This is a genomic window from Rhodoferax aquaticus, assembly GCF_006974105.1.
Taxonomy (GTDB): domain Bacteria; phylum Pseudomonadota; class Gammaproteobacteria; order Burkholderiales; family Burkholderiaceae_C; genus Allorhodoferax; species Allorhodoferax aquaticus_A.
The window spans coordinates 4,058,557-4,173,899 of sequence record NZ_CP036282.1 but is presented as its reverse complement, the minus strand read 5'-3'; the positions used below and the strand labels follow the sequence as shown (position 1 = coordinate 4,173,899).

Sequence of the window (115,343 nt, the reverse complement as noted above, 5' to 3'; positions counted from 1 at the left end):
CGCAGCCGAGATCACTTCCATAAGGAGTGCATCACAGCAAGCGGCAGAGTGTGGCATTCCGCAAGAACACCTTGCACGCCATGCCTTCCACCGCATTGAGATTCAAGACGGGCCATGCACCATCGCCATGGAAACGCGCGTCTACGGCGAATCGCCGTATGCCAACGGAGTGCAACAAATCATCACGGCCATTGGGCAAAGGGTGTTGCAGGCGCGAAGGTACTCCATCAACGAATTCATCGAAAACGGCTGGCTGTGATGCAGGCAAGTCAGACTTCTGGTGTGCCGCGATTCACACGGGTCAGCTATCTCGTGTTTGAACTTGCAGCGCGGGCCTTGCGGAAGTCGACAAGGGAAACGCAGGCCTTGAATGTGAGCAGGGTTGTACGAGGTGATCGTCACGCTGACGGTTGACCATTGAAAACGCTTGTCGATCAGCCATTCATTGCCAAACATTCATCGCACCGTTTTTCGATGCGTTGAAACACGGTGACAGCCGCACTACAGGCGTCTTCAATTTGATCCTCGGGGCACGCCATGTCTGCAAACTTCAAAAATGCCTGCCAACGGGTAAAAGTGTGTTCGCCATACCCTGAAAAAAAGCGCATCGGCAAGCTGTTGTAGGGTCCTGTGGACACTATCCGCTGGATGGCCTGGCCGCCCAGAGTGGAGCCCTCCAGGGGGTACAGCATGCCAATCAAGGCGCCTGCGTTTTTTGGAGGTGGCAAAGAGGCAAATGAAGTGCTCGGCATGAGTCCAAGGTCCTTCAAGTCTGATTCCAGCGCAGTACGTTTCAATCGCTCGCGGTAATCAAAACCCGCCTCGACAGCGGCCGCGCAGACGGCGTTTTCCAGCGGAACGTAGATGCCGTGCAAGGCATGCAAGGCGTTTCCATACGCTTTAGGTGTCAATCCCCCTCTGACCAGCGGCATGAGCAAAGGATGGTGATCGAGCGCATGGTGTGGTGCGCGGGTTGCTTCGCGCAAACGTGCGTGCAGCGAACCCATTACAACCAACGCAGAAGGCCGTTGCGAAACTTGCTGGCTACCAATCTATTTTCGTGGTTCCAGTTTCGGCAAAACCCATGCTTGACTTCCACCCAACGCTCAAACGAACGTCTGGGCGACAGTGCCACGGCACCTGCCTTCTCGCTGACAGGCTTGCTGGGGTTACCAGCCCATGCAATCTCTTGGACCTCCGCTGGACGAAACCAGTAAAAGCGCAGCCAACCGGAGCGGGGCGATCGCGCTTTGATTGCCATGAATCCTGCCGCATCTGCAAAAATCAAGTGACTGTCGGGAAAAATGTCAGTGATATGGTGGGTTGAAAACAAAGGTTCCTTGCACTGGTTTGAGAACCAGTCATCCAGTAGTCCCATGGTTTCCAGACTAGGCGCGTCGCCGGTGATCGCAACATGGCTACCCACGGCGAACGCAAAACCACTGGCGTCGAGCACGTGCATCAGGCGCTCCGAGTGCATTTCAATACCATCCAGCGGGTCCTCAGACTCCGAAACCAATTGCAAGATCTCATCGGTTTTGTGGTCGAGGCTGTCGAGCAATTGCAAGCGGCGTGTGGAGGTATACGAGCTGATTCCCATGGCATAGGTGGACGTGAGCGCTACGCATGCCGCACGCTGATCGGGAGTGAGCGTTGTAGGTGTTCCATGGTGGCAGGCCACCAACCCCCACAATTGCCCCCCGACTTTGATAGGCACTGAAAACGAGGCTGCAACCCCCATGTTGCGCAGATACTCAAGGTGAACGGGCGAGACGCTACGCAGGTCCGACAAGGACAGATCCGGTGGCGCGTCCTGTAGGCCCAAGATGGGGACGGACTCGGCATGCACATCGGGAATCATGCGTGACGCATTGTTCAAATACAGGTTGCGCGCAATGGCCGGAATGTCGCTTGCAGGAAAGCGCAGTCCCAGGTAAGCGCCATCCCCTGGCTCTGCCGCTTCGGCAATCACCTCGCCTACCCAGTCCTCCTGAAACCGATAGATCATGCAGCGTCTGAACCCGCTGATGGCACGAATGCCCGCCAACAACTGGGCGTGGTACTCCTCCATTTGCTGCGGTGTGGAGGGCACGCCCATCAAGGGGCGTTGGTGTGCATGAAACGACAGGGCATCCTTTGCGGTAAGTCCTGTTTCAAATTCGACCACCACCCCTGCGGCAGTACGAATGAGCTTGGCGTCTATACGGGTGGTGCCGTCGTGCACCACATTGATCAATGCCAACATGCTGCCTTGCGCGCTTGCCAGTTTGTCCAAGGTGCCAGCAGGTAGCCATTCGAGGGAATCCACCGATCGGCCCAGGACATCTGCTGGAGCGACATGCATGAAACGCGCCAAGTTTGCACTGGCATGGCTTACCGTCATTGTTGCGGTGTCTAGGCGCAGCAGCGCACCAAAAGCTTGTATCGCACCGGACAGATGCAATTCTTCAGACTCGCAGCCTTGAATCAATCGGGCGTATTCGACGTTGTCATTGAGCATGTAGAAGTCTTTCCACTACTTTATCGCTGTCGTTTTCAGGAGCATGGAAAAAGCATCGACTTGCAAGGGGCGGTGGTACAGATAGCCCTGTGCAACTACACAGCGTTCCTCACGCAGTACCTGAGACTGTTCAACGGTCTCCACGCCTTCAGCGACTACACGCAACCCCAACGAATGCGCCATAGTGATCACTGTACGTGCCACGGCCCGGTCATCTTGCTCTGTGGCAATGCCATCCACAAAGCTGCGGTCAATTTTGAGCTCATCTACTGGGAATTTCCGCAGATAGGCCAAGGACGAATACCCCGTGCCAAAGTCGTCCACACTCAGCGTAAGACCCAATTTCTTGAGCGCTAGAAGCATGGCGCGCATGACCTCGGGGCGTTCCATCAACGAACTCTCAGTCAGTTCAATGCCAATGCTCTCGGCAGGCAAGCCGGACTGTGAAAGCCATGTCGCCACGTTTTCAACAAACTTCGGTTCACGCAGTTGGTGGGTCGAAACGTTGATGGCTACTTTAGGCACTGCCAGCCCTGCCGCCCGCCAGGAGGCTATCTGTGCCAACACCATTGCAAATACTTGGTCGCCAATAGCCACCATAAGACCGCTGGCTTCCGCAATGGGAATGAACTGTCCGGGCGAGATATCGCCCAATGTGGGGTCGCTCCAGCGCAAAAGCGCCTCCGCGCCGACCAGTTCGCCGGTGTTCATGTCCACCTTGGGCTGGTACACCATGCGAAAGCGCTTGGCGTCACTGGCCATGCGCAGGCCGGTCTCCAAGGTCAAGCGTTGCAAGGCAAGAACCTTCATTTCTTCCTCAAAGAACTGAAACTGATTGCGCCCTCTTTCCTTCGCACGGTACATGGCAGTATCGGCGCTCTTGAGAAGATTAACGCTATCCACCCCGTCGTCCGGATACATGCTGATGCCGATGCTGGCAGTAACAAACAAGCTTTGCTCATTCGCGCGGAATGGTGCCGCAAGCAAGCTGACAATGCGTTGGGCAATGGCGTTGACTTCAGGAAGTGTGATGTCGCCAAGAACCGCCACGAATTCATCGCCACCCAAACGCGCCAGGGTGTCCGAGTCTCTGACACAGTGGTGGAGTCGCTCGGTCGCTTGCACTAACAGTAGATCGCCGACGTCATGGCCCAACGTGTCGTTGATGTTCTTAAAGTTATCCAGGTCCACGAAAAGCACGGCTAACTTCTTCCTTTGTCGCTTCGCATTGGAAATCGCGTGCTTGAGCCGGTCCACCAACAAACTGCGATTGGGGAGCCCCGTCAATTCATCGTGGGTTGCTAAAAATTCGATGCGCCTCTGAGAACTTTGGATGGCTTTGATGTCGCTGAAGATCGAGACGTAATTCACAATGCCATGGTTTTCATCGCGCACGGAATTGATGGTCAACCACTCAGCGGCAACTTCACCGTTTTTGCGGCAATTGAATATTTCACCTTGCCAAGATCCCCGCTCGTTCAAGCTGCGCCACATCTCCGCATAAAAATCCGGGGAGTGCTGGCCAGACTTCAAAATACTGGGCTTCTTCCCTATGACGTCCGCCAAGGCATAGCCGGTGATATGTGTGAAGGCGTCGTTGACAGTGATGATGGTCGCCGATGCGTCGGTAATCACAATGGCTTCTCCAGCGCGATCAAACACTTTGGCAGCCAGTCGCAATTGCTCGTCGGCGTGGTGTTTGCGACTGATGTCGTTGGCCTGCAAACACACAGAACGTACCGCACCACTGCGGTCAAACACGGGGAAACGCACACTTTCCAGCCACACCGCCCCATTGGCCAAGGGCACTTTGTCGACCGATTCGACCGCATCAAGTTGTCGCATCGCATCAAAATCGTGGTCACGCAATGCGTCGGCGATATCCTTTCCGAATACCTGATGGTCGGTTTTTCCAATGACCGCGTCGGCACCCAAGTTGAAAATTTCTTCAAAACGCTGGTTCACAAATTCATAGCGACCGGACGTATCCTTGAGCGTCACCACCGATACGGAGTGATTCATGATCGCCAGCAAACGTTCCTGACTTTCTGATATTTGCTGCTGCGCATCGATCAATTCTGTGTTGTCCACGACGACCAGAACGACCCCTTGTGACATTCCAACGGGACTCAAAACAGGCGTAACGAACACCTGGTACCGCCGGTCTTCATGTGCCGTCGGGAAAGCTTCCTTTTTTCCAGTCCTTAGGGCCTCGGACAAGCGCTTGTCGATGCCGTCAAGGTAGTTAGGAAATTTGAGTCTTCCAAATGGCTGACCTACCGCGGTGAAAGCCAAGTCGTAACTGCGGACGGCCGAACCGTTCAGTCGGCGTAAACAGAGGTTTGTGTCGAACACAACGATCGGAAAATCAATGGTGTTGTACACACCCTCGAACTCGACGTTAACAGCGGCAAGTTCGGTGGTTTTTGCCTGGCTCTCGTCGTTGACGCTTACGAGCTCTTCGTTAGTTGCCTGCAACTCTTCATTGGATGCCTCTAGTTCCTCGTTGCTTGCCTGAAGCTCTTCGTTGGACGCTTGTACTTCTTCATTCAAAGCCTGCATTTCTTCATTGGAGGCGGCAATTTCCTCCATCAGAGCCTGCAGATGCTCTCGCGTGGATGCCAATTCGAGGGCATCCTCATTCTCACGACTTTGCGTTAGCCTATCGCTCGTGCCGTTGTGCGTTGGTTTGTCTTTTGAATCCAAAGTCGCGGGCTGAAAGTGAACCAAAAACAAGTCCTTATTCACTTCGTCGGCAGCAGGGACGATCGCCAGGCGCCACATGGCCCCGTTGAGCGAAGCGATGCGCCGATTGCGGCTATAGGCGGGTGAATGCTTGCGTTGTGCGCGGTGCAGGGTAATCAACACCTCAGACGCCAACTCAGGTGCAATCAGCGCGGCCAGATTCAAATCCGGTGCACCCGTAGGGAAATGAATCAATTGCCCCACATTGCCATGGCTGTGAAGGATACGGCAACTGGTGTCAATCAATACGGCTGGCCCGAACTGTTCTGCCAGCGTACGCAAGAACATGCGCTCGTAGGGGGTCCCCGCAGCCATCGCTGGCGTGGGTGAGTTGCGCAGGCTTCCGCGCAGCGTCTTACCCATAGACACCGGGTGACTTTCACCCCGTGATCTGAATATGCGGGCTCTGCGGTCGACCACCGAAAACAAGCCTTCCTGCTGTCTGACCGTTTCTGACCGGCCGAGGAATAGCAAACCGTCGTCACGCAATGCGTAGCGGATGATCGACAACACCTTGGCTTGTAGTTCGGGCTTGAAATAGATCATCACGTTGCGGCAGGTGACCAAATCCATCCGCAAAAAAGGCGGGTCACTGGTGATGTCCTGTCTGGCGAAGGTCACGCAGTCCCGCAAGGCTTTGACGGGTTCAAAGCCATTGCCGCTGCGTGTGAAATAGCGATCTACCAAGTCCGCAGGCATTTCCTCCATCGAGTTTCGGTTGTATATGCCGCGTCGGGCGATGGCCAGTGCGTCGTTATCAATATCTGTGGCGTAGACCTGCAGGCTAAGCTGCTTGTCGCTCTTGGACAGTAGTTCCAGGAACATGACACCCAACGAGTACGCTTCTTCGCCGGTGGCGCAGGCAACCACCCAGATCCGCAGCCTTTCACCCGCTTGCTTTTTGTCAATGATCTCCCGCGCGGAGTGCTCCAGCGCATCAAATGCCTCTTTATCGCGGTAAAACTCGGTGACAGAAATCAGGGCTTCCTTGGCTAGAGCGTCGAGTTCCTCTGGGTGCTCATCGGTGTAGGCCAGGTAGTCAGCCAGTGTTTCACGCCCAGTGCTAGCCATTCGACGTTGCAGACGCCGCTGCACGGTGGCAAGCTTGTAGCGGGAGAAATCAATTTTGGTGCGCTGACGCACCCGCTCAAACAAGTCTGAAAACTCTGCGGGGCGTTGCTCTGTGTTTTCGAATTCCGATGGGTTGCTGGGGAATTGCACCAGCCGCTCCAGCTCGCGCCCCATCTGCTCCGGAGAAAGTATGTGGTCTGCGACACGGGCATCAATTGCCGAACGCGGCATGCCCTCGTACTTCGCAGTTTCCGGCATTTGTACAAAGGTAACGCCGCCTGCAGACTTTATGGCCCGCAAGCCTTTAGTGCCATCTGAACCCGTGCCCGAAAGGATGATCCCTACCGCTCGTTCCTCAAATTCTTCCGCCATGGACTGAAACAGCAAATTCACAGATGGCTTGGGGGCAACTTCAGGTGATGGCGTGGATAGGAGAAATTGCCCCTGTGCAAACACCATATTTCTGCCGGGCGGAATGATGTAAATCACATCAGGCACAGGAGTTTCTTCTTCCACAATTTCCCGGACAGGCAACGTGGTTTCTCTTGCGAGAATTTCGGCCATCATGCTGCGGTGCGTCGGTGACATGTGCTGCGCAATGACGTACACACATCCCAATTTCTGTGGCAAGCCGGCCACCAATTGACTCAAGGCTTCAAGTCCGCCCGCCGAGGAACCGATGGCGACGACCAGCGCATTAGAGCTGGCGCTAGGTTTATCAATAATGCTTGTTTGCAAGATCATCATTTAAGCCTGTCCCTGACTTTAATCAATAAATGATAGTAGTTTTTGTATCAAAAAGCCTGAAAGCGAGCCCCAGCGTGGCAGAACAGCATGTGACAACGCAGGAGCACGTTGCCAACACCACTTCAAAACTCAGCCGACGCGTAATCGGATGACCTTGCTTGGTTGGCCATTTTGCTTGCCGCCTATGCTGAGCCGCACCGCAAGTACCAAACGACGCAGCACCTTGCCGAATGCCTGCAACTCTTTGATGGCGTGCGTGCGTTGGCGCAAGCGCAAAGCGATTCTGTGTACGTGTCTATCATTGATCCATGCAAGTCCAACTAGAGACCCCCAAGCAAGCGGTGGTCATTGCGCTGATCGCGGAGCTTGATGCTTACCAAGACAGCCTTTACCCCCCTGAGGCGCGCTATGCGCTGGACCTTACCGCTTTAGAGCAAGACAACGTGCTGTTTGCCGTGGCCCGTAATGCGGACGGGCACGCCATGGGGTGTGGCGCTGTGGTTCTGGATGGTGACGCAGGCGAGCTCAAGCGCATGTTTGTCCACCCCACCGCGCGTGCGCAGGGCGTAGCGGCGCAGGTGTTGGCTAAGTTGTCCATGGCGCAGAGCTATCGGGGCCAAGCTCGACGAAAAGCGCCATCGGTGCGTTACTGCACAGCGTGGCTGGCCTAAAACTGCGGGGCAAAAAGACCATAAAGGCGCCCGCTAAGTCGCTAGGGTGCTCGCTCGCTATGGGCTAATTTCGGAGTCGGATGCGATGTCTAGGTGCTGCACAAGTGTTGAATTGTCCCCAGCGAAGTCCAGCGTTGCCAACGCACCGTTCACGAGGGACATTTGTGGCGACAGGTGGCCAATGTCCAGGTCGTAGAGTACGGGACATGGCAGGTCGCCAAGGGCACTGCGCAATGCATCGAGGTAGGAAAATGCATAGTGGGTATTTGCGTCGGGAGCGGCGCTGCGCCCCAGCAAGATGCCTTGCACGCCGTTAAACCAGCCATGCAGGCGCAGGCTGTGCAGGGCACGCGCGAGGTCAAAGGGCTTGAGTTCTGTGTTTTCTAGGTAGACGATGGCACCGTCTTGCCCTGCATGGGCAATGAACTGCGGCACCTTGGCATAACGGGTGCCAGCGATGCGGGGCAGGGTGTCTAAGCAGCCGCCTATCAAGCGCCCCTGCAGGCACATTGGCGTGGCCATGCCATCTAGCCGCTTCCATTGCGTGGCTTCGTGGGGCACCAGTCCTGCCGCTGGATCAGCCCGCAAGTCTGCGCCTACCCGCTGAAAAGCGGCGGAGGGGGCTTGGGTGATGGCCGTACCCAAGGGTGTCGCCAAAACCTCCCAAAGGGCGGCAGTGGTGCTGTCTAGCGTGTCTGCTGCAAGCTGCATGAGGTTCGGACCATGCAGCGTGGCCCAGCCGGACAGCGTGGTGAGCGGCAGGTGCAGGGTGCTCAGGTCAGAAAATCCTGAGAACCACTTAGCGGGGTGCGCGGCCAGGGCAGCAAAGTCGATGAGGTCTAGCAGTTCGATGGCCAGCTCGCCGCCCCAGGGCGGCATGACCGCGGCCACGTTGGGGTCTGTCAAAAGCTGCATGAGTTCGGCCGCGCGCGCTTGCGGGGTTGCGCTGCTGCCCTTGCGTTGCTGGCGCAGACATGCGCCTTCTACCACCCGATAGCCCCGCTGCTGTAGTTGGGCGATTGCCAAGTCTAGGCGAGGGTGCAGCGCTGGGCTGACCCCTGAGGAAGGGGCTGTGATGGCAATCAAGTCGCCAGGGACCAGTGGCTTGGGAAAACGAATGTTCATGGGTAGTGGTTGGCTTGACACTTCAACGATAAGTCGCCGCCTCAATGCTGATGGGTGAACCGGCGCCGCATGCCGATGGGGTCACAATGCTAATTCAAACCGAAGGGGTACCGATGCACATCAAAGGCCAATGCCACTGCGGCAACATTGCATTCGTGCTGAACTGGGCACCGGAGCCCACGGTCATCCCGGCGCGACGAGCGAAGAACGGGATAGCGGACGTGCACTTTGCTGAGAAGCTTGCATAAGGTGGATAGCTTTGTAGAATGACTTTGGTTCTTGGTCGCGTCTTTTCATCAACCCATGATTGGTCCTTTATGAACGCACTCAAACTGTCTGCAGTTGCGCTGGCACTTCTTCCCGTTCTCGGTTTTTCTCAAACCTTGGGCAACATCGCAATCCCCGGCAAGAACCAATGGCTGTTTTATGGGGTGGAGTTTTCTGACGCCAGTTCTACAGAAAAAACGGCAGAGTCTGCGGCCTTGATTGCGGGAATCAATGCGCAGCTCAGAGACAATGGGGTGTCGATGCTGGTGTCATTGGCACCGATCAAGGCGCGAATTTTCAAACAACACCTGCCCGATGACAAGGCGCTCACGCCTTACCTTGAGTCCAACTACAAGCGGCTGTTAGACGTCTTGACTGCCAAGGGTGTTGCTGCAGCTGATATCAACTCAGTGTTTATCGCCAGTACACAGCCTCCAGATTCAGCCCTGTACTACCGCCTCGATAGCCACTGGTCCCAACGGGGTGCCTTGTTGGCGGCGGAGACCATCAAGAAAGAAGTGGATAACCGCGCAGATTTGAAAGCAGCCATCGCCGGACTACCTCCGCTGACCATGAAGTTGGTAGAGCAAAAAAGAGCGCGCCCCTCCAAGGCGCGTGACTTGACGCAGCTCATGTCTGCGGAAGAAGGCGCGAAGTATGAGTCGGAAAACTTCATCCCAATTTTGTTCCAGCGCGCAGCCGGTACTGCCACTCTCACAGGCGCTGAAGAAGTCCCCAAAATCGTCTTGGTGGGTAGCAGCTATTCGCAAGAGTGGACAGGCTTTGCAGATTCCCTGCGCTATCACTTGCAAAGAGATGTGGGCAATTACAGTCTTGATGCGTCTATTGGCCAGTGGGTGAGCTTTTTGCGCTATTTGCAGAGCGATGCCTTTCAAGCTACCCCTCCCAAGCTCATCGTATGGGAAGTGCCTGAGCGCGATATGGTGGCGCCCCCTGACTTCAAGTTCCGTGATGCCCGATACCAAATGAATGCCACCGACTGGACCCTGGGAGCTACTGCTTGGGTGCAACGCAACTGCCAAGCTGGGGTTGGTACTGTCAAGGGCGTGAGTGCAAGTGCGAAAGACGCCAAAGCATCTGGGCTGGGGGGCATCAAGGTGAGCAACGCAGCTGCGGATGCCAGTGTGGAGTTTGATGTGGCGAACGCAAGCAAAGGTGCTGACTATTTGGATGCGCGGTTGTCATCGGCCACGGACCAAGTGCTGTCGATTGAAGTGAGTGCAGGCAAAAAGATCAAGTTACCTACCCTGGCGCTGGCTGGTGATGGGCAGCCGCACGTCATTCGCATACCGCTTACGTCGAGTGAAGGCGTGGTCACCAAAGCCAAGATTACTTTGTCTGCCGCTACCGCTAGCTTTGAAGTGGCGGGCCTGCGCGTGTGCCAACACAAACCCACTGCACTGTAGGCTTAGCTTTTTTGGGCGAGCGCACGTAGCAAGGCGCGATTGACTTCCTCGGTACTCAGTCCGTGCGCTTTACAGAGTTCGCGCACCAGCTTTGCTGACCCTGACTCCTGTGCACTGGCAATGGCGAGCCACGGCGCATAGGGACCGGCTTGGCCTAGGAGGGCCGACACAATCCGCCCCGTTAGCGGTAGGCGCTGAATAGCGGGTCCCAGCGGCTCACCCAGCAGCAGGTCGACCTGCGACAAGACCCCACACAAAAAGACCTCACGGCGCAGGTCTTCTTCCATGCCTGCATCGGCCAGTTGCGCCATGGTGCGTGCACGTACGACCATGCTGGAACGTATGGGATTGAGGTTGGCTTCGTTGCTGGCGTGCGGCAGTTGCGCCATAAGCCAGTTGCGGGTTTGGGCATAGCCCATGGCCATGAGGGCATGGCGCACACTGTCCATCTCACGTGGCAAGCCCACCGCCACCGAGTTGGCGTAACGTAAGTAGCGGTAGGTCAGCAGCGGTTCATGGCCCAGTTGGCGCTCCAGCGAGTCGAGCGAGGCATCGGCATCAATGGCTTGCACCATCGCCATGACCAGCGCATGCGCGGGTTGAATTTGCTTGAAACGGTAACCGTGGAGCACTTCGTCGGTAGGCCAGCCTACGACGCCTAATGCACCTTGGTGGTCTAGCGCGTGGTCTACCAATGCAGCGCTGGCCAAACCTTCGTACAGGGCGCCTGGGTGCACGGGGCTGGCACGTGAGGCTTGCGCACCCACGCGCGTACTTTGATGCTGGTGCAATGAGGTGCGTAAGGCGACCAAGGCCTCTTGGTGGGTCAGGGCGCGCACAGCGGTGTGCAGACTGCGCAGCACATCGGGCGTGGGGGACTGGCCTGGCTCGCCGCTCCACACCACGGGTACACCACGTTGCCCCGCTTGGCGGGCTTGGGCCGCAAATCGCGCGTCTTGCAGCCACTGGTGGGGGGCTTCAATCCAGAGCCCCGGTACGGGGGCTTGGCTGAGTAGCTCGAACAGCAGCGCGGCGTTAGCGGGTCGCACCAAGAGCGCGCCTTGCTTTGCGGGCCACAGCTCGGACAGTGCTGCAAGCAGGTGGGCCCCACTCAGCGCGATGTCGCGGTTGGGCTCTACCAGAAGGCGCACGCCAGCGCACTGTCGCCATTGGTTCCAAATGGCTTCATATGCCAGCGTGACGCTGCCCAATACGGAGCCGGTAGACATAGGGCCTAGCTGATGAAGTTAAAGAGGGACAGCTTTTGAATCTGTGCGTACGACTGCAGCGCGGCTTGGTAGCCGGTTTGCTGGTTCTGGAATTTGGACAAGCCGTCAATCATGTCCAAGTCCTCGGCGCGCGATCGATCGCCTTCCAGTTGAATGCTGCGCTTGCTTTGGTCGTCCGTGATGCGGTCCGCGCGGTTGAGCAGATCGCCCGCTTGGCCGCGCACGGCCGATACTTTGGCCATGCCGATGTCAATATTGGCCAAGGCTTGGGCTACCGCCTGGTTGGCTGCATTGGCGTTGGGGGCACCGCCTATGTCGCGCACAGCATCGTCCAGCACGCTAAACAGGCTGGCCTTGGGTGTCACGGTCACCGTGTCGCCCACAGCTGGTTTGCCGTTGATGCTGAAGCTAAGCCCAGGAATGCTGGTAACGGCGAACTTCACAGGACCAGCGCTGGGGTAGTCTGGTACCACCGCGCCGGTAATGGGCGTGAAGGGGGGCGTGGCGAACGGTGCAAGTTCGACCACGTCGTAGGTCGCGGTACTGGTACCCGGTGTGGCACCTGGCACCACAGCGGTGATGTTGACTTGGTACTTAGACCCGGTGACCAGCGAGGAGTTTGTGATGCTCACCGTGTCGGTCAGCAGGGTGCGTGGTGGGGCAATCGTGCTGACACTGAGGTTGAACGATCCGTCGCGCTGCGCTTGGTTCATGAACGCCGTGTCGCCGTCCAAGGTGTAAGGGATGCTCACCTCGCCGCTGGCAAGTTGTCCGGGCAGGCCTTGGTAGGTGTAGTCTGGCGAGGTGGGTAGCGGCCCCACAAAGGGGGCGAGCGCGCTGCCCAGTGCGCCAAACAAGGGCAGACCATTAGTGTCTTTGCGGTTGGCGAGTGACACCACTTGGTCGCGCAGTCCGGTGATTTGCAGCGCAAAGGTCTTGCGCTCTGCCGCAGTGTTGGCACCATTGCCCGCATTGACCACCAACTCACGGATGCCTTGCAAGGCGCTGGTGATGTCGCCCAAGGTGCTTTCGGCGGCCGCAATGGCGTTGCGTTGGGACTCTAAGGCCCGTTGGTCACTTTGGATGCGTGCCAGGCGGGTCTGTGCGCGCTCGGCTTGTGCTGCGCCGGTGGGGTCATCGCTGGCGCGCACTATTTTTTTGCCGGAGGTCAGGTTTTCTTGCAAGTTGGACACATTGGTTTGCCGGGTGGATAGATTGCGCAAAGCGCCGTCAAACGCATTGGCGGAACCTAGTCGGCTAGTGAATGCCATGGTGGAGTCTCCTTAGCGTGTTCAACGGGCCATCGTCTGGATCAAAGTGTCAAACACGCTTTGCGCGATCTGAATCACCTTGGCCGAAGCCTGGTAGGCCTGCTGGTACTGAATGAGTTTGCCCGCTTCTTCATCCAAGTTCACACCAGAAACCGCGGTGCGGTTGGTTTCCAGATTGGCGGCAATCGTGGTGGACACCTGGGCCGCGTAAGCTGCACTTTGGGTGCGAATGCCCAGCTGCGAAATCAACCCGGCATAACCGTCTGTTAGCGCAGAGCCGTCAAACATGGGCTTATCGCGCAAGGCCATCATGGCGCTCGCGTTGCCTGCATTGAGCTTGGGGTATTGGTTAGGGCCTACCGTGAAGGTGTCACCGAGCTTGGGTGAACCTTGCAACACCAAGCTCCACTCGCTCAGAGGCGCGGTGGCGGGGTAGGTACCTTCAATGGCTTGGCCTGCCGTGTAGGTGTGGGAAAACGGGGTGGCGGGCGTTGGATCGTCACTACGGGTATAGGACGTGGGGCTGGTAAAGGTCAGTGTGACCGGCGTTGCCGATACAGGGTTGCTACGGGCGACCAGTGAGGTCTGCTGCATGCTGCCGGTATTGCCCGTGCCCATACGGCCCGAGACCGGGCTGGCGACTGCCAAAGCCGCCGGCGTAGAAAACGCACTGGTGATCGTGCCTGCCGATGTGCTGAAAGGCTTGAGCAAATACCGGTCTCCGTTGGCAGGCGTGCCGGAGGGGATGGAAATGTTCAGGCCGTCAATCGTGACGGGGTTGGTCGTGCCAAAGTCAAAGGTGCTGACTTTTCCGTCTGAGCGCCGTGTGATGGACCCCGTGGTCCCCGATGTGAACTGCAGCATGTAGTCAGAGGCCACAAACTTGCTTACATCTGCAATGGCCAGCGCCAAGGCGCCGGTACCTGTGTTGAGCGTAGCGGGTGCGGCTGGTATGCGAATGTTGCTAGTGCCAAAAGTCGCCGGTGTGAACAGATTGCCACCCGCCGCACCATTGAGGTCCAAGCCCAGTTTGTGCTGGTCATTCATGGCCGTGCTAACAGCCAAGGTCATGCGCCCCAGCAGGTTACGCCCTTCCGTGAGGTCAGTGTTTTGAAAACGCAGCAAGCCAGAAATTTCGCCGCCGCCCAGCGTGTTCTCATCCAACGTAAAGCTTTGCCCATTGCGGCTGATGGCGATCTTGCTTTTCGTGATGTCGCCAAACTCGTCAGCCACGATGGCGATGGGTGTCGACTGCACACCGAGTACAAGCGCTTGGCTTCCTCCTATGAACAGGTTGAGCCCCCCGTCTTGCGATGCAATTCCCGTGGTTTGCACGTACTGGTTGATCTCGCGCACCAGTTGATCGCGGCGGTCTAGCAAATCGTTTGGCGACTGGCCATTGCCATTGATTTTGATGATTTCATGGTTCACCTCCGCTACGCTTTGGGCCAAGGTGTTGATGGTCGCTACTTTTTGTGTGAGGGCCTGTGCAAGGCCTTGCTGCAGATCGTCAATTTTCAAAGAGCTTGAGCGCATGCGGGCGGCTGCTTCGTCCACTCGGGTGAGTGCCACGGTGCGAGCGGTCAAGTCGGTGGGTGCGCTGGCCACATCGGCGAAGGCGTTGAGCATCTCATTGACGGATGCACCCAAACCGCCACTGCCGCCTTCGAACAAACCTTCCAGTTGTTTCAGGTACTCAGAACGCGTAACGTCCGCCGCTTTGACGGAGCCCGCCAAGGTGGATTGACGGGTTAAAAATTCGTTCAAGTTCCGCTGAATGGTGACGACACTGACACCATAGCCAATGTAACCAGCCCCCGTGAACTGGCCCTCCACGGTCTCCATGATCACGGACTGGCGAGAGTAGCCAACCGTGTTGACGTTGGAGATGTTGTTGCCCGCTGTCTGCAATGCCAGCTGGTTGGCCTGCAGTGCGCGAACCCCAATGTTTAGGATGCCCATGGTGGTCTCAAGCCATTAGACCTGCACCCGGCGCAGTTGTTGCGTAGTTTGAATGGCGCGACTCAATTTGGCGGCGTATTCAGGGTCGGTGGCATAGCCCGCTTTTTGCAGACCACTGGCAAAGGCATGTGCGGAGCCGGTTTGGGTGCGTACTTTTTCGTAGCGTGGGCTCTCAGAGATCAGTCGGGCATAGTCTTTGAAGGAGTCTTCCACTGAGTCGTAGGCTCTGAAGCGGGCCACGCGCTTTTGCGGTGTCCCGTCGATGTATTCAGTCGTAGTGACTTCTGCTACTTTGCCGGTCCAACCAGCCCCCGCCTTGATACCAAACAGGTTGTTGGCCAGCGCGCCACCCTTCATTTTGATTTGGAATTGACCCCACCCGGTTTCATGGCCCGCCTGGCCCAGCATAAAGCTGGCAGGAATGCCACTTTCCTTTTCAACCTTGGCGGCAACGTCAGAGTGTTGCCGCACAAAGTTCGCCTGAGTCTCCGTAGGGCGGCGGCCGGTCGTGGGTTGCGTGCGCGCTTCAGTTTTGAGCTTGAGCTCGCTGGTGAGCTTCAGGGTGGCTGGGTCGGCATTTGTCTCGATCGCGCCAGTGGTGTTGCCAGAGCCGTTGGTGTTGGCGGTGACCGGTGCCACCCCCATTTGGCGGGTGAGTTGCTGCGCAATCAGGTCCGACAGGCCACCTGGTTGGCCAGACATCTGAACTGCAAATTGTTGGTCCAGCAAATCGGTGCCTAGGTCTCCGCCTGGGCTGTCGAGCATGCCGGATTTGACGGTGGCCTCGCGCATGCTCTTGATGAGCTCACGCATAAACAAGGACTCAAATTGCTTTGCCGTTTCTTTGATCGAATCTGGCGTGGCCTTGCTGGCGTCGTTCTTCAGTGCATTGAGTGTGCGAGCGTCTGCCGCAAGCCCAGAGCTTATGGCGGCTGAATTGCCTTGAATGGAGCCGTAACTCATATCAAATGACCTCCAGTTCAGCGTTGAGCGCACCGGCGGACTTGATGGCTTGCAAGATGGCCAACAAGTCTTGCGGCGTTGCGCCCAAAGCATTCAAAGCTTTAACAACATCGGCCAGTTGGGGTGCTGCAGGCAGCTGAATGAGCTTGCCAGGTTCTTGTTTGATTTCAATGCTGGACTTTTCAGTCACCACTGTTTGGCCGCCCGAAAGCGCATTGGGTTGGCTGATGACGGGTGTAGACGAAATGCTCACCGAGAGGTTGCCGTGCGCGATCGCGCAAGGGCCCAGCGAGACCGCTTGGTTTAGCACAATGGAGCCCGTGCGGGAGTTAATGATGACTTTGGCAGCGGCTACAGATCCGTCTACCTGCAGCTCTTCCATGTCGGCCAAGAACGTCACGCGCTCATTAGGGTCTGTGGGGGCTTTGACTTGCACGGTCCGTCCGTCTAGTGCCTGCGCTACGCCGTTGCCAAAGCGCCGGTTGATCGCCTGCGCCACTTTGCGGGCGGTTTGAAAGTCGGTTGCGTTCAGGCTGAGGTTGACGTTGGGACCCGACTGAAGTGCGGTGGGAACAGCACGCTCTACTTGGGCCCCATCAGGGATACGCCCCGCACTCAGATGGTTGACCGTGACCTTGCTGCCACCTGCGGCCGCACCAGCGCCGGCCACAATGAGGTTGCCTTGCGCCAGTGCATACACCTCCCCGTCAGCGCCTTTGAGCGGCGTGGCAATGAGGGTGCCACCTTTGAGTGATTTGGCGTTGCCCAAGGAGGAGACGTTAATGTCCAGCAACTGCCCCGGCCGCGCAAATGCGGGGAGTTGTGCTGTGACCAACACGGACGCCACGTTCTTTAGTTGCAGCTGGGTCAGGGCCGCCGGCGTGAGTGTCATGCCCAGCTGCTGCATGTAGTTGGTCAAACCTTGCGTGGTGTATGGCATCTGTGTGGTTTGGTCGCCCGTACCCTCTAGTCCCACCACGAGTCCAAAGCCCGTGAGCTGGTTGCTGCGCACACCCTCGATGGCCGCCACTTCTTTGACCCGCGCTGCTTGTGCGGTACCTGCAAGCCCCATGCACAGCGCAAGGCTCAGCAAGGTCAGCACCAGTACGCTACGCGCGTAACCTTGGGGGCCGCTGCGCAATTGGCCTGCATGGGGGGCAATGGCAGTAGGGGTTTTCATATGCTGCAATCGGCTTGGGCTGGGTCCGACAAGACCCATCACCCTCGGCACTATTGTTGAATTCTTTAGAAGGGTTGAAGGCTTAAAAAGAGCCTAGATAGCCAGCCAACTGTCTGGGCTTCACCTTGGGCGCCTCGCCCTTTGGACTCAATGCGCACATTGGCCACTTGGGTGGACGACACGACGCTGCCCGGTTGTACCAAGCGTGGGTCCACCGTGCCGGAGAAGCGCAACACATCCACGTTTTGGTTCACGCCAATCTGCTTTTCACCCGCCACCACCAAATGCCCGTTGGGGAGCACTTCGATCACGGTTGCGGTGATGGAGCCCGTGAATGTGTTGGCGCTTTCAGTGCCGCCTTTGCCTGAGAAGTTGTTGTTGGTGGCGGCACCCACGTCAAACTTGCCCAAGCCCGGTGCCGTTTGGAGGGGGAGCGCTTTGATGGACGAGTCAATCGATGACGTGCGGTTCACGGTGGAGGTGGACTTTTGGCTGGCCGTCACGTTTTCCACAATTTGCACGGTCACCGTGTCGCCCACTTGCCGCGCCCTGCGGTCCTCAAAAGAGGGGCGGTAGCCTGCAGCTTGGTAAAGGCTTCCGGTTGCAGGCTTGCTTTCGGCTGCAGCGTTGGGCATGGGCGCTGCGACTTTAGGTTCTGCAAAATCCACAGCCACTTTTTGTGGCAAGGTTTGGCAGGCGCTACAGGCCCACGCCACGCCCAAGGCCATGGCTGTTCTGAAGCAGCGCGGCCATTTATTCAGGGGTTGAGTGTGTGGCATGTAGGTCTCCTGGGGCTAGAGCTGTCCAAGTTTTTGCAGCATTTGGTCTGAGGTTTGAATGGCTTTGGAGTTCATTTCATACGCCCGCTGGGTCTGGATCATGGTGACCAGCTCTTGCACCACGTTCACATTGGACGTTTCCAAGAAACCCTGCATCACAGTGCCCATGCCGTTGGCGCCAGCCGTCCCTACGTTCGGTTGCCCAGAGGCCGTGCTCTCGGCAAAGACGTTTTGCCCTTTGGGCTCTAGCCCTGCGGGGTTGATAAAGCTGGCCAGTGTGATGGTGCCAATCGGTTGGGGGTTGACCGTGCCCGGAATCTGCGCGGTGACTGCGCCATCAGACCCGATGGCGACGCTGGTTGCGTTCGCTGGTATGGTGATGCCGTTGAGCACGGGCAGGCCCGTCGTGGTGACCATGCGGCCTTGGTTGTCGATCTGGAAAGACCCATCGCGGGTATAGCCAATGGTGCCGTCAGGCATCGTTAGCTGGAAGAAACCATTGCCCTGGATCGCAACATCCAAGTTGTTATTGGACTGCTGCACATTGCCTTGAGAAAACGTGCGGCTGGTGGCTACGGTGCGAACACCTAAACCAATCTGCAGGCCTGTGGGCAGGGTGGATTGTTCCGACGTGTTGGAGCCCACTTGGCGCAGGTTTTGGTACATCAGGTCTTCAAACACCGCGTGCGATTTTTTGAAGCCCGTGGTGGATACGTTGGCCAAGTTATTGGAAATCACGTCCAGCTGCATTTGCTGGGCTTCCATGCCGGTTTTAGAGATCCAGAGGGAGTTGATCATGGTGTTTATCCTTGCAAGCCTAGGAGCTGGGCGGCAGAGCGGTCATTCGATTCCGCAGATTGCATCAGCCGGGTTTGTACTTCGAACTGACGGGCGGTTTGGATCATTCCCACCATGGCTTCGATCGGGTTGACGTTGGAACCCTCAAGCACACCCACTTGCAGACGTGCGTTGTCGTCGTTGTTCAACGGGTCTCCGGATAGGCTTCTGAACAAGCCGTCGTCGCTGCGCTTGAGTGGGTCGTCGGCGTTGGGGCTCACGAGTTTGAGGCGGCCAATGGCGTTGGCGGGTTGGTTGCCCACCTTGGCGCTGACACCGCCGTCATGCCCAATGGATACTTCGGCCCCGGGTGGCACCGTGATGGGTGACCCCCCGTTGTTGAGCACAGGCAGGCCACTGCCTGTGACCAATGTGCCGTCGGTCGATACTTCGAAATGCCCGCTGCGGGTGTAGGCCTCGGTGCCGTCCAAGCCTTGCACGGTGAACCATGAGTTGCCGGTGGCCATGGCGTCCAGGCTACGGTCGGTGCGCATGGCGGGTCCAGGCAGATCTGAGTGACCCGCTGTCGCTTCCAGTGCAAAGACGCGTGTAGTTGCTCCGTCCCCGCGCAAGGGGACCGCACGGTAGGTGGCGAGCTGCGCGCGAAAGCCCGGCGTAGACGCATTGGCCAAGTTGTTGGACAGCACGGCTTGCCGACTCGCCGCCGCGTTGGCGCCTGTCATGGCGGTGTAGATAAGGCGGTCCATAAGGGGCTTTCGTTACAAGCGGGTTAGCGCAAATTGACCAAGGTGCTAAGCGTTTGGTCTTGCGTCTTGATCGTTTGGGCGTTGGCTTGGTAGTCACGCTGGGCGGTCATCATGTCGATGAGCTGCGCGGTCAGGTCCACATTGGAGTCTTCGGTCGCCCCTGAGCGCAGCTTGCCAAAGTTACCCGTGCCGGGCGAGCCTTGAATGGGTTGGCCAGATGCGGCGGATTCGGTCCATGCGCCTGCTCCAATCGGGACCAAACCCTGCACGTTGCGAAAGTCAGCCAAGGAAATTTTGCCGCGCGCCTGGGTTTGACCGTTGGAGTACTGGGTGGTCAAGACACCTTGGTCGTTGATGGTGACCGCGGTTAGGTTGCCCGCGGTATAGCCGTCTTGGGTGAGGCTTGAGACGGCAAAGGGGGTGCCGTACTGGGATGCCGTTTTGATGTCTAGTGTTGCGGTGAACTGGCCCGGTGGCGTGCTGGCCAGATTGACATTGGGATTCTGGGAATACAGCTTGATGTCGATGGGGGTGAGCGGCGCAGTAATCTTGCCGTTGATGTCAAAGCTGACAGAGGGTGACGGCGGCACAGCGTTCAATCCGGTAACGGCTTTGGGCGGCAAGGGGGTCGTAGTGGTGGACAAGGGGTCTGGCATATAAATGTCCCATTTGTCTGCGCCCACTTTGGTGAAGTAGAGGTCAATAGGGACCGGTACGCCTTGTGAGTCATAGCCTGTGAGGGTGGTTCCATACGTTCCAATCGGTACCGGAGGGGTTGCTGTGGCAGCAATGGCAGCGCGCGAGTCTAAGTTGAACTCGGCAGAGACTGCGGTGGTGGCTTTTGCGGGAATGGGCGCACCGGTGGGAACGGTGAGCTTTTGAATTGTGGTGCTGGTGGTCACGCCCAGCAGCGTGGTGGGGTAGCCCATGAGGTTGGCACCTGAGTTGGTGACAATCGCCCCGGTGTTGGTCAGTTTGAACTGGCCATCGCGTGTGTAAGCGGGTGAGCCGTCTTTCTGGGTGATTTGGTAGAAGCCTCCACCGTTAATGGCGACATCCAGTGAATTGCCCGTGATGTTGATCGTGCCTTGCGAGAACTGTTGCGACACAGCGCCTACGGCGACACCAATACCACCACCCGCACCGCCACCTCCGCTGGGCCCTAGCGCAGAGGCTACCAATTCGTTGAACTCTACACGCGATACCTTCATGCCCACGGTGTTGGCATTGGCAATGTTGTTGCCGATCACGTCTAGGCGCTTGCCCGAGGCATTGAGGCCAGAAAGCCCGGTTTGAAATGACATGGTAGTTTCCTTGAACGATGGACGGGTCAGGCAGTGGTAGTTAGAAACACGCTACAAAATGGCTTTGATGTCGGCATAGGCCACCGCTGCGCGGCCTTTGGTTTGCAAGCTCATGGCACCGTTGTTGGTGCCCACCGATACGACCGTGTCGCGCGAGTAGGCGGTGGTGGTCATGGCGTCATTACCCTGCGTGGCTGTGACTTTGAAGGTGGGTGTTCCGCCTGCGGCGTACTTGGATGCATCCCATGTAAAGTCATTGCGCCCTGCGCTTTTCGCGCCTAAATTGAGGGTGTCGACCAACTTGCCTCCCGGGCTGATGATCTCCACGGACACCTTGCTTGCGTTGCTAGGCAGTTCGATCGTGCCTTTTGCGACACCGTTAGTGATGGAGAGCTTGTTGTCTTGAATCAAGATGTCACGACCGATCATGCTGGACCCTTGCATGACTTGAAGCTCAGAAAACTGGCTGCCCAAGGTTTTGACCGTCTCATTGAGTTGGGTCAGGCCTGATACCGTGTTGATCTGCGCCAGCTGGCTGGTCATTTGTGCGTTGTCCATGGGGTTCATGGGGTCTTGGTTGTTGAGCTGCGCAACCAAGAGCTTCAAGAAGCGGTCTTGCGAAGCATCGGCATCGCTTTGGCCAGTTTTCTTCTTGGTGTTTCCAGCATCGGCCAATGCGGCGATGGGGTCTTTGGATGTCACGGGTGTGGTCGTTGCCATGGTCGCGTCCTCGGTTTATTGACCCATTTGCAGGGTTTTGAGCATCAAGGTCTTGGCGGTATTCATGACTTCGACGTTGTTTTGGTATGAGCGTGAGGCAGAGATCATGTTGACCATCTCCTCCACCGGGTTCACGTTGGACTGGAGCACGTAGCCGTCTGCGTCCGCGGACGGATGGCTGGGGTTGTGCACCCGTTTCATGGGTTCATTGCTTTCGCGAATGGCGCTCACCTTCACGCCGGAAGATGCGTCTGAGCCCATGGGCACGGTCTCAAAGACCACTTGGCGCCCTTTGTAGCCTTGACCATCAGGCCCAGCAACCGCATCCGCATTGGCCAGATTGCTGGCCACCACGTTGAGTCGCTGCGATTGCGAACTGATCGCACTGCCCGAAACATTGAAGATACTAAACATGGACATGGTCTGACTCCTAGGGCGAAACTTGCCTACTGACCTTGAATGGCACTCAAGAGTGTTTTAGAACTGCCGTTAATGAAGCGAAGGGTGGCCTCATACCGCACCGAGTTGTCCACGAAGTTGGCGCGTTCGCGGTCCAGGTCCACACTGTTGCCATCCATGGCAGGTTGGGTTTGTATGGTGTAGTTGAGCTTGGGGCCACCAGCTTTGTCCATGGTGCTTTGCAGTGGTATGTGGTTGGGATGGGTTGTGCCTTCGCTCGTGGCCCCTCTGGCGGGTGTTGGCGCCAGTGCGGCGGACTCTTCAGCGGCATTCATGGCTTCTTTGAAGTTGATGTCGCGGCCCGCATAACCGGGCGTGTCAGCGTTGGCAATGTTGCTGGCAATGACGCGCTGACGCTCAGAGCGAAGCACCAAAGCTTTGCCTTGGAAGTCCAAGGCCTGTGTCAAATTGGCAAACATAAGTCACCCCATCATCAAAACCGCTGATGCACGACAAGGGCATGCAAAGCGTTGAATCGATTATGGGAAAAACTTGAATTTTTGAGCCTGTGAATTGGCGGTGGAAAGGCGTGCTTTTGCGTTAAATGGTTCGTGTGCTTGCGCCTACATTGGCCCAGTGCGCTATTGGAACAAGCGCGAACTTCAAGTTTCTCCACCCTAAAAACTACTGTTATGACACCGTTTCGCAACCGCCTCACCCACGCACTGCCGCTCGCGCTTGGCTTGGCGCTAGCGGGGGCTTGCCTGAATGTGCAGGCGCAGGTCCCCAACTACAGTGACTTGCAAGCCGCGGTGGAAACTTGGGCACGTGCAGCGGTTGCCAGCAATGTGGCAGCTTCTGGAACAGCCGTGCGTACCGAAGTCACCGTAGGGGGTATCGATGGTCGCTTGAAGTTGGCCCCTTGCGGCAACGTGGAGGCCTACTTGCCAGTAGGCTTGCGTTTGTGGGGCAAGACCCGGGTCGGTGTGCGCTGCATGGACGGCATGGTGCGCTGGAATGTCACCATGCCCGCCACAGTCAAAGCCTTAGGCACTGCATGGGTTGTAAAAAACCCGGTGGCATCGGGTGCCGTGATTGGTCCCACTGATATGGTGGAGACCGAGGTAGATTGGGCGGAAGAAGTTTCTCCTGTGCTAACCGACCGCTCCGCTTGGGTGGGGCAGGTGGCAACCCGCCAACTCGGCACTGGGCAAACTTTACGCCAAGGCATGGTGAAGCCAGCGCAAGTATTTCAAGCCGGCGCGCAAGTGCGGGTGGTAGCGCAAGGCCCCGGATTTTCGATCTCTTCCGACGCCCAGGCACTTTCCGCTGGAATCTTGGGGCAACCCGCCCGCGTGCGGATGGACAATGGCCGCGTGGCGACCGGGGTAGTGATGGATGTCCATACAGTAAGAATTGACCTGTAAAGCCCTGTCTTTTCAAAAAAAAGCTAAAGTACGTTGCAGCCCGGCCGATAACACTCGTACGAGGCTACGCTTATCGTAGTTTTGGAGAACGTGATGAAAATAGGTCAACCCTCAGAACTTCCTGCTCTTGTGTCTCAAGTTAATGCGCCCGCAGCCCAAAAGGCAGGGGCGGCATCGACCGCAAAAACGCAAGCCAATGCTCCCGCCAGCACCAAGTCGGCTGGAGTTGCGGTAACGGTATCCACCCAAGCGCGCGCGCTGGAGCAAGCGGACGTGGCGGAGGTCGATACCCAGAAGGTTGCAAAAGTGCGCACGCAAATTGAGCAAGGCACTTACAAAGTTAACGCTGAAGCGATTGCCGACAAGTTGTTGTCCAACGCACAAGAGATGCTCAAACGCACCACAAGTTGAGCCCACAGCAGCCGCCTGCCAAACACGTTGAAGGTTCGCAAACATGTTGAATGACCCTGTGTCACTTCAGTTAGACCAACTGGAGCTTCAGTTCTCCCAAGCTTCTGAGGCCTTGTTGTCAGGCAGCTCGGACGATATTCAGCTCGCTAGCGTGAGTTTGCAAAAGGGCGCAGTGGAATTGCTTCAATTGGTGGACGAATTAGGCCGCAATCGTTTGGACAAGCTGCGCCATGCTGAGCGGCTGCACCTGTTGGCGGCTGGTATTTCGGTGTTGCGCGAGAACTTACTCAGGCGTGCTGCATTTGTGGAGCAAGGTTTGCAAATCTTGATGCCATCTGCCAAGCGCACCACCTATAGCCCAGTGATTGGGCCTTATGGCAGTTCGAGTGTGGGTGCAAAGAGGGGTGCCATGGCTTGATCAGCCAGGCCATAAAAAAACCACCCATTGGGTGGTTTTTTTATGGGTGTAACGGTGTGCTTTCGGTCTTAGTGGGTGCGCATTTTGGCTCTCAGCCGGGCAATGGATTGGCTATGCAGTTGGCACACGCGGGACTCCGTGACGTCTAGCACTGCGGCAATCTCCTTGAGGTTCATGTCTTGTTCGTAGTACATGCTCATGATGTGCTGCTCCCGTTCCGGTAGACCCTTAATAGCCGCAACCAAAGCTGCGCGAATACGTTGATCGCGTAGCATGTTGAGAGGGTCTGCATCCGTATCCGCCACATGCCGATCTAAGAAGGTGTCGTCGTCTTCATTGCGGCGTGACATGTCTTCTAGATACACCAGCTGCGTGCCACGAACTTTGCCAAGCAGAGACTGGTAGTCACCCAAACTCATGCCTAGCTCCTTGGCAATCTCTGATTCAGCGGGGCTGCGGCCCAACTGGTGCTCTAACTTGCGCATGGCTGTTTCAATGTCTTTTTGGCTTTTTCTAGAGCCTCGGGACATCCAGTCGTTTTCGCGCAGCTCGTCAAGCATGGCGCCTCGAATGCGCTGGGTGGCGAAGGTCTCAAACTGAACGCCCTGCGCTGACTCGTAACGTGTGAGCGCGTCGGATAGTCCAATCAGGCCCACTTGAATCAAGTCATCCACCTCCACACTGGCGGGGAGCTTGGCCATCATGTGGTGTGCCAAGCGTCGAACAAGCGGCTGGTATTGTTTGATCAGCGCGTTGCGATCCATTTGGCCTTTTGCGGTGTACATCAATGGCTCCCAACGCGTTGGCCACTCGTGTGGGCCAGTGAACCGGCTTGAGCGGGGTGACTTACACAATCAGCGCTAAGTTGCAAGGTGTTTTCCAGCATGCGAAGTGCTAAGTTTTGAATGTCTACACACGGTCTGTCGTCATCAAAAGGCGCTTCAATTTGCAGGGCCGTCAGCCCATAGCCCAGAAAGTTTTTGGCACATTCGGTCAGACTGTTGGCTACGTTGCCCAACTTGTTCGGTGGGAGTGCACCTTGCCGATGCGCCATTTCCACAATGGTAGGCTCTAGCCGTCCGTTAAGCAACAAGTGCTTCAAAGAGCGGTAGCTAGTAATGAGCGACGAGCGCAAGGGCGTGAGTACCAGCAATGGGGAGATGCCTGTGTCATACAGCAGAGGAACCAAGCAGTCTGCGCTGTCGTAGATCAAAACAATGCCCTCGTTTTGGAAAAGCTGATGCAAGTAGGCGAGCGTTTGGGCTTGCGAGTCCGCCATGCTTCCTAGGCTACGCAAACCCAAGCCCGCCGGAATGATGCTCCATGCGGGCACGTCTTCTTTGTCGTCGGACGTCCAGTAGCCGTTTTCTAGGTATTGTTCTAGGCCTGGATTGGCCTCGGACTCTCGGGTTGTTCCATCGAGTACGGTGACAGCATAGCCAAAGTCAACCAATGCGGCGCATAGTCGCCAAAGTAGGGGGAGCTCAGATTGCTCGTCCCCATGGCTTACCACCGCCATGAGCTTAGGTGCCGGCGGTTCGGCAAGTTCCAGCAAGCCTGCGGCTTGGTTCAATGGTTTTTCAAGCATCAAATGCCCCCTTGCTGGCAGGTGCGTACGCAGCAGGGTTGAAGAAAAGATTGAGATCTCCAATTTTGGGGTCGAAGGCGGAGGTGGTAGCTGCGCGCATGGAGGCGCGCACAAGCTTGGAGGCATTGGCAGGCTCCCAGTCCTCAGGGACCCGCTGCCCGGTGGTCACGCCGCGCACGGTTAGCTGGTGGCGAATGGCTGCGTCAATGGCGGGCCCTAGTTTGACCGCTTCATCGATCTTCGAAAAGATAACTTGGGGGCTGCCTGGTGTTTTGAATGCGGAAACAACTTCTTCTAGCGTGTCCCCATGACCGCCAGCATTCAGTACCAGTAGGCGCTTGATGTCTGGTAGCTCCAACAGATCCAGCATTTCACGTTTGCGAGGGTCGCGTGGTGCGAGGCCTGTGGTGTCGATCAACACCAATTTCTTGTTGGATAGCAGTCCCAGTAGGTCTTGCAAGGCGGCGCGGTCATGCGCGAGGTGCGCCACCACACCGAGCATCTTTCCGTAGGCCCGGAGTTGTTCTTGCGCTCCAATGCGGTAAGTGTCTAGCGTAATCAAACCGACGCTGCTGGGTCCGTTGGTGCGCGCGCATATGCCTGCGAGTTTGGCTGCGGTGGTTGTCTTGCCAACTCCGGTGGCTCCAATCAGCGCGAAGATGCCGCCCTCTTCTTGAATGGCCGGCGCATCTGCGTCGGTGCGCAGATTGCGTTCGAGCACGTCCATGACCCAGCGCACGGTTTGTGATGCATCCATCTCTTCTGGCATGCGTTCCAGGATCGTTCGTGCCAGCGTAGGCGAGTAACCAGCCCGTATGAGTTTGAGCATCATGTTGGACTGAATGGGGTTTTGGCGGGCCTGGCCCAACCATGCCAAGGTGTTGAACTTGTCTTCAATCAGCTCCTTCATGGCGTGCAGTTCCGTCACGATCTCTTTGGGCAAACCAGTTGTTGTGTTGGTCAGAGTCGGTACTTTGCGGAGCGCAGCAGGTTTTGCTTGCTGTGGTGATTCCAGTATTTCAAACCCGTGGGCAGATGCAGCCCTAGGCCGCTCCACTGTTTTGACGGTCTTGATCGGCGCAACGGGCTCGGCGGGCGCGCTCTCGCTGCGCTTTCTGAGCATGCGTTCACGCACATAGTCTTGAAAGGACAGCGTGCTCATGGACAGCTGGCTGGCGTCATCTTCTACCTTGCTTGCCACCTGCTGGTACGTGGGCGGCGCGCCATTGCGCGCAAGGCTTATTTTTTTGCCCCCGTCTAACCCTTCCCCGCGGTCGAGTGCCTCCAGAGTTTCTTCAGCGGTGGCGACGACTTCGACCCCGTTTTCTGTCGGGCGGTTAAACAGAATCAAAGTGCCCTCTCCAAATACGAGACGGGCTTTTGCGAGTGCCTCGCGCGAGGTGGGTGCGGTAAAACGTTGGATGTTCATGATGTTGCACCTCTCAAAATGGGGCCGATACGGATAGTGTGGGTCTCTGGAATCTCACTGTGCGAGAGCACCTGAAGCCTTGGTGCCACGCGCCGCACTAGACGGGAGATGGCACTGCGAATTTGGTCTGGCACCAATAAGCAGGCGGGGACACCAATCTCCTCTTGTTTCATGGCGGTTTCGGCCGCTGTGCGTGTGAGCATGTCTGCAACGCCAGGGTCCAAAGCGGGGCCATTGTTGTTGCCCAAAGCCTGGACCAGCAAACGCTCAAGGCCCGGGTCAATTGCGATGACGTTGAGCTCTTTCACAGGGCCATAGATTTGCTGCACGATGGCGGGAGACAAAGCCACTCGCACCCGACGCGCCAGCTCGGCAGGGTCGCTCACGGTTGTGGCATGTTCGGCAATGGACTCAATGATGGTGCGTATGTCGCGGATGTGCACAGACTCGTCCAGCAGCAGCTGCAGGACTTTCTGGAATACAGCAACGGAGACCATTTTGGGTACTACCTCTTCAATCAATTTGGGCGCCAACTTCGCTACGTGTTCTACAAGCTGTTGTGTCTCAGTTCTGCTTAACAACTTGGATGCCTGTACTTGCATCAAGTGTGACAAATGGGTGGCCATCACAGTCTCGGAATCAACCACCGTAAACCCGGCCATTTGCGCTGCTTCTTTTTGCATGTCGTCGATCCAGTGCGCGGGAAGCCCAAACGCTGGGTCGGTGGTAGCGGTGCCAATCAGAGGCGTAGTAATCCCACCAGGGTTGATGGCGAGGTACATATTGGGAAAGGCCTCGCCTTCGCCGACGATCACTCCGCGCAAGGTGATGCGGTAGGCACTGGGTTTAAGCTCCAAGTTATCGCGTACATGCACAGGAGGGGGCAGAAAGCCTACCTCTTGGGCAAACTTGCGCCGCACGCCCTTGATGCGTGTCAGCAAGTCGCCTTGGCGTGTTTTGTCGACCAAGGCAATCAGGCGGTAGCCAAGCTCCAGGCCCAGTTGGTCCACAGGTTGTAGGTCGTCCCACGAGGCCTCACCATCGCTCACAGGTGCCGGTGCCGCAGCTTGGGGATCCGCAGGAGGTGGCTTGTTGGCAAGCAACCACGCGCCATAGGCAAGCACCGCAGATATGCTCAAAAACACCATGTGTGGCATGTTCGGGATGATGCCCAGAATGAACATGATGGCTGCTGTAATGCCTAAGACCTTGGGGGATGCGAACATCTGTCCCACAATTTGTTTACCGATGTCTTGGTCTTTACCCACCCGAGAGACCACCATGGCGGCAGCGACCGAGATGAGCAAACCTGGAATTTGCGCAACCAACGCGTCACCGACCGCCAGCAAGATATAAGTGTTGGCGGCCTGCGAGGCGGTGAGGTCATGCTGGAGCACACCAATGGCAAAACCGCCGAAGATGTTGATCAGCAAGATCAGGATACCGGCCACTGCATCTCCGCGCACAAACTTGGACGCGCCATCCATCGAGCCGAAGAACTCGGCCTCTTCACCTACTTCGGCACGCCTGCGTTTGGCCTCTTTTTCGTCAATAAGGCCCGCATTCAAATCGGCGTCTACGGCCATTTGCTTGCCGGGCATCGCGTCCAAGGTAAAACGCGCAGAAACCTCCGCAATACGCTCAGCACCCTTGGTCACCACCACAAAGTTGATCACCACCAAAATGGCAAACACGATCAGACCTACTGCGAAATTGCCGCCAATCAAGAAGTGGCCAAAGGCCTCAATCACAGCGCCAGCTGCACCTGGGCCAGTGTGACCTTCTAGCAAAACCACCCGAGTCGAGGCGACGTTCAGCGACAGACGCATCAGGGTGGTGAGCAGCAACACAGAGGGGAATGCTGCAAAGTCTAGCGGCCTGACCATATAGGCCGCCACCATCATCACCATCAGTGCGACTGCAATGTTGAGGGTGAAAAAAGCATCCAAAACGATGGGCGGCAGTGGCAAGACCATCATGGACAAGATCATCACCACCAGCATGGGCGCACCCGCGCCCTTGATGACGTCCGCGTTGCGGCGGTACCAATTTTGAAGTTGTTGGAGTTGCGGGTTCATGGTGTGGCAGCCGCAAGGGTCTTGCTAAGGGGGTCCAGTTCGGGCGGGACAAACGGTTGGGGCACGTCGGCAGGCATAGGGCCCACGCCACGCATGGCCGCACGCAGTTTGTAGACGTAGGCCAATACCTGGGCCACGGCGGTGTACAGCGCGGAAGGAATGTCTTGGTTGAGCTCCGCATTGGCGTACAGCGCCCGAGCAAGCATGGGTGACTGCAGCACAGGTATGGAGTGCTGCTTGGCCAGATCGCGAATCTTCATGGCCAGCAAGTCCGCACCTTTAGAGATCACTTGAGGCGCTTGCATTGTTTTCTCGTCATACCGAATGGCCACCGCAAAGTGGGTGGGGTTCATGACGACAAAATCCGCCTTGGGCACTGCGTTCACACTGCCTTTTTGGGCGAGGTCTCTCTGCCGCTGGCGAATCTTGCCCTTCATCTGCGGGTTACCGTCAGACTCTTTGCCTTCTTGCTTCACCTCTTGGTGTGACATCTTCATTTCATCTTTGTGCAAGAAGATTTGCAAGGGCACATCCACCATGGCGGCGAGCAGTATGACAAGTAGCATCAGGCCCATCCCGGAGGTTAGCCACTTGGTAAGGAATGCGATGATCCCGCTGGACGGTTGCATCACCAGGGCGGCCACCGTTTGTAGGTTGCTTGTCAAAAACATGGTGGCTATCGCAAAAAGTATGCTGGTTAGCAAGCACATCTTTGCGATGGAAATGAGCTTCTTTTTTGTGAAGAGGTTCTTGATGCCAGAGAGCGGGTTGAGTCGCCCAAAGTCGGGCATGAGCGGCTTCAAGCTGTTGACCCAACCGCCCGATCCCACCGCCGCACATATGGCTGCCGCAGAAATGATGACTGCAAAGGCAACACAACCAGCTAGCCCGATGAAGGTCGCATCGCCCAGGCGTGTCACCATGCTGCCCGCTTGTTTGACGGTGGTGGCGTCAAACGAGAAATGCCGGCTAATGGTCTCCTTGAACCGATCAAACAAAACCGGCGCTAAGGTCATGACGCTGACCGCGCCTGCACCCAGCACCGCCAAGTGCGACAGGTCTTCCGAGCGACTTACCTGGCCGTCTTCTTTCGCTTTTTTGAGCTTGCGCTCTGACGCCGGTAAATTGCGATCTTGACTGCCTGATTCCATGATGGCGGGACCCTAAAGTTCCTACCATTGTCGTGAGCGGCCTTGCAAACTAAAGTGCCAAAAGAGGCGGGAAGTCCCGGCTATTTGGCGCTAGCGTTTAGATAGAGGTGTGTGGCGGTTCAAAAAGAAAAAACCCACCTACGCAGTTGGCGGGTGGGTTCTTAGACCTCTATGCGCTCGGTGTGATTTCAATCCAAGCTGCAGACACCCCTCGCATTGGGGGCGACAAAAGCGAAGTACCTACTTGAGTCCGTTTTTGGTCAAGATGTGGTTGACCTTGTCTTCTAGCGTGGCCTTGGTAAATGGCTTGACGATATAGCCTGCCGCACCTTGCTGGGCTGCCAGAACGATGTCCTCTTTGCGCGCCTCCGCTGTCACCATCAGTACGGGGATATGCTTGAGTTTGTCGTCTTTCTTGATTTCCGCCAGCAACTGGAACCCATTCATGTTGGGCATGTTGATATCGCTCACTACAAAGTCAAAACTGCTGTTTTGGAGCTTTTGAAGCGCTGCGACACCGTCTTCCGCTTCGTCTGCTTCGGTATATCCGCTTTCTTTGAGCAAATTGCGAACAATTCGCCGCATCGTGGAGAAGTCGTCAACAATTAAAAAACGCAGTTCTTTGGACATGGATAACTCTTTCGCTAGCGGTTTTTGTATTTGTGTAAGTATGACTGAATTTTCAATCGGTTAGGGCTGTGTTTTTGCACCTGTGGTGGCAATTGGCTTCTCGGTTTCAACCTCCGCATCTAGCGGGATACGGTTTCCCCCCAGCATCCTTAACTCCGCTTCTTTGGTCAATACCAATATGCTAATTCTTCGGTTGCTGGGACTCAAGGGGTTGTCGGGTTCCAGCGGCAAACTCGATGCCATTCCCACGACTCTGACTAACTTGTCATCGGCCATACCCACGGCAGCCAGCTCCCGGCGGGTTGCGTTGGCTCGGTCCGCCGAGAGCTCCCAGTTGCTATAGCCACGCGCGGCGTTGCTGTAGGTGGTTTGGTCCGTATGGCCGTCCAAGCTAATTTTGTTGTCCACTTCGAGCAGTGCTACCCCAATTTCACGCAAGATGTCGCGCATATAGCTCTTGACCGACGCACTACCGCTGTCAAACATGGGACGTCTTTGGTCATCTACGATTTGAATCTGAAGGCCATCAGGCGTGATCTCTAGCTTGATTTGTGAAGAAAATTCAGACAGTTTGGGGTTGCTGGAGATGGCGGCCGCAATCTTTTCGCTGAGAGCCGCCAAGGTTCTCGCATCTTTGCGTGCCAGGTCTGCCTTGGTGGTATCGCCTGACATTTTTCGGGCCTTGTTGTCAGCGCCGTCTCCCCTGCGCGATTGGCCTGCTGATTGGGTCAGGTCATTTCCCCCGCCATTGATAACGCTGTTACTGGCCCCAGCGCCGGAGCCGCCTTGCAAAGCCACTTTGAGCGGAGACTGAAAATAGTCAGAGATGCCCTTTTTGTCACCTTCTGACGTACTGCCCAAAAGCCACATCAGCAAGAAGAACGCCATCATGGCGGTCACAAAGTCGGCGTAAGCGATTTTCCAGGCACCACCATGCGCGGAGTGCCCCCCCTTCTTGACCCGCTTAATGATGATCGGCTGTAGCTTCTTTGCGTCCGTTGCCATGGCAATAAGGTCCGGGCTTTATTTCTTCTTGACGTGGGCTTCTAGCTCAGCGAAGGTGGGGCGCTCAGTGGAGAACAAAACCTTACGCCCGAACTCAATGGCGGTGGACGGGTTGTAGCCCTGCATGCTGGCCAACAAGGTGGTTTTGATGCACTGCAGCTCCTTGCTACCTTCTTCCACTTTTTGTTCCAGTACCCCTGCCAAAGGTTCAGCAAATGCGTAGGCCAACAAAATCCCTAGAAAAGTACCCACCAAGGCAGATCCGATCATGCCGCCCAATACCGCGGGGGGCTGCCCCACCGATCCCATGGTGTTCACGACGCCAAGAACGGCAGCCACAATTCCGAATGCGGGCAAGCCGCCAGCTACGCGCTGAATCGCAGCAACGGCTGCGTGTGCTTCGTTGTGGTGTGTCTCCATCTCGGTGTCCATCAAAGACTCGATCTCGTGCGCGTTTAAATTGCCCGACACCATCATCCGCAGATAGTCGGTAATGAACTCGACCACATGGTGGTCACTCCCAACGACCGGGTATTTTTTGAAAATTTCGGAAGAGTGTGGGTCTTCTACGTCTTTTTCAATGGCCATCAGCCCTTCTTTTCTGGCTTTCTGCAAGATATCGAAAAGCAAGGCCAAAAGCTCCATGTAACGGGCTTTGCTGTAGATGCTGCCTTTAAAGCATGACCCTAAGCCCTTGATCGTTGCTTTTACAACCTTCATTTGGTTGTTGGCCAGAAACGCGCCAATAGTGGCACCACCAATGGTGATCATTTCGAATGGCAGCGCATGCAGGATCACCATGATGTTGCCGCCGTGAAAGATGTACACACCAAACACGCAAACCAAAATAACCAGCCAGCCAATGATTACAAACATAGGTGCATTGTGGTTGCGAAGCCAAGAGCTTCAGGGGTGAATAAACTTGGCTTTTCCAGCCCTGCATCTATCATATCGTCGTGCTGGTGAAATGCTTAAACATTTTTGAAAAACAGGCGGATGCGCCTTTGTATATTGCGCATGCAGCTACCAAAAACATAGCATTAATGCAGCAAGATGCCACCGTGGGCAGCGCCCTTGCCTGCACGTGCGGGGGGAGTGCACAAGCCACATTCAAAATGCCGGGAGTTTTCGTAGGCCTCGCTCACGAAGTGCCCACCACACTTGGAGCATTTGGTCATGGACAGCATGTTGTTGTCAATGAACTTCACCAAGCGCCATGCCCGGGTGATGGTCAACAGGGGCTCGACGCCGCAGGCTGCAATTTGTTCTGTGTACAGCTTGTAGGCTTTCATGATGGCGTCAATGTCGTCCATGGCGCTCACCTTGGTGAGGTACTCATAGGTGTTTTGGAACAGCGACGCATGGATGTTGGGCTGCCATGTCAGAAACCAGTCGGTCGAGAAAGGCAGTTGCCCCTTGCTAGGCGAGCGACCCGCTACCTCTTTGTACAAACGCAGCAATCGCTCATAGGACAAGTCAGTTTCGCTCTCCAGCACTTGCAAGCGCGCACCCAGTTGGATGAGTGCAACCGCACGTTCTACTTGCTTGGAATCGTTCAATACGCTTTTGGTGGCCATGGTGTTCTCCTAATCGTGTGGGGGCTTACATGGCTTCGGCAAAACGGCCGGCCATCAAAATGCTGGCGTGCAGCTTGGTGGTTGCGTCGTTGTCCACTTTGTTAACCGAGTGGTTGGTGAGCAAGTTCCACACCGTGTCGTCGTCCACGCGGAAGCGGCACAGCAACATATTGCAAGAGGAGATTTTGAGAATCTGCGCGGTGGACAAAGCGGCAATCAGGTCAGCAGCCTCGTCTGACATGCCTAGGCGAAACAATGCTTCTGGCTTGTCTTTGCGAATCAGGTTTTGGGCCAACATCAAATAGGTCAGGTTGGCTTCGCGGATTTCCTTCAAAACTTGCTCGTCGTTCATGGTTCTCTCCTGGTTGATTGATCGGCCATTCGGTGAATCGCCTTGAAGTCAATTCTGTTGGGGAGGACCAAAAATCTGAATAAGAAATAGGCTAATCAGGCTGTCAGCACAACGCCAAAAGCCTGTAGGAAAAACACCTACAAGCAGCATCAAACCAAGGTCAAAGTGTGAGCCGCGTGCGCTGCTCTTTGGGCTTATGTGTCAGGCAAATGGTTTGCCAGCGCAGAAGCTTTCATCTTGCTATCGGCTGTGGAGCCTCCAAGCTTTAGACATATCTACTGATCGATCACTGCGAGCATGGTCTCGCCTGCGAACAGATCGCACCGAAGGCGCCAAGCCTCGTGGCGAAGGCCTAGCCTTGGCGCAGCAGTGCCAGCACCCCTTGCGGCAACTGGTTGGCCTGGGCCACCATCGCCGTGCCTGCTTGCTGCAAGATTTGCGTGCGAGACAGGTTGGCGGTTTCCAGCGCGAAGTCTGCGTCTTGAATGCGCGAGCGCGACGCTGCCAAGTTCTCGTTGGTGGTGTTCAGGTTGTCAATGGTGGTTAAAAACCGGTTTTGCACCGCACCGAGCTGCGCGCGGCTGCTGCTGACGGTAGACAAAGCGGCATCGACCACCAAAAGGGCATCTGTGGCGCCGTCGGTCGTGCCAATGTCAATGGCTGATACCGCGGACAAGGTGCTGCCATTGGTTGCGGCTGCAAATAGCGTTCCTGCGGTATCGGTAGCCAAAGAAAAGCCAGTCGATGAATTGAATTTAACGCTGCCGCCAACCGTTGTGACGCTCGTAGCGGTTGCACTTGGCGCAACTTGTATGGTTTGGGATGTGGCAGTATCTGCCCCCTTGATTGTGGCGCCAGTCAATCCCAGTGCTGTACTGATATTGCCTATGCGGATATCGTCGCCAGTCGAGTTCTTCAGTACCAAGTTGCCCACTTTGTCTGCATCGGCGGTGATGCCTGTGACCCCTGTTTGGCTGTTGATGGACTGCGCGATGGAGGCTAAATCAGTGGTAGCGCTTACTGTCGCCGAAATGGTGATGGGGGTGGCATTCATGCCCATTAACTCGAACTGCACCGGTCCTGTTTGCAAAATACCCGATATGGTTGCAGTGTTGCTAGGGACTGCCGTGACTCCGCTTTGGCCGGTGAACGCATTGATAGCTGTTGCAATGGTCTTGGCGCTTGATCCTGCTGCAAGGGTTGTGGTGTTTACCGTTCCATTGCCGGCTACCGTCAGTATTTGAGGGCCTGCAAATCCATTCACAGCGGCTGTCACATTCGCAGCAACGGTTAAGGGACCTGTCTGCGCCGTCGATGCGCTGGCAATGCAGGGTGCCGTGGTGCTCGTGGTTACTTTATTGTTTCCCATGTCAGTCGCCAGCGCACTGCTCACGCTCACCCCAATGGTTTGGTTGGCGTTGGGCCCCACCTGAAACAGCTGCGTGGAGTAGGTTCCGTCCAAAAGCTTGATGCCATTGAACTCGGTTTGATTCGCCACCCGCGCGATTTCTTCTTTGAGTTGCGCCACTTCTTTTTGCAGCGCTTGGCGGTCGCTAGAGCTGTTGGTGCCGTTGGCAGACTGCACCGCCAGTTCCCGTATGCGCTGCAAGTTGGCAGACACGCTGCCCATGGCGCCTTCAGCCACCTGCGCCAACGAAATGCCATCGTTGGCATTGCGCGCGGCTTGGGTGAGCCCGCGGATTTGCGAGGTCATGCGGTCGCTGATGGCTAATCCAGCAGCGTCGTCCTTGGCGCTGTTGATGCGCATGCCTGAGGACAGTCTTTGCATGGATGTTTGCAAAGAGGCTTGGTTCACGCCCAAATTGCGTTGCGCAGTCAACGATGCGACATTGGTGTTAATGGTTGAGGCCATTGCGAAACTCCTAAAAAAGTAAAGCGGCTTCGCCTCCGATTGCAAAGCCTGCTCCAGACCTGCAGACAATCAGTAACGATGGGTAAATTGTGGAGATGCAATGGCTATCCAATGGCGCGATAAGCGCTTGAAAACCGAGGCTGATTTTTCTGCTAAAGGTTTTCTTGATAGGGGTAAACCCTCGAACCTCGGGTCTGTAGGCAAGAAGCTGCGTACATGGTCTTTTAAAAGCCACGACTGCATGCTAAGCAAATGTTTATTGAAACTGGCTCAAGTTTTCTGTTGACAACCCGAAAACAATTCCAACAGGTCCTTTATAGGTCTGCCGTCCGGATGGTGCTCTCGGTGGCGCACCGGTCATAGCGGTCAGTAGCAATGCTGGCGTTGGGATCGGCAATTTGCCGGATTTGGAATGTATTTATAAGGAGTTTTGTCATGGCTTCCACCATCAATACCAATATCAACTCGTTGACGGCGCAGCGCAACTTGAGCGTGAACCAAATGTCCTTGTCTACGTCGATGCAGCGCCTGTCTTCAGGTTTGCGTATCAATAGCGCTAAAGACGATGCAGCGGGCTTGGCTATCAGCGACCGCATGACCGCGCAAATTCGAGGCCAAAGTCAAGCGGCCCGCAATGCCAACGACGGTATCTCTTTGGCGCAAACGGCTGAAGGTGCTTTGGGTGAAATCACCACCAATTTGCAACGCATTCGTGAGCTGGCGGTGCAATCTGCCAACTCCACCAACACCGCGAGTGACCGCGCTTCGCTAGACCTCGAAGTGCAACAACGCATTAAGGAAATTGACCGGGTCTCTTCCCAAACCCAGTTCAATGGGCGCAATTTATTGGACGGCTCTTTCGGCACGGCAGTGTTCCAAGTCGGTGCCAACGTAAGTCAAACCATCGAGCTGGACTTGACTGATAGCAAGCGTACGACCAACCTTGGCCGTCGGGCCGACTACATTGGGTCAGCCGCCACATTTGATGGTACTAAAGCTATTGGCGCGCAGGGGGCAGGCGTCTCTACCGCATCCTTAGCATCTGGTGACTTAAAAATTACGGTTGGCAACAATGCCGAGGTGACGGTCGGTGCCTCCACCGTGACTGCTACTGAAAATGCAAAAGGGCAAACCAGTCAAAGTGCTTTCGCCAAGGTGCGTGCCATCAACCAGGCAGGCGTCCCTGGTTTGAGGGCCGAGGCCAACACTACGATCAAGGCTGCCTACACCACAACCACCGTAGCCTACAGTATGACGATTAATGGGACACAGGTATTCAACGCAGCAGCCTCTGGCTTAACGGGCGAGCAGTTTGCAGAAGGCGTGAATCGAAACGCAGGTGCCACGGGCGTCACAGCGTCTTTTTCAGGCGGGAACATCACCCTCACAGCCGCCGATGGCAGAGACATCATTGTGACGGCGCAGACCAATGACTCAACCGGTTTGGGGGCAGCATCCACCGTGGCAGGCGAAAACAACACGCTCAATGCTGCGCTGACCACTACCGGGACAACAGCCTGGACAGCGGTCGGGACGGTACGGCTTTCCGCCAATGAACGGATTGATCTTGTTGGCGCTGGCGCGGCGGCTGCAGGTTTTGCCGCGGGGGGCTTGGCGCTCGGAAGCAGCTCACTGTATAGTGCATCGGTCACCAGTGTGGCCAACGCCAACAGCACGATTGATGCGATTGACTCAGCACTGGCCGGGGTGAGTACCTTGCGAAGTACGTTTGGTGCTATCCAAAATCGCTTTGAATCTGTGGTCGCCAACTTGGCATCTTCCGTGGAAAACCTCTCCGCATCACGCTCGCGCATTCAAGATGCCGACTTTGCGACAGAAACAGCCAACCTGTCTCGCTCACAGATCTTGCAACAAGCGGGTACGGCGATGGTGGCTCAAGCCAACCAGTTGCCGCAAGGTGTGTTGGCCTTGCTGCGGTAACTGGGTAGCACATTGAAAGAAGCTTAGATTGTGTAAGTAGTTATAGCCAACTTGCTATCAGCGACGACGGGGTTGTACCCGTCGTCGCTGCTCGCGTTGGGGTATTCGGGGGTTTATTCGGGGTTTACACAGAGAGTCTTTGCAGACAATGAGGTGTTTCTGGCGACGCAGGAGGCTGTATGGCAACCATTTCATCCATTGGTATTGGCAGTGGTCTCAATGTAGAGGCCACGATCACCGCTTTGGTAGCGCTTGAAAAGGCGCCGTTGAAAGCGCTGGCAAACAAAGCAAGCACTGCCAACGCTCGCGTGTCGGCCATGGGGCAAATCAAGTCGCAAGTCTCCGCGCTCACCGATGTTGCCGCGCGCATTTCTGCCAGTAGTGCGTGGATCGCTCGCACCGGCACGTCTAGCAACACGAGCGCGGCCACCCTGGCCGTCACCAGTGCTGCTGCCGCTGGCACCTACACGCTGGATGTGGACTCACTGGCCAAGAAGCAGGCAGTGTCTTCAGCGGCACTGACGGCAGGCGCGTATGTGGGGGCCGGAACCATGACGCTGCGCTTGGGCACTTGGACCAGCCCGACCGGAAACGCCACTACGGACAACACGGGTGTTGCCAATGCAGACCTAGCCTTGCCAGCGGCCCAGACCGCCTTGGTCACCGCCCAAACCAACCAGACCAATGCCAATGCTGCGTTGGTGACAGCCAACGCGAATTTGGTCACCGCGGATGCAACGCTGGCAACAGCCACGTCAAACTCGGCCACTGCGCAAGCTACGCTAACAGTAGCTAACGCCAATTTAGCCGCAGCAACGACTGCCTCCAACACCGCCAACAGCACTCTGGCTACCGCCAATACGACGGCGACCAACGCCACCTCTGCAAGCGCGGCGGCCGATGCAGCTGAGCTGGCTGCATTCAATACTCTCACAACGGTCACCGCGGCGGCCCCTGCCAACATAGCCGCAGCCCAAGCTGTTTTTGACGGCGCTGATGCCACCTTGGTCAGTGCCACGGCCACCAAAGGCACCGCAGCTAATGCCGCCAGCACCGCCCAAACAACGCTAAATGCTGCAAATAACGACCTTGCCACTAAGAATGGTGTGTTGACTGCTGCCAACAGCACCTTGGCCAGTGCGACCTCCGGCCTGTCAAATGCCAATAGCGCACTGGCGAGCGCCAATAGTGCTTTGGCACTTGCCAACACGGCCGCAACTGCGGCCAACACGGCCTCGGCCGCCTTGGCCGATGACCAGAACGCTAGTACTGCGCTGTCGAGCTACGCAACCGGCTATCCACCAGCCGGCGTTGGCAAGACGGAGCTCACTGCCTATGCCAGTGCCTACGCTGATTGGGTGGCAAAAATTGGGCTGAACGACCATGCCACGCCCGCATTACAAGCAGATGAGGCTACGGCTAGGTCGACTATGCTGAGTGCGCGCGGTGCACTGGCCGTGGCCAGCCCTTCGGCCTTAACGGCCGCCGATGCCATTACGGCACCCGCCGATGCCAGCAACGCCTCGGTACTCAAGGCGCAAGCGATTGATGCTGCCAACGCAGCAGGTACCACGCCTGCCAATGCTGCAACCTTTAAGGCCACCGCGCAAGCGACACAAACCGCCGCCGCTGCAACAGCGGTAACGGCCGCTGCCACCTATTCAGGGGCTGTGTCGGCCCAGGCAACGGCGAGTTCTGATGTGGCCACGGCCAGTGCGGCAGTGAGTGCGGCGACCAGTGACAAAGCGATCAAAGACGCCGCTTTGGTCACTGCAAACGCCAACCTTGCCAGTGCCACGGCTGCCCAGGTGGCCGCTGCTACCGCATTGGCAACGGCCAATGGCGCGATTGGCGTGGCAACAGCAGCCCACGCTAGCGCCTCCGCGGCTGCCGTTACGGCGGCCGCAACCAAAGCCACTGCGCTGGCCGACCAAGTGACCGCAGTGGCCGATGCCGCCACAGCTAGCACCAACTTGGCAACGGCCTCCACCGATCAATCGACCGCCGCTGCCGATGCGGCAACCAAGACCACGGCGCTCACCACCGCCACCACCGACCGTGCCACAGCCGCTGCTGCGGTGACAACTGCAAGCAACAACGTCACCGCAGCCGACACGGCAGTCACCAATGCCACCACAGCTGTTGCCAACGCCACCAATGGCGTGACCACCGCGCGCCCCACGTTTGTACCTTCCGCCTCGAGCGCGGATGTGGCAATCACCGTCACCGCAACCGACACCGTGAGCACACTGGCCGCTAAGATCAATGCGGCCAATGGCGGCATTGTTGCCGCAGCGTTTTTTGATGGCACGCAAGAGCGCTTGCAGCTGACTTCCAAAGACACGGGCGCTGCAGCGGGCTTTCGGGTGCAGGTTACAGATGGTGATGGTGGCAGTACCGATAACTCGGGCCTGTCACGCATGGGCTATGACCCCCAAAACAGCGCCTACGGCATGGCGAGTTCTGGCATTACTGCCACCTACGGGGCTGATGCCCGTGCCCGCATCAATGGGGCAGTGGTGACATCCAAAACCAATACCTTGGCTGGCAATCTGCCGGGCGTGACGATTGACCTGAAGGCGGTAACCACGTCGAGCGTGACCTTGAACGTGGCAGAAGACGTGACTGTTGCCGTCAAGAACATCAACGATTTTGTGACCGCCTACAACGCGCTTAATGCCAATTTGGTGGATTTAACGAAATACGATGCGGGCACCAAGACTGCGTCCCTCTTTCAAGGGGATGCCAGCATTGTGGGTTTGCAAAACGTGATGCGCAACATGCTGGGCTCTATCAGCAATGGCAGCACCTACACGCGCTTGGCAGATGTGGGCGTAGAGCGGCAGTTGGACGGTTCTTTGACCATGAACACCGCAAAGCTCAGCACGGCGGCCAACAATGGCACGGAGTTGCAAAAGCTGTTCGTTACCGACAATGGCAACTTACAACTCAACGGCTTTGCGCTGAAGTTTGCAAGCCTAGGGCAAGGCCTTTTGTCGAGCAACGGTACGGTGACCAACCGGACCAATGGGCTGAAGACTGAGTTAAACCTTAACGCGAAAGAGCAAGCCAAGGTCAATACCCGGGCTGACATGGCGGAGGCGCGGCTTAGAAAGACCTATAGCGCCCTAGATGGAAAGATGGCAAGCCTGAACGCGCTGAGCACCTATGTGTCCCAGCAAGTCACCACCTGGAATAAATCTACGGGCTAAATTGGGGCTTTACGCACGTGGAATAAGCGCAGATAGCTACTAAATAAATAGCAGGCGCAACATGTCTCAGCCCAGCAGCAAACTCCAAAGCTTGATTTTTTCATACAGCTGCCGATAACAAAAGCATCTCCATAAGGAATTGCACCATGTTTAGCTCAGTCAGCTCCCGCTCCGCTTCTGCCTACAAAAAGGCGAGTATCGACGCTAGCGTAGAGATGGCAGATCCGCACCAGTTGGTGAATTTGCTCTTCAATGCACTGCGTCAAGCTTTGGGTTCTACCCGCATCGCCATGGGCAATGGGGACGTGCCCGCCAAGTGCAAGTACATCGGCAACGCGATTCGCATTTTGGAAGAAGGCCTGAAAGCACCTTTGGACATGACCAAGGGCGGTGAACTCGCGGCTAATTTGAATGCTTTGTATGAGTACTGTGTGAACCGCCTGATCACCGCCAATGCCAGAAACGACGTGGCTGCTATCGATGAGGTGGACGCTTTGATTGAGAAAGTGGCCAGTGGTTGGCGCCAAATCAACGGCCAGGGGCCAGCCTATTTGAAGTCTGTCTAAACTGACGAGGAGCCATTTCATGTCTGAAATGCTGATTGACTATTACAAGGCGATTGAAGACAGCAGCGCCAAAATGTTGGAAGCCGCCAAGATGGAAGACTGGGATGGCGTGGTGCGCTTTGAAGGGGCGTGCGCCGTGCTCATTGAGCAGCTACGCCACCGTGCGCGCAGCGAGCAGCTAAGCCCCAACTCCCGCGCAGAGAAAAACCGCATCATGCGTCGCATCTTGCACAACGATGCGCAAATACGCTATCTGGCAGAACCCTGGTTAGCCCACTTTGAACAAAAGTTTGATGGGCACAACACCCAACTGCACTGAGTAGTTAGCCTTGGCCCTGCCTGAGCCTGGGCGAGGCAGCAAAGGGGGGCTGTTTACAGCGCAGCCACTAGTTCTTGTAACTTACCCTCTAAGTTCTGCACAAAGCGCGTGGTGTCAAACAAGACGCCGTGGTCATGCACATCTTTGAGTTGTGTCTTGAGGCGCAAGCAGTCGGCGGGTGTGTTTGCAAGCGCTACGGCCTTGTCTTCATAGCTTTGCACGTCGTAGCAAATGAGCTCAGGCATTTGGGCTGCAGTGAGCAGTGCGCCTGCCATTCTGGAGGCAAATGCCCGGCCGCATAGGGTCAATACGGGTAGACCCATCCAAAGGGCATCGTTCGCGGTAGTGCCCGCATTGAAGGGGAAAGTGTCCAAGAAGAGGTCGGCCGCAGCGTACCGGGCAAGGTAGTTCTCAGGCGACACGCGGGGTGCAAACAAAATGCGGTGGTCTTCAATGCCGCGTGTCCTGGCTTCTTGTCGCAGGTTCGCCTCAGCCCATGGATTGTCCGCCAGCAGCCATAGAACGCTGCCTGGAGTGCGCTTCAAAATGCGCATCCACACGTCAAACATTTCAGGCGTGTACTTGTAGTTGTTGTTCAGTGAGCAAAACACAAACCCTTGGGCGGGTAGGCCGCAGCTCTCGCGGCTGGGAATGGGGCCCACAGCGCGCTTGCGGTCGCTGCACTGGTAGATATCGGGCATGTACAGCGGTTTTTCGGAATAGAACGGTGTGAGCGCTTCAGGAATCAAAAATCGGTCGGCAATCACATAGTCGATAGACGGTAAGCCGGTGGTGGCGGGCAAGCCCAAGTAGGTGATTTGAATGGGGGCTGGCCGGTAGGCCAGCATGTTGACCCGAGCGCCAGCGGTTTGGCCTTGCAGGTCTACCAACACATCAATTTCATGCTCCCGCATGAGTTTGGCCGCCGCTTCGTCGGACATTTGGTCAATGCGGGTGAAGTGGTCCATGGCTGCGATCACGCGTTGGCGTAAGGCTGAGCCGTCTTCGGGACTCCAGCAGTAGCCATAGATTTCAAACTTTTCTCGGTTGTGCAGCTCGAACAGTTCCGCGGTGAGCATGGACACCGGGTGTAAGCAAAAGTCGGACGACACGTAGGCAATGCGTAGTTTTTTGTGCCCGTACCGTTTGGGCTTTGCCAGAAGGGGCAGGGTGGCGTTCACGCGCTTGGCCACGAACCGATTGGCGGCAGCCAATTGCTCCGCAGGGTCATCGGAAACATTCATCATGGCCAAGGCCGACGTGGACTCGTGCATGGCTTGCTGGGTCAGGCCCTCGATGGGCGAGTACACCGGCCACATACACTGCTTTTGTCGCAAATGCACCCAGTGGTGCACCACATCGGGTTGCAGTGGGTCTAGGGTCAAGCTTTGTGTGAGGTAGGCAAACGCATCGTGGAACTGCTTCTTCGATTCCAATACACGCCCCAAGTGGTTCAAGGCCATGAGCACAAATGTCTTGTTTTCTGGGTTGTCACCCGGAACATGTTCCACCACCCATCGCCACTCCGCGAGCGCTTGTTCGGTCATGCCTTGGCGCTCAAACAGAGAGCCTTTGTTTAATCTGGGCTGCACAAACCCCGGGTGCAAGGCGATTGATTGTTCGTAGGCTTGTTGCGCGCCCGCAAAGTCGCTTTCGTTGGACAGCGTAACGCCTAGATTGAAGTAGCCCGCATAAGCATAGGGAGAGTTGGTGCGCTTCAGCCAAGTCTGGTAGAGCACAGCGGACAAGGGGCCCATCTGGCGGGCCTCCATTTGCGATGCGCAGTCGATCAATTGGGTGAAGTCCAGTTGGCCCTGCCAAGCACGCATGAGCACCGCTACATAGTTTTCTTCGAATTTCGCCACATGCACTCCACTAGCGTAGTTGCCAAAATCATATTGCACCAAGAAGGCCGCTGCGTAAGCCCGGGATAAGCCTTCTGATTGCCACGCAATTGCGTGCCACTGTCTGTGCGCGCGTGGGTAGCATCTCAAGTTCGTAGTTGTTTGCCTTGTTTGCCCATGCCCAGATTTCTGTTGATTGGCCTTTGTGCGTTTCTGATCGGGTGTTCCCAGACATCGGATTTGAAACGCCCTGACGCGCCTGTACCTCAGGCTTGGAGTGCGCCCGACATTGAGCTTACGCCGCACGATGCCGCCAAGACCCACTGGCGCAATTACTTCGCCGACCCGCGTTTGCAATCCCTGATTACCCAAGCGCTGGAAAACAACCGAGACCTCAAAATTGCCGCGGCGCGTGTCGTAGAAGCGCGGGCTCTGTATGGGGTGACCAAAGCAGAAGGGCTGCCGTCTTTAAGTCTGGGTGCAACGGCCGGCGCTTCATTGACCATGATCGAGGCTCCGCTGGCTGTGGTGTCTTATGAGCTGGACTTTTGGGGGCGCTTGGCTGGTCTGTCAGACTCCGCGCGTTTCAGCTTCTTGGCTACCGAAGAGGCCCGCCGAGCCGTGCGCATTTCTTTGGTCGCGGATGTGGCTAGCGCCTACTTCACGCTTTTGCAGTTGGATGCAATGGCTGAGCTCTCGCAAGCTACTGCCGATGCCCGTGAGCAGTCCTTGGAGTTGCTGACCAAAGGGCGAGACCTAGGCGGCCTCAACGACTTTGAGGTGCAGCAAGCGGCAGGCATTTTAGAGATGGCCAAGTCCGCGTTGGCGGATGTCCAGTATCAACGCGTGGCCGTGAAAAATCGCTTGGACTACTTGGTGGGCAAGGTCGCCGTGATGCAAACTCCCGGCTATGCCCTGGAGGAGCAAGATCTTGACTTGGCGCTTGCGCCTGGCTTGCCTAGCGAGGTGCTATTGGTTCGCCCCGATGTCATGGCCAGCGAGCAGCGGCTGCGGGCTGCCCACGCCAACATTGGCGTTGCGCGTACAGCATTCTTTCCCAAGATCGCGTTGGTCGCCGGGTTTGGTGTTGCTAGCCAAGGCTTGGCAAGCCTGCTCAGCGGTAGTACTACCTCGTTCAGCCCTCGATTTTCTTTGCCTGCTTTGTTTGATGGGGGGCGCACGGCGGCAGGGGTTGAAGTGGCCGAGGCGCGCAAGTCGATAGCCCTTGCAGAGTATGAGCGGACGATTCAGTTGGCATTTCGCGAGGTGTCCGATCAATTGGCGGCACGTGCTTCGCTTGTGGCGCAAATGCGTTCAGCCAATGTCAACAAGGCCTCGCAAGAGCGACGCTTGCAAATAGCCTGGGCGCGGCATAACGCAGGCATGGTGGGATATTTGGAAGTGTTGGACGCCCAGCGTGAGCTGTTTGCCGCCCAGCAGGCAGCCTTGCAGGTTCGCAGAGCCCAGCTTGAATCGGCAGTGCAGTTGTACAAGGCATTAGGCGGGGGGGAACAACGTGCTGATTAGGCCCCTTCGTCGTTGGTTTTCTACTATCTAGTTAGATAGAGGCATTACATGGTGACCAAAGGTCCTTCTCGTGAAAAAGCAGCATTTACGCGGACGCTGAAGTCTGCGCGGTTTGGTTTGGTAGAGGCTCAGTACGAAGTAGGCTTGATGTACGCCAATGGTGTGGGCGTTGAACAAGACTTCGAAAAAGCCTTGGGATGGATACGTCAAGCGGCGGAGAGAGGTTTTTTGCCAGCACAGTATCTCTTGGCCACGCGCTACGCCAGCGGCATTGCGATAGAACGCAATGTACACCAGGCTTTTCATTGGTTCATGAAGGCCGCAGAGCGCGGCCATGTAAAAGCAAGCTACCGTTTGGGCAAACTGTATGCATCGGCTCATGCCGATGCGGCAGTGCATTGCTTGGAGCGCGCGGCCACACAAGGGCTTGCCGAGGCGCAGTATGGCCTGGCACAGGCCTACCTCCAAGGCAAAGGCGTAGACACAGACCCCAGCAAAGCCATGCATTGGCTGCAACAAGCAGCAGAACAAGACTTCGCGCCCGCCCAATGTGCGCTGGGTGCAGCTTACGCAGCGGGGGATGGGGTGCACAAAGAAGTGGCCGTGGCCATGGACTGGTACCGTAAGGCGGCAAAGCAGTTCTACCCGCCCGCTCTAGTGGCCATGCACCGGCTAGATGCCGAGGGCTTTGGGCGGGCCAAAGAAAAGGGTCGTACCAAGCGCCGCCATGCCAACCAAGAACGCCGCCGCACGGACGTCGCTTGGGTGAGCGTAGCCGAGACAGGGGATGCCGAGGTGCGTTACCACTTGGGCCTGATGTACGAGGCGGGCATAGGTGTTACCCAAGACGAGGAGCAAGCCCAAACATGGTTTGCGCGTGCCGCCAACCAAGACGAAACGCGTGCACAGTTGGCACTGGCGCGTCGCTATGAAGAAGAGTACCCGCTAGTGGCTATGCAATGGTATGAAAAAGCGGCTCAACTCGGCAACGCAGATGCCATGGTGGCGGTAGGGCAGCATCTGTCGAAGTCCAAGTCGACACCTGAACAACGTCTGCAGGGCGTTTCTTGGTATTTCAAGGCCGCGCAGGAGGGCGCACCGCATGGCCATCTGGCATTGGGTGAAGTTTTTGCGTCGAATCAGGCGACGTTGGCATTTGCTTGTTTTAAAGAAGGCGCTGAACAAGGGGATAAGCAAGCCCAATGGCGTTTGAGCAGGTGCTATGCCAAGGGATCTGGCGTCAAGCAGAGCGCCGCCCAAGCCTTTGCTTGGTGTGCGCGTGCAGCGGAGCAAGGCTTGGCCGTTGCCCAAGGCGCTTTAGGTGCCTTCTATTTAGAAGGCTATGGCGTTGAGTCAGACCTTATCCAAGCCCTGATCTGGCTGGAAAAGGCCGCTGACCAGGGTGACGCCAAGGCGCAGTGGAATATGGGGGCTGTATTTGCCAGCGGGGCACCTGGTGTGGCTAAGGACCTGCGCCAAGCGTTTGCTTTGTGCCACAAGTCGGCTGAGAGCGGCTTTGTGCCGGCTCAGGCAACCTTAGGTCTTATGTATGCCCGCATCAAAGAAGACGAGAAGGCCTTGGCGTGGTGGGCCAAAGCCGCAGAGCAAGGCGACCCAGAGGCGCAATACAACTTGGCGCTTCACCTGAGCAAGGCCAAGCATCCGCGTTCCGAGAGCCTGGCCCAAATGTTTCATTGGTTCCTTGAAGCCGCTAACCAAGGTGTTGGCAGCGCCCAGGCCCGGCTGGGCTTGATGTATGCCACGGGCCAAGCCGCCCCATTGGATCTGGTCGAAGCCCATAAGTGGTTCTTGCTGGCCAAAGCCGCGGGCGATGATGCTGGACGCATCAACAGTGAGCGGTCTCAGCAGCAGTTGGACGCAGCCCAAGCGGCTGAAGCTCAGCGCCGCGTTGACGCATGGGCCGCAGCCCGTGCCAATGCGAACGCACTGAAGCCACATCTATAAGCATCTCGCGTGTTTAAGTAAGGGCCCTTTTCTATCGTTTTGGGGGCTTATGCAGCTGCAGTTGTACGGTAACTTCACGTCTAACGCGGTTCTTTGTGAATCGCCATGTAAATAAGATTTTTATTTACTTAAGTTATCAGAAATTGTGCCGTTGTTAGGGAACGGGCGTAATCCATCGGATTGCGCGGCGTCGTAGCTGGTGTTTGTGACTTTGGAGGGGGGAATGCCGTAGTTGTTTGAATAATTACGGTTTTTCCAGTCGCAAGTTGGCCAGAGACGTCGAGTTCTACATGTCGGTGACGAAGTCATAGGGGTCATAGAAATGCCAGCATCAAGCTTTATCTTGGGCAGTACCACGGCACAGATCGCAGCGTTAACCACGCTGCAGATCACTGGGTTGTCTACTGCCGACTTCGCTGCTATCAATACGGCGCAGATCGCTGCGATGACGACGCGAAGTCTCGCCGCCATCTCGACGGACCAGTTGCAGGCGATTTCCACGTCAGCCATAGGGGCCATGGGAACTGGCCAAATTGCCGCCCTGTCCACCGACCAAGTGGTCGCTTTGACTACAGCGCAAGTTGCAGGGTTGAACACTAGGGCGGTCAATTCGCTCACGACAGACTGGGTTAATGCGCTAGAGACGCGTGACTTTGCGGCACTGACAACGACCCAGTTGGCGGCGTTGAAAACCAGCCAAATCGCTGCGCTCGGAACGGATCAACTGGCGGCCATGACGACTTTGCAAGTCGCCGGATTAACCACTTCGGCGATTACAGCGTTTAGAACCGCTCAAATACAAGTATTCAACTCTAGCCAAATTGGGGCGGTGAGCACGACGGGTCTGGCTGCGCTGCGGACCAACCAAGTACAGGCCTTGACGACAGACCAGATTGTTGCGCTGAACACCGCACAAATTGGTGGAATCACGGTCAACGGAACGGTACAAAGCTTGGGTCTAGGCACAGCCACCTTGGCGGCGCTCACGAGCACCCAAGTGCAAGCGATAGAGACCCGGGACATCCAAGTGCTGACTACGGGCCAGATCAGCGGCTTGAACAGCAGCACCGTGCAGGCCTTGACCACAGACCAAGTGGTGGCGCTGCAAACGCACCAAGTGCAGGCCTTGACGAGCGCCAACATTGTGGCGCTGAGCTCGGACCAGGTACTGGCGATAGAGACGAGGGACATCCGCGCGCTCACGACAGGCCAAGTGGCGGCCTTGACGACCCTGCAAATAGCGGGCTTGAACGCAGGCACCAGTGCGCAAGTGCTGGGCTTGTCCACAGACCAAGTGCGCGCCTTGGAGACCAACCAATTGGCGGCATTGAGGACAGCCCAAGTGGTGGCGCTGGCCTCAGACCAAGTGCAAGCGCTCGATAGCAGGCAAGTCAACAACCTGACGACGGGTACGGTAGCGGCGCTCTTGACAAGCCAAGTGGTGGCGTTGACGACAGACCAAATCCAAGCGCTCAACAGCGCAGGATTGGCAGCGCTGACGACCGCCCAAGTGCAAGCGCTGTTGACAGACCAGATCGTGGCCTTGAACACGCAGCAAGTGACGGGCTTGAACACCCGCACGATCGCGGCGCTGACGACCAACCAAGTGCAAGCGATAGAGACGAGAGACATCCAAGCGCTCACGACCACACAGATAGGCACACTGGCCACACAATCGATAGCGGCCCTGTCCACAGACCAAGTGGTGGCGCTGGAGACCCATCAAATCCAGGCCTTGACCACCAGCGGCATAGGAGCGCTCACGACAGCGCAACTCCAAGCGATAGAGACGAGGGACATCCAAGCGCTGCTCACACGCCAAGTGGCAGCCTTGGCAACAGCCACCGTCAACGCCTTGACCACAGACCAAGTGGTGGCGCTGCAAACGAACCAAATCCAAGCCTTGACGACAGCAGGTGTTGCGGCGCTCACCACAGACCAAGTGGTGGCGATAGAGACGCTAGACATCCAAGCCTTGAAGACTAACCAAGTCGCGGCATTGGTCACGGCCAGCGTAGCGGCGCTCAACAGCGACCAAATCCAAGCGCTGACCAGCAGCCAGTTGGGGGCCTTGCGAACCAACCAAGTACAGGCCTTGACGACAGACCAGATTGTTGCGCTGAACACCGCACAAATTGGTGGAATCACGGTCAACGGAACGGTACAAAGCTTGGGTCTAGGCACAGCCACCTTGGCGGCGCTCACGAGCACCCAAGTGCAAGCGATAGAGACCCGGGACATCCAAGTGCTGACTACGGGCCAGATCAGCGGCTTGAACACCAGCACCGTGCGGGCCTTGACCACAGACCAAGTGGTGGCGCTGCAAACCAACCAAGTGCAGGCCTTGACCACCGCCAACATTGTGGCGCTGAGCTCGGACCAGGTACTGGCGATAGAGACGAGGGACATCCGCGCGCTCACGACAGGCCAAGTGGCGGCCTTGACGACCCTGCAAATAGCGGGCTTGAACGCAGGCACCAGTGCGCAAGTGCTGGGCTTGTCCACAGACCAAGTGCGCGCCTTGGAGACCAACCAATTGGCGGCATTGAGGACAGCCCAAGTGGTGGCGCTGGCCTCAGACCAAGTGCAAGCGCTCGATAGCAGGCAAGTCAACAACCTGACGACGGGTACGGTAGCGGCGCTCTTGACAAGCCAAGTGGTGGCGTTGACGACAGACCAAATCCAGGCGCTCAACAGCGCAGGATTGGCAGCGCTGACGACCGCCCAAGTGCAAGCGCTGTTGACAGACCAGATCGTGGCCTTGAACACGCAGCAAGTGACGGGCTTGAACACCCGCACGATCGCGGCGCTGACGACCAACCAAGTGCAAGCGATAGAGACGAGAGACATCCAAGCGCTCACGACCACACAGATAGGCACACTGGCCACACAATCGATAGCGGCCCTGTCCACAGACCAAGTGGTGGCGCTGGAGACCCATCAAATCCAGGCCTTGACCACCAGCGGCATAGGAGCGCTCACGACAGCGCAACTCCAAGCGATAGAGACGAGGGACATCCAAGCGCTGCTCACACGCCAAGTGGCAGCCTTGGCAACAGCCACCGTCAACGCCTTGACCACAGACCAAGTGGTGGCGCTGCAAACGAACCAAATCCAAGCCTTGACGACAGCAGGTGTTGCGGCGCTCACCACAGACCAAGTGGTGGCGATAGAGACGCTAGACATCCAAGCCTTGAAGACTAACCAAGTCGCGGCATTGGTCACGGCCAGCGTAGCGGCGCTCAACAGCGACCAAATCCAAGCGCTGACCAGCAGCCAGTTGGGGGCCTTGCGAACCAACCAAGTACAGGCCTTGACGACAGACCAGATTGTTGCGCTGAACACCGCACAAATTGGTGGAATCACGGTCAACGGAACGGTACAAAGCTTGGGTCTAGGCACAGCCACCTTGGCGGCGCTCACGAGCACCCAAGTGCAAGCGATAGAGACCCGGGACATCCAAGTGCTGACTACGGGCCAGATCAGCGGCTTGAACACCAGCACCGTGCGGGCCTTGACCACAGACCAAGTGGTGGCGCTGCAAACCAACCAAGTGCAGGCCTTGACCACCGCCAACATTGTGGCGCTGAGCTCGGACCAGGTACTGGCGATAGAGACGAGGGACATCCGCGCGCTCACGACAGGCCAAGTGGCGGCCTTGACGACCCTGCAAATAGCGGGCTTGAACGCAGGCACCAGTGCGCAAGTGCTGGGCTTGTCCACAGACCAAGTGCGCGCCTTGGAGACCAACCAATTGGCGGCATTGAGGACAGCCCAAGTGGTGGCGCTGGCCTCAGACCAAGTGCAAGCGCTCGATAGTCGCCAAGTCAACAACCTGACGACGGGTACGGTAGCGGCGCTCTTGACAAGCCAAGTGGTGGCGTTGACGACAGACCAAATCCAGGCGCTCAACAGCGCAGGATTGGCAGCGCTGACGACCGCCCAAGTGCAAGCGCTGTTGACAGACCAGATCGTGGCCTTGAACACGCAGCAAGTGACGGGCTTGAACACCCGCACGATCGCGGCGCTGACGACCAACCAAGTGCAAGCGATAGAGACGAGAGACATCCAAGCGCTCACGACCACACAGATAGGCACACTGGCCACACAATCGATAGCGGCCCTGTCCACAGACCAAGTGGTGGCGCTGGAGACCCATCAAATCCAGGCCTTGACCACCAGCGGCATAGGAGCGCTCACGACAGCGCAACTCCAAGCGATAGAGACCCGGGACATCCAAGCGCTGCTCACACGCCAAGTGGCAGCCTTGGCAACAGCCACCGTCAACGCCTTGACCACAGACCAAGTGGTGGCGCTGCAAACGAACCAAATCCAAGCCTTGACGACAGCAGGTGTTGCGGCGCTCACCACAGACCAAGTGGTGGCGATAGAGACACGTGACATCCAAGCCTTGCTGACAGGACAAGTCGCGGCATTGGTCACGGCCAGCGTAGCGGCGCTCAACAGCGACCAAATCCAAGCGCTGACCAGCAGCCAGTTGGGGGCCTTGCGGACCAACCAAGTACAGGCCTTGACGACAGACCAGATTGTTGCGCTGAACACCGCACAAATTGGTGGAATCACGGTCAACGGAACGGTACAAAGCTTGGGTCTAGGCACAGCCACCTTGGCGGCGCTCACGAGCACCCAAGTGCAAGCGATAGAGACCCGGGACATCCAAGTGCTGACTACGGGCCAGATCAGCGGCTTGAACACCAGCACCGTGCGGGCCTTGACCACAGACCAAGTGGTGGCGCTGCAAACCAACCAAGTGCAGGCCTTGACGACCGCCAACATTGTGGCGCTGAGCTCGGACCAGGTACTGGCGATAGAGACGAGGGACATCCGCGCGCTCACGACAGGCCAAGTGGCGGCCTTGACGACCCTGCAAATAGCGGGCTTGAACGCAGGCACCAGTGCGCAAGTGCTGGGCTTGTCCACAGACCAAGTGCGCGCCTTGGAGACCAACCAATTGGCGGCATTGAGGACAGCCCAAGTGGTGGCGCTGGCCTCAGACCAAGTGCGAGCGCTCGATAGTCGCCAAGTCAACAACCTGACGACGGGTACGGTAGCGGCGCTCTTGACAAGCCAAGTGGTGGCGTTGACGACAGACCAAATCCAGGCGCTCAACAGCGCAGGATTGGCAGCGCTGACGACCGCCCAAGTGCAAGCGCTGTTGACAGACCAGATCGTGGCCTTGAACACGCAGCAAGTGACGGGCTTGAACACCCGCACGATCGCGGCGCTGACGACCAACCAAGTGCAAGCGATAGAGACGAGAGACATCCAAGCGCTCACGACCACCCAGATAGGCACACTGGCCACACAATCGATAGCGGCCCTGTCCACAGACCAAGTGGTGGCGCTGGAGACCCATCAAATCCAGGCCTTGACCACCAGCGGCATAGGAGCGCTCACGACAGCGCAACTCCAAGCGATAGAGACGAGGGACATCCAAGCGCTGCTCACACGCCAAGTGGCAGCCTTGGCAACAGCCACCGTCAACGCCTTGACCACAGACCAAGTGGTGGCGCTGCAAACGAACCAAATCCAAGCCTTGACGACAGCAGGTGTTGCGGCGCTCACCACAGACCAAGTGGTGGCGATAGAGACGCTAGACATCCAAGCCTTGAAGACTAACCAAGTCGCGGCATTGGTCACGGCCAGCGTAGCGGCGCTCAACAGCGACCAAATCCAAGCGCTGACCAGCAGCCAGTTGGGGGCCTTGCGAACCAACCAAGTACAGGCCTTGACGACAGACCAGATTGTTGCGCTGAACACCGCACAAATTGGTGGAATCACGGTCAACGGAACGGTACAAAGCTTGGGTCTAGGCACAGCCACCTTGGCGGCGCTCACGAGCACCCAAGTGCAAGCGATAGAGACCCGGGACATCCAAGTGCTGACTACGGGCCAGATCAGCGGCTTGAACACCAGCACCGTGCGGGCCTTGACCACAGACCAAGTGGTGGCGCTGCAAACCAACCAAGTGCAGGCCTTGACGACCGCCAACATTGTGGCGCTGAGCTCGGACCAGGTACTGGCGATAGAGACGAGGGACATCCGCGCGCTCACGACAGGCCAAGTGGCGGCCTTGACGACCCTGCAAATAGCGGGCTTGAACGCAGGCACCAGTGCGCAAGTGCTGGGCTTGTCCACAGACCAAGTGCGCGCCTTGGAGACCAACCAATTGGCGGCATTGAGGACAGCCCAAGTGGTGGCGCTGGCCTCAGACCAAGTGCAAGCGCTCGATAGCAGGCAAGTCAACAACCTGACGACGGGTACGGTAGCGGCGCTCTTGACAAGCCAAGTGGTGGCGTTGACGACAGACCAAATCCAGGCGCTCAACAGCGCAGGATTGGCAGCGCTGACGACCGCCCAAGTGCAAGCGCTGTTGACAGACCAGATCGTGGCCTTGAACACGCAGCAAGTGACGGGCTTGAACACCCGCACGATCGCGGCGCTGACGACCAACCAAGTGCAAGCGATAGAGACGAGAGACATCCAAGCGCTCACGACCACACAGATAGGCACACTGGCCACACAATCGATAGCGGCCCTGTCCACAGACCAAGTGGTGGCGCTGGAGACCCATCAAATCCAGGCCTTGACCACCAGCGGCATAGGAGCGCTCACGACAGCGCAACTCCAAGCGATAGAGACCAGGGACATCCAAGCGCTGCTCACACGCCAAGTGGCAGCCTTGGCAACAGCCACCGTCAACGCCTTGACTACAGACCAAGTGGTGGCGCTGCAAACGAACCAAATTCAGGCCTTGACGACAGCAGGTGTTGCGGCGCTCACCACAGACCAAGTGGTGGCGATAGAGACACGTGACATCCAAGCCTTGCTGACAGGACAAGTCGCGGCATTGGTCACGGCCAGCGTAGCGGCGCTCAACAGCGACCAAATCCAAGCGCTGACCAGCAGCCAGTTGGGGGCCTTGCGGACCAACCAAGTACAGGCCTTGACGACAGACCAGATTGTTGCGCTGAACACCGCACAAATTGGTGGAATCACGGTCAACGGAACGGTACAAAGCTTGGGTCTAGGCACAGCCACCTTGGCGGCGCTCACGAGCACCCAAGTGCAAGCGATAGAGACCCGGGACATCCAAGTGCTGACTACGGGCCAGATCAGCGGCTTGAACACCAGCACCGTGCGGGCCTTGACCACAGACCAAGTGGTGGCGCTGCAAACCAACCAAGTGCAGGCCTTGACGACCGCCAACATTGTGGCGCTGAGCTCGGACCAGGTACTGGCGATAGAGACGAGGGACATCCGCGCGCTCACGACAGGCCAAGTGGCGGCCTTGACGACCCTGCAAATAGCGGGCTTGAACGCAGGCACCAGTGCGCAAGTGCTGGGCTTGTCCACAGACCAAGTGCGCGCCTTGGAGACCAACCAATTGGCGGCATTGAGGACAGCCCAAGTGGTGGCGCTGGCCTCAGACCAAGTGCAAGCGCTCGATAGTCGCCAAGTCAACAACCTGACGACGGGTACGGTAGCGGCGCTCTTGACAAGCCAAGTGGTGGCGTTGACGACAGACCAAATCCAGGCGCTCAACAGCGCAGGATTGGCAGCGCTGACGACCGCCCAAGTGCAAGCGCTGTTGACAGACCAGATCGTGGCCTTGAACACGCAGCAAGTGACGGGCTTGAACACCCGCACGATCGCGGCGCTGACGACCAACCAAGTGCAAGCGATAGAGACGAGAGACATCCAAGCGCTCACGACCACACAGATAGGCACACTGGCCACACAATCGATAGCGGCCCTGTCCACAGACCAAGTGGTGGCGCTGGAGACCCATCAAATCCAGGCCTTGACCACCAGCGGCATAGGAGCGCTCACGACAGCGCAACTCCAAGCGATAGAGACCCGGGACATCCAAGCGCTGCTCACACGCCAAGTGGCAGCCTTGGCAACAGCCACCGTCAACGCCTTGACTACAGACCAAGTGGTGGCGCTGCAAACGAACCAAATTCAGGCCTTGACGACAGCAGGTGTTGCGGCGCTCACCACAGACCAAGTGGTGGCGATAGAGACGCTAGACATCCAAGCCTTGAAGACTAACCAAGTCGCGGCATTGGTCACGGCCAGCGTAGCGGCGCTCAACAGCGACCAAATCCAAGCGCTGACCAGCAGCCAGTTGGGGGCCTTGCGGACCAACCAAGTACAGGCCTTGACGACAGACCAGATTGTTGCGCTGAACACCGCACAAATTGGTGGAATCACGGTCAACGGAACGGTACAAAGCTTGGGTCTAGGCACAGCCACCTTGGCGGCGCTCACGAGCACCCAAGTGCAAGCGATAGAGACCCGGGACATCCAAGTGCTGACTACGGGCCAGATCAGCGGCTTGAACACCAGCACCGTGCGGGCCTTGACCACAGACCAAGTGGTGGCGCTGCAAACCAACCAAGTGCAGGCCTTGACGACCGCCAACATTGTGGCGCTGAGCTCGGACCAGGTACTGGCGATAGAGACGAGGGACATCCGCGCGCTCACGACAGGCCAAGTGGCGGCCTTGACGACCCTGCAAATAGCGGGCTTGAACGCAGGCACCAGTGCGCAAGTGCTGGGCTTGTCCACAGACCAAGTGCGCGCCTTGGAGACCAACCAATTGGCGGCATTGAGGACAGCCCAAGTGGTGGCGCTGGCCTCAGACCAAGTGCGAGCGCTCGATAGTCGCCAAGTCAACAACCTGACGACGGGTACGGTAGCGGCGCTCTTGACAAGCCAAGTGGTGGCGTTGACGACAGACCAAATCCAGGCGCTCAACAGCGCAGGATTGGCAGCGCTGACGACCGCCCAAGTGCAAGCGCTGTTGACAGACCAGATCGTGGCCTTGAACACGCAGCAAGTGACGGGCTTGAACACCCGCACGATCGCGGCGCTGACGACCAACCAAGTGCAAGCGATAGAGACGAGAGACATCCAAGCGCTCACGACCACACAGATAGGCACACTGGCCACACAATCGATAGCGGCCCTGTCCACAGACCAAGTGGTGGCGCTGGAGACCCATCAAATCCAGGCCTTGACCACCAGCGGCATAGGAGCGCTCACGACAGCGCAACTCCAAGCGATAGAGACCCGGGACATCCAAGCGCTGCTCACACGCCAAGTGGCAGCCTTGGCAACAGCCACCGTCAACGCCTTGACCACAGACCAAGTGGTGGCGCTGCAAACGAACCAAATTCAGGCCTTGACGACAGCAGGTGTTGCGGCGCTCACCACAGACCAAGTGGTGGCGATAGAGACGCTAGACATCCAAGCCTTGAAGACTAACCAAATCGCGGCATTGGTCACGGCCAGCGTAGCGGCGCTCAACAGCGACCAAATCCAAGCGCTGACCAGCAGCCAGTTGGGGGCCTTGCGGACCAACCAAGTACAGGCCTTGACGACAGACCAGATTGTTGCGCTGAACACCGCACAAATTGGTGGAATCACGGTCAACGGAACGGTACAAAGCTTGGGTCTAGGCACAGCCACCTTGGCGGCGCTCACGAGCACCCAAGTGCAAGCGATAGAGACCCGGGACATCCAAGTGCTGACTACGGGCCAGATCAGCGGCTTGAACACCAGCACCGTGCGGGCCTTGACCACAGACCAAGTGGTGGCGCTGCAAACCAACCAAGTGCAGGCCTTGACGACCGCCAACATTGTGGCGCTGAGCTCGGACCAGGTACTGGCGATAGAGACGAGGGACATCCGCGCGCTCACGACAGGCCAAGTGGCGGCCTTGACGACCCTGCAAATAGCGGGCTTGAACGCAGGCACCAGTGCGCAAGTGCTGGGCTTGTCCACAGACCAAGTGCGCGCCTTGGAGACCAACCAATTGGCGGCATTGAGGACAGCCCAAGTGGTGGCGCTGGCCTCAGACCAAGTGCAAGCGCTCGATAGCAGGCAAGTCAACAACCTGACGACGGGTACGGTAGCGGCGCTCTTGACAAGCCAAGTGGTGGCGTTGACGACAGACCAAATCCAGGCGCTCAACAGCGCAGGATTGGCAGCGCTGACGACCGCCCAAGTGCAAGCGCTGTTGACAGACCAGATCGTGGCCTTGAACACGCAGCAAGTGACGGGCTTGAACACCCGCACGATCGCGGCGCTGACGACCAACCAAGTGCAAGCGATAGAGACGAGAGACATCCAAGCGCTCACGACCACACAGATAGGCACACTGGCCACACAATCGATAGCGGCCCTGTCCACAGACCAAGTGGTGGCGCTGGAGACCCATCAAATCCAGGCCTTGACCACCAGCGGCATAGGAGCGCTCACGACAGCGCAACTCCAAGCGATAGAGACCAGGGACATCCAAGCGCTGCTCACACGCCAAGTGGCAGCCTTGGCAACAGCCACCGTCAACGCCTTGACTACAGACCAAGTGGTGGCGCTGCAAACGAACCAAATTCAGGCCTTGACGACAGCAGGTGTTGCGGCGCTCACCACAGACCAAGTGGTGGCGATAGAGACGCTAGACATCCAAGCCTTGAAGACTAACCAAGTCGCGGCATTGGTCACGGCCAGCGTAGCGGCGCTCAACAGCGACCAAATCCAAGCGCTGACCAGCAGCCAGTTGGGGGCCTTGCGGACCAACCAAGTACAGGCCTTGACGACAGACCAGATTGTTGCGCTGAACACCGCACAAATTGGTGGAATCACGGTCAACGGAACGGTACAAAGCTTGGGTCTAGGCACAGCCACCTTGGCGGCGCTCACGAGCACCCAAGTGCAAGCGATAGAGACCCGGGACATCCAAGTGCTGACTACGGGCCAGATCAGCGGCTTGAACACCAGCACCGTGCGGGCCTTGACCACAGACCAAGTGGTGGCGCTGCAAACCAACCAAGTGCAGGCCTTGACGACCGCCAACATTGTGGCGCTGAGCTCGGACCAGGTACTGGCGATAGAGACGAGGGACATCCGCGCGCTCACGACAGGCCAAGTGGCGGCCTTGACGACCCTGCAAATAGCGGGCTTGAACGCAGGCACCAGTGCGCAAGTGCTGGGCTTGTCCACAGACCAAGTGCGCGCCTTGGAGACCAACCAATTGGCGGCATTGAGGACAGCCCAAGTGGTGGCGCTGGCCTCAGACCAAGTGCAAGCGCTCGATAGTCGCCAAGTCAACAACCTGACGACGGGTACGGTAGCGGCGCTCTTGACAAGCCAAGTGGTGGCGTTGACGACAGACCAAATCCAGGCGCTCAACAGCGCAGGATTGGCAGCGCTGACGACCGCCCAAGTGCAAGCGCTGTTGACAGACCAGATCGTGGCCTTGAACACGCAGCAAGTGACGGGCTTGAACACCCGCACGATCGCGGCGCTGACGACCAACCAAGTGCAAGCGATAGAGACGAGAGACATCCAAGCGCTCACGACCACACAGATAGGCACACTGGCCACACAATCGATAGCGGCCCTGTCCACAGACCAAGTGGTGGCGCTGGAGACCCATCAAATCCAGGCCTTGACCACCAGCGGCATAGGAGCGCTCACGACAGCGCAACTCCAAGCGATAGAGACCCGGGACATCCAAGCGCTGCTCACACGCCAAGTGGCAGCCTTGGCAACAGCCACCGTCAACGCCTTGACTACAGACCAAGTGGTGGCGCTGCAAACGAACCAAATTCAGGCCTTGACGACAGCAGGTGTTGCGGCGCTCACCACAGACCAAGTGGTGGCGATAGAGACGCTAGACATCCAAGCCTTGAAGACTAACCAAGTCGCGGCATTGGTCACGGCCAGCGTAGCGGCGCTCAACAGCGACCAAATCCAAGCGCTGACCAGCAGCCAGTTGGGGGCCTTGCGGACCAACCAAGTACAGGCCTTGACGACAGACCAGATTGTTGCGCTGAACACCGCACAAATTGGTGGAATCACGGTCAACGGAACGGTACAAAGCTTGGGTCTAGGCACAGCCACCTTGGCGGCGCTCACGAGCACCCAAGTGCAAGCGATAGAGACCCGGGACATCCAAGTGCTGACTACGGGCCAGATCAGCGGCTTGAACACCAGCACCGTGCAGGCCTTGACCACAGACCAAGTGGTGGCGCTGCAAACCAACCAAGTGCAGGCCTTGACGACCAGCGGCATAGGAGCGCTCACGACAGCGCAACTCCAAGCGATAGAGACCAGGGACATCCAAGCGCTGCTCACACGCCAAGTGGCAGCCTTGGCAACAGCCACCGTCAACGCCTTGACCACAGACCAAGTGGTGGCGCTGCAAACGAACCAAATCCAGGCCTTGACGACAGCAGGTGTTGCGGCGCTCACCACAGACCAAGTGGTGGCGATAGAGACGCTAGACATTAAAGCCTTGTTGACAGGGCAAGTCGCGGCATTGGTCACGGCCAGCGTAGCGGCGCTCAACAGCGACCAAATCCAAGCGTTGACCAGCAGCCAGTTGGGGGCCTTGCGGACCAACCAAGTACAGGCCTTGACGACAGACCAGATTGTTGCGCTGAACACTGCACAAATTGGTGGAATCACGGTCAACGGAACGGTACAAAGCTTGGGTCTAGGCACAGCCACCTTGGCGGCGCTCACGAGCAGCCAAGTGCAAGCGATAGAGACCCGGGACATCCAAGTGCTGACTACGGCCCAGGTGAGCAGCCTAACCACAAGCACTGTCTCTGCGCTAAGCACTGCACAGATCGTTGCACTGCAAACCCTGCAGATCCAGTCTCTCTCGACAGCTGGACTCGCTGCTCTAAGCACCGACCAAGTGCAAGCCTTTGAAACGGTGGATGTGCAGGCATTGAGGACGAATCAGGTTGCGGCTTTGACAACAGCCGCCGTGAATGCGCTGACCACCAACCAGTTGGTCGCGCTAACTACCAACCAGATTCAGTCCCTGACAACCGCGGGCATTGCTAGCTTGACATCGGTTCAGGTGCAGGCGATTGAAACTGTGGATGTGCAAGCGTTGCGCACCAACCAAGTGCTCGCGCTTACGACAAGTACGCTGGCCGCGCTAGTCACAGATCAAGTGCAAGCATTGACTACGAGCCAACTGGGTGCGTTGTCCACGGCCCAAGTGCAGGCATTGACAACGGACCAAGTGGTTGCGCTCAGTACGGCGCAGGTCTCTGGTTTGACGACCAGCACCTTGGCAGCTTTGACCACCGACCAGGTACAGGCTATTGAAACACTGGATATACAGGCATTGCGGACTAGCCAAGTCGCTGGCCTGTCTACAGGTACGGTTGCTGCCCTGAGCACAAATCAGATTCAGGCGCTGACGACGAATCAGGTGCAGTCGCTCTCGACTTCATCCATTACCGCTTTGACGACTACGCAAATGCGTGCATTCGAGACTGCCGATCTGGTCGCACTCAAGACCAGCCAGATTGCCGCGTTCTCTTCAGCGCAGGCGGAGGCGTTCACTACGAACCAGGTTGAGGCATTTACGTCTGCACAGATTGCCGCCTTTGTGACGGGATCGTATTCTTACCTGACAACGGGTACGCCCATAATCTTGGATTTGAATGGTGATGGTGTGCGTACGCTCAGCATCGACTCTGGTGTGAAGTTTGACTTGTTTGCGGAGGGGCAGTCGGTGAGTACGGGTTGGGTGAGTGGAAGCGATGGTTTGCTGGTGCTAGACCGCAACCACGATGGCATGATCAATGATGGATCAGAACTGTTTGGTTCTTCTACCAAGCTGGCGAATGGACAGAAAGCGGCGGACGGTTACGCAGCATTGCGTGAGCTTGATACCAACCATGATGGAGTCATCACAAGCGCAGACGCCATGTACGCAGATCTTCGGGTTTGGGTAGACAGTAACTCTGATGGTGTGTCCCAGGCTGGAGAGACAAAAACGCTCGCTTCACTGGGTATTGCAAAAATCAATGTAAATGCACAGGTGGGCACGGCACGGGACAATGGCAACCTGGTGGGCTTGACGTCGACCTACGAGACGACTGACGGTGTCACCCATGCTGCGGCGGACGTTTGGTTCTTGGCGGATAAGGCGCCTAAGGTAGCTGCGACTGCGCCAGCACCGAGTAGCACGAATGTAGACAAGGCGATTGCTGCGCTGGCTCCGGCCAATCCGCAGGCAGTACTTGCCGAACCTGCAGGGGCTGCAGGGGCTGCGCCAGTACCGCATCAGGCCCTTGCAAGCAGCTTGATTCAGGCGCCAGCATTGGTGCCTGATGCCAAGGCGCAGCCTGCGCTTGAGCCTAAGGATGACCTGCGAACCAAGGTGAGTAGTTTGGCGCAGGCGATGGGTAGCTTCGGCAGTTCGGGTGTGTTGCCTGAGGAAGGTAAGTTGGCGATAGAACCTGCGAAGAGCGTTCAGCCTAGCTTGACGCCGGCGACACTTGCCGTAGCCAGCATGGCCGATGTGATGAAGCAGTTTGACGCGAATGGTCAACCGCTGGCTGGCGGAGGAACGGCAGCGACAGCATCTAATTCGCTGAAACTTGCTATAACGCAAGATCCAAGTAGCACCAATATTCTTAGCAGCGGAGGAAAGACCTAAATAAGGGCCCTTGTGCAAGCGTGCGGCAAGGCATAGAAAAGTCAAGTGGTGGAGAGAGAAACACCATGTAAGTTCTATGCCCAGCAGCGCGCTCCACATGTGGATATCTAAATCATGTGGTTCTTAAATTTTCTGTTTGAGCGACTGCTGGGATTTAGCTTATTCAAAGCTGACGTCAACTCTTTTTTCAGTGTTGGGGGGCTGCTTGAGAGTTTGGTGGGCCGTGCACCAGTGCCAGTGCCTGTGCCAGTTCCTGTCCTGACACCAGCCCAGATTGCGGCACTTACTTCAGATGACATACTTGCACTGACCACGGCGCAAATCGCTGCTTTTTCGACCGACCAGATTCAGGCATTTAGCACTAGTCAAATTCCTGTTTTCACCACTTCGCAGATTCAGGCTGTCAACACGATGGATGTTGCAAGTCTGCTCACTTCACAAGTGACCGCTTTGTCGACCACACAGGTGGTGGCTTTGACGACCCAGCAAGTGAGTTCACTGAGTACTTCAGGTATTGGAGCCTTGCTGACCAGTCAGGTAGCCGCCCTCGAAACGGTGGATGTGGCTGCTCTGCAAACCCGACAAGTCCTGGCTTTGTCCACAGACCAGATTGTGGCCTTGGGTACGGCGCAGGTTGCCGCGCTATCCACAGGTGCGGTTGCAGCGCTCACGACAGATCAAATTTTCAGTATTGAGACACAAGACATCGCTGCGCTGACCACCGCACAGGTGCGCGCAATTTCGAGCTCCAGCATTGCTGCCTTGAGTACTGTGCAGATTCAGGCCATTCAGACCCAGGACATTGCTGCGCTTGCGGCCACCCAAGCCAGTGCGCTGACAACAGACCAACTGATTGCGCTATCCACGGCTCAGATGCAATCGCTGTCTACTTCCGCAGTGGCAGCGTTGACGAGTGCGCAGTCTTATGCGATAGAAACCCATGATCTTCAGGCGCTCAAGACGAACCAGGTCGCGTCCTTGAATACATCTGCTGTGTTGGCGCTTACCACCGATCAAGTCGTGGCCTTGACTAGCAATCAGGTGCAGGCACTTTCAACTGCGGCTGTTGCAGCGCTTAGTACAGACCAGGTGCAAGCCATAGAGACAGTAGATATACAAGCGCTGAGAACGCAACAGCTTTCTGCCTTGGGTACAGCATCCGTGGCGGCGCTGCTAACTGACCAAGTGCAAGCCTTGTCTAGTGTGCAGATCGGCGGTTTGAGAACGAACCAGATTCAAGTCTTGACAAGCGATCAAGTTGTTGCGTTAACCACTTTGCAAGTTCAGAGTTTGAGCAGCACGGCGTTAGGCGCACTATCTAGCACCCAAGTGCAAGCTATTGAAACCATTGACATTCAAGCGCTGAAGACCAGCCAAGTTGCGACACTTAGCACGGCGACTGTTGCGGCCCTTAGCTCTGATCAAGTGGTGGCGCTTACCACCACGCAGTTCCAAGCCCTTTCGACCTTGGGTATTGGAGCCCTCACCACAGACCAAATCGTCGCAGTTGAAACTGCTGATATTCAAGCGTTGAAAACCCAACAGGTGGCTGCGCTTAGCACTGCCAATATCGCGACTTTGCTCACGGATCAACTGCAAGTTCTCACAAGTAGCCAGGTCGCAGCTATTACGACAAGCCAAGTACAAAGCTTGACGACCGATCAAATCGTTGCATTGACTACCTTACAAGTCGGATCGTTGAGTACCTCAGCGATAGGATCTTTGTCTACGAGCCAGGTGATGGCCATTGAGACCAACGATATTGCGGCGCTGACAACGGCACAGGTGAGGGCGCTGAGCACGTCTGGCGTTCAATCCTTAACCACTTCACAAATAGTGGCGATTGAAACAGTGGACGTAGCTGCCTTGCAGTCGCGCCAAGTGGTTGCGCTCACTACAGATCAAATCGTCGCGTTTACAACCAATCAAATTGCGGCGTTGTCTACTTCTGCAATTGCTTCTTTGTCGACCAGTCAGGTGAGGGCCATAGAAACACAGGACATTGCTGCGCTCACGACCCAGCAGGTTCGAGCGATCACCACGACCGACGTGGCAGCCCTAACTACGGACCAAGTGTTTGCGCTTACGACTGCCCAAAACGCGGCCTTGACGACGGCGCAGGCGGCGGTCTTGCCCTTGCTGCCTTTGATTGTTCCCATACTCACCACCGCGCAGGTGGCAGCCTTGAGTACTGCGCAGATAGCGAGTCTGACCACAGATCAGATTGTGTCGTTTTCAAGCACCCAGATACAGGCACTCTCAACGGCAGCTATTGCGGCACTTTCGACGGACCAAGTCAGGGCTATTGAAACAGAAGACTTGTCTGCGCTCACGACTCGCCAAATAGGCGTCATCACGTCGGACCAAGCGTGGGTGCTAAGCACGCTGCAAGTGGAGGCGCTGACGACCGATCAAGTCCCCGCGTTTACTACGGACGCCTTCTCCCAGTTGCACACAGGTACGCCCATCGTCTTGGACTTGAATGGCGATGGGGTGCGAACGATGAGTATCCGAGCTGGGGTTAAGTTTGATTTGTTTGCAGACGGAAACTCCGTCAACACCGGTTGGGTGAGCGGTGGAGACGGCCTGCTGGTATTGGATCGCAACCATGATGGATTGGTGAACGATGGGGCTGAGCTGTTTGGTTCGTCGACCAAGCTGGCTAACGGCAAGAAAGCGACAGATGGCTATGCTGCATTGCGTGAACTCGACACCAATCACGACGGTGCCATTAGCAGTGAAGATGCGCTGTACGCGGACTTGCGGGTTTGGGTGGATGGCAACGCGGATGGTGTCACGCAAGCCGGTGAAATGAAGTCATTGTCATCTCTAGGTATTGTCAAAATAAACCTGAATGCACAAGCGGGATCTGCCAAAGACAATGGCAATATTTTGGGCCTCACCTCGACCTATGAGACCAAAGATGGTACCAGCCATGCCGCTGCGGATGTTTGGTTCGTGGCCAACCGCAGTAAGCCCAATGCGGCACCCTCACTGGCGATTGCCACGCCTAACCCGGCCCTTCCCGTTGACCAAGCCATTGCGGCGCTCAAGCCAGTGGATCCTCCAGTTCAACTTGCACAGCCGCCCCGACTGGCATTAGCGGATGCCTTGCCACGCACGCCGGACTTATTGTTGGCGACAGCGCCTCCTGTGGCAGCTAAGTCGCAAGCCTCGATGGAGACCAAAGATGATTTGCGCAGCAAAGTCAGCAGCTTGGCCCAGGCGATTGGCTCCTTCGATATGGATGCCTTGCCCACTTCAGCGCAAGGAATGGCTTTGGCGCTTAGCCCTTCCGGCTCTCAAGTAGATGGTCCTACCGCCTTGGCGGTTGCCAATATGGCGGACGCGCTCAAACAGTTTGACGGTTACGGGCAGGTACGCCTTCAGCAAACACTGCTGTCCGATACGGATGGAACTCCAAGACTCAAGCTAGGGCCGAACGCACATTCGAGCGGTATGGTGGTGCCGGACTCCAAGACCAACGCTAAGACTTAGCATGCGGTGAAATACCCATCGTCTGGTCAATCAGAGTGGAATAAGCGCGGCAATCCCGCACCATTTGACTGAATTGGTTCTTAGCTTGCCATGTTGAAATGATGATTCCCAAAAGGGGATGATCAACAATGGCAGATCGCTTTCCACACACCACCATACAGTGCCTTGCTGCTATTGCGCAGCATCATCGCTTAGCCATCAACCCAGAGCGCCTCATTGAGGATTACGCGTTGGGTTCGGAAGAGCCTGGCACTGCTACGGTGTTGCGCATTGCCGCAGACATTGGCCTGAAGGCCAAGATGGACAAGTTCACATGGGCTGGTTTGCAGGCTCAAGGCGGTGTGTTCCCCTTGATAGCGCGAATGACGGACAACAATTGCGTCATTGTGATGGCCGCATCAGCAAAGGGTGACGGTCAGGTTGCAGTGCTCAATCCCTTAGCGGACAACGCTACCGAAGTCCTGTTGATTGATAAAGAGAAATTTTGCTCCAAGTGGAAGGGCGATGTCTTTCTAATGAAGCGCTTGTTTGCCGCGGCTGACGAGAAGCAACCGTTCGGCTTTAGATGGTTCATTCCCGAGATACTCAAGCAAAAGGCCGCGCTACGCGACATTGCAATTGCCGCTGTGGCGCTCCATTTCTTGGGCCTAGCGTCACCCATGTTTTTTCAGCTGGTCATCGACAAGGTGCTTGTGCATCAGAGTGAGTCCACTTTATGGGTGTTGGGCATCGGCGTAGTGGTTGCTCTGGTATTTGAGTCCATGTTTGGCTTCTTGCGCCAGCTGCTAACTCTCTCTGCGTCCAACAAAATTGACATGCGTTTGACGCGTCGAACCTTTGCACATTTGTTGTCACTCCCGATAGACTACTTTGAAACCACGACGGCAGGCGTGATTACGCGGCACATGCAGCAAGTGGAAAAGATACGCGCGTTCTTGACGGGCCGCATGTTCTTTACAGCCATTGACGCTACATCTCTCTTTATCTTCTTGCCGATCTTGTTTACGTACTCGGTCAAGCTTGCACTCATTACCCTTGTGTTCACCATGCTGATTGGTGGGATAGTGATGGGCATGGTGCCCATGTTTCAGAGGCGTCTCAATGACCTGTATGCAGCGGAGGGTGAACGCCAGTCCATGATGGTAGAGACCATTCATGGCATGCGTACCGTCAAGGCGCTTGCCATCGAGCCCGCACAGCGACGACTGTGGGACCAGCGATCTGCGCAAGCTATCAACATGCACTTTCGGGTGGGCAAGATGGCTATTACCGGCAATGCCATCACGGACTTCTTGGGCAAGCTTTTGCCAGTGGTCATCATTTTCATTGGGGCGCAAGAGATATTTGACAAAACAATGTCTGTGGGGGCGCTCATTGGCTTTCAAATGTTGTCTGGCCGTGTCATGGCACCCTTGATTGCGATCGTTTCTCTGGTCAATGAGTACCAAGAAACTGCATTGTCGGTGCGCATGCTGGGCGGGGTCATGGACAGAGAGCCAGAAGGGCGAGCCAGTGCGGGTGGGTTACGCCCTGAGCTTGCCGGAGAAATTTCATTCGAAGATGTGACTTTCAGATACCCAGGTTCTTCAGTCACTGCACTAGATCGAGCTAGCCTAACAATACCTGCTGGGGCAGTCGTTGGCATTGTGGGGCGCAGTGGTTCGGGTAAGACCACGTTGACCAAGCTCATTCAAGGTCTCTATAACGTGCAAGAAGGTATTGTTCGTTTCGATAGAACCGATGCGCGTGAGATTGAGCTTCCGCACTTGCGACGCCAAATTGGCGTGGTCTTGCAAGAGAACTTCTTGTTTCGCGGCTCAGTTCGCGACAACATTGCGGCAGCCAAGCCAGAGGCCACGTTTGAGGAAATCGTAGCCGCAGCAGAGTCTTCTGGGGCCGCAGAATTTATTGAGCGTATGCCGCAGGGCTACAACACCATGTTGGAAGAAAACGCGTCTAACCTGTCTGGCGGACAAAAGCAGCGATTGTCTATTGCACGCACGCTTTTGAGTAAGCCCCGCATACTCGTCTTGGACGAAGCTGCCAGTGCGCTGGACCCTGAGAGTGAGGCGATTTTCATCAAGAATTTGTCAAGGATTGCAGTGGGGCGCACCGTCGTCATGATTTCACATCGACTTTCGACTCTGGTGAATGCCCATGCCATTCTTGTCATGCAACAAGGCAAGCTCGTGGATAGCGGCCGACATGCAGAACTTCTCACACGTTGTGAAACTTACCAGCAGCTATGGAATCAGCAAACAAGTCATATTTAGCGCGCTTGTTTTTCTGGTCGCCACGCAAGGCTTCCAAAGGCAAGACGGTCATTGAGTATCTGCCCGATGCAGATGAGATCGAGCGCAGTCCTGTTCCGCCTTTGGCGCAAGGAACAATGCACGTACTGATCGCGTGCGTGCTTGCTTTTGGTGTTTGGGCTAGCCTGGCCCAGCTCGACCAGGTGGTCTTGGCGCAAGGTAGTTTGATTAACCCATTGCCCAACATCGTGGTGCAGCCGCTGGAGTCTTCGATTATTCAAAGCGTGCCAGTGCGCGTTGGACAGGTCGTGAAAAAGGGGGATGTGCTTGCGACTTTGGACGCCACCTTTATTCAGGCTGACGAAAACCAATTGCGGCATAAATTGGATAGCTTGGAGACTCAAGCGCAGGGCCTAAGCCAAGAGCTATCAGGGCAGCCTGCTTCTAACCCGTCGCTTGCCACTGAAGATGACCAACTACAGGCCAGTTTGATTGCTGAGCGCAGAGCCAATTACCGCGCGCAACAATCCAAGCTCGCCGAGACTTCTGCGAAGCTACGTGCAGCACTTGCCACTAACCGCAATGACCAAAGGCAAGTGGCCTCGCGTTTGAAGTCCATCAAAGAGTTGGAGTCCATGCAAGAAAAAATGGTGGCACAGAAATTTGGTGCGCCTATGCAGTTGCTTGAGGCGCAACAACGCAGCAAAGAGGTGGAGAGAGACTTGGACCTGGTGGTGAGTCGGGAGCAAGAAATCCTGCGGGAGCTAGCAGCGTTCGAGGCCGAAAAAATTGCGTTTGAGAAAGGCTGGCGTCAAAAGACCATGGAAGAGCTACTCACCATTAGTCGTGAGCGCGATGCACTCAAAGAGCAACTGCTCAAGGCTGACAAGCGTCATAGATTGGTGACGTTGGTGGCGCCTGAAGATGCCATTGTGTTGGACATCGCAAAGCTGTCACCCGGGGCGATCGTGAAAGAGGCAGAAACGTTCTTTACGCTGGTACCACTGAATGTGAAACTAGAGGCTGAGGTGCGCGTGGACGCGAGTGATGTAGGCTACATCCGCATGGATCACCCCGTGCACTTAAAGATTTCCGCTTTCCCATTCCAACGCCATGGCACGCTGGATGGGAAAGTGCGTACAGTGAGCCCGGATGCTTTCCGCCGAGACAACGCAAGTCAGGGCGCTGCAGAAACTTATTACATGTCCCGAATCACACTGGAGTCCACGGAACTGAAAAGTATGCTGGAGGGCGCACGGCTGCTCCCGGGCATGAGCCTTACCGCCGAGATTGTGGTGAACAAGAAGTCCATCATCTCTTACTTGGCTTGGCCGATCACCAAAGGCTTAGACGAAGCGGCACGAGAGCCACGGTGAGCGTACCGTATGCTTCGTGATTGAACATGCATAAAGGAATGTAGATGGCGAACGGCGCACTTGCTGCCTATTTTGTTCATGCCTTGGCTGACTGCCAAACTGACAATATAGGAATTGGATCCAAGGTATGGCAGTTCACCGTGGTCTTGCCGGGTGCACGCATTGGTGCGAACTGCAACATCAATAGCCACTGCTTTATTGAGAATGATGTGACGGTTGGAGACAACGTCACGCTTAAGTGCGGGGTCTACCTTTGGGATGGTATTCACCTCGATAACAATGTGTTTGTTGGGCCTAACGTCACGTTTACCAATGATAAGAAGCCAGTTTCCAAGCAATACCCAGAGAAATTCTTGGCGACTCGGGTTTTGGAAGGCGCATCTATTGGTGCGGGTGCGGTGATATTGCCGGGGCTCACCATCGGTCGATATGCACGTGTTGGCGCGGGTGCCGTAGTGACCAAAGATGTGCCCGACCATGCATTAGTTTATGGCGCTGCAGCACGTATTCGTGCCTTAGGTGGCTAGTAGCGCAATGACTATGACGCCCAGCATTCCTGTGATTAGCACCAGAGAGAGTGAGTTATGAAGCGCTTTAGCATTGGGTACATCCGGCACAGCCCTGAAACTCACGAGCGCTATCTCGGCTATAGCTTGGCGAACCTGCAAGGTGAATGTGATGTGCTATCAACGTCTGATCACAATTACCCAGCTCAAAACTACAACGATTTGTTGGATGCCTGTAAAACGGAGTACTTGATACTGACGCACCAAGACGTCAGCTTTCCGCCTAATCTATTGGCGTGCATACAGCGCACCATTGATTTTGCCTCTGACTTTGGTGTATTGGGTATGGTGGGTGTTGATGCTGCTGGCACACACAGGTGGTCAACGAACGCTGGCATTTACGAGGTTGATACCCTGGACTGCTGCTTTATCGTGGTGAAGAAAAGTGCACCTGCACGCTTTGACACGGTAGGTTTCGGGGAATACCACTTGTATGTGGAAGACTACTGTGCGCAGATGAACCGCCAATATGGCAAGAAGAACTACACCTTGCACATTGAGGCGGGTGAAGTGCGCGACACTTTGTATAGCCCTGAATTTCCCTTAGAGAAGTTAAGGCACCACTCCGCAACCGTGAGCAAGCTGGGCTACTGTTGGGGGAGATATTCCGAATTTAGAGAGACCCTCGAAAAGAAATGGCTGGGTGTAAAAACAACCTAGCATGATCAGTTGATCAACAGCCCTTGACTGAGTGCTTGTCATTATTGGGAGCGGGGCCTTGTCTATGTGGCATCTAAAGCTGCACTGAGGCGCGTGTGGAGATGAGCCAGCGCGTAAATCGGATCTGTGCCTCTCGATAACACCAGTTTTGATGCATTCAGATCCTCTTTTTTCAGATTTATCGCTTTGGCTAGTACGGTATCTTGAGACGATTCAATCAGCCTAGTGTTGTCGCTGAAATGTGCGCTGCTGTGCCTTCGTCGAGTTAGTTAAAAACTGAGGGTAGCTCAAATCGGTGATAGTGAAACAGCGTTGGCAGACGTTTCGCGCAATATCTAACGCTTGGTCGGTATTCATCGCCTCCTCTTTTGTGAAGACTTAAATGCCATGAAAATATCAATTTGCTGCCCTAGCTACAAACGGCCCACTAGCATGCAAAGGTTGGTGGAAAGTGCCTTTTCTACGTGCGATGATAAAACGCAGGTTGAGCTTGTTTTTTACTTGGACTTTGATGATCTTGCCTCAAAAGAAATGGCGGTCGAGTTAATGAGAGTTCATGGGGCAACGAATGTCAAAGCGATTACCGGTCCAAAAATAAAATTGAGCCACATGTGGAATCATTGTGCAAATCTTGCTACGGCAGAAATTCTTATGGTGTGTGGTGACGACATTGTGTTTAATACGCAAAATTGGGATAAGCTAGTTTGGGATGCATTTGAAGCAGTGGAAGACAAAATTATGTTTTTGCATGGTGATGATGGTTTGCATGCAAATCGTTTTGGAACTCACGGATTTTTGCATAGAAATTGGGTGAATACAGTGGGTTATTTATTGCCGCCTTACTTCAGCGCGGATTGGTGTGACACGTGGATCAATGACGTTGCAAACATGCTCAATCGCCGCGTTTACATTCCGATCGTCACAGAGCATCTTCACTTTGTTCTGAACAAAGCAACCATTGATGTAACACACCAAGAGCGGTTAGAGCGAGATCGCATCGATAACAACAAGCAAATTTATACGGATAAAAAGTTAGAGAGAGATTTAGACTTTCTGAAGTTGAAGACGTTCATGCTTCAGCATGCTATGGAGAGGGTTTTATCTATCAAGGTCTAGCTTTGCTGGGCCATTTATTTGCTGTTTGTATTGTTTATCTTTAAATTATATTGCTAATGCAGCTATTCAAGTAAGCCATCCTAGCCCTAGCGTAAATATGAAAATACTTGCTGTCACACATGAACTTTCATTTTCAGGTGCGCCATTGGCGCTTCTCGAGTTTGCAAGGGCATTGACATCGGCAGGCCACCATGTTGATGTTATTTCGTTAAGTTCTGATGCTGGGTTAGGCCACTCATTTTTGGAAGCCGGAGCACGTCTTATAACAGGGCCAGTGGTTTTTGATGAATATGACTTGACTATTTTCAACTCCATAGTGACAGTGAGGCATATACCTCGCTATAAGACTACGTCAAAAATAATTGCATGGATTCATGAAAGCCCTTATCTTAAAGATATTGGCTGGCGAAGGGATATCGATGTGCCAGCGGTATCGTATGCTGATGCAATCATGTTCCCATCAGCTTCAACTCGTCAAGAATGGTCGAGTTTTATTGAATTGAAAAATTCCTTTCATTTTTTCTCTCCGATAATTATCCGAGATGGAGTGAAGAGCACAAAGACTACAGATCATTCGCCTGGGCAAGCGTACAAAATTTGCGTTATCGATCCTCGAGAAGACTATCGGTGCTTAGAGAGAATTGAAGGCTTTTTTAAAGGCTCCGCATTTCCGCTGGAAATTCACTTTGTCGGTGCACAAAGGGGAGAGGTAGACGTTAATTCAAGTGTTGTTAGCAGTATTTACTATGGAAGAGTTCCGCCGCACGAAGCTATTGCCATACTGGCGTCTTGCGATGTCTATGTTTCTGCAACCTGTTTGGCGACTCAAAATCGTGGATTTTGTGAAGCATTGTTGCTGGGAAAACGTGTATATGTGTCCTCTATTAGTGCGCATCGTGAAATAGGAAATATTGTAGGACTCGAACCCGCTAACTATTTTCAACCCCTTGATGAATTTAGTATTGATTTTACAAAAGGTCTCTCAACCCAGTATTCAGGACTTGATTTTTTCAGTCCGTCAATTTTTGAAAAGAACGTAGCTCGTGTTCTTGATCATTGTGGTTTAAAAATGTAGTCTTGCTTTGATGCTGGGAATGGTGCAAGCGCTTATCGGTCCTGCTGTCAGTGGGTATCCGGCATTGGCTTCGGGTGGTGACCGGCGGCATTGAGTCATGAACTTTAGGCTATTTGTGAGCCGATTGGGGCGAACGTGAATTGCAATTTTGGAATGGCACGTATCAAATTTGGCGAACTATCTGTGTCGTAGACATGAGGTACATCGCCTCACTTGCAATGGAATGAGTTTTCAATATGCTGAAATTTTTCTCAAAGCACAATAGTGAAGCAGTACTTCATGTGATCGCTGATGTCAATCAAGTAGATGAAGTGAGACAGGATCTCACATCGCCTGATCAACTCTTGCAGGCTTCAATCATCCGCCTCGTAAATGGCAAGCAGGTCGGGCCGCATGCGCATGAATTGCGGACCACCCATATGACGATACCCGTCAGAACGCAAGAATGTTGGTTTGTCTTTCGTGGATGCATAGAGGTCCAGCTATTTGATGAAGACCAAGGTTTCATGGGCAAATATGAGTTGCATGCAGGGCAACTACTCATCACATTTGCCGGCGGGCATGCCCTGAACTGTGTCAAGGCTGACACAGTGCTTCTTGAGTTTAAAAATGGTCCCTACCTGGGTAGGGACTATCAGACCTTCTCATTTGAGCAATCCGTGTCGTGTAAATCATCAAGCGTGTGAATTGGCTTCTTATGTCACTTTATGAATGGATACCGATTGCTACTATGACCTGAGAGAAGTATTTGTATCAACCGCCATCTTGCTAGGGAGTGTCCATGTTTCGTAACCAATGTCTCTGTTGTGGATCCAGTGAGTTGCTGGAAATCGTGAATCTTGGCATGCATCCCATGGCTGACACATTTGTGCCTGCAGACAAGCTTGATGTGGCGGACCGTGTTTACCCCTTGATTTGCGATCTCTGTCCGAGCTGCAAACAGATTCAGCTCAGAACGATTACAGATCCTGATGAGCGCTACGTTGACGTCGACTATTCGTACACATCTTCCAACTCCCAGACTTCTCGGGCCCATTGGCAAGAGTATGCCCAGCACACAAGCCGTGTGTGTCATCTTCCCAAGGGATCCACGGTAGTCGAGATCGGTTCGAATGATGGCTATCTGCTGGAGCAGTACAGTGCTTTGGGCTTCCGCAGTGTTGGGATCGAGCCTTCTCCGGTGATGGCATCCATGGCGCAAGCTAGAGGCATGCACACCGAGCTTGGGTACTTTTCCCTTGCAAAGGCGGTGGAGTTAGTTGAAAAGCTTGATCTAAAGCCAAAGTTGATAGTAGCCAATAATGTATTCAATCATAGTAATGATCCATTGGATTTCGCAAAAGGTATATCCACACTATTGGACCGCTCAGGTGTGTTCGTATTCGAATTACCCTACTGGCTGGCATCCATAGAACAAGGAAAATTTGATCAAATTTACCATGAGCACGTTTCCTATTTTACGGTTTTGTATGCAAGGAACTTATTCGAGGCCGTAGGTATGCATGTCATTGATGTTGAGGAGGTTGACTATCACGGCGGGTCAATTCGAGTCTACGTTTCGCATGACGCTAGCATTAAAAAACCAGCAGTGATTGAATCCTTTGTGGAGAGAGAATCAAAAGCCGGCTTGTTTTGCTTGGATACCTATAAAGATTTTTCAAAGAATATTGAAGATCATAAAAATGCTTTTCTAAAGCATCTCTACTCTTTGAGGTCCAAAGGGAAAAAAGTTATTTGTGTGGGCGCTGCAGCCAAAGGCAATACCTTTTTGAACTACTATAAATTAGATCAGTTTAGCATTGACTTTGTTACCGATGCATCGTTAAGCAAGATTGGGAAGTTTACGCCTTTGTCCCGTATACCAATTCAGGATGATGCAGCTATAAGTAAATATGAAGAAGTTTTCATAATTATATTGTCGTGGAATCTAGAGGCTGTTTTGAAGAAAAAACTTGCTGAAATTAACCCAAATATTAATCTACTTAATCCATTTTCATCATGAAATTTCAAAAAATCACGGCAGCCACGAGCGACAGTCGTGGCACAATTTCCGACATCTTGTATAAGGATGATATTCAACACGCTGCAATCATTGAGACTAATGAAGGGGGTGTCATACGCGGCAATCACTATCACAAATTAACTACTCAACATATTTTTATGACGAGAGGGGCTTTGCGTTATTGGTATCAACCAGTGGATAAGTCAGAGCCCGTGAAGTCTATATTGGTTGAGGAATATGGTTTGGTATCAACACCCCCATATGAGGTACATGCATTAGAAATGCTAGGGAAAAGTCAATTTGTTGTGTTTAGTCATGGTCTACGCGGTGGCAATGACTATGAGGCGGATACATTCAGAGATATAGTCATATTGACTCCGGATATGCTCGGAAAATGAATGTATGAGCCGCTATTTGGTGACTGGGGCCGACGGCTTTATTGGCCGCCATCTTGTTGCTCTTCTCCGGAGCGTTGAGCCGCATGCAGACGTCTTGACGGTTGGACGTCATTGCAAACTAGACGTACGTGAGAACTGCATGGATGTGTTCATGGCAGCTGGTGCGGTTGATTACATTTTTCATCTGGCAGATGTTTCAGGCAATGCGCAATGGTCTGCACAACACGCAGTCGATCAATTTTTTTCGAACACAAAGATAAGCACCAATGTTTTGGAGGCCACAGCCGTTCATCAAAGATCAGCCCGATTTATTGGGGTGAGCTCATTATGGGCGTATCCATCGCATGTGCGTTTGGCGCGTGAGTCAGATTATTGGACTGGCCCACTGGTTGAAGCAACACAGCACTACGGTTTCAATAAAAAATTGATTGGCGTAGGCTTGCAAGCGTGCAAGCAGCAATATGGCCAAAAAGGTACGGTCTTAGTGCTTGGGAGTACCTATGGTCCAGGCGATCGATCTGACCATGTGATTCCATCACTGATTCAACGCATGAGTGATAACCAAAAATCGCTAGAGATTTGGGGTAATGGATATCAACGGCGAGATTTTACATTTGTAGAAGATCAAGTGCGTTCTATGTATCTGCACCGAGATTTCGATGGGCCTCTCTTGAATATATCGAGTGGGCGCACTTACAGCATCCGAGATGTTGTAAGTGCGCTGGTATCGACTAGTCAGTATGGGGGAGAGGTGCGGTATCAATCAGATGATCCAGGTGAGGTTGATGAGAGAGCGTTGGACATATCCTTGGCAACAGCCTATTCGGGTTGGCCAAGTATTCACAAGATGCACACCTTGGAAGAGGGAATCAGATTAACTTTGAAGGGTAGACAAAATCATGGCTAAGAAAGCACTCATTACAGGCATCACTGGGCAAGATGGATCGTACCTCGCGGAACACTTGCTATCTATGGGATATGAGGTCTACGGATTAATCCGACGAAACTCTGTAACGGAGCACCAGCAATCTCGCCTTGAGCACATTGCCGATTCCGTTCAAAACGAATATGGTGATGTACTCGATGTTGCCTCGATCGATCGCGTTCTCTCCAAAGTAAAGCCTGACGAAGTCTATAACTTGGCAGCGCAGAGCCATGTGCGTATCAGTTTTGATATTCCTCAGTTTACTGTTCAGGCCAACGCCTTAGGTGCGATGAATGTTTTGGAGTCAGTCAGAACCCACTGTCCAGAGGCTCGTTTTTATCAAGCTAGCTCTTCTGAAATGTTTGGCAATAGTGTGGATATTGATGGCAAGCAGCGTGAAGATACGCGCATGACACCTGTTAGCCCCTACGGGTGCGCTAAGCTGTTTGCCTACAGCATGGTTCGCAACTATCGCAATGCATACAAGCTGTTTGCATCTAACGGCATTCTGTTTAATCATGAGTCTCCGCGCCGTGCTTCTAACTTTGTAACTACAAAAATCGTAAAGAATGCGATTCTGATTTCGAGGGGAAAAGTAAAGCAGCTAGAGCTAGGCAATCTTGACTCTCAACGCGACTGGGGGCATTCCAAAGATTATGTCAAGGCAATGCACCTGATCCTTAATCATGATAGATCCGATGATTTCGTGGTTTCGACTGGCGAGACGCGCTCCATAAGAGATTTGTGCGAAATAGTGTTTCGCAAACTTGGGCTGGATTACCGTGACTATGTCGTTCAAAACCCGAAATACATGCGTCCCGAAGAGCTTAGTTATCTGTGCGGTGATTCCACAAAAATTCGCACGACGCTTCATTGGAAGCCTGATTACAGCTTCGAGATGCTGATTGATGACATGTTGGACAGTTTTCAGGGATTAGTGTGAACGCTCAGATTGTTGGAACGGCTCAATTGTCAAACTCTGTCGAACCACTCGGGAGAACTCCTGCCTAGGCCAAGTCAAAGGGCTGCCACTTTACGCTTAGGTATCCAACTGGTTGGCTGTGGCTTAGTGGGTGTAGACAGCCAGGACGGTATGAAGTGGTTGGCGACTTGATTACTTCCGATGAAGCGTCAGGAATGGCACCTCAAAATTGGCTTATCAGGTTGAAGTAGTCGCATGATCTTGGTATGTCGCGATTGCTGGCTGATTGATGAGGTCTGGTCTCTGCTGTCTAGGCATGCGTTTGTGAGGTCCATGTATTTCGTTTGCAAATGAGGCAAATTCTTCCATTGAAGGTCTCTAGGAAAGTAACTGGTTGATATGGCCAGACATTTATGGGGTGGCCAAAAATGACAAAAACGCTGGACTTAGGATGTGGTGCTAGGCCCCAAAACCCATTTAATGCCGACGAAGTGTTCGGCATTGATATAGGGACTGATTTCGGTGCTCACGTCAGGTCTGTAGACCTAGCGATCGAGCCTATACCGTTTGAAGACAACTCGCTTGACTTTGTTACTGCGTATGATTTTCTTGGTTATGTTCCCCGTGTGATCTACACCCCCAAGCGGCGCAACTCTTTTGTAGAGTTGATCAACGAGGTGTACCGGGTGCTGAAACCGGGAGGCTACTTTTTGTCCTCGACACCGGCATACCCGCATGGCGAGGCCTTTCAGGATCCTACGCACGTCAACATCATGACGGACCAAACACTGCCGCTGTGCTTTGACGACACAACACGCGCGGCAGCCAGGTACGGATTTAACGGCGCCTTTCGCATCGAAACTCACGAGTGGCGGGGCCCGCACATTTTCGCGGTCATGCAAAAAGTGAACCTCGAACAATTGCATGCCCCAGTGACAGACGCCAATCGCAAGGTCAGCGTGTTTATTCCGATCTACAACGGGGAAAAGTTCATAGCGCAGACGCTGGATTCGGTGCTTGCCCAAACCATGGTGGACTTTGAAGTGGTGTGTATTGATGACCAGTCCACTGACGGCAGCTTGGCTGTTTTGCAAGCCTATGCACAAAAAGATGCGCGCATCCGTGTGTTTCAAACGCCGCACAACATGGGTACCGCCCCAAGAGCTCTGAACTATGGCTTGCAGTTTATGCAGGGGGGCTACTTCGTGTATTCATCCCAAGATGACCTATTTTCGACAGATTGGCTGGAGAAAACCAGGGCGCGTGCAATTGCAACGGGCGCTGATGCGGTCATCCCAGATCTGGTTTTCTATTACCCCGACGAACCGAGTCGCAATCGCACGTTAAGCGGCCTTCATGGCGACCGTGCGGTGGTGTTAAACAATCGCAATGCAGTGCAGTATTCCTTGCAATGGGAAATCCCGGGCAATGCGCTGTGGAATGCCAACTTGGTCAAGAAGTTCAAGTTTGAAGAGTTTGGTTTGAACTCCGACGAGTTTTCGGTCCGTGTGTTTTTTATGAACTGCAACCAGGTCGCGTTCAGCGAAGGCTGCTTTTACTACCGCCAAGACAATCCCATGGCCGTGACGAAACGCATTACCTATAAGACCTTTGATCGACCTTATACCCAATTTCGCCTCTACCAATATCTCAAAGAGAACCGATTCTCTCAAGAGTATGTGCATCGCGAGGCCATTAAGGTAGTCGATCTTATGAAGGGCATGCGTCAATGGTTGGATCACAATGCCGCAAATATGCCGCCCGACGAAGTGAGCAAAGCGCAGGAGCGCTTGCAAATGACAATGGATTGCCTCAAAAATGACGCCATGTTTTCGGCAGTTATCTAGGCACCCGGCAAACACAACTGAACTGAATGAGGACCGATATGTCGTTAAGTGATTGCCGCATGCTGGAGTTGCCCAAGATCCATGATCCGCGTGGCAATCTCACGTTCATTGAATCCGACAGCCATATTCCCTTTGGAATTGAACGGGTGTATTGGGTATACGACGTCCCAGGTGGCTCTGAACGAGGGGGACATGCCCACAAAGGCTTGCACCAGTTTATTGTCGCGATGTCAGGCAGTTTTGATGTTGTGCTTGATGATGGCAAAGACAAAAAACGTGTGCACTTGAGCCGCTCATACAACGGGCTCTACATCTGTCCCATGATTTGGCGGGAGCTGGATAACTTTTCTTCCAACTCGGTATGCATGGTCTTGGCTTCCTCCAAGTACGACGAGGCGGACTACTTTCGTGACTATGCCGAGTTTATGAAAGCGAGATGGTCGTAATGGTCGAGTTCTTAAGCCTCAAGCGCGTTAATGCGCCCCATGAAGGAGCGATTCAAGCGGCCGTCGCGCGCGTTGTCCAATCAGGGTGGTACATCTTGGGTGAGGAGACCTACGCCTTTGAACAAGAGTTCGCCACCTACTGTGGGGCAAAACACTGCATCGGTGTAGGCAATGGCTTGGATGCACTCAGCCTCATCTTGCGAGGGTTTGATATTGGTGCTGGTGACGAAGTCATTGTTCCTTCCAACACCTTTGTTGCCACCTGGTTGGCAGTTACCTATGTGGGGGCGCAGCCGGTTCCTGTAGACCCTGATGCGCGAACTTACAACATAGATCCCCAAAAAATTGAAGCTGCGATCACGCCAAGGACTAAAGCAATCATTGCTGTGCACCTGTACGGCCAACCGGCAGAGATGACGGCAATTCAAGCGATTGCCCGTCGCCATGGGCTTACCGTCATAGAAGACGCCGCCCAAGCCCATGGGGCACAACATGCAGGCAAACGCGCAGGCAGTCTGGGTGATGCCGCAGCGTTTAGTTTTTATCCTGGCAAAAACCTAGGTGCCCTGGGCGATGGCGGCGCGATCACGACAGATGATGATGCGTTGGCGGCGCGCTTACGTAAATTGCGCAATTACGGCTCCAGCGTCAAGTATCAGCATGATGAACTCGGGGTGAACTCCCGATTGGATGAGCTGCAAGCAGCGGTTTTGCGCGCCAAACTGCCTTTCTTGGATGCTGAAAACGATGCCCGCCGTGCCGTGGCGCAGCAGTACATGGACGCGCTAGCGGGGGCTCCCATAGAGCTTCCGTTTGTGCCGCAAGGGGTTGATCCTGTTTGGCACCTATTCGTGGTGCGTACAGCTGCACGCGACACCTTGATTCAGGGATTGAAGGCACATGGCATAGGGCACATGATCCATTACCCTATTGCATGCCATGCGCAGCCTGCCTATGCAGACCAGGTCTGGCCCGCATTACCAGTGGCGGAAGCCTTGCAGCACGAGGTCTTGAGCCTGCCGATTGCACCTTACCTATCTGCACAAGACGTGCAGGCGGTCACAGATGCTGTGAGAGCTAGTCTGTCATGAAAATCACTACGGTTATCCCTGCCTACAAAAGCAAGTACCTCATGGAACTGCTGGCTTGCTTGGTGCACCAGTCGGAGCCGCCTTCCCAAGTTATCTTTTCGGACGATACACCCGACTTCGCGTTTGCGAAGGTGCTCTACTCTGAGCCCGTCAAGTCGCTCATTGCGCACTTGAACGTCACGGTGGTGGAAGGGCCGCGCAAGGGCGCGCATGCCAATTGGGCACACTGTGTGAACGCCTGGGGTGGGCGCACAGAGTTGCTTCATATTTTGTGTGACGACGACATCGTGTATCCCTTGTTTTACGAGCAGCACCGCCGCGCGCACATGGCGGGTACCTTCAGTTCCACGGTCAGCCGCCGTTGGTATGCCAATGAAACAGGGCAACTCACGCGCATGGCCCTTGAGGTGCCTGAGGTGATGGCCAATCACCCTATGCGATGGCACGCGTTAGATGCCAAAACGCTGTTCACAAGCAACGTCACCCGTGGTGCCAACTGGTTGGGCGAGGTATCCAACGTGGTGATGCGTGCAGAGACTGCGCTATTGGTGCGAGAGCGACAACAAGTGGGCATCAGTTTCGCGGGCCTGGAAGACTTAGGTTCTTTTGTCTGCGGCGCGATGACCAACCCGGTGTGTTTTATCAATGAGCATCTAGGGTACTTTCGCACCAGCCCTACACAAAATTCAGCCCAAACGATGGGCATGCCTCTGAAGTTGGCGCACTTGGCCTATATCACTTTGGGGATCATCGGCCGCAATATGGGTGTGATTAGCGCCGAAGAGGCGCACAAATGTGTAGAGGCCGTAACGCCAGCTTTCCTGTGGCATTACCGTGGTGAAGAAGATGTGCGCCATTTTTGCGAAGTTCTGCCTCAAATGGTGGCTAGAGTCCCCGGCGCGGAATCTCTTTTTTTGCAGTTGTGGAGCGAGTTTTCAAAGTAGAGAGTTTTTCGCTATCTCACTTGCTCACCCAAGACGCGCCCCCTTGCATTGTGGGCCGGGATCAAGACGGTGATCGCAGCCATTGCTAGGCCTAGCAGTCTTCTAGTGCCACAGGGATGCCTGCTCCCGCCAGCAGCGCCTGTCGGGCAAGTCGCGTGTCGGCATTCAGCGCGGGGCGCTGTTTGTAGAGGGCCAACATAACTGGGGCTATCAGGTCATCTCGGGTGTTACCCCTGCGCAAATTCTCGGGTGCGGTGGCTCGGCTTTTGTGGATAACCACGGTGTTCGTGGGCACATGCTGCAGGTCATGGTGGGCCAAACACTGCAACGCAAAGTCCCAATCTTCATAAATCAGCATGGTGGTGTCATAGCGCACATGCCGGATGACGTCGCTGCGGTAAACCAAGCAGCTGTTGGGAATGCTGTTGCGCACAAACAGGCTGTCTTTCACCACCCCGCCGATAAAAAAACTCTCTTGCGACAAGGCTTGCGGCGGGTCGCTGGTGCGGTCTTCATGTTGAACCTTGAAGTCGCAAAACAGCAAAGGCGGCCGGGTGTTGCCGATGTGCTTGGCCAAATTGGCAAGGTGCTCAGGCTCTAGTGTGTCGTCGTCATCCAAGAACAGGATGTAGTGGGTCGCCGGCATCTCGGCACACAGTGCCAGCGCCATATTGCGGCTTACCGCGGGGCCACTGTCGCCACTGCGGATCAGATAGTGGTAGCGACCTTGCAGCGTGGCAAGTTCTGGAAACGGGGGAATGTAGGCACCCGTGTCGTCCACCACAATGACTTGAAACTGTGTGAAGGTTTGCGCAGCCAGTGAGCGGAGGGTCCGCCTTAGTAGCAAAGGGCGGTTGTGGGTCGGAACAATGATGGTGAACACGGGAGCTTGTCCTTTCGCCGTTTAGGCGGGCAGGGGCACGGGAATGCCTAGTTCGCAATGAATCTGTGCCAACAGCGCACGCAAAGGCTGGGCGAACCGAGCCATGCTGGCATCTGCATGGCCGCTGTAGTGCTTGAAATTTACACAATAGGCGCGGCTTTGGCACACACAGTGGTGAATGCAAAACTGGGTGTAGCTAGGCTCGTCCAAAAGGCCTGAGTTGCCCAAAGTACGGTTGTACACGCCCAAGGCGGAGATGGGGGCGGACTGAAACAGCGCGAGCGCCTCCACCCGCCCAGGGACGCGGTTGCGTTGAATGGTCACCAAGCCCTGTTGCATTGACGCTGTCTCCCTTGCAGTGGTTTAGGCTGGGCCTACCTGTTAGTCGTCCAGCGTGGTTGGTTTTATAGCACGGGGTGCACGGCTTGAGCACCCTTTTGCTATGTTTTATATAGCTATCTAGGCTTATTCCGTGTGCGCATAGGCCCGTTTTATCAAGTTAGCGGCTGCCCCCTACACCTGCATGTTCATGATGTCGGTATACGCCTGCACCATGCGGTTGCGCACATGCAGGGTGGCTTGGAATCCGACCTGCGCTTTTTGAATGGCCACCATGGTTTCTTCTAGGCTCACCTTCGGGTTCTCCATTTGCACTTCCCGTTGGAGTTGACCTGAGAGGTTTTGAGCAGCGCTGACCGAAGTCAGCGCGTTCTTCATGGCCACCGAAAACCCACCGCCCACGCCTTCAACACCGGCTGTAGATGGTGGGCGCACCGCATTGCTGGGGCGCACCGATGTGGGCATGTTGACGGGTGTGAGCTTAAGGTCCATGAGGTTCTCCCCTACAAATCAGGGTGAGGCAATGCTAAATCCGTGACCCGCAAAACATTAATTTGAATTGATGGGTAAAGCTTGTGCTTATTGCCCTCATGTTTTGGGGGGTGCATCGAATAATCAAGTCCAACCCCTTCTTGCACCTTGGCTCTATTGCTATACCTTCATGTCTGACGTCGCAACCCTTCCCGCCAACAACGCTGAGCTCGTGAACCCCACGTTGTTTCAACGCATGTCTGCGCTGGACCAGCGCCAACGCCTCAAGTTGGTGCTGGGCGTGGTGTTGTTTGTAGTGATTGGCATTGTGGGCATGGTGATGGGGCGCCAGTCGGAGTGGAGGGTGCTGTATTCCAATTTGGCGGATAGGGATGGGGGTGCAGTGATTGCCCAGCTAAGCACCATGAACATTCCGTACAAGTACACCGAGGGTGGCGGAGCGATTTTGGTGCCCGCTGACCGCGTGCACGATTTGCGGCTGAAGATGGCCTCGCTTGGCTTGCCTAAGGGCTCGGTCAATGGCTTTGAAATGATGGAGTCCAACCGCTTTGGGATGACCCAGTTCCAAGAGCGCCTGACGTTTCAGCGGGGTTTAGAGGGCGAGTTGACGCGTTCTATACAAGCGCTGTCTTCCGTGCAAAGCGCGCGGGTGCATTTAGCCCTGCCCAATCAAAACGGGTTTTTCAGAGAGCAACAAAAACCCTCTGCATCGGTGTTACTCAGTCTTCACCCGGGCTACTCGTTGGACAGGACACAACTCGCCGGCATCGTGCACTTGGTCGCCTCCAGCGTACCGGAAATGGACACCAAGGCGGTCAGCGTGCTAGACGATACGGGCAAGCTCTTGTCCAACCCCCCAGAGGGTGGGGGTAACAATGGGGCCGATGCGGAACAACTCAAGTTTGCGCAGCAGATTGAGCAGTTGTACAGCCGCCGCATATTGGATATTTTGGAACCCGTGGTTGGCAAAGACAATGTGAAGGCGCAAGTGACGGCCGAGCTGGACTTTTCTCAAACCGAGTCCACCACCGAGTCCCACAAGCCCAACCAAACGCCTGAAACCAGTGCCGTGCGCAGCCAGCAAACGGTAGAGAGCACCAACGGACCCGGTGCCGCCGTCCCAGCGGGTGTGCCCGGAGCCACGACCAACCAGCCGCCAGCCCAGGCGGCCGCGCCTATCAATGGTCAGCCGCAAGCCGTAGCGGCCGCCAACCAAGGGGCCACCCCAGGCGGCGGTGGCAAACGGGAGTCCACCATCAACTACGAGGTGGACCGCACGGTCAAGGTGGTCAAGGGAGCAACCGGCCTGATCAAACGCATCAACGCAGCGGTCGTGGTCAACAACCAATCCACCGTAGACGACAAGGGTAAGACGATCAGCGTGCCTTTGAGTGACGCACAAGTCGAGAAGATGACCGCTTTGGTCCGAGAGGCCGTGGGCTTTAGCAAGGACCGGGGCGACTCTGTGAACCTGATGAATGCGGCATTTGCGCCCGAAAAGGTGGCAGGCAATGAGCTGCCACTGTGGCGGCAGCCTGAAATACAGGACATGGCGAAGAGCCTTGCGTGGCCCTTGGGGACCTTGCTGTTGGGGGCCTTGGTGCTGTTGGGTGTGATACGCCCGGCCATGAAGACGATGAACCAGCCACCGGTTTCCTTGGAAGCTGCAGAGCAGAGCGAAAACGCTGGACCGAGCTTGAACGCGATTGAGGGCGAGCAGCCGGACCGCCCTCTGTTGTCTGGCCCGAATGCCGAGGCGTCGGCCGTGTCGGCTGCCGAGCAACGGTTGGAGGATGCCCGCAAACTCACCCGCGATAACCCCGCAGCCGTGGCAAACATTGTCAAAGCCTGGATGAACGGAGAAGCACCAGGCTAAAGCTTGGCGCAAAATACGACCATGGCAACTCCAGACGAAGGCCTACAAGACGCTGCGATTCTGATGATGTCTCTCGGTGAGGCTGAAGCATCGGAAGTGTTTAAGCACCTCTCGCCCAAAGAGGTGCAAAAGCTGGGTGAGGCCATTGCCAAAACCCAGCAACTCACCCGCGAGCGGGTGGACGATGTGGTGGTGAAGTTCACCGGGGTGGCGGCGTCGCAGAGTTTGCTAGTGTCTAACTCCAGCGACTACGTGCGCTCGGTGTTGAAGCTGGCCTTGGGCGATGACAAAGCGGCGTTGCTGATTGACCGGATTTTGCAAGGCGGTGACGTCTCTGGCATTGAAAGTCTCAAGTGGATGGACCCTCTGTCCGTAGCCGAGTTGCTGCGCAACGAGCATCCTCAAATCGTGGCGGCCATTCTGGTGCATCTGGAATACGACCAAGCGGCAGACGTATTGAAGAACCTCACCGAACGCCAGCGCAATGAGGTCATGCTGCGCGTGGCCACCATGGAAGGTATCCAGCCCACGGCCTTGAAAGACCTGAACGAAGTGTTGTTCAAGGTTTTGGCTGGCGGCGACAAAATTCGCAAGGCATCTTTGGGTGGCGTGAAGACCGCAGCCGAGATGATCAACCTGATGGGTACTGCCATTGAGGGTACGGTGATTGAGTCCATCCGCAGCCACGATGCCGATCTGGCGCAGAAGATCATGGACAAGATGTTTGTGTTTGACGATGTGAATAAGCTCGATGACAAGGCCATTCAAATGGTGCTCAAAGAGGTGTCGTCCGACGTGCTCATCGTGGCACTCAAGGGGGCGCAGCCCGAGCTCAAAGAGAAGATTCTTGGGAATATGTCCTCACGCGCCTCGGCTACCTTGCGTGAAGACTTGGAGTCGCGCGGCCCCATGCGTTTGTCAGAGGTCGAAGCGCAGCAAAAAGAAATTCTCAAAGTGGTGCGTCGCTTGGCCGACGAGGGACAAATTGTGATTGGCGGCGGAGGTGGCGATGACGCCATGGTCTGATGACACGCCCTAGCTCACGCTTTTTAACGGGGGCCGAAATCGATGCCGCTGCGGGCTGGGAGTTTCGCCCGATTGAGCATGCCTCTGAGCGCTTTGCCGCCAAGTTGCGAGCCCAAGCGCTGGAAGAAGAGCAAAGCCGCCATGTGCAAGAGCGCCAAGCCGGTTTGGCGGAGGGCCATGCCAAGGGCCACGCAGAGGGCTATGCCGAAGGCTTTACCCAAGGCCATGCCCAAGCCACTTTAGAAGGGCAGCGCCTTATCACCGAGCATATTGAGGGCCAAGCGCGCACGGTGACTGAGAGTTTTGCTAGCATTTTTGAGTCCGCCCAAACCCAGTTGGCGGCGCAAGAGCAAATCATGGCGCGTGGTGTGCTGGACTTGGCGTGCGAGTTGGCGCGCCAAGTGGTGCGCCATGAACTCTCTAGCAACCCCAATGCATTGCAACCGGTGGTACGAGAGGCCCTGTCTATGCTGTCGCTGGACTGTAAGGCGGCTTTGGTGCGCTTAAACCCGGTGGACGCCGAAGTGATGGCCGATATGTTTGCCGCCGAGTTTCCCCATTTGGTGCTGAGTCTTCACCCGGACTCATCGGTTACGCGTGGTGGCTGTTTGGTGGAAGCCACTGGTACCGTGGTAGATGCTACGGTCGAAAGGCGGTGGATGCGTGCCTTAGCCAACTTGGGGCTGGAGTCGGCGTGGGAAGTAGAGGGCGATGATGGAATCGACTGATCTTGACCCAGAAGCTGCGCCGGATGAAGCGCTACAGCCGGTCGAGCCGCCTGCGCCTAGCCATTGGCAAGAGTTTCTTGACCGCGCGCGTAAAAGTGCGCAGCGCGACACCCCTTTAGAGGTGCGCGGCACCTTGACCCGCTTGACCGGTTTGGTGCTGGAAGCCACGGGTATTCGCGTGCCCGTTGGGGCGCAGTGCATAGTGACCCAACGTGCCCGCGAACCTGTGCTGGCCGAGGTGGTGGGCTTCTCGGGGGAGCGCGCATTTTTGATGCCTGCAGGTGATGTGTACGGCCTGTCGAGCGGGGCGGCTGTTGCCCCCGCGGCGCCATTTGTGCCCGTACCACGCTTGCATGAGTCTGCGGATGAGGCCCATGCTGCCGATGCTGGCATGTTGCGTTTGCCATTAGGCGATGGTTTGCTGGGCCGTGTGATTGATTCACAAGGCAATCCTTTGGACCGCATGGGCCCCATTGCCAATGTGACCTCGAAGTCGTTCAGTCGCAAACCCATCAATGCCATGGACCGCGCCCCGGTGCGTGACGTTTTGGACACCGGTGTGCGAGCCATCAATGCCTTGCTCACGGTGGGCAGAGGCCAGCGTATTGGCCTTTTCGCCGGATCGGGCGTTGGCAAGAGCGTGTTGCTGGGGATGATGGCACGCTACACACAAGCCGATGTGATCGTCGTGGGCTTGATTGGCGAGCGGGGCCGAGAGGTCAAAGAATTTATCGAGGACATTTTGGGTGAACAGGGCCGAGCGCGCTCGGTCGTGGTCGCCGCACCGGCCGATGCCCCACCCCTGCTGCGCATGCAAGGTGCCACCTACGCCACGGCAATTGCGGAAAGCTTTCGCGACCGCGGGCAACATGTGCTGTTGCTCATGGACTCCCTCACGCGCTACGCCATGGCGCAGCGGGAAATCGCTTTGGCCATTGGCGAGCCGCCCGCTACCAAGGGCTACCCTCCCTCGTGCTTTGCCAAGTTGCCGCAGTTGGTCGAGCGCAGTGGCAATGGTTTGAATGGCGTGGGCTCCATCACCGCGTTTTACACCGTGCTCTCTGAAGGGGATGATCAGCAAGACCCCATTGTGGACGCTGCGCGCGCCATTCTGGATGGGCACATTGTGCTGTCACGCACCTTGGCGGAGTCGGGGCATTACCCCGCGATTGATGTGGAACAGTCGGCGTCACGGGTGATGCACAACGTGGTGTCGCGCGAGCACTTTGAGTTGGCTCGCCGTTTTCGATCCATTTATTCAAAGTACGAACGGGGGCGTGACCTGATTCAAATTGGCGCATACGCCAATGGATCTGACCCCGCCTTGGACGAGGCGATTGCCTTGCATGAAGGTATGGGGCGGTTTTTGCAGCAAGATATGTACGAGGCGGCCTCATTGGATGAGGTGCTAGAGCAGCTGAAGGTCGCCACGAACGCGGAGCCCGGCTACCTATGACAACGGTCTTGATGGAGGTGTGCAATGGCTGACCTGCGGGGAATCTTGCTCGCCATAGATTTGGCCACACGCCAACGCGACGAGTACGCCAAAACGGTGGCACGCGCCCAACGCACGGTGCTGCATGCGCAGTCCCAGATGGACGCCCTGACAGGGTATGCGGGTGAGACAGACCAGCGTTGGTTGGGGGCAGGTGCCTCGCAACTCTCTGTTGAGTTAATGCGCCACCACTACCAGTTCATGGATCGTTTGCAGGCCGCCATTGCCTTGCAGACACAGGCCATTGCGAATGCGCAGCGGCAGGTGGAATTGGTTACCAAAACCTTGCTGCAAGCGGAACACCGACTGGCAGGTCTGAAACAAGTTCTGGCCTCACGCCAGTTGACGGCACTGAAGCAGCAACAACTTCGCGAACAGCGCCTAACCGACGAGATGGCCAGCATCATGCATGCGCGCCGGCAAGCAGCCTCTTTGATTGGAGAGTCACCATGAGCATTGAAAAAAGCCCTCCTCCTGCGCGCGAAGCCAAGGCGCCGGTCTCCGAAACCAAAGCGCCCAAGAGTAAGTCGGGTGCCACCGAGGAATCCTCCGCGGAGGGCAGTAAAGAGGCCAGCGGCGGCTTCGTGGCCATTTTGGCCGCTCTGGACAGCGCCACGCCAGCTCCAACAGCGGCATTGCCGGTAGACCTTGTCTCCAGCAGCACGGTAGGGGATGCGAACATCGGCAAAGACGGGGTGAATGATGGCGGGGCAAGTTTGTTGGGGGCCAGCACAATGGACAACGCCGCTTTGCTCGCACAGTCGCAACAATGGGCCGCGAAGGCTGAGACGGGCGTTAAAGATGCGGATGCAAAGTCATTGGCACCACGTCAGCCTGGTGTTCCCGTGGCCCAAGCGCAAACCAAGTCGGACACGGAAATGGCGTTACCGGTGGCGCACAAGCCACCCAAGCAAGCCCCAGATTTGGGCTCTGGTAAGCCAGACTTCGGGGCGACATTGGCTGCAACTGCGGTTAAAGATGCACCAGCGGAGTCCAAAACGCTGCTGTTGGCACAGAAGCAAGAGGACCAACGTATGGCCCCTGTGGCGCAAGCAGCGGCAGCCAGTGTCGCTGTGACCGTAGCTACCCCCGTGCGTGAGGAGCGCATGCGTGAGTTTTCGCTGCCCAAAACCCAGGACAATGTGTCAACTCCGCAGGGCGTCGCATCGAGCTCCCCCTCGCTGAGCACCGCAACCCCGGCCGCGGTGGCACCGGTCGCGGAGGTGTATGTGCCTGAGCAGGTGAAGTACTGGATGTCCGGTGATGTTCAAAATGCGGAGATGAAGCTCGACGGCATTGCAAGCACGCCGGTGGAGGTCAGCATCTCCATGCAAGGCAACGAGGCACATGTGGTGTTTCGAACTGACGAAGCCCAGGCGCGCAATGCCTTGGAAACAGCAGGCACCCAGCTTAAAGACATGTTGATGCAAGAGGGGCTTGTGTTGTCTGGTATGTCTGTGGGCACTTCCGGCTCAGGTGCGTCGGGGTCGCAAGAACGCCAAGGACGGCAAGGGGCGCGACATGCCACGGTACCTGTTGCGCAAAACCAAACCCCAGCTATTGGACCCTTACCCCCAAGAAACTCCGGCCGCACCTTGGACTTGTTTGTTTAAGTGCCTAGAGTATGTCAATATGAACGCAACGCCAAGATTTTCAATCGATGTCGGGGCAAGCTCAGCGCCCTTGCGCTGGCCCCCATCACGCTCATAAGGAACGACTGTGTCAGACAAAGCCGAAGCAGCCGATGCGGGCAAAGCCCCAGCGAAAAGCAAAAAAATGCTCATCATCATCATTGCCGCCGTGGTGGTCTTGGCCATTGGGGGAGGCGCAGCATTTTTCTTCATTAGCAAGCAGCGCGCTGCCGCCGAAGAGGGCGTTGACGGCGCTGAACCTGCACCCCCACCCAAAGCCGCCCATGCGGCACCCAAGCCTGGCACACCGCCGACGTATTTGCCTTTGGACAATATGGTGGTGAATTTGGCAGACCCAGGGGGCGAAAGAGTGGCACAAGTGGGTATCACTTTAGAGCTTAGCGATGCACATGCGGTCGATACAGTAAAGGCCTACTTACCCACCATTCGAAGCGGTGTTTTACTGCTGGTGTCGCAGCGTACAGCGGCGGAATTGTTGACCCCTGAGGGGAAAGAGAAGCTCGCAAAAGACATTTTGCGAGAAGCGGAAGTGCCATTTGGTGGTGGGCACGATGACGAAGAGGAGGCTAGTTCGAGCAAAAAACCCAAATCAAAACGAAGGGTCGTTCACGTGGAGTACCCGGTGGTGGGCGTTTTGTTCTCTAGCTTTATTGTGCAGTAAAGGTGTTGTAGGGCGCTTGGTATGAGTGAATCATTCCTTTCACAGGAAGAAGTTGATGCCTTACTCGAGGGGGTAACTGGCGAGAGTCAGAAATCCGCAGAGCAGGTCACGGAGAACGGCGAGGTCCGTCCGTACAACATCTCCAGCCAAGAGCGCATTGTGCGTGGGCGTATGCCTACGATGGAGATTGTGAACGAACGGTTTGCGCGCAATTTCCGGGTGGGGCTGTTTAACTTTATTCGGCGTAGCCCTGAAATTTCGGTGGGCTCCGTGGCCGTGCAGCGCTACAGTGCTTTCTTGCGTGAGTTGGCCGTGCCGACCAACTTCAACATCGTGGCCATTCGCCCCTTGCGCGGCAGTGGCTTGATTGTGTGTGAACCGGCGCTCGTGTTTGGCGTGATTGACACCCTGTATGGCGGCCTAGGCAAGTACCAGACCCGTATCGAAGGTCGTGACTTCTCTGCGACAGAGCAACGGGTCATCAATCGCTTGGTAGACGTCATTACCGAGGAGTATAAAAAAGCGTGGAAGGGCATTTACCCCGTCGAGCTAGAGTACCAACGCTCCGAGATGCAGCCCCAGTTTGCCAATATCGCGACGCCTAGTGAAATCGTGGTGTCCACTTCGTTCCAGCTCGAAATTGGCGACATTTCGGGAAGTATCCACTTCTGTTTTCCCTATGCGACGCTAGAGCCTATTCGCGATGTCTTGTATTCATCAACCCAAGGTGACTCCATTGAGGTCGATAAGCGGTGGGTCAATCTGTTGACCTATGAAATCCAAGCTGCCGAAGTGACTTTGGTTGCGCAACTGGCCAAGGCAGACGCAACCGTGCAGCAACTACTGTCTATGAAGAAGGGCGACTTTATTGAACTAGAGAGGGAATCCACCATCCAAGCTACGGTAGACGGCGTGCCACTTTTTGAATGTCAATACGGCACGCACAACGCCAAATACGCAATCCGTATCGACAAGGCGTTGCGCGGCAATGACAAAAACTGGCTAGGAGATCGACATGGCATCTGAAGATAAACCCGACGACGCAGCTGCCGATGACGGCATGGCCGATTGGGCCGAAGCCCTTTTGGAGCAGAAGGCCTCAGAGCCAGGCGGCGAAAGTGCGCCAGGCGGTGTGCTTTCAGGAGACGCCCCTAAACCTTTTTCGCAGTACCCGTCAGGTGGCTCAGCGGGGGACACGCCTCTCAATGACATCAACATGGTGCTGGACATTCCAGTGCAGTTATCAGTGGAGCTCGGACGTACCAAGGTGCCAATCAAGCACATTTTGCAATTGGGTCAGGGTTCTGTCGTGGAGCTGGATGCCTTGGCGGGTGAGCCTATGGATGTCTTGGTCAATGGCTACTTGATTGCACAAGGCGAAGTGGTGGTGGTGAATGACAAGTTCGGCATCCGCTTGACCGACGTGGTAACTCCGTCAGAGCGCTTGCGTCGTGTGAGCAAGAACTAAGGCCGTTGTGACACAGTCTTTCGTACTTGCCGGGGTATTTATGGCGTTTATTGCCTGCCTACCGCTGGCCGCAAAGTGGTACCGCCAGCGTGCGGGGGTCTTGGGTCCGAGTTTTTCAGGGCAAACACGTGTCTTGTCGGCAGTGGCGGTGGGTACCAGCCAGCGTGTGGTCACCGTAGAAGCAGGCCCTGAGCATGCGCGTGTGGTGTTGGTACTGGGCGTTACCGCACAAACCATTACTTGCCTGCACAGTGCCCCAGCGAGCGCTGAGCAGGGCGATGTGCTTGGCACGCCACCTTTGGCCCACTCCCCGCGTTAATGCATATGCAAACTCGTTGGACAAAATGCTTGGCGCTTGCCCTTGTGCTGCTAGCACAGGGCAGCGTATGGGCCCAAACCGCGGGACAACTACCTCTGCTGGTTGGCTCTGGGGCTGGCGGTGCAAGCTACTCTGTGCCCATCCAGACACTGCTGTTTTTCACAGCCTTGTCGTTTTTACCGGCAGTACTGCTCATGATGACGGGCTTTACTAGGATTGTGATTGTCTTGTCTTTGCTACGGCAGGCACTAGGTACACAGTCCTCACCGCCCAACCAGGTCATTGTGGGCTTGTCTTTGTTTCTTACCTTTTTTGTGATGGGCCCCACCCTGGACAAGGTGTACGCCGATGCGTACGGTCCCTATTCAAAAGGCGCGATCTCCTTTGAACAGGCCTTGGAGAAAGCAGAGGTGCCCGTGCGTAGCTTTATGGTGAAGCAGACCCGCCAATCGGATTTTTCTTTGTTTGCTAAGTTGGCCAAGCTTGACCTGTCGGTAACATCTGAAACTGCGCCCTTTCGAGTGCTAGTGCCCGCCTTCGTAATCAGCGAATTGAAGTCGGCATTTCAGATTGGGTTCATGATTTTCATCCCGTTTTTGATCATCGATATCGTTGTGTCCAGTGTGCTCATGTCACTGGGCATGATGATGCTGTCCCCCGTTTTGGTGGCATTGCCCTTCAAACTGATGCTGTTTGTACTGGCGGACGGATGGAACCTTCTGGTTGGCTCTCTGGCGGCCAGTTTTGTAAGTTAAAGGGCCCTCGCATGAACTCTCAAATGGTTCTGACAATGGGGCAAGAGGCCCTGCTCATGTTGCTCATGGTGTCTGCCCCTGTGTTAGGTGCTGCACTATTGGTGGGCCTTCTGGTGAGTTTGTTTCAAGCAGTCACCCAAATTCACGAGGCAACTTTGGCCTTTGTGCCAAAGCTATTGGCTGTGATTGCGGTCTTTGCAGTGGCTGGCCCTTGGATGTTGACCATGTTGGTGGAATACATACGCCGCGTGATCGAGGCAATACCGGGTTCAGTGGCCTAATCCTGCGCGCGCCATGATTTCTATCTCTGAAGCGCAGCTTATGGCGTGGATTTCGCCAGTCTTTTGGCCTTTTCTTCGCACGCTGGCCGTCTTTACCAGTGCGCCGGTGTTTTCTTCACGGGCGTTCCCTATGCGCGCCAAGATTGCATTGGCATTTTTTGTGGCCTTGGGCACACAAGCCAGCATGCCCCCAATGCCCGTGATTGGGTTCAACGATCCGCAAGTGTTTGGCGTAGTACTGCAGCAAGTGGGCATTGGCTTGGCGATCGGCTTCGTTGTTCGTGTCGTGTTTGCGGCTGTAGAGCTTGCTGGTGAAGTGGTCGGTTTTCAGATGGGCTTGAACTTTGCCGCTTTTTTTGACCCGACACTTGGGGCCCAGTCCAGCGCAGTCGCACGGTTTTTTGGGCAAATGGCCTCTTTGCTCTTTGTAGTTATGAACGGTCACCTCATGGTGCTATTGGCCATCAACAAGAGTCTGCATGCGTTTCCCATTGACCAAAACTTCTTGGAAGCGTTGAAGAAAATGAAGCTGTTTCATCTAGGCGCTGACTTGTTTGCCAGTGGTTTATGGATTGCGCTGCCTATGGTGGGTATGTTGATGTTCACCAATTTGGCTTTGGGCATTATTTCGCGGGTAGCGCCTCAAATGAATATTTTTTCAATCGGGTTTCCCATCACGCTGGTGGTGGGACTTTTGGGAATTACGGTAACTTTGCCGATGCTGGACCAGCCTTTCATCAATCTCATGGGGCGTGCAATTGATGTGTTCGGTGGCTAGCGTTTTGCTGCGCCCTCATACCAATCCGTTACGAATGGCGTAGACAGCGAGCTCGGCATTGTTACTAAGCTTGAGTTTTTCAAGCAGGCGGGCGCGATAGACGCTAACTGTCTTAGGGCTGAGCATGAGTTCTTCGGCGATATCTGACAAACGTTTGCCCGATGCAATCTTTAGCAGTGTTTGCAACTCGCGTTCAGACAAGGAGTCGTGCAACGCGCCTGAAGTGGGTGCGGCCAAGTTTTCCACCAGCATCTCAGACACTTCATGGGAAAGGTATTTTCGGCCAGCCGCCACGGTGCGCACCGCCGTGACTAGGTGTGCTGGGTCCCCCGTTTTGTTGAGATAACCCTGCGCTCCCGCTTTTAGGCAACGGATCGCGTATTGGTCTTCCGCATACATGGACACGATGAGTACCTTGGTAGAGGACCCCGTTTCGCGCAGGCTCGCCAGTACTTCTAGGCCACCGCGCCCAGGTAGGCTGAGATCTAAGACCAAGACGTCGCATTGGGTTGTCCGCAACAGCTCCCTTGCCTCAGAATAGTTAGCGGCTTCCCCTATGACCCGAATTTCAACGGCCTCTGCCAGTGTCTCTCTTATGCCTCTGCGCACCATGGCATGGTCGTCACACAATACTACGTTGATCATGGCGCTAAGTGTCCTCTTTACTGTAGCCTTGATTTGCATCTAAGGGGACTGTCAGCGTAATGGCAGTGCCTCGTGCTGCGCTCGTGCTGATGTCTAGCCACCCTCCCACGGTCTTTGCGCGCTCTCGAAGGCCTCGAAGCCCCATGGATTGGGGTTTGTCCATGGCCCCTTCAGTAATTCCGACACCGTTGTCAGCGATCTCTAGGGTGAGCACGCCTCCTGCATCGGAGACGTCAATGCGCACAACGCTGCATTGTGCGTACTTGGAGATATTGGTGAGTGCTTCTTGCGTAGTCCTGAAAGCGGTCAGTTTCACAGGTTTTGGCAGCAAGAGCAGACTGCTGCTGTTGGTGAGCCGGGTTTCAATGTTTGTGCGGCGCTCAAAACCATGTGCCAGCCATTGCAATGCAGCCAGCAAGCCCTGGTCTAGTATCTCGGGCTGTAAGCTCATCATGATGCGCTGACTGGCACCAATGGCATGCTGAAGCATGTCATTGGCTGACTTGAGGTGCGACTGTATGTCGGCATCATCAGTGCGACGGCTGATCCACCCAATGTCCAGCTTGACTGCTGCGAGCGAGCCGCCAATGTCGTCATGAATTTCCCTGGCAATCGAAGCCCTTTCCGATTCAATTGTGCTTTGTAAGTGGGCTGCAAATTCGGCGAGGCGCTGTTCGGATTGCTCTAGGTCTTTATGCGCTTGGCGCTTTGCTTGCCGCGTGCGGTGCACGTCCAAAGTTCGCCAAACGACACGCGCCAATTTTGGCAATTCGTCTTTGTGCAAGTAGTCGCTAATCCCCTGATGAATGGCTGCCACTGCGGCCGCTTCGCCAATAGTCCCAGACAAGATAACAAAGGGGCATTCCGCTTGTCGATGGGCCATCTGATTCCACGCGTCGAGCGCAGTAAAACCCGGGAGGCGATAGTCAGCCAAAACGATATCAAATGCGCAGTTTCGAAGCTCTGCGCCAAAAGCGTCCAATGTCTCGACACGAATTGCAGTGAACTGAACCCCCGCTTTTTCTAAGGCTCTGCAGGTCATTTGGTGGTCCAAGATGGAGTCTTCCAAATGCAGTACCTTTATTGTGTTGACAAGTGGTCGTGGTTCCATGTTCAATGCAATTAGAGCGCGCGATTCTGAGGGTATTAAGGGTGCTGCAGGTAGATGATGACGGATTTTTTTGGGTCAAGGCTCAAAGTTTCCCCAATATTGTCGATTCCTGATAATCTAGATGCGTAAAAGAATTAATGAGCTCAATGACCGTTGGATATCAACGGGAGTTGCGGTAATTAGGACCTAAGACAATGCAATCAACTTTGACGTCGGACGGCGCCCCATCAGTGCAGTTGCCTGTCATGCTCGTGGCGGAAGTTCAGGATTCTTTGCTGGTGGTGGTTCACGATTTATCTCGGCTTGACGGTTTGCTGGCGCACACGATGGAAAACCTCATGGAGCGTTTTACCAGCGCCAGCGCAAATCTGGCTGACCCAGCTTTGGCTGAGTCCAAGGAACTTGATTTGGTGCGCAGCACACTGCGAGCCGCAGTCACTGAGTTGCAGTTTCAGGATATGGCGTCGCAACTCATCATTCATACGTCGAAGATCTTGCAAGGCTGTGCTTACCGGTTGGCCTCAGAGTCTATGGGCTCTGAAGACGGTGAAGCAGTACCATTTGTAGAAGAAGTGCCGGAAAGGCCGAATCCTGTCACTCAGGATGAAATGGACGCTGGATCTGTTGAGCTTTTCTGAGTTTTTCAAACCCTTTTAACCTGTAAATTAGTACACGTCGGAGTCGCAAATGCCCCTAATTCTCGCGGTTGATGATTCGCCATCCATGCGCAAAATGGTTTCATTCACCCTCACTGGTGCTGGTTATCAAGTGGTTGAGGCGGTTGATGGGCAAGATGCCTATGAGAAGGCGCAAGGTCAATCATTTGATTTGGTGCTAACAGACCAAAATATGCCGCGCTTGGACGGTTTGGGCCTAACACGAAAATTGCGTGACCATCCCCAGTTCAAGACCACACCAATTCTGATGCTTACTACAGAGTCAAGCGACTTGATGAAGCAGGCTGGTAGGGCCGCAGGTGCGACAGGTTGGCTTGTGAAGCCATTTGATCCGGCAAGATTGCTGGAAGTGATCAAGAAGGTGATCAAGTAGTATTTTTGGCGGCTTGGTTGAGCGGGTTTTCTGGAGGTCTCTATGGCTGAAACGCATCAAGATAGTGGCGGCGCAGGTGGTGATTTTGATCTAACGCAGTTTTATCAAATTTTCTTTGAAGAGGCGGGCGAGAACCTGGATCAAATGGAGCAAATGCTGCTCAACTTGAATCTAGAAACAGCAGATGACGAAGAGTTAAATGGCATTTTCCGCTGCGCCCATTCGGTCAAAGGTGGGGCCGCCACATTTGGTTTTTCTGATGTTGCGGAGTTGACGCATCAGATGGAGTCATTGCTGGATAGGCTGCGGCGACACGAATTGCAGCCGACAGCCATCATGATTGACGTACTGCTTGAGTCCGCTGACGCGTCACGTAGTCTTTTGGCTCGCCATCAAGCGGGTGGGGAGGGGGATGCACCTCCCACCGCAGATCTCGTTCGTCGCATCAGCGAGTTGGCTGCCGGTAGATCGGTTGCCCCCGCCGCCGCTCCTGTAGTGCCAGCGTCCAAACCCGCTGCTGTAGTGGCCACTCCTGCGGCTTCAGTCAAAAAAACACGTTCTTTGGAAATTTCAATCGGGCCGATCGAACGACCAGAGCAGGCGGATGCAATTCGCGAGCTTTTTCGCGACATTCCAGGGTTGGGTGAGATCACGTCATTGCCTTCTGAGCGCAAGGATGTGCGCGTGTTTATGGTAGAGACAGCATCTACGGATGATGACCTGCTGGACTTGTTCGCGTTCCATGTATCCCGAGAGCACATCAGTATTCGCTCTGTCGATGCGGTTGCTGAAGGTGTAGTCGCAACTCCTAGTGCGCCCGCACCGAGCGATGCATCTCCCGGCTTCGGCTTCTTTGACGGTGCGCCAGGTGCACCTGCAGAGCAAATCAGTGTGTCGGTTGCAGCTACCTCAACTGAATCGAAGGCCGTTAGCCGAGCGCCCTCAAAACCTGCCGCTGGCGCAGTTGCTGCTCAGCCTGAAGCTGCCACCATTCGTGTCGCCATTAGCAAGGTGGATCAGCTTATTAATCTTGTTGGTGAGTTGGTCATCACGCAGGCGATGCTGGCACAAAACAGTCGTGCGCTTGACCCGGCGGTCTACCAACAGTTACTGACAGGGTTGGCTGATTTAGATCGCAATACTCGGGATTTGCAAGAGTCAGTGATGTCGATCCGCATGATCCCAATGTCGATTGTGTTCAGCCGTTTCCCTAGAATGCTTAGAGATCTGGCAAGCAAGTTGGGCAAAAAGGTGGACTTCGTCACACAAGGTGAAGCCACTGAGTTGGACAAAGGGCTAGTTGAGAAAATCACAGATCCACTTACCCATTTGGTTCGAAACAGCTGTGATCATGGTGTCGAGATGCCCGCTGATCGGCTTGCCGCAGGGAAGTCTGAGACTGGCACGATTACGCTATCAGCGTCTCATCAAGGTGGTTCCATCGTCATTGAGGTTCGAGACGATGGCCGTGGAATGTCGCGTGAGAAAATTCTCAAAAAAGCCAGAGAGCGTGGTTTGGACGTATCAGATCAAATGTCTGATGGAGAGGTTTGGCAGCTCATCTTTGCCCCTGGGTTCTCCACGGCTGAAGTTGTCACCGATGTTTCCGGTAGGGGTGTCGGGATGGACGTAGTGAAAAAGAACATTGCGGCGTTGAATGGCACCGTTGAGATTGACTCTGCAGAGGGCTACGGGATGAAGGTCTCGGTGCGTTTGCCTTTGACTTTGGCGATCATGGATGGGATGTCGGTCGGCGTGGGAGAAGAGGTGTATATATTGCCTCTTTCATCGGTGGTTGAATCCTTCCAGGTGAAAGCCGACGCTGTGAGTACCGTGGGGCAAGGGTCTCAACTTGTAAAGGTGAGAGACGAGTACATGCCCGTCATCGAGCTTGAAAAAGTGTTCCAGGTTCCTCGTTTTGACTTCGAAAAGTCAAGTGACATCATGGTGGTTGTCGAAGCCGATGGCAGCCGTGTCGTCCTGTTGGTGGACGAACTGCTGGGGCAGCAGCAAGTCGTTGTTAAAAACCTTGAGTCCAACTACCGCAAAGTGCCAAACGTATCAGGAGCCACAATTTTGGGAGACGGTAAGGTCGCCCTGATTTTGGACACTGGTGCACTTGTTCGCCGTTCACGGCACTGAAACACGACTGTATTGAAGGAGTGAGTCATGGGAATGATGGAAAAGCTGGACGATGTTGCTGTCTCTGGTGCTCGGGAATACTTGACTTTCCGCCTAGACCAAGAGGAATACGGAATTGACATACTTAAGGTGCAGGAGATCAGAGGGTATGAGCCTCCTACCCGAGTTGCGAATGCCCCTGACTTTATCAAAGGGGTAGTCAACTTGCGGGGGACTATTGTCCCCATTGTGGACATGCGGTTGAAGTTCAGCTGCTCGAAGGCTGAGTACAACTCATTCACAGTTGTCATTATTTTGAACCTGCGTAGTCGCATTGTCGGCATCGTTGTCGATTCGGTCTCCGATGTCATGGAGCTGCCGCCTGAAAGCTTGAAGTCCGCTCCGGATATTGACAGCGTGATTGATAACGGCGCAGTACTTGGGCTTGGCTCTTTAGGTGATCGCATGTTGATTCTTCTTGATATAGAGCGTCTGATGTCGTCTCCTGATATGGGGCTTATTGGCGCAGCGGATTAGCGCTTCTTGTCCGTTTGACCATCAGTGATGGCCTCGCGAGGGTGATAACAATGATTGGACGCGGCTCGTATGGCTTTTTCTAACTCAACTAATGCGCGTGAAGATTCTGGGTCGCAGGGCATGAAGGGGCGGGAGTTTGCGTGGACGGATGCGGACTTTGATCGCGTCCAAGGCCTTATTTATCGACGTGCCGGAATAAATTTGCACGATGGCAAGCACGCCATGGTCTATAGCCGTTTGTCTCGACGCCTGCGCGAAACCGGGCACGATAGTTTTCGTGACTACTTGTCGTGGCTTGAGTCAACCGATGGTGCTGAATGGCAAGAATTCGTCAATGCGCTCACTACAAATCTAACGTCGTTCTTTCGTGAGCAACACCATTTTGACGTTTTGACGGAGCACCTGAAGTCTAAACCGGCAAGCTCTCAGTGGAAGCTTTGGTGTAGCGCGGCCTCCACAGGAGAGGAGCCGTACTCTATCGTAATGACAGTGTTAGATGCGTTGGGGCCAAGCGCTAATTTTTCATTGGCAGCCAGTGACATTGACTCAAAGGTATTGGCGACTGCAGGTAGGGGCGTTTACAGAGTGGATGGCCTAAAGGGCTTGGATTCAGAACGACTGCGCCGGTTCTTTCTCCGCGGCAAAGGAAGCAATGATGGTATGGCTATGGTTCGGCCAGAACTGCAGCGGCACATTGACTTCTTGATTGTTAATCTGATTAAGGATGATTGGCCTTTCAGAGATCTTTTTGACGTTGTGTTTTGCCGCAATGTCATGATTTATTTTGACGGTCCTACCCAGAGAAAGGTCCTCGAACGCATACATCGTGTGATGAAGCCTGGTGGCTTACTTTTTGTTGGACACGCAGAAAATTTTGGAGACTCGCGAGACCTATTCTTGCTAAAGGGCAAAACCGTTTATGAACGGCAATAGGCCGTTTCAGCAAATGCACACGTATGAATTTGGATTTGTTTATTTCGAAACAAGGACCACATGACTTTGCCGCAATCATTTAGTGGGTCTTTGCCGACCCGTGGGCTGGCAGCTGTGCCTCCGGGAAAAGTGCTGGCGAGTGGCCGCATTTCTCGAGTTGATCAGTTAAAGGCCCAGCCTCGGAAGCCAGGCGAAGCATCTTTTTTCTACGCAGATCATCATTTTCAGTACGACGCAGTCAAGGTCCTCCCTGGTGAATACTATGTTTCTAGTGAAGAATTGGTCGTCATGACGGTGTTGGGATCTTGTATCGCTGCTTGCATATGGGACGGGAAGGCGCGCACAGGGGGGATGAATCATTTCATGCTTCCTGACGGGGACGGTGCTGACGGCTCTGGTCGCTACGGTTCCTATGCCATGGAGTTGTTGATCAATGAAATGCTCAAGCTGGGTGCTAGGCGTGAGACCATGCAAGCAAAGATATTTGGTGGAGCGCAGGTTATGGCAGGTTTTACAACGATGAATGTTGGCGAACGCAATACCCAGTTTGTTTTGGATTACTTGGCTACTGAGCGGATTCCTGTGGTGTCGCAAGATGTCTTGGACATCCACCCCCGAAAAGTGTGTTTTTTCCCTGTGACGGGTAAAGCGTTGGTTAAAAGACTAGCCCATTCACACCCTGAAACGCTGGCAGTAGAAGAGCGTAGGGGTAGTGCGGCGACGGTTGCGAAGTCAACTGCCGGTGGTACGGTGGATCTCTTTTAAGGTATTGGCGTGAAGAAAATACGTGTCATTGTGGTTGATGACTCTGCCTTGGTGCGCAGCTTGGTGTCAGAGATCATTAACCGCGAGAAGGACATGGAGTGCGTCGGCACGGCCAATGACCCCCTGATCGCACGAGAGTTGATCCGAGAGCTAGATCCGGATGTCATCACGCTTGATATTGAAATGCCGAAGATGGATGGCATCGATTTTCTTGGGCGACTGATGCGCTTAAGACCAATGCCCGTTGTCATGATTTCAACGCTTACTGAGCGAGGTGCTGAAGTTACCATGCGTGCTTTGGAGTTGGGCGCTATTGACTTTGTGGCAAAGCCCAGACTAGGCTTGGTTGACGGAATCAATGAGTTAGCGGGGCAAATCGTCGACAAGGTACGTGTTGCCGCTTCGGCTCATATTCGTAGGCTGCCTTCTGCCGGGCCAGTAACTTCTGATGAAAGTAGCGCGAAGCCCCAACGGCTATCTTCCACGCTAATCGGGCGAGTCTCTACGGAAAAGATGATCTGTATTGGAGCCTCCACTGGCGGAACCGAAGCAATTAAAGAGGTGTTGACCCAGCTACCCGCAGACGCCCCTGGCGTCGTCATTACTCAGCATATGCCCCCGGGATTTACAACGAGCTTTGCGGCCAGACTCAATAATCTTTGCCAGATTACGGTTCAAGAAGCCGTCAATGGAGGGCGTATTTTGCCTGGGCACGCATATATCGCACCAGGAGGGAAGCAGTTTTCCGTAAGCCGCAGTGGTGCCAATTACCTTTGTGTTGTCGAAGATGGTGAACTCGTAAATCGACACCGACCATCTGTGGAGGTGTTGTTCAAGTCGGTTTCCAAAGTTGTAGGGCGAAATGCATATGGCATCATGTTGACCGGTATGGGGGCTGACGGCGCAAAGGCCATGAAGGAAATGAAAGATGCGGGTAGCTACAACTATGTTCAAGATGAAGCCAGTTGCATAGTCTTCGGGATGCCTAGAGAGGCTATTCTTTGTGGGGCAGCTGACGAGGTACTGAGCCTGACTGCAATTGCCCCTGCGCTCTTGAAGCGCTTGTCTGGAAGCACTGACCGATACAGGGTTTGATGCTTCCCTTTGCATTTTTACTAGAACTAAGAATTAGTTTTAGTAAAAATGCAAAATGCGTGTTATACTTTAAGGCTTCGCTGATCGCAGCGTCTTAAAAGAAGGTAGTTGAAAGACTGCTTGGTTCGTTAAAAATTTACAGCCGATAAGTGTGGGCGTTTGAAGGCGATTGCCAAGTTCTTCGGAACTATGTCTTAACTGACATACAAACGCTCATGAAGTAAAAAAGATGTGAAATTCGTCAAAGAAAATCACGTCGATTCCAATTTATGAGTGGCTCGAGAGAGCAAAAAATTCAAGATCGAACTATAGAGTTTGATCCTGGCTCAGATTGAACGCTGGCGGCATGCCTTACACATGCAAGTCGAACGGCAGCACGGGAGCAATCCTGGTGGCGAGTGGCGAACGGGTGAGTAATATATCGGAACGTGCCCAGTCGTGGGGGATAACGCAGCGAAAGCTGTGCTAATACCGCATACGATCTACGGATGAAAGCGGGGGACTCGCAAGAGCCTCGCGCGATTGGAGCGGCCGATATCAGATTAGCTAGTTGGTGAGGTAAAGGCTCACCAAGGCGACGATCTGTAGCTGGTCTGAGAGGACGACCAGCCACACTGGAACTGAGACACGGTCCAGACTCCTACGGGAGGCAGCAGTGGGGAATTTTGGACAATGGGCGCAAGCCTGATCCAGCAATGCCGCGTGCAGGATGAAGGCCTTCGGGTTGTAAACTGCTTTTGTACGGAACGAAACGGTCTGCCCTAATACGGTGGGCTAATGACGGTACCGTAAGAATAAGCACCGGCTAACTACGTGCCAGCAGCCGCGGTAATACGTAGGGTGCGAGCGTTAATCGGAATTACTGGGCGTAAAGCGTGCGCAGGCGGTTATATAAGACAGATGTGAAATCCCCGGGCTCAACCTGGGACCTGCATTTGTGACTGTATAGCTAGAGTACGGTAGAGGGGGATGGAATTCCGCGTGTAGCAGTGAAATGCGTAGATATGCGGAGGAACACCGATGGCGAAGGCAATCCCCTGGACCTGTACTGACGCTCATGCACGAAAGCGTGGGGAGCAAACAGGATTAGATACCCTGGTAGTCCACGCCCTAAACGATGTCAACTGGTTGTTGGGTCTTCACTGACTCAGTAACGAAGCTAACGCGTGAAGTTGACCGCCTGGGGAGTACGGCCGCAAGGTTGAAACTCAAAGGAATTGACGGGGACCCGCACAAGCGGTGGATGATGTGGTTTAATTCGATGCAACGCGAAAAACCTTACCCACCTTTGACATGTACGGAAGTCGCTAGAGATAGCTTCGTGCTCGAAAGAGAGCCGTAACACAGGTGCTGCATGGCTGTCGTCAGCTCGTGTCGTGAGATGTTGGGTTAAGTCCCGCAACGAGCGCAACCCTTGTCATTAGTTGCTACATTTAGTTGGGCACTCTAATGAGACTGCCGGTGACAAGCCGGAGGAAGGTGGGGATGACGTCAAGTCCTCATGGCCCTTATAGGTGGGGCTACACACGTCATACAATGGCTGGTACAAAGGGTTGCCAACCCGCGAGGGGGAGCTAATCCCATAAAGCCAGTCGTAGTCCGGATCGCAGTCTGCAACTCGACTGCGTGAAGTCGGAATCGCTAGTAATCGTGGATCAGAATGTCACGGTGAATACGTTCCCGGGTCTTGTACACACCGCCCGTCACACCATGGGAGCGGGTTCTGCCAGAAGTAGTTAGCCTAACCGCAAGGAGGGCGATTACCACGGCAGGGTTCGTGACTGGGGTGAAGTCGTAACAAGGTAGCCGTATCGGAAGGTGCGGCTGGATCACCTCCTTTCTGGAAACTGCAATTTAATTTGAACGCTCACACTTATCGGTTGTTGGAAGGTTGTCGCTGAGGACTTAACTTGAACTCATGTTCAGGCTTGGTAAAAAGTGACCGGCTTGGGTCTGTAGCTCAGTTGGTTAGAGCACTGTGTTGATAACGCAGGGGTCGTTGGTTCGAGACCAACCAGACCCACCAATGTCGTTCAAGAGCGTCATCCAACGCCTTCTGGCTAAGATTTTGAATTCCTTGCGGAATTGGGGGTGTAGCTCAGCTGGGAGAGCGGCTGCTTTGCAAGCAGTAGGTAGCGGGTTCGAGTCCTGTCACCTCCACCAATCTTTTAATTTCTTATCTGATTAGTATTAATCAACACCAAAGTTGCTTCGAAAGAGGCTGCTTTGTTGTTGATCGGGATTACCTGATCAATCGGCTGTTCTTTAACAATTTATAGAGTTTAATCAGCGTTGCTAACTTTAAGCTGCGTGAGGAAACTGCACATTCGTAAAGGTTTAGTGCAGACCGTGCCTTGCGTAGTTGTTAGCAACAATTTTTGATTGCGTCAAAATGAATATCAAACTTTGTTTGAAATTCGAAAGTAAGTTAGACGAGTTTTTTACGAAAGTAAGAGGCGGCGTCATTTACGGCATAACGCGATTGGTGAAAGACCAATCAAACATTCCTTGAAAACAACTTTAAATCTCGCAAGAGAAGTCAAAGTTATAGGGTCAAGTGAATAAGAGCACATGGTGGATGCCTTGGCAATGATAGGCGACGAAGGACGTGATAGCCTGCGATAAGCTTCGGGGAGCTGGCAAATTAGCTTTGATCCGGAGATTTCCGAATGGGGAAACCCACCCTTAGGGGTATCGCATACTGAATACATAGGTATGCGAGGCGAACCGGGTGAACTGAAACATCTCAGTAGCTCGAGGAAAAGACATCAACCGAGATTCCGAAAGTAGTGGCGAGCGAAATCGGAGAAGCCTGCAAGTGATAGCACAAGACATAACGGAACAGCCTGGAAATGCTGGCCATAGCGGGTGATAGCCCCGTACGTGAAATGACCTGTGTGGTACTGAGCTTGCGAAAAGTAGGGCGGGACACGAGAAATCCTGTCTGAATATGGGGGGACCATCCTCCAAGGCTAAATACTCATCATTGACCGATAGTGAACTAGTACCGTGAGGGAAAGGCGAAAAGAACCCCGGGAGGGGAGTGAAATAGATCCTGAAACCGTGTGCTTACAAAAAGTAGGAGCCCGCAAGGGTGACTGCGTACCTTTTGTATAATGGGTCAGCGACTTACATTCAGTGGCAAGGTTAACCGAATAGGGAAGCCGTAGAGAAATCGAGTCCGAATAGGGCGAATTAGTCGCTGGGTGTAGACCCGAAACCAAGTGATCTATCCATGGCCAGGATGAAGGTGCCGTAACAGGTACTGGAGGTCCGAACCGACTAGTGTTGCAAAACTAGCGGATGAGCTGTGGATAGGGGTGAAAGGCTAAACAAACTTGGAAATAGCTGGTTCTCTCCGAAAACTATTTAGGTAGTGCCTCAAGTATTACCGTCGGGGGTAGAGCACTGTTTTGGCTAGGGGGTCATGGCGACTTACCAAACCAATGCAAACTCCGAATACCGACGAGTACAGCTTGGGAGACAGAGCACCGGGTGCTAACGTCCGGACTCAAGAGGGAAACAACCCAGACCGCCAGCTAAGGTCCCTAAAATTGGCTAAGTGGGAAACGAAGTGGGAAGGCTAAAACAGTCAGGATGTTGGCTTAGAAGCAGCCATCATTTAAAGAAAGCGTAATAGCTCACTGATCGAGTCGTCCTGCGCGGAAGATGTAACGGGGCTAAGCCAGTTACCGAAGCTGCGGATTTGCAATTTATTGCAAGTGGTAGGAGAGCGTTCTGTAAGCCTGTGAAGGTGCGTTGTAAAGCGTGCTGGAGGTATCAGAAGTGCGAATGCTGACATGAGTAGCGTTAAAGGGGGTGAAAAGCCCCCTCGCCGTAAGCGCAAGGTTTTCTACGCAACGTTCATCGGCGTAGAGTGAGTCGGCCCCTAAGGCGAGGCAGAGATGCGTAGTTGATGGGAAACAGGTCAATATTCCTGTACCGATGTGTAGTGCGATGTGGGGACGGAGAAGGTTAGCTCAGCCAACTGTTGGATATGTTGGTTCAAGCCTGTAGTCGTGCCTGGTAGGTAAATCCGCCGGGCTTAGATGAGGGGTGATAACGAGGCTGCTTGCAGCCGAAGTGAGTGATACCCTGCTTCCAGGAAAAGCCACTAAGCTTCAGCTACACACGACCGTACCGCAAACCGACACTGGTGCGCGAGATGAGTATTCTAAGGCGCTTGAGAGAACTCAGGAGAAGGAACTCGGCAAATTGACACCGTAACTTCGGAAGAAGGTGTGCCTTTAGTAGGTGAAGGGATTTACTCCTGGAGCCCAATGAGGTTGCAAAAAATCGGTGGCTGCGACTGTTTATTAAAAACACAGCACTCTGCAAACACGAAAGTGGACGTATAGGGTGTGACGCCTGCCCGGTGCTGGAAGATTAAATGATGGGGTGCAAGCTCTTGATTGAAGTCCCAGTAAACGGCGGCCGTAACTATAACGGTCCTAAGGTAGCGAAATTCCTTGTCGGGTAAGTTCCGACCTGCACGAATGGCGTAACGATGGCCACACTGTCTCCTCCTGAGACTCAGCGAAGTTGAAATGTTTGTGATGATGCAATCTCCCCGCGGAAAGACGGAAAGACCCCATGAACCTTTACTGTAGCTTTGTATTGGACTTTGAACAGATCTGTGTAGGATAGGTGGGAGGCTTTGAAGTAGGGTCGCTAGATCTTATGGAGCCAACGTTGAAATACCACCCTGGTGTGTTTGAGGTTCTAACCTAGGTCCATTATCTGGATCGGGGACAGTGCATGGTAGGCAGTTTGACTGGGGCGGTCTCCTCCCAAAGCGTAACGGAGGAGTTCGAAGGTACGCTAGTTACGGTCGGACATCGTGACGATAGTGCAATGGCATAAGCGTGCTTAACTGCGAGACTGACAAGTCGAGCAGATGCGAAAGCAGGACATAGTGATCCGGTGGTTCTGTATGGAAGGGCCATCGCTCAACGGATAAAAGGTACTCTGGGGATAACAGGCTGATACCGCCCAAGAGTTCATATCGACGGCGGTGTTTGGCACCTCGATGTCGGCTCATCTCATCCTGGGGCTGTAGCCGGTCCCAAGGGTATGGCTGTTCGCCATTTAAAGAGGTACGTGAGCTGGGTTTAAAACGTCGTGAGACAGTTTGGTCCCTATCTTCCGTGGGCGCTGCAGATTTGAGGAAGCCTGCTCCTAGTACGAGAGGACCGGAGTGGACACACCTCTGGTGTATCGGTTGTCACGCCAGTGGCATTGCCGAGTAGCTAAGTGTGGAAGAGATAACCGCTGAAAGCATCTAAGCGGGAAACTCGTTTCAAGATGAGATCTGCCGGGGCCTTGAGCCCCCTAAAGAGTCGTTCAAGACCAGGACGTTGATAGGTCGGGTGTGGAAGCGCAGTAATGCGTTAAGCTAACCGATACTAATTGCTCGTGCGGCTTGACCCTATAACTTTGATCGTTAGATCAAGGAAGTTATGCCAAGTTGACGCATTCAAAAATCCTGACAGTACGCAAGTACACAGGTTCGTTAAATCGATGAAGCTGATTAGCTCTATAAATTGGTTGTCTTGACTGGTTCATTCCACATCAAGATGACAAAAAGTTATGCCTGACGACCATAGCGAGTTGGTACCACTCCTTCCCATCCCGAACAGGACCGTGAAACGACTCTGCGCCAATGATAGTGCGGATCCCCGTGTGAAAGTAGGACATCGTCAGGCTATTCAACCGAAAACGCCCCCTGTGATCAGGGGGCGTTTTTACTAGAACTAAGAATTAGTTTTAGTAAAAACGCAAAATGCGTGTTATACTTTAAGGCTTCGCTGATCGCAGCGTCTTAAAAGAAGGTAGTTGAAAGACTGCTTGGTTCGTTAAAAATTTACAGCCGATAAGTGTGGGCGTTTGAAGGCAATTGCCAAGTTCTTCGGAACTATGTCTTAACTGACATACAAACGCTCATGAAGTAAAAAAGATGTGAAATTCGTCAAAGAAAATCACGTCGATTCCAATTTATGAGTGGCTCGAGAGAGCAAAAAATTCAAGATCGAACTATAGAGTTTGATCCTGGCTCAGATTGAACGCTGGCGGCATGCCTTACACATGCAAGTCGAACGGCAGCACGGGAGCAATCCTGGTGGCGAGTGGCGAACGGGTGAGTAATATATCGGAACGTGCCCAGTCGTGGGGGATAACGCAGCGAAAGCTGTGCTAATACCGCATACGATCTACGGATGAAAGCGGGGGACTCGCAAGAGCCTCGCGCGATTGGAGCGGCCGATATCAGATTAGCTAGTTGGTGAGGTAAAGGCTCACCAAGGCGACGATCTGTAGCTGGTCTGAGAGGACGACCAGCCACACTGGAACTGAGACACGGTCCAGACTCCTACGGGAGGCAGCAGTGGGGAATTTTGGACAATGGGCGCAAGCCTGATCCAGCAATGCCGCGTGCAGGATGAAGGCCTTCGGGTTGTAAACTGCTTTTGTACGGAACGAAACGGTCTGCCCTAATACGGTGGGCTAATGACGGTACCGTAAGAATAAGCACCGGCTAACTACGTGCCAGCAGCCGCGGTAATACGTAGGGTGCGAGCGTTAATCGGAATTACTGGGCGTAAAGCGTGCGCAGGCGGTTATATAAGACAGATGTGAAATCCCCGGGCTCAACCTGGGACCTGCATTTGTGACTGTATAGCTAGAGTACGGTAGAGGGGGATGGAATTCCGCGTGTAGCAGTGAAATGCGTAGATATGCGGAGGAACACCGATGGCGAAGGCAATCCCCTGGACCTGTACTGACGCTCATGCACGAAAGCGTGGGGAGCAAACAGGATTAGATACCCTGGTAGTCCACGCCCTAAACGATGTCAACTGGTTGTTGGGTCTTCACTGACTCAGTAACGAAGCTAACGCGTGAAGTTGACCGCCTGGGGAGTACGGCCGCAAGGTTGAAACTCAAAGGAATTGACGGGGACCCGCACAAGCGGTGGATGATGTGGTTTAATTCGATGCAACGCGAAAAACCTTACCCACCTTTGACATGTACGGAAGTCGCTAGAGATAGCTTCGTGCTCGAAAGAGAGCCGTAACACAGGTGCTGCATGGCTGTCGTCAGCTCGTGTCGTGAGATGTTGGGTTAAGTCCCGCAACGAGCGCAACCCTTGTCATTAGTTGCTACATTTAGTTGGGCACTCTAATGAGACTGCCGGTGACAAGCCGGAGGAAGGTGGGGATGACGTCAAGTCCTCATGGCCCTTATAGGTGGGGCTACACACGTCATACAATGGCTGGTACAAAGGGTTGCCAACCCGCGAGGGGGAGCTAATCCCATAAAGCCAGTCGTAGTCCGGATCGCAGTCTGCAACTCGACTGCGTGAAGTCGGAATCGCTAGTAATCGTGGATCAGAATGTCACGGTGAATACGTTCCCGGGTCTTGTACACACCGCCCGTCACACCATGGGAGCGGGTTCTGCCAGAAGTAGTTAGCCTAACCGCAAGGAGGGCGATTACCACGGCAGGGTTCGTGACTGGGGTGAAGTCGTAACAAGGTAGCCGTATCGGAAGGTGCGGCTGGATCACCTCCTTTCTGGAAACTGCAATTTAATTTGAACGCTCACACTTATCGGTTGTTGGAAGGTTGTCGCTGAGGACTTAACTTGAACTCATGTTCAGGCTTGGTAAAAAGTGACCGGCTTGGGTCTGTAGCTCAGTTGGTTAGAGCACTGTGTTGATAACGCAGGGGTCGTTGGTTCGAGACCAACCAGACCCACCAATGTCGTTCAAGAGCGTCATCCAACGCCTTCTGGCTAAGATTTTGAATTCCTTGCGGAATTGGGGGTGTAGCTCAGCTGGGAGAGCGGCTGCTTTGCAAGCAGTAGGTAGCGGGTTCGAGTCCTGTCACCTCCACCAATCTTTTAATTTCTTATCTGATTAGTATTAATCAACACCAAAGTTGCTTCGAAAGAGGCTGCTTTGTTGTTGATCGGGATTACCTGATCAATCGGCTGTTCTTTAACAATTTATAGAGTTTAATCAGCGTTGCTAACTTTAAGCTGCGTGAGGAAACTGCACATTCGTAAAGGTTTAGTGCAGACCGTGCCTTGCGTAGTTGTTAGCAACAATTTTTGATTGCGTCAAAATGAATATCAAACTTTGTTTGAAATTCGAAAGTAAGTTAGACGAGTTTTTTACGAAAGTAAGAGGCGGCGTCATTTACGGCATAACGCGATTGGTGAAAGACCAATCAAACATTCCTTGAAAACAACTTTAAATCTCGCAAGAGAAGTCAAAGTTATAGGGTCAAGTGAATAAGAGCACATGGTGGATGCCTTGGCAATGATAGGCGACGAAGGACGTGATAGCCTGCGATAAGCTTCGGGGAGCTGGCAAATTAGCTTTGATCCGGAGATTTCCGAATGGGGAAACCCACCCTTAGGGGTATCGCATACTGAATACATAGGTATGCGAGGCGAACCGGGTGAACTGAAACATCTCAGTAGCTCGAGGAAAAGACATCAACCGAGATTCCGAAAGTAGTGGCGAGCGAAATCGGAGAAGCCTGCAAGTGATAGCACAAGACATAACGGAACAGCCTGGAAATGCTGGCCATAGCGGGTGATAGCCCCGTACGTGAAATGACCTGTGTGGTACTGAGCTTGCGAAAAGTAGGGCGGGACACGAGAAATCCTGTCTGAATATGGGGGGACCATCCTCCAAGGCTAAATACTCATCATTGACCGATAGTGAACTAGTACCGTGAGGGAAAGGCGAAAAGAACCCCGGGAGGGGAGTGAAATAGATCCTGAAACCGTGTGCTTACAAAAAGTAGGAGCCCGCAAGGGTGACTGCGTACCTTTTGTATAATGGGTCAGCGACTTACATTCAGTGGCAAGGTTAACCGAATAGGGAAGCCGTAGAGAAATCGAGTCCGAATAGGGCGAATTAGTCGCTGGGTGTAGACCCGAAACCAAGTGATCTATCCATGGCCAGGATGAAGGTGCCGTAACAGGTACTGGAGGTCCGAACCGACTAGTGTTGCAAAACTAGCGGATGAGCTGTGGATAGGGGTGAAAGGCTAAACAAACTTGGAAATAGCTGGTTCTCTCCGAAAACTATTTAGGTAGTGCCTCAAGTATTACCGTCGGGGGTAGAGCACTGTTTTGGCTAGGGGGTCATGGCGACTTACCAAACCAATGCAAACTCCGAATACCGACGAGTACAGCTTGGGAGACAGAGCACCGGGTGCTAACGTCCGGACTCAAGAGGGAAACAACCCAGACCGCCAGCTAAGGTCCCTAAAATTGGCTAAGTGGGAAACGAAGTGGGAAGGCTAAAACAGTCAGGATGTTGGCTTAGAAGCAGCCATCATTTAAAGAAAGCGTAATAGCTCACTGATCGAGTCGTCCTGCGCGGAAGATGTAACGGGGCTAAGCCAGTTACCGAAGCTGCGGATTTGCAATTTATTGCAAGTGGTAGGAGAGCGTTCTGTAAGCCTGTGAAGGTGCGTTGTAAAGCGTGCTGGAGGTATCAGAAGTGCGAATGCTGACATGAGTAGCGTTAAAGGGGGTGAAAAGCCCCCTCGCCGTAAGCGCAAGGTTTTCTACGCAACGTTCATCGGCGTAGAGTGAGTCGGCCCCTAAGGCGAGGCAGAGATGCGTAGTTGATGGGAAACAGGTCAATATTCCTGTACCGATGTGTAGTGCGATGTGGGGACGGAGAAGGTTAGCTCAGCCAACTGTTGGATATGTTGGTTCAAGCCTGTAGTCGTGCCTGGTAGGTAAATCCGCCGGGCTTAGATGAGGGGTGATAACGAGGCTGCTTGCAGCCGAAGTGAGTGATACCCTGCTTCCAGGAAAAGCCACTAAGCTTCAGCTACACACGACCGTACCGCAAACCGACACTGGTGCGCGAGATGAGTATTCTAAGGCGCTTGAGAGAACTCAGGAGAAGGAACTCGGCAAATTGACACCGTAACTTCGGAAGAAGGTGTGCCTTTAGTAGGTGAAGGGATTTACTCCTGGAGCCCAATGAGGTTGCAAAAAATCGGTGGCTGCGACTGTTTATTAAAAACACAGCACTCTGCAAACACGAAAGTGGACGTATAGGGTGTGACGCCTGCCCGGTGCTGGAAGATTAAATGATGGGGTGCAAGCTCTTGATTGAAGTCCCAGTAAACGGCGGCCGTAACTATAACGGTCCTAAGGTAGCGAAATTCCTTGTCGGGTAAGTTCCGACCTGCACGAATGGCGTAACGATGGCCACACTGTCTCCTCCTGAGACTCAGCGAAGTTGAAATGTTTGTGATGATGCAATCTCCCCGCGGAAAGACGGAAAGACCCCATGAACCTTTACTGTAGCTTTGTATTGGACTTTGAACAGATCTGTGTAGGATAGGTGGGAGGCTTTGAAGTAGGGTCGCTAGATCTTATGGAGCCAACGTTGAAATACCACCCTGGTGTGTTTGAGGTTCTAACCTAGGTCCATTATCTGGATCGGGGACAGTGCATGGTAGGCAGTTTGACTGGGGCGGTCTCCTCCCAAAGCGTAACGGAGGAGTTCGAAGGTACGCTAGTTACGGTCGGACATCGTGACGATAGTGCAATGGCATAAGCGTGCTTAACTGCGAGACTGACAAGTCGAGCAGATGCGAAAGCAGGACATAGTGATCCGGTGGTTCTGTATGGAAGGGCCATCGCTCAACGGATAAAAGGTACTCTGGGGATAACAGGCTGATACCGCCCAAGAGTTCATATCGACGGCGGTGTTTGGCACCTCGATGTCGGCTCATCTCATCCTGGGGCTGTAGCCGGTCCCAAGGGTATGGCTGTTCGCCATTTAAAGAGGTACGTGAGCTGGGTTTAAAACGTCGTGAGACAGTTTGGTCCCTATCTTCCGTGGGCGCTGCAGATTTGAGGAAGCCTGCTCCTAGTACGAGAGGACCGGAGTGGACACACCTCTGGTGTATCGGTTGTCACGCCAGTGGCATTGCCGAGTAGCTAAGTGTGGAAGAGATAACCGCTGAAAGCATCTAAGCGGGAAACTCGTTTCAAGATGAGATCTGCCGGGGCCTTGAGCCCCCTAAAGAGTCGTTCAAGACCAGGACGTTGATAGGTCGGGTGTGGAAGCGCAGTAATGCGTTAAGCTAACCGATACTAATTGCTCGTGCGGCTTGACCCTATAACTTTGATCGTTAGATCAAGGAAGTTATGCCAAGTTGACGCATTCAAAAATCCTGACAGTACGCAAGTACACAGGTTCGTTAAATCGATGAAGCTGATTAGCTCTATAAATTGGTTGTCTTGACTGGTTCATTCCACATCAAGATGACAAAAAGTTATGCCTGACGACCATAGCGAGTTGGTACCACTCCTTCCCATCCCGAACAGGACCGTGAAACGACTCTGCGCCAATGATAGTGCGGATCCCCGTGTGAAAGTAGGACATCGTCAGGCTATTCAACCGAAAACGCCCCCTGTGATCAGGGGGCGTTTTTACTAGAACTAAGAATTAGTTTTAGTAAAAACGCAAAATGCGTGTTATACTTTAAGGCTTCGCTGATCGCAGCGTCTTAAAAGAAGGTAGTTGAAAGACTGCTTGGTTCGTTAAAAATTTACAGCCGATAAGTGTGGGCGTTTGAAGGCAATTGCCAAGTTCTTCGGAACTATGTCTTAACTGACATACAAACGCTCATGAAGTAAAAAAGATGTGAAATTCGTCAAAGAAAATCACGTCGATTCCAATTTATGAGTGGCTCGAGAGAGCAAAAAATTCAAGATCGAACTATAGAGTTTGATCCTGGCTCAGATTGAACGCTGGCGGCATGCCTTACACATGCAAGTCGAACGGCAGCACGGGAGCAATCCTGGTGGCGAGTGGCGAACGGGTGAGTAATATATCGGAACGTGCCCAGTCGTGGGGGATAACGCAGCGAAAGCTGTGCTAATACCGCATACGATCTACGGATGAAAGCGGGGGACTCGCAAGAGCCTCGCGCGATTGGAGCGGCCGATATCAGATTAGCTAGTTGGTGAGGTAAAGGCTCACCAAGGCGACGATCTGTAGCTGGTCTGAGAGGACGACCAGCCACACTGGAACTGAGACACGGTCCAGACTCCTACGGGAGGCAGCAGTGGGGAATTTTGGACAATGGGCGCAAGCCTGATCCAGCAATGCCGCGTGCAGGATGAAGGCCTTCGGGTTGTAAACTGCTTTTGTACGGAACGAAACGGTCTGCCCTAATACGGTGGGCTAATGACGGTACCGTAAGAATAAGCACCGGCTAACTACGTGCCAGCAGCCGCGGTAATACGTAGGGTGCGAGCGTTAATCGGAATTACTGGGCGTAAAGCGTGCGCAGGCGGTTATATAAGACAGATGTGAAATCCCCGGGCTCAACCTGGGACCTGCATTTGTGACTGTATAGCTAGAGTACGGTAGAGGGGGATGGAATTCCGCGTGTAGCAGTGAAATGCGTAGATATGCGGAGGAACACCGATGGCGAAGGCAATCCCCTGGACCTGTACTGACGCTCATGCACGAAAGCGTGGGGAGCAAACAGGATTAGATACCCTGGTAGTCCACGCCCTAAACGATGTCAACTGGTTGTTGGGTCTTCACTGACTCAGTAACGAAGCTAACGCGTGAAGTTGACCGCCTGGGGAGTACGGCCGCAAGGTTGAAACTCAAAGGAATTGACGGGGACCCGCACAAGCGGTGGATGATGTGGTTTAATTCGATGCAACGCGAAAAACCTTACCCACCTTTGACATGTACGGAAGTCGCTAGAGATAGCTTCGTGCTCGAAAGAGAGCCGTAACACAGGTGCTGCATGGCTGTCGTCAGCTCGTGTCGTGAGATGTTGGGTTAAGTCCCGCAACGAGCGCAACCCTTGTCATTAGTTGCTACATTTAGTTGGGCACTCTAATGAGACTGCCGGTGACAAGCCGGAGGAAGGTGGGGATGACGTCAAGTCCTCATGGCCCTTATAGGTGGGGCTACACACGTCATACAATGGCTGGTACAAAGGGTTGCCAACCCGCGAGGGGGAGCTAATCCCATAAAGCCAGTCGTAGTCCGGATCGCAGTCTGCAACTCGACTGCGTGAAGTCGGAATCGCTAGTAATCGTGGATCAGAATGTCACGGTGAATACGTTCCCGGGTCTTGTACACACCGCCCGTCACACCATGGGAGCGGGTTCTGCCAGAAGTAGTTAGCCTAACCGCAAGGAGGGCGATTACCACGGCAGGGTTCGTGACTGGGGTGAAGTCGTAACAAGGTAGCCGTATCGGAAGGTGCGGCTGGATCACCTCCTTTCTGGAAACTGCAATTTAATTTGAACGCTCACACTTATCGGTTGTTGGAAGGTTGTCGCTGAGGACTTAACTTGAACTCATGTTCAGGCTTGGTAAAAAGTGACCGGCTTGGGTCTGTAGCTCAGTTGGTTAGAGCACTGTGTTGATAACGCAGGGGTCGTTGGTTCGAGACCAACCAGACCCACCAATGTCGTTCAAGAGCGTC

General features: G+C 54.8%; 83 protein-coding genes, 5 tRNA genes and 7 rRNA genes (1 of these 95 running past the window's edge). 61 read left to right on the top strand and 34 right to left on the bottom strand.

The window, feature by feature from the left end; all coding sequences use genetic code 11:
- Positions 1-259, top strand: partial view of a dihydrodipicolinate reductase C-terminal domain-containing protein gene (locus EXZ61_RS19245; RefSeq protein WP_142813458.1) — the end only. The gene continues 416 nt to the left of window position 1, outside the view; 259 of the gene's 675 nt are visible here — the last part of the coding sequence; its start codon lies off the left edge, out of view; the stop codon is at positions 257-259.
- 175 nt (positions 260-434) lie between these two features.
- Here EXZ61_RS19245 and EXZ61_RS19240 read toward each other — a convergent pair whose 3' ends face one another.
- From EXZ61_RS19240 to EXZ61_RS19230, 3 genes are read right to left on the bottom strand one after another with little or no spacing between them, the layout of a single operon-like run.
- Positions 435-1,007 (bottom strand): biliverdin-producing heme oxygenase, encoded by a 573-nt coding sequence (locus EXZ61_RS19240; RefSeq protein WP_142813456.1) that lies wholly within the window; start codon positions 1,005-1,007, stop codon positions 435-437.
- A complete protein-coding gene (locus EXZ61_RS19235) occupies positions 1,007-2,500 on the bottom strand; it encodes a GAF domain-containing protein (RefSeq protein WP_142813454.1) in 1,494 nt (497 codons plus the stop codon). The genes EXZ61_RS19240 and EXZ61_RS19235 overlap by 1 nt, the downstream gene beginning before the upstream one ends.
- Positions 2,501-2,515: 15 nt before the next feature.
- Positions 2,516-7,063, bottom strand: a complete 4,548-nt coding sequence (locus EXZ61_RS19230; protein ID WP_201799091.1) for an EAL domain-containing protein — start codon at positions 7,061-7,063, stop codon at positions 2,516-2,518.
- A 308-nt stretch (positions 7,064-7,371) separates the two neighbouring features.
- Between EXZ61_RS19230 and EXZ61_RS19225 the strand changes: the two genes are divergently transcribed.
- Positions 7,372-7,734, top strand: a complete 363-nt coding sequence (locus EXZ61_RS19225) for a GNAT family N-acetyltransferase (RefSeq protein WP_142813452.1) — start codon at positions 7,372-7,374, stop codon at positions 7,732-7,734.
- A 57-nt stretch (positions 7,735-7,791) separates the two neighbouring features.
- Here the strand turns inward: EXZ61_RS19225 and EXZ61_RS19220 are convergent, their stop codons facing one another.
- On the bottom strand, positions 7,792-8,859 hold the full coding sequence (locus tag EXZ61_RS19220; protein ID WP_142813450.1) for a S66 family peptidase: 1,068 nt from the start codon (positions 8,857-8,859) through the stop codon (positions 7,792-7,794).
- A 317-nt stretch (positions 8,860-9,176) separates the two neighbouring features.
- Between EXZ61_RS19220 and EXZ61_RS19215 the strand changes: the two genes are divergently transcribed.
- Complete coding sequence (locus EXZ61_RS19215) at positions 9,177-10,553, top strand: alginate O-acetyltransferase AlgX-related protein (RefSeq protein ID WP_168224824.1); 1,377 nt, start codon at positions 9,177-9,179, stop codon at positions 10,551-10,553.
- Between the two features lie 2 nt (positions 10,554-10,555).
- Here EXZ61_RS19215 and EXZ61_RS19210 read toward each other — a convergent pair whose 3' ends face one another.
- The 12 genes from EXZ61_RS19210 to flgB form a co-directional block, all read right to left on the bottom strand.
- Positions 10,556-11,782, bottom strand: a complete 1,227-nt coding sequence (locus tag EXZ61_RS19210; RefSeq protein WP_142813446.1) for an HDOD domain-containing protein — start codon at positions 11,780-11,782, stop codon at positions 10,556-10,558.
- Between the two features lie 5 nt (positions 11,783-11,787).
- Complete coding sequence (flgL, locus tag EXZ61_RS19205; protein WP_142813444.1) at positions 11,788-13,053, bottom strand: flagellar hook-associated protein FlgL; 1,266 nt, start codon at positions 13,051-13,053, stop codon at positions 11,788-11,790.
- Positions 13,054-13,074: 21 nt separating this feature from the next.
- Positions 13,075-15,015: a flagellar hook-associated protein FlgK gene (flgK, locus tag EXZ61_RS19200; RefSeq protein ID WP_142813442.1), complete on the bottom strand. Its 1,941-nt coding sequence runs from the start codon at positions 15,013-15,015 to the stop codon at positions 13,075-13,077.
- Positions 15,016-15,030: 15 nt separating this feature from the next.
- On the bottom strand, positions 15,031-15,978 hold the full coding sequence (flgJ, locus tag EXZ61_RS19195; protein ID WP_142813441.1) for a flagellar assembly peptidoglycan hydrolase FlgJ: 948 nt from the start codon (positions 15,976-15,978) through the stop codon (positions 15,031-15,033).
- A gap of 1 nt (position 15,979) precedes the next feature.
- Positions 15,980-17,050 carry a flagellar basal body P-ring protein FlgI gene (locus tag EXZ61_RS19190; protein ID WP_237219203.1) on the bottom strand — a complete coding sequence of 357 codons (1,071 nt, stop codon included), beginning with the start codon at positions 17,048-17,050 and terminating at the stop codon, positions 15,980-15,982.
- Positions 17,051-17,223: 173 nt separating this feature from the next.
- A complete protein-coding gene (locus EXZ61_RS19185; RefSeq protein WP_237219010.1) occupies positions 17,224-17,937 on the bottom strand; it encodes a flagellar basal body L-ring protein FlgH in 714 nt (237 codons plus the stop codon).
- Positions 17,938-17,952: 15 nt separating this feature from the next.
- The gene (gene flgG / locus EXZ61_RS19180; RefSeq protein WP_142813438.1) at positions 17,953-18,735 is read right to left on the bottom strand and encodes a flagellar basal-body rod protein FlgG; all 783 of its coding nucleotides are present in this window, start codon (positions 18,733-18,735) and stop codon (positions 17,953-17,955) included.
- A 5-nt stretch (positions 18,736-18,740) separates the two neighbouring features.
- A complete protein-coding gene (locus tag EXZ61_RS19175; protein WP_142813436.1) occupies positions 18,741-19,481 on the bottom strand; it encodes a flagellar basal body rod protein FlgF in 741 nt (246 codons plus the stop codon).
- A gap of 23 nt (positions 19,482-19,504) precedes the next feature.
- On the bottom strand, positions 19,505-20,785 hold the full coding sequence (flgE, locus tag EXZ61_RS19170) for a flagellar hook protein FlgE (protein ID WP_142813434.1): 1,281 nt from the start codon (positions 20,783-20,785) through the stop codon (positions 19,505-19,507).
- A gap of 51 nt (positions 20,786-20,836) precedes the next feature.
- Positions 20,837-21,505, bottom strand: a complete 669-nt coding sequence (locus tag EXZ61_RS19165; protein WP_142813432.1) for a flagellar hook assembly protein FlgD — start codon at positions 21,503-21,505, stop codon at positions 20,837-20,839.
- Between the two features lie 15 nt (positions 21,506-21,520).
- Positions 21,521-21,925, bottom strand: a complete 405-nt coding sequence (gene flgC, locus EXZ61_RS19160) for a flagellar basal body rod protein FlgC (RefSeq protein ID WP_142813430.1) — start codon at positions 21,923-21,925, stop codon at positions 21,521-21,523.
- Positions 21,926-21,951: 26 nt separating this feature from the next.
- Entirely contained in the window at positions 21,952-22,383 is a 432-nt protein-coding gene (flgB, locus tag EXZ61_RS19155; RefSeq protein ID WP_142813428.1) for a flagellar basal body rod protein FlgB, read from the bottom strand.
- A gap of 213 nt (positions 22,384-22,596) precedes the next feature.
- On the opposite strand from flgB, the gene flgA reads away from it, so the two are divergent.
- From flgA to EXZ61_RS19140, 3 genes are all read left to right on the top strand, one after another.
- A complete protein-coding gene (gene flgA, locus EXZ61_RS19150; protein WP_142813426.1) occupies positions 22,597-23,331 on the top strand; it encodes a flagellar basal body P-ring formation chaperone FlgA in 735 nt (244 codons plus the stop codon).
- A 93-nt stretch (positions 23,332-23,424) separates the two neighbouring features.
- A complete protein-coding gene (flgM, locus tag EXZ61_RS19145; protein ID WP_142813424.1) occupies positions 23,425-23,742 on the top strand; it encodes a flagellar biosynthesis anti-sigma factor FlgM in 318 nt (105 codons plus the stop codon).
- A 43-nt stretch (positions 23,743-23,785) separates the two neighbouring features.
- Positions 23,786-24,160 (top strand): hypothetical protein, encoded by a 375-nt coding sequence (locus tag EXZ61_RS19140; protein WP_142813422.1) that lies wholly within the window; start codon positions 23,786-23,788, stop codon positions 24,158-24,160.
- Between the two features lie 68 nt (positions 24,161-24,228).
- Here the strand turns inward: EXZ61_RS19140 and EXZ61_RS19135 are convergent, their stop codons facing one another.
- The 12 genes from EXZ61_RS19135 to EXZ61_RS22425 all read right to left on the bottom strand — a co-directional run bounded on the left by EXZ61_RS19135 (position 24,229) and on the right by EXZ61_RS22425 (position 36,280).
- On the bottom strand, positions 24,229-24,945 hold the full coding sequence (locus EXZ61_RS19135) for an RNA polymerase sigma factor FliA (protein WP_142813420.1): 717 nt from the start codon (positions 24,943-24,945) through the stop codon (positions 24,229-24,231).
- A complete protein-coding gene (locus EXZ61_RS19130; protein ID WP_142813418.1) occupies positions 24,945-25,748 on the bottom strand; it encodes a P-loop NTPase family protein in 804 nt (267 codons plus the stop codon). Before EXZ61_RS19130 ends, EXZ61_RS19135 begins: the two co-directional genes overlap by 1 nt.
- Positions 25,741-27,177 (bottom strand): flagellar biosynthesis GTPase FlhF, encoded by a 1,437-nt coding sequence (flhF, locus tag EXZ61_RS19125; RefSeq protein ID WP_142813416.1) that lies wholly within the window; start codon positions 27,175-27,177, stop codon positions 25,741-25,743. The genes EXZ61_RS19130 and flhF overlap by 8 nt, the downstream gene beginning before the upstream one ends.
- Positions 27,174-29,255 (bottom strand): flagellar biosynthesis protein FlhA, encoded by a 2,082-nt coding sequence (gene flhA / locus EXZ61_RS19120; RefSeq protein ID WP_142813414.1) that lies wholly within the window; start codon positions 29,253-29,255, stop codon positions 27,174-27,176. Before flhA ends, flhF begins: the two co-directional genes overlap by 4 nt.
- The gene (locus tag EXZ61_RS19115) at positions 29,252-30,406 is read right to left on the bottom strand and encodes an EscU/YscU/HrcU family type III secretion system export apparatus switch protein (RefSeq protein ID WP_142813413.1); all 1,155 of its coding nucleotides are present in this window, start codon (positions 30,404-30,406) and stop codon (positions 29,252-29,254) included. The genes flhA and EXZ61_RS19115 overlap by 4 nt, the downstream gene beginning before the upstream one ends.
- A 240-nt stretch (positions 30,407-30,646) precedes the next feature.
- On the bottom strand, positions 30,647-31,036 hold the full coding sequence (gene cheY, locus EXZ61_RS19110; RefSeq protein WP_142813412.1) for a chemotaxis response regulator CheY: 390 nt from the start codon (positions 31,034-31,036) through the stop codon (positions 30,647-30,649).
- Positions 31,037-31,096: 60 nt separating this feature from the next.
- The gene (motB, locus tag EXZ61_RS19105; RefSeq protein ID WP_142813410.1) at positions 31,097-32,041 is read right to left on the bottom strand and encodes a flagellar motor protein MotB; all 945 of its coding nucleotides are present in this window, start codon (positions 32,039-32,041) and stop codon (positions 31,097-31,099) included.
- Between the two features lie 18 nt (positions 32,042-32,059).
- On the bottom strand, positions 32,060-32,917 hold the full coding sequence (motA, locus tag EXZ61_RS19100; protein WP_142813408.1) for a flagellar motor stator protein MotA: 858 nt from the start codon (positions 32,915-32,917) through the stop codon (positions 32,060-32,062).
- 164 nt (positions 32,918-33,081) lie between these two features.
- Positions 33,082-33,618: a flagellar transcriptional regulator FlhC gene (gene flhC / locus EXZ61_RS19095; protein WP_142813406.1), complete on the bottom strand. Its 537-nt coding sequence runs from the start codon at positions 33,616-33,618 to the stop codon at positions 33,082-33,084.
- A gap of 25 nt (positions 33,619-33,643) precedes the next feature.
- Positions 33,644-33,970, bottom strand: a complete 327-nt coding sequence (flhD, locus tag EXZ61_RS19090; protein WP_142813404.1) for a flagellar transcriptional regulator FlhD — start codon at positions 33,968-33,970, stop codon at positions 33,644-33,646.
- Between the two features lie 352 nt (positions 33,971-34,322).
- Positions 34,323-35,843, bottom strand: coding sequence for a flagellin N-terminal helical domain-containing protein (locus EXZ61_RS19085; protein WP_142813401.1), 1,521 nt, complete (start codon positions 35,841-35,843; stop codon positions 34,323-34,325).
- A gap of 314 nt (positions 35,844-36,157) precedes the next feature.
- Entirely contained in the window at positions 36,158-36,280 is a 123-nt protein-coding gene (locus EXZ61_RS22425; RefSeq protein ID WP_281063809.1) for a hypothetical protein, read from the bottom strand.
- Between EXZ61_RS22425 and EXZ61_RS19080 the strand changes: the two genes are divergently transcribed.
- From EXZ61_RS19080 to EXZ61_RS19065, 4 genes are all read left to right on the top strand, one after another.
- A complete protein-coding gene (locus EXZ61_RS19080; RefSeq protein WP_142813399.1) occupies positions 36,279-37,784 on the top strand; it encodes a flagellin N-terminal helical domain-containing protein in 1,506 nt (501 codons plus the stop codon). The genes EXZ61_RS22425 and EXZ61_RS19080 overlap by 2 nt on opposite strands.
- Positions 37,785-37,963: 179 nt before the next feature.
- A complete protein-coding gene (fliD, locus tag EXZ61_RS19075) occupies positions 37,964-40,996 on the top strand; it encodes a flagellar filament capping protein FliD (RefSeq protein WP_142813397.1) in 3,033 nt (1,010 codons plus the stop codon).
- Positions 40,997-41,142: 146 nt separating this feature from the next.
- Complete coding sequence (gene fliS / locus EXZ61_RS19070; protein ID WP_142813394.1) at positions 41,143-41,562, top strand: flagellar export chaperone FliS; 420 nt, start codon at positions 41,143-41,145, stop codon at positions 41,560-41,562.
- Between the two features lie 19 nt (positions 41,563-41,581).
- The gene (locus EXZ61_RS19065; RefSeq protein ID WP_142813392.1) at positions 41,582-41,881 is read left to right on the top strand and encodes a flagellar protein FliT; all 300 of its coding nucleotides are present in this window, start codon (positions 41,582-41,584) and stop codon (positions 41,879-41,881) included.
- Between the two features lie 53 nt (positions 41,882-41,934).
- On the opposite strand, the gene EXZ61_RS19060 is transcribed toward EXZ61_RS19065, so the two are convergent.
- Positions 41,935-43,746 (bottom strand): O-linked N-acetylglucosamine transferase, SPINDLY family protein, encoded by a 1,812-nt coding sequence (locus EXZ61_RS19060; RefSeq protein ID WP_201799090.1) that lies wholly within the window; start codon positions 43,744-43,746, stop codon positions 41,935-41,937.
- Between the two features lie 219 nt (positions 43,747-43,965).
- Between EXZ61_RS19060 and EXZ61_RS19055 the strand changes: the two genes are divergently transcribed.
- The 19 genes from EXZ61_RS19055 (at position 43,966) to EXZ61_RS18965 (ending at position 80,835) form a co-directional block, all read left to right on the top strand.
- The gene (locus EXZ61_RS19055; protein ID WP_168224823.1) at positions 43,966-45,252 is read left to right on the top strand and encodes an efflux transporter outer membrane subunit; all 1,287 of its coding nucleotides are present in this window, start codon (positions 43,966-43,968) and stop codon (positions 45,250-45,252) included.
- A gap of 48 nt (positions 45,253-45,300) precedes the next feature.
- Entirely contained in the window at positions 45,301-47,217 is a 1,917-nt protein-coding gene (locus EXZ61_RS19050; protein ID WP_142813386.1) for an SEL1-like repeat protein, read from the top strand.
- A gap of 322 nt (positions 47,218-47,539) precedes the next feature.
- The gene (locus EXZ61_RS19045) at positions 47,540-61,717 is read left to right on the top strand and encodes a hypothetical protein (RefSeq protein WP_142813383.1); all 14,178 of its coding nucleotides are present in this window, start codon (positions 47,540-47,542) and stop codon (positions 61,715-61,717) included.
- Positions 61,718-61,831: 114 nt separating this feature from the next.
- Entirely contained in the window at positions 61,832-65,215 is a 3,384-nt protein-coding gene (locus EXZ61_RS19040) for a heme utilization protein (RefSeq protein WP_142813381.1), read from the top strand.
- Positions 65,216-65,343: 128 nt separating this feature from the next.
- Positions 65,344-67,488: a peptidase domain-containing ABC transporter gene (locus EXZ61_RS19035; protein ID WP_142813379.1), complete on the top strand. Its 2,145-nt coding sequence runs from the start codon at positions 65,344-65,346 to the stop codon at positions 67,486-67,488.
- Complete coding sequence (locus EXZ61_RS19030; protein ID WP_142813377.1) at positions 67,461-68,843, top strand: HlyD family type I secretion periplasmic adaptor subunit; 1,383 nt, start codon at positions 67,461-67,463, stop codon at positions 68,841-68,843. Before EXZ61_RS19035 ends, EXZ61_RS19030 begins: the two co-directional genes overlap by 28 nt.
- Before the next feature lie 44 nt (positions 68,844-68,887).
- Entirely contained in the window at positions 68,888-69,370 is a 483-nt protein-coding gene (locus tag EXZ61_RS19025) for an acyltransferase (protein ID WP_142813375.1), read from the top strand.
- Between the two features lie 57 nt (positions 69,371-69,427).
- Entirely contained in the window at positions 69,428-70,069 is a 642-nt protein-coding gene (locus tag EXZ61_RS19020) for a hypothetical protein (protein WP_142813373.1), read from the top strand.
- A 387-nt stretch (positions 70,070-70,456) separates the two neighbouring features.
- Positions 70,457-71,185, top strand: coding sequence for a glycosyltransferase family 2 protein (locus EXZ61_RS19015; RefSeq protein WP_142813371.1), 729 nt, complete (start codon positions 70,457-70,459; stop codon positions 71,183-71,185).
- 97 nt (positions 71,186-71,282) lie between these two features.
- The gene (locus EXZ61_RS19010) at positions 71,283-72,260 is read left to right on the top strand and encodes a hypothetical protein (protein ID WP_168224822.1); all 978 of its coding nucleotides are present in this window, start codon (positions 71,283-71,285) and stop codon (positions 72,258-72,260) included.
- 236 nt (positions 72,261-72,496) lie between these two features.
- Positions 72,497-72,946, top strand: coding sequence for a cupin domain-containing protein (locus tag EXZ61_RS19005; protein ID WP_142813367.1), 450 nt, complete (start codon positions 72,497-72,499; stop codon positions 72,944-72,946).
- 95 nt (positions 72,947-73,041) lie between these two features.
- Positions 73,042-74,262 (top strand): class I SAM-dependent methyltransferase, encoded by a 1,221-nt coding sequence (locus EXZ61_RS19000; protein ID WP_142813365.1) that lies wholly within the window; start codon positions 73,042-73,044, stop codon positions 74,260-74,262.
- Positions 74,259-74,660 (top strand): polysaccharide biosynthesis C-terminal domain-containing protein, encoded by a 402-nt coding sequence (locus EXZ61_RS18995; protein ID WP_142813362.1) that lies wholly within the window; start codon positions 74,259-74,261, stop codon positions 74,658-74,660. The genes EXZ61_RS19000 and EXZ61_RS18995 overlap by 4 nt, the downstream gene beginning before the upstream one ends.
- Before the next feature lie 4 nt (positions 74,661-74,664).
- The gene (locus EXZ61_RS18990) at positions 74,665-75,567 is read left to right on the top strand and encodes an NAD-dependent epimerase/dehydratase family protein (protein ID WP_142813360.1); all 903 of its coding nucleotides are present in this window, start codon (positions 74,665-74,667) and stop codon (positions 75,565-75,567) included.
- Positions 75,560-76,528 carry a GDP-mannose 4,6-dehydratase gene (locus EXZ61_RS18985; protein ID WP_142813358.1) on the top strand — a complete coding sequence of 323 codons (969 nt, stop codon included), beginning with the start codon at positions 75,560-75,562 and terminating at the stop codon, positions 76,526-76,528. Before EXZ61_RS18990 ends, EXZ61_RS18985 begins: the two co-directional genes overlap by 8 nt.
- Positions 76,529-76,935: 407 nt before the next feature.
- Positions 76,936-78,354 carry a glycosyltransferase gene (locus EXZ61_RS18980; protein ID WP_142813356.1) on the top strand — a complete coding sequence of 473 codons (1,419 nt, stop codon included), beginning with the start codon at positions 76,936-76,938 and terminating at the stop codon, positions 78,352-78,354.
- 38 nt (positions 78,355-78,392) lie between these two features.
- Complete coding sequence (locus EXZ61_RS18975; protein ID WP_142813353.1) at positions 78,393-78,800, top strand: sugar 3,4-ketoisomerase; 408 nt, start codon at positions 78,393-78,395, stop codon at positions 78,798-78,800.
- Positions 78,800-79,891, top strand: coding sequence for a DegT/DnrJ/EryC1/StrS family aminotransferase (locus EXZ61_RS18970; RefSeq protein ID WP_142814319.1), 1,092 nt, complete (start codon positions 78,800-78,802; stop codon positions 79,889-79,891). The genes EXZ61_RS18975 and EXZ61_RS18970 overlap by 1 nt, the downstream gene beginning before the upstream one ends.
- Complete coding sequence (locus EXZ61_RS18965) at positions 79,888-80,835, top strand: glycosyltransferase family A protein (protein ID WP_142813350.1); 948 nt, start codon at positions 79,888-79,890, stop codon at positions 80,833-80,835. Before EXZ61_RS18970 ends, EXZ61_RS18965 begins: the two co-directional genes overlap by 4 nt.
- A 91-nt stretch (positions 80,836-80,926) precedes the next feature.
- Here EXZ61_RS18965 and EXZ61_RS18960 read toward each other — a convergent pair whose 3' ends face one another.
- The 3 genes from EXZ61_RS18960 to fliE form a co-directional block, all read right to left on the bottom strand.
- Positions 80,927-81,718 (bottom strand): glycosyltransferase family 2 protein, encoded by a 792-nt coding sequence (locus EXZ61_RS18960; RefSeq protein ID WP_142813348.1) that lies wholly within the window; start codon positions 81,716-81,718, stop codon positions 80,927-80,929.
- Positions 81,719-81,739: 21 nt separating this feature from the next.
- Entirely contained in the window at positions 81,740-82,057 is a 318-nt protein-coding gene (locus EXZ61_RS18955; RefSeq protein ID WP_142813346.1) for a hypothetical protein, read from the bottom strand.
- 174 nt (positions 82,058-82,231) lie between these two features.
- Positions 82,232-82,549 (bottom strand): flagellar hook-basal body complex protein FliE, encoded by a 318-nt coding sequence (fliE, locus tag EXZ61_RS18950; protein ID WP_168224821.1) that lies wholly within the window; start codon positions 82,547-82,549, stop codon positions 82,232-82,234.
- Between the two features lie 169 nt (positions 82,550-82,718).
- Between fliE and fliF the strand changes: the two genes are divergently transcribed.
- From fliF to fliR, 13 genes are all read left to right on the top strand, one after another.
- Positions 82,719-84,425 carry a flagellar basal-body MS-ring/collar protein FliF gene (gene fliF, locus EXZ61_RS18945; protein ID WP_142813344.1) on the top strand — a complete coding sequence of 569 codons (1,707 nt, stop codon included), beginning with the start codon at positions 82,719-82,721 and terminating at the stop codon, positions 84,423-84,425.
- A 21-nt stretch (positions 84,426-84,446) separates the two neighbouring features.
- Positions 84,447-85,451, top strand: coding sequence for a flagellar motor switch protein FliG (gene fliG / locus EXZ61_RS18940; RefSeq protein WP_142813342.1), 1,005 nt, complete (start codon positions 84,447-84,449; stop codon positions 85,449-85,451).
- On the top strand, positions 85,451-86,179 hold the full coding sequence (locus EXZ61_RS18935) for a FliH/SctL family protein (protein ID WP_142813340.1): 729 nt from the start codon (positions 85,451-85,453) through the stop codon (positions 86,177-86,179). The genes fliG and EXZ61_RS18935 overlap by 1 nt, the downstream gene beginning before the upstream one ends.
- Positions 86,166-87,635 (top strand): flagellar protein export ATPase FliI, encoded by a 1,470-nt coding sequence (gene fliI, locus EXZ61_RS18930; RefSeq protein WP_142814317.1) that lies wholly within the window; start codon positions 86,166-86,168, stop codon positions 87,633-87,635. Before EXZ61_RS18935 ends, fliI begins: the two co-directional genes overlap by 14 nt.
- Positions 87,636-87,659: 24 nt before the next feature.
- Positions 87,660-88,127, top strand: a complete 468-nt coding sequence (gene fliJ / locus EXZ61_RS18925) for a flagellar export protein FliJ (RefSeq protein WP_142813337.1) — start codon at positions 87,660-87,662, stop codon at positions 88,125-88,127.
- Entirely contained in the window at positions 88,124-89,287 is a 1,164-nt protein-coding gene (locus EXZ61_RS18920; protein WP_142813335.1) for a flagellar hook-length control protein FliK, read from the top strand. Before fliJ ends, EXZ61_RS18920 begins: the two co-directional genes overlap by 4 nt.
- 106 nt (positions 89,288-89,393) lie before the next feature.
- Positions 89,394-89,987: a flagellar basal body-associated FliL family protein gene (locus EXZ61_RS18915; protein WP_425353590.1), complete on the top strand. Its 594-nt coding sequence runs from the start codon at positions 89,394-89,396 to the stop codon at positions 89,985-89,987.
- A 21-nt stretch (positions 89,988-90,008) separates the two neighbouring features.
- Positions 90,009-91,013 carry a flagellar motor switch protein FliM gene (gene fliM / locus EXZ61_RS18910; protein WP_142813332.1) on the top strand — a complete coding sequence of 335 codons (1,005 nt, stop codon included), beginning with the start codon at positions 90,009-90,011 and terminating at the stop codon, positions 91,011-91,013.
- A complete protein-coding gene (gene fliN, locus EXZ61_RS18905; protein WP_142813330.1) occupies positions 91,003-91,455 on the top strand; it encodes a flagellar motor switch protein FliN in 453 nt (150 codons plus the stop codon). The genes fliM and fliN overlap by 11 nt, the downstream gene beginning before the upstream one ends.
- Before the next feature lie 7 nt (positions 91,456-91,462).
- The gene (locus tag EXZ61_RS18900; RefSeq protein ID WP_237219009.1) at positions 91,463-91,774 is read left to right on the top strand and encodes a FliO/MopB family protein; all 312 of its coding nucleotides are present in this window, start codon (positions 91,463-91,465) and stop codon (positions 91,772-91,774) included.
- A 5-nt stretch (positions 91,775-91,779) separates the two neighbouring features.
- The gene (gene fliP / locus EXZ61_RS18895; RefSeq protein WP_178084868.1) at positions 91,780-92,529 is read left to right on the top strand and encodes a flagellar type III secretion system pore protein FliP; all 750 of its coding nucleotides are present in this window, start codon (positions 91,780-91,782) and stop codon (positions 92,527-92,529) included.
- A gap of 11 nt (positions 92,530-92,540) precedes the next feature.
- Positions 92,541-92,810, top strand: a complete 270-nt coding sequence (gene fliQ, locus EXZ61_RS18890) for a flagellar biosynthesis protein FliQ (RefSeq protein WP_142813327.1) — start codon at positions 92,541-92,543, stop codon at positions 92,808-92,810.
- A 13-nt stretch (positions 92,811-92,823) separates the two neighbouring features.
- Complete coding sequence (gene fliR / locus EXZ61_RS18885) at positions 92,824-93,588, top strand: flagellar biosynthetic protein FliR (protein ID WP_142813326.1); 765 nt, start codon at positions 92,824-92,826, stop codon at positions 93,586-93,588.
- Between the two features lie 15 nt (positions 93,589-93,603).
- Here fliR and EXZ61_RS18880 read toward each other — a convergent pair whose 3' ends face one another.
- Together EXZ61_RS18880 and EXZ61_RS18875 are read right to left on the bottom strand one after the other, a co-directional pair.
- On the bottom strand, positions 93,604-94,233 hold the full coding sequence (locus EXZ61_RS18880; protein ID WP_142813324.1) for a response regulator: 630 nt from the start codon (positions 94,231-94,233) through the stop codon (positions 93,604-93,606).
- Positions 94,234-94,237: 4 nt separating this feature from the next.
- Entirely contained in the window at positions 94,238-95,344 is a 1,107-nt protein-coding gene (locus EXZ61_RS18875) for a hybrid sensor histidine kinase/response regulator (RefSeq protein ID WP_142813322.1), read from the bottom strand.
- Positions 95,345-95,538: 194 nt separating this feature from the next.
- Here EXZ61_RS18875 and EXZ61_RS18870 point away from each other — a divergent pair, with 194 nt between their 5' ends.
- The 19 genes from EXZ61_RS18870 to EXZ61_RS18780 all read left to right on the top strand — a co-directional run bounded on the left by EXZ61_RS18870 (position 95,539) and on the right by EXZ61_RS18780 (position 115,325).
- Positions 95,539-95,982 carry a hypothetical protein gene (locus EXZ61_RS18870; protein ID WP_142813320.1) on the top strand — a complete coding sequence of 148 codons (444 nt, stop codon included), beginning with the start codon at positions 95,539-95,541 and terminating at the stop codon, positions 95,980-95,982.
- Between the two features lie 49 nt (positions 95,983-96,031).
- Positions 96,032-96,394 carry a response regulator gene (locus tag EXZ61_RS18865; protein WP_142813318.1) on the top strand — a complete coding sequence of 121 codons (363 nt, stop codon included), beginning with the start codon at positions 96,032-96,034 and terminating at the stop codon, positions 96,392-96,394.
- A gap of 42 nt (positions 96,395-96,436) precedes the next feature.
- Positions 96,437-98,536 (top strand): chemotaxis protein CheW, encoded by a 2,100-nt coding sequence (locus tag EXZ61_RS18860; RefSeq protein WP_142813316.1) that lies wholly within the window; start codon positions 96,437-96,439, stop codon positions 98,534-98,536.
- A gap of 27 nt (positions 98,537-98,563) precedes the next feature.
- A complete protein-coding gene (locus EXZ61_RS18855) occupies positions 98,564-99,052 on the top strand; it encodes a chemotaxis protein CheW (protein ID WP_142813313.1) in 489 nt (162 codons plus the stop codon).
- Between the two features lie 69 nt (positions 99,053-99,121).
- Complete coding sequence (locus EXZ61_RS18850; RefSeq protein ID WP_237219008.1) at positions 99,122-99,985, top strand: CheR family methyltransferase; 864 nt, start codon at positions 99,122-99,124, stop codon at positions 99,983-99,985.
- 60 nt (positions 99,986-100,045) lie between these two features.
- Positions 100,046-100,750, top strand: coding sequence for a chemoreceptor glutamine deamidase CheD (gene cheD / locus EXZ61_RS18845; protein ID WP_142813311.1), 705 nt, complete (start codon positions 100,046-100,048; stop codon positions 100,748-100,750).
- A gap of 9 nt (positions 100,751-100,759) precedes the next feature.
- Positions 100,760-101,845, top strand: a complete 1,086-nt coding sequence (locus EXZ61_RS18840; protein WP_142813308.1) for a protein-glutamate methylesterase/protein-glutamine glutaminase — start codon at positions 100,760-100,762, stop codon at positions 101,843-101,845.
- 303 nt (positions 101,846-102,148) lie between these two features.
- Positions 102,149-103,685: ribosomal RNA gene (locus EXZ61_RS18835) — 16S ribosomal RNA — on the top strand.
- 109 nt (positions 103,686-103,794) lie between these two features.
- A tRNA-Ile gene (locus tag EXZ61_RS18830) sits at positions 103,795-103,871 on the top strand.
- A 61-nt stretch (positions 103,872-103,932) separates the two neighbouring features.
- Positions 103,933-104,008 (top strand) — tRNA-Ala (locus EXZ61_RS18825).
- Positions 104,009-104,396: 388 nt separating this feature from the next.
- Positions 104,397-107,275: ribosomal RNA gene (locus EXZ61_RS18820) — 23S ribosomal RNA — on the top strand.
- Between the two features lie 162 nt (positions 107,276-107,437).
- Positions 107,438-107,550, top strand: a 5S ribosomal RNA gene (rrf, locus tag EXZ61_RS18815).
- A gap of 325 nt (positions 107,551-107,875) precedes the next feature.
- Positions 107,876-109,412: ribosomal RNA gene (locus tag EXZ61_RS18810) — 16S ribosomal RNA — on the top strand.
- 109 nt (positions 109,413-109,521) lie between these two features.
- Positions 109,522-109,598, top strand: a tRNA-Ile gene (locus EXZ61_RS18805).
- Positions 109,599-109,659: 61 nt separating this feature from the next.
- Positions 109,660-109,735, top strand: a tRNA-Ala gene (locus EXZ61_RS18800).
- 388 nt (positions 109,736-110,123) lie between these two features.
- A 23S ribosomal RNA gene (locus EXZ61_RS18795) occupies positions 110,124-113,002 on the top strand.
- Positions 113,003-113,164: 162 nt separating this feature from the next.
- Positions 113,165-113,277, top strand: a 5S ribosomal RNA gene (gene rrf, locus EXZ61_RS18790).
- 325 nt (positions 113,278-113,602) lie between these two features.
- Positions 113,603-115,139: ribosomal RNA gene (locus EXZ61_RS18785) — 16S ribosomal RNA — on the top strand.
- Together the 16S, 23S and 5S rRNA genes with 5 tRNA genes alongside form the textbook arrangement of a ribosomal RNA operon.
- Before the next feature lie 109 nt (positions 115,140-115,248).
- Positions 115,249-115,325 (top strand) — tRNA-Ile (locus EXZ61_RS18780).
- Positions 115,326-115,343 lie beyond the last annotated feature (18 nt).

Coding starts and splice junctions, on each gene's coding strand:
- motA (WP_142813408.1), bottom strand. CDS start 32,917: ATGTTTGTAATCATTGGCTGGCTGGTTATTTTGGTTTGCGTGTTTGGT.
- EXZ61_RS18855 (WP_142813313.1), top strand. CDS start 98,564: ATGGGAATGATGGAAAAGCTGGACGATGTTGCTGTCTCTGGTGCTCGG.
- EXZ61_RS18975 (WP_142813353.1), top strand. CDS start 78,393: ATGTCGTTAAGTGATTGCCGCATGCTGGAGTTGCCCAAGATCCATGAT.
- fliM (WP_142813332.1), top strand. CDS start 90,009: ATGAGTGAATCATTCCTTTCACAGGAAGAAGTTGATGCCTTACTCGAG.
- EXZ61_RS19005 (WP_142813367.1), top strand. CDS start 72,497: ATGCTGAAATTTTTCTCAAAGCACAATAGTGAAGCAGTACTTCATGTG.
- EXZ61_RS19000 (WP_142813365.1), top strand. CDS start 73,042: ATGTTTCGTAACCAATGTCTCTGTTGTGGATCCAGTGAGTTGCTGGAA.
- flgG (WP_142813438.1), bottom strand. CDS start 18,735: ATGATCAACTCCCTCTGGATCTCTAAAACCGGCATGGAAGCCCAGCAA.
- flhA (WP_142813414.1), bottom strand. CDS start 29,255: ATGAACCCGCAACTCCAACAACTTCAAAATTGGTACCGCCGCAACGCG.
- EXZ61_RS19215 (WP_168224824.1), top strand. CDS start 9,177: ATGAACGCACTCAAACTGTCTGCAGTTGCGCTGGCACTTCTTCCCGTT.
- EXZ61_RS18880 (WP_142813324.1), bottom strand. CDS start 94,233: ATGATCAACGTAGTATTGTGTGACGACCATGCCATGGTGCGCAGAGGC.
- EXZ61_RS19115 (WP_142813413.1), bottom strand. CDS start 30,406: ATGGAATCAGGCAGTCAAGATCGCAATTTACCGGCGTCAGAGCGCAAG.
- EXZ61_RS19085 (WP_142813401.1), bottom strand. CDS start 35,843: ATGGCCTCAACCATTAACACCAATGTCGCATCGTTGACTGCGCAACGC.
- cheY (WP_142813412.1), bottom strand. CDS start 31,036: ATGTCCAAAGAACTGCGTTTTTTAATTGTTGACGACTTCTCCACGATG.
- EXZ61_RS18935 (WP_142813340.1), top strand. CDS start 85,451: ATGACACGCCCTAGCTCACGCTTTTTAACGGGGGCCGAAATCGATGCC.
- motB (WP_142813410.1), bottom strand. CDS start 32,041: ATGGCAACGGACGCAAAGAAGCTACAGCCGATCATCATTAAGCGGGTC.
- EXZ61_RS19140 (WP_142813422.1), top strand. CDS start 23,786: ATGTTGAATGACCCTGTGTCACTTCAGTTAGACCAACTGGAGCTTCAG.
- flhC (WP_142813406.1), bottom strand. CDS start 33,618: ATGGCCACCAAAAGCGTATTGAACGATTCCAAGCAAGTAGAACGTGCG.
- EXZ61_RS19185 (WP_237219010.1), bottom strand. CDS start 17,937: ATGCCACACACTCAACCCCTGAATAAATGGCCGCGCTGCTTCAGAACA.
- EXZ61_RS19050 (WP_142813386.1), top strand. CDS start 45,301: ATGGTGACCAAAGGTCCTTCTCGTGAAAAAGCAGCATTTACGCGGACG.
- cheD (WP_142813311.1), top strand. CDS start 100,046: ATGACTTTGCCGCAATCATTTAGTGGGTCTTTGCCGACCCGTGGGCTG.
- EXZ61_RS18970 (WP_142814319.1), top strand. CDS start 78,800: ATGGTCGAGTTCTTAAGCCTCAAGCGCGTTAATGCGCCCCATGAAGGA.
- EXZ61_RS19015 (WP_142813371.1), top strand. CDS start 70,457: ATGAAAATATCAATTTGCTGCCCTAGCTACAAACGGCCCACTAGCATG.
- EXZ61_RS19130 (WP_142813418.1), bottom strand. CDS start 25,748: ATGCTTGAAAAACCATTGAACCAAGCCGCAGGCTTGCTGGAACTTGCC.
- fliN (WP_142813330.1), top strand. CDS start 91,003: ATGGCATCTGAAGATAAACCCGACGACGCAGCTGCCGATGACGGCATG.
- fliS (WP_142813394.1), top strand. CDS start 41,143: ATGTTTAGCTCAGTCAGCTCCCGCTCCGCTTCTGCCTACAAAAAGGCG.
- EXZ61_RS19035 (WP_142813379.1), top strand. CDS start 65,344: ATGGCAGATCGCTTTCCACACACCACCATACAGTGCCTTGCTGCTATT.
- EXZ61_RS19225 (WP_142813452.1), top strand. CDS start 7,372: ATGCAAGTCCAACTAGAGACCCCCAAGCAAGCGGTGGTCATTGCGCTG.
- EXZ61_RS19210 (WP_142813446.1), bottom strand. CDS start 11,782: ATGTCTACCGGCTCCGTATTGGGCAGCGTCACGCTGGCATATGAAGCC.
- fliR (WP_142813326.1), top strand. CDS start 92,824: ATGATTTCTATCTCTGAAGCGCAGCTTATGGCGTGGATTTCGCCAGTC.
- fliD (WP_142813397.1), top strand. CDS start 37,964: ATGGCAACCATTTCATCCATTGGTATTGGCAGTGGTCTCAATGTAGAG.
- EXZ61_RS19065 (WP_142813392.1), top strand. CDS start 41,582: ATGTCTGAAATGCTGATTGACTATTACAAGGCGATTGAAGACAGCAGC.
- EXZ61_RS19165 (WP_142813432.1), bottom strand. CDS start 21,505: ATGGCAACGACCACACCCGTGACATCCAAAGACCCCATCGCCGCATTG.
- EXZ61_RS18850 (WP_237219008.1), top strand. CDS start 99,122: ATGGCTTTTTCTAACTCAACTAATGCGCGTGAAGATTCTGGGTCGCAG.
- EXZ61_RS18965 (WP_142813350.1), top strand. CDS start 79,888: ATGAAAATCACTACGGTTATCCCTGCCTACAAAAGCAAGTACCTCATG.
- flgB (WP_142813428.1), bottom strand. CDS start 22,383: ATGTTTGCCAATTTGACACAGGCCTTGGACTTCCAAGGCAAAGCTTTG.
- EXZ61_RS18865 (WP_142813318.1), top strand. CDS start 96,032: ATGCCCCTAATTCTCGCGGTTGATGATTCGCCATCCATGCGCAAAATG.
- EXZ61_RS19135 (WP_142813420.1), bottom strand. CDS start 24,945: ATGTACACCGCAAAAGGCCAAATGGATCGCAACGCGCTGATCAAACAA.
- EXZ61_RS19235 (WP_142813454.1), bottom strand. CDS start 2,500: ATGCTCAATGACAACGTCGAATACGCCCGATTGATTCAAGGCTGCGAG.
- EXZ61_RS19240 (WP_142813456.1), bottom strand. CDS start 1,007: ATGGGTTCGCTGCACGCACGTTTGCGCGAAGCAACCCGCGCACCACAC.
- EXZ61_RS19020 (WP_142813373.1), top strand. CDS start 69,428: ATGAAGCGCTTTAGCATTGGGTACATCCGGCACAGCCCTGAAACTCAC.
- EXZ61_RS19175 (WP_142813436.1), bottom strand. CDS start 19,481: ATGGACCGCCTTATCTACACCGCCATGACAGGCGCCAACGCGGCGGCG.
- EXZ61_RS19220 (WP_142813450.1), bottom strand. CDS start 8,859: ATGAACATTCGTTTTCCCAAGCCACTGGTCCCTGGCGACTTGATTGCC.
- fliG (WP_142813342.1), top strand. CDS start 84,447: ATGGCAACTCCAGACGAAGGCCTACAAGACGCTGCGATTCTGATGATG.
- EXZ61_RS19040 (WP_142813381.1), top strand. CDS start 61,832: ATGTGGTTCTTAAATTTTCTGTTTGAGCGACTGCTGGGATTTAGCTTA.
- flhD (WP_142813404.1), bottom strand. CDS start 33,970: ATGAACGACGAGCAAGTTTTGAAGGAAATCCGCGAAGCCAACCTGACC.
- flgE (WP_142813434.1), bottom strand. CDS start 20,785: ATGTCATTTCAAACCGGGCTTTCTGGCCTCAATGCCTCGGGCAAGCGC.
- fliF (WP_142813344.1), top strand. CDS start 82,719: ATGTCTGACGTCGCAACCCTTCCCGCCAACAACGCTGAGCTCGTGAAC.
- EXZ61_RS18980 (WP_142813356.1), top strand. CDS start 76,936: ATGACAAAAACGCTGGACTTAGGATGTGGTGCTAGGCCCCAAAACCCA.
- flgA (WP_142813426.1), top strand. CDS start 22,597: ATGACACCGTTTCGCAACCGCCTCACCCACGCACTGCCGCTCGCGCTT.
- EXZ61_RS19025 (WP_142813375.1), top strand. CDS start 68,888: ATGGCGAACGGCGCACTTGCTGCCTATTTTGTTCATGCCTTGGCTGAC.
- flgM (WP_142813424.1), top strand. CDS start 23,425: ATGAAAATAGGTCAACCCTCAGAACTTCCTGCTCTTGTGTCTCAAGTT.
- fliE (WP_168224821.1), bottom strand. CDS start 82,549: ATGGACCTTAAGCTCACACCCGTCAACATGCCCACATCGGTGCGCCCC.
- EXZ61_RS18920 (WP_142813335.1), top strand. CDS start 88,124: ATGAGCATTGAAAAAAGCCCTCCTCCTGCGCGCGAAGCCAAGGCGCCG.
- flhF (WP_142813416.1), bottom strand. CDS start 27,177: ATGAACATCCAACGTTTTACCGCACCCACCTCGCGCGAGGCACTCGCA.
- EXZ61_RS18955 (WP_142813346.1), bottom strand. CDS start 82,057: ATGCAACAGGGCTTGGTGACCATTCAACGCAACCGCGTCCCTGGGCGG.
- EXZ61_RS19030 (WP_142813377.1), top strand. CDS start 67,461: ATGGAATCAGCAAACAAGTCATATTTAGCGCGCTTGTTTTTCTGGTCG.
- EXZ61_RS18870 (WP_142813320.1), top strand. CDS start 95,539: ATGCAATCAACTTTGACGTCGGACGGCGCCCCATCAGTGCAGTTGCCT.
- EXZ61_RS18875 (WP_142813322.1), bottom strand. CDS start 95,344: ATGGAACCACGACCACTTGTCAACACAATAAAGGTACTGCATTTGGAA.
- flgL (WP_142813444.1), bottom strand. CDS start 13,053: ATGGCATTCACTAGCCGACTAGGTTCCGCCAATGCGTTTGACGGCGCT.
- EXZ61_RS19190 (WP_237219203.1), bottom strand. CDS start 17,050: ATGGGGCTTGCAGGTACCGCACAAGCAGCGCGGGTCAAAGAAGTGGCG.
- EXZ61_RS19010 (WP_168224822.1), top strand. CDS start 71,283: ATGAAAATACTTGCTGTCACACATGAACTTTCATTTTCAGGTGCGCCA.
- flgJ (WP_142813441.1), bottom strand. CDS start 15,978: ATGAGTTACGGCTCCATTCAAGGCAATTCAGCCGCCATAAGCTCTGGG.
- fliJ (WP_142813337.1), top strand. CDS start 87,660: ATGGCTGACCTGCGGGGAATCTTGCTCGCCATAGATTTGGCCACACGC.
- EXZ61_RS19230 (WP_201799091.1), bottom strand. CDS start 7,063: ATGATGATCTTGCAAACAAGCATTATTGATAAACCTAGCGCCAGCTCT.
- fliQ (WP_142813327.1), top strand. CDS start 92,541: ATGAACTCTCAAATGGTTCTGACAATGGGGCAAGAGGCCCTGCTCATG.
- EXZ61_RS19045 (WP_142813383.1), top strand. CDS start 47,540: ATGCCAGCATCAAGCTTTATCTTGGGCAGTACCACGGCACAGATCGCA.
- EXZ61_RS18860 (WP_142813316.1), top strand. CDS start 96,437: ATGGCTGAAACGCATCAAGATAGTGGCGGCGCAGGTGGTGATTTTGAT.
- EXZ61_RS19080 (WP_142813399.1), top strand. CDS start 36,279: ATGGCTTCCACCATCAATACCAATATCAACTCGTTGACGGCGCAGCGC.
- fliI (WP_142814317.1), top strand. CDS start 86,166: ATGGAATCGACTGATCTTGACCCAGAAGCTGCGCCGGATGAAGCGCTA.
- EXZ61_RS18995 (WP_142813362.1), top strand. CDS start 74,259: ATGAAATTTCAAAAAATCACGGCAGCCACGAGCGACAGTCGTGGCACA.
- EXZ61_RS18990 (WP_142813360.1), top strand. CDS start 74,665: ATGAGCCGCTATTTGGTGACTGGGGCCGACGGCTTTATTGGCCGCCAT.
- flgK (WP_142813442.1), bottom strand. CDS start 15,015: ATGGGCATCCTAAACATTGGGGTTCGCGCACTGCAGGCCAACCAGCTG.
- flgC (WP_142813430.1), bottom strand. CDS start 21,925: ATGTCCATGTTTAGTATCTTCAATGTTTCGGGCAGTGCGATCAGTTCG.
- EXZ61_RS18985 (WP_142813358.1), top strand. CDS start 75,560: ATGGCTAAGAAAGCACTCATTACAGGCATCACTGGGCAAGATGGATCG.
- EXZ61_RS22425 (WP_281063809.1), bottom strand. CDS start 36,280: ATGACAAAACTCCTTATAAATACATTCCAAATCCGGCAAATTGCCGAT.
- fliP (WP_178084868.1), top strand. CDS start 91,780: ATGCAAACTCGTTGGACAAAATGCTTGGCGCTTGCCCTTGTGCTGCTA.